Source organism: Vibrio sp. 10N.261.55.F4, from assembly GCF_041470465.1.
In the GTDB taxonomy this organism is placed as follows: domain Bacteria; phylum Pseudomonadota; class Gammaproteobacteria; order Enterobacterales; family Vibrionaceae; genus Vibrio; species Vibrio crassostreae_C.
Map to the genome: position 1 here is coordinate 115,344 of NZ_JBFRMM010000004.1, position 115,343 is coordinate 230,686.

The 115,343-nt window shown below is 45.4% G+C and carries 95 protein-coding genes, 1 tRNA gene and 1 other RNA gene (2 of these 97 cut by a window edge); 36 read left to right on the forward strand and 61 right to left on the reverse strand.

Going from position 1 to position 115,343, the window contains the following annotated elements:
- The 8 genes from gltB to AB4249_RS04165 form a co-directional block, all read left to right on the forward strand.
- A protein-coding gene (gene gltB / locus AB4249_RS04130) for a glutamate synthase large subunit (RefSeq protein ID WP_372102355.1) crosses the window boundary here: on the forward strand, positions 1-1,447 show its 3' end. Its footprint begins 3,017 nt before the window's first position; 1,447 of the gene's 4,464 nt are visible here — the last part of the coding sequence; the start codon falls outside the window, past its left edge; its stop codon occupies positions 1,445-1,447.
- Between the two features lie 16 nt (positions 1,448-1,463).
- The gene (locus tag AB4249_RS04135) at positions 1,464-2,876 is read left to right on the forward strand and encodes an FAD-dependent oxidoreductase (protein ID WP_017059302.1); all 1,413 of its coding nucleotides are present in this window, start codon (positions 1,464-1,466) and stop codon (positions 2,874-2,876) included.
- Between the two features lie 178 nt (positions 2,877-3,054).
- Positions 3,055-3,483, forward strand: a complete 429-nt coding sequence (locus tag AB4249_RS04140; RefSeq protein WP_017059301.1) for a DUF1499 domain-containing protein — start codon at positions 3,055-3,057, stop codon at positions 3,481-3,483.
- 127 nt (positions 3,484-3,610) lie between these two features.
- The gene (mtnN, locus tag AB4249_RS04145; protein ID WP_012603226.1) at positions 3,611-4,306 is read left to right on the forward strand and encodes a 5'-methylthioadenosine/S-adenosylhomocysteine nucleosidase; all 696 of its coding nucleotides are present in this window, start codon (positions 3,611-3,613) and stop codon (positions 4,304-4,306) included.
- 10 nt (positions 4,307-4,316) lie between these two features.
- Positions 4,317-5,270, forward strand: coding sequence for a cobalamin biosynthesis family protein (locus AB4249_RS04150; protein WP_229647462.1), 954 nt, complete (start codon positions 4,317-4,319; stop codon positions 5,268-5,270).
- A 1-nt stretch (position 5,271) separates the two neighbouring features.
- Positions 5,272-6,141, forward strand: a complete 870-nt coding sequence (btuF, locus tag AB4249_RS04155) for a vitamin B12 ABC transporter substrate-binding protein BtuF (protein WP_372102357.1) — start codon at positions 5,272-5,274, stop codon at positions 6,139-6,141.
- A 74-nt stretch (positions 6,142-6,215) separates the two neighbouring features.
- The gene (locus AB4249_RS04160; protein ID WP_017062893.1) at positions 6,216-6,833 is read left to right on the forward strand and encodes a TRIC cation channel family protein; all 618 of its coding nucleotides are present in this window, start codon (positions 6,216-6,218) and stop codon (positions 6,831-6,833) included.
- Positions 6,834-7,037: 204 nt separating this feature from the next.
- A complete protein-coding gene (locus AB4249_RS04165) occupies positions 7,038-7,883 on the forward strand; it encodes a LysR family transcriptional regulator (RefSeq protein ID WP_372057792.1) in 846 nt (281 codons plus the stop codon).
- On the opposite strand, the gene AB4249_RS04170 is transcribed toward AB4249_RS04165, so the two are convergent.
- From AB4249_RS04170 to rsmI, 22 genes are all read right to left on the reverse strand, one after another.
- Positions 7,834-8,613, reverse strand: coding sequence for a TSUP family transporter (locus tag AB4249_RS04170; protein WP_372102359.1), 780 nt, complete (start codon positions 8,611-8,613; stop codon positions 7,834-7,836). The two genes, AB4249_RS04165 and AB4249_RS04170, sit on opposite strands and share 50 nt — an antisense overlap.
- Before the next feature lie 195 nt (positions 8,614-8,808).
- A complete protein-coding gene (gene carB / locus AB4249_RS04175; protein WP_017059294.1) occupies positions 8,809-12,039 on the reverse strand; it encodes a carbamoyl-phosphate synthase large subunit in 3,231 nt (1,076 codons plus the stop codon).
- 16 nt (positions 12,040-12,055) lie between these two features.
- Positions 12,056-13,210, reverse strand: coding sequence for a glutamine-hydrolyzing carbamoyl-phosphate synthase small subunit (carA, locus tag AB4249_RS04180; protein WP_010434758.1), 1,155 nt, complete (start codon positions 13,208-13,210; stop codon positions 12,056-12,058).
- Between the two features lie 503 nt (positions 13,211-13,713).
- Complete coding sequence (dapB, locus tag AB4249_RS04185) at positions 13,714-14,538, reverse strand: 4-hydroxy-tetrahydrodipicolinate reductase (protein ID WP_020628676.1); 825 nt, start codon at positions 14,536-14,538, stop codon at positions 13,714-13,716.
- Positions 14,539-14,630: 92 nt separating this feature from the next.
- Positions 14,631-15,029, reverse strand: coding sequence for an 8-oxo-dGTP diphosphatase MutT (gene mutT, locus AB4249_RS04190; RefSeq protein ID WP_017062897.1), 399 nt, complete (start codon positions 15,027-15,029; stop codon positions 14,631-14,633).
- 348 nt (positions 15,030-15,377) lie between these two features.
- Positions 15,378-18,104: a preprotein translocase subunit SecA gene (gene secA / locus AB4249_RS04195; RefSeq protein ID WP_017066234.1), complete on the reverse strand. Its 2,727-nt coding sequence runs from the start codon at positions 18,102-18,104 to the stop codon at positions 15,378-15,380.
- Between the two features lie 390 nt (positions 18,105-18,494).
- On the reverse strand, positions 18,495-19,412 hold the full coding sequence (lpxC, locus tag AB4249_RS04200; RefSeq protein WP_010434751.1) for a UDP-3-O-acyl-N-acetylglucosamine deacetylase: 918 nt from the start codon (positions 19,410-19,412) through the stop codon (positions 18,495-18,497).
- Positions 19,413-19,508: 96 nt separating this feature from the next.
- Positions 19,509-20,738: a cell division protein FtsZ gene (ftsZ, locus tag AB4249_RS04205; RefSeq protein ID WP_372102361.1), complete on the reverse strand. Its 1,230-nt coding sequence runs from the start codon at positions 20,736-20,738 to the stop codon at positions 19,509-19,511.
- Between the two features lie 31 nt (positions 20,739-20,769).
- The gene (ftsA, locus tag AB4249_RS04210; RefSeq protein WP_010434747.1) at positions 20,770-22,038 is read right to left on the reverse strand and encodes a cell division protein FtsA; all 1,269 of its coding nucleotides are present in this window, start codon (positions 22,036-22,038) and stop codon (positions 20,770-20,772) included.
- The gene (locus AB4249_RS04215; RefSeq protein ID WP_004729846.1) at positions 22,031-22,723 is read right to left on the reverse strand and encodes a cell division protein FtsQ/DivIB; all 693 of its coding nucleotides are present in this window, start codon (positions 22,721-22,723) and stop codon (positions 22,031-22,033) included. The genes ftsA and AB4249_RS04215 overlap by 8 nt, the downstream gene beginning before the upstream one ends.
- A 278-nt stretch (positions 22,724-23,001) precedes the next feature.
- Positions 23,002-24,462, reverse strand: a complete 1,461-nt coding sequence (gene murC, locus AB4249_RS04220; RefSeq protein WP_102428620.1) for a UDP-N-acetylmuramate--L-alanine ligase — start codon at positions 24,460-24,462, stop codon at positions 23,002-23,004.
- A gap of 13 nt (positions 24,463-24,475) precedes the next feature.
- Positions 24,476-25,537 carry an undecaprenyldiphospho-muramoylpentapeptide beta-N-acetylglucosaminyltransferase gene (gene murG, locus AB4249_RS04225; RefSeq protein WP_102428619.1) on the reverse strand — a complete coding sequence of 354 codons (1,062 nt, stop codon included), beginning with the start codon at positions 25,535-25,537 and terminating at the stop codon, positions 24,476-24,478.
- Positions 25,538-25,549: 12 nt separating this feature from the next.
- A complete protein-coding gene (gene ftsW / locus AB4249_RS04230) occupies positions 25,550-26,746 on the reverse strand; it encodes a cell division protein FtsW (RefSeq protein WP_065584711.1) in 1,197 nt (398 codons plus the stop codon).
- A 22-nt stretch (positions 26,747-26,768) separates the two neighbouring features.
- Positions 26,769-28,085 carry a UDP-N-acetylmuramoyl-L-alanine--D-glutamate ligase gene (murD, locus tag AB4249_RS04235; RefSeq protein ID WP_372102363.1) on the reverse strand — a complete coding sequence of 439 codons (1,317 nt, stop codon included), beginning with the start codon at positions 28,083-28,085 and terminating at the stop codon, positions 26,769-26,771.
- A 57-nt stretch (positions 28,086-28,142) separates the two neighbouring features.
- On the reverse strand, positions 28,143-29,225 hold the full coding sequence (gene mraY / locus AB4249_RS04240) for a phospho-N-acetylmuramoyl-pentapeptide-transferase (protein WP_136973928.1): 1,083 nt from the start codon (positions 29,223-29,225) through the stop codon (positions 28,143-28,145).
- Positions 29,222-30,595 (reverse strand): UDP-N-acetylmuramoyl-tripeptide--D-alanyl-D-alanine ligase, encoded by a 1,374-nt coding sequence (gene murF / locus AB4249_RS04245; protein ID WP_372102365.1) that lies wholly within the window; start codon positions 30,593-30,595, stop codon positions 29,222-29,224. Before murF ends, mraY begins: the two co-directional genes overlap by 4 nt.
- On the reverse strand, positions 30,595-32,079 hold the full coding sequence (gene murE, locus AB4249_RS04250; protein WP_372102367.1) for a UDP-N-acetylmuramoyl-L-alanyl-D-glutamate--2,6-diaminopimelate ligase: 1,485 nt from the start codon (positions 32,077-32,079) through the stop codon (positions 30,595-30,597). The genes murF and murE overlap by 1 nt, the downstream gene beginning before the upstream one ends.
- A gap of 18 nt (positions 32,080-32,097) precedes the next feature.
- On the reverse strand, positions 32,098-33,855 hold the full coding sequence (locus AB4249_RS04255) for a penicillin-binding transpeptidase domain-containing protein (RefSeq protein ID WP_372102369.1): 1,758 nt from the start codon (positions 33,853-33,855) through the stop codon (positions 32,098-32,100).
- Entirely contained in the window at positions 33,852-34,169 is a 318-nt protein-coding gene (ftsL, locus tag AB4249_RS04260; RefSeq protein ID WP_010434716.1) for a cell division protein FtsL, read from the reverse strand. The genes AB4249_RS04255 and ftsL overlap by 4 nt, the downstream gene beginning before the upstream one ends.
- 3 nt (positions 34,170-34,172) lie before the next feature.
- Complete coding sequence (gene rsmH / locus AB4249_RS04265; protein ID WP_102421340.1) at positions 34,173-35,123, reverse strand: 16S rRNA (cytosine(1402)-N(4))-methyltransferase RsmH; 951 nt, start codon at positions 35,121-35,123, stop codon at positions 34,173-34,175.
- A gap of 228 nt (positions 35,124-35,351) precedes the next feature.
- An RNA gene (gene rnpB, locus AB4249_RS04270) (RNase P RNA component class A) lies at positions 35,352-35,791 on the reverse strand.
- A 195-nt stretch (positions 35,792-35,986) separates the two neighbouring features.
- On the reverse strand, positions 35,987-36,853 hold the full coding sequence (gene rsmI / locus AB4249_RS04275; protein ID WP_017062903.1) for a 16S rRNA (cytidine(1402)-2'-O)-methyltransferase: 867 nt from the start codon (positions 36,851-36,853) through the stop codon (positions 35,987-35,989).
- Between the two features lie 61 nt (positions 36,854-36,914).
- On the opposite strand from rsmI, the gene AB4249_RS04280 reads away from it, so the two are divergent.
- The 4 genes from AB4249_RS04280 to AB4249_RS04295 are packed head-to-tail and all read left to right on the forward strand — an operon-like array spanning position 36,915 to position 40,332.
- Positions 36,915-38,732, forward strand: a complete 1,818-nt coding sequence (locus AB4249_RS04280; RefSeq protein WP_372102372.1) for a penicillin-binding protein activator — start codon at positions 36,915-36,917, stop codon at positions 38,730-38,732.
- Entirely contained in the window at positions 38,719-39,117 is a 399-nt protein-coding gene (locus tag AB4249_RS04285) for a YraN family protein (RefSeq protein WP_017059277.1), read from the forward strand. Before AB4249_RS04280 ends, AB4249_RS04285 begins: the two co-directional genes overlap by 14 nt.
- A gap of 2 nt (positions 39,118-39,119) precedes the next feature.
- The gene (locus tag AB4249_RS04290) at positions 39,120-39,710 is read left to right on the forward strand and encodes a phosphoheptose isomerase (RefSeq protein WP_004729817.1); all 591 of its coding nucleotides are present in this window, start codon (positions 39,120-39,122) and stop codon (positions 39,708-39,710) included.
- Positions 39,711-39,726: 16 nt separating this feature from the next.
- Positions 39,727-40,332 carry a BON domain-containing protein gene (locus AB4249_RS04295; RefSeq protein ID WP_017059276.1) on the forward strand — a complete coding sequence of 202 codons (606 nt, stop codon included), beginning with the start codon at positions 39,727-39,729 and terminating at the stop codon, positions 40,330-40,332.
- Positions 40,333-40,586: 254 nt separating this feature from the next.
- Here the strand turns inward: AB4249_RS04295 and sspB are convergent, their stop codons facing one another.
- From sspB to zapE, 8 genes are all read right to left on the reverse strand, one after another.
- On the reverse strand, positions 40,587-41,081 hold the full coding sequence (sspB, locus tag AB4249_RS04300; RefSeq protein WP_017072808.1) for a ClpXP protease specificity-enhancing factor: 495 nt from the start codon (positions 41,079-41,081) through the stop codon (positions 40,587-40,589).
- A gap of 6 nt (positions 41,082-41,087) precedes the next feature.
- Positions 41,088-41,723 carry a stringent starvation protein SspA gene (sspA, locus tag AB4249_RS04305; protein ID WP_009848943.1) on the reverse strand — a complete coding sequence of 212 codons (636 nt, stop codon included), beginning with the start codon at positions 41,721-41,723 and terminating at the stop codon, positions 41,088-41,090.
- Between the two features lie 97 nt (positions 41,724-41,820).
- Positions 41,821-42,558 (reverse strand): cytochrome c1, encoded by a 738-nt coding sequence (locus tag AB4249_RS04310; RefSeq protein WP_017061436.1) that lies wholly within the window; start codon positions 42,556-42,558, stop codon positions 41,821-41,823.
- The gene (locus tag AB4249_RS04315) at positions 42,555-43,820 is read right to left on the reverse strand and encodes a cytochrome bc complex cytochrome b subunit (RefSeq protein WP_017061435.1); all 1,266 of its coding nucleotides are present in this window, start codon (positions 43,818-43,820) and stop codon (positions 42,555-42,557) included. The genes AB4249_RS04310 and AB4249_RS04315 overlap by 4 nt, the downstream gene beginning before the upstream one ends.
- The gene (gene petA / locus AB4249_RS04320; protein WP_017061434.1) at positions 43,820-44,410 is read right to left on the reverse strand and encodes a ubiquinol-cytochrome c reductase iron-sulfur subunit; all 591 of its coding nucleotides are present in this window, start codon (positions 44,408-44,410) and stop codon (positions 43,820-43,822) included. The genes AB4249_RS04315 and petA overlap by 1 nt, the downstream gene beginning before the upstream one ends.
- A gap of 330 nt (positions 44,411-44,740) precedes the next feature.
- The gene (gene rpsI / locus AB4249_RS04325; RefSeq protein ID WP_004740758.1) at positions 44,741-45,133 is read right to left on the reverse strand and encodes a 30S ribosomal protein S9; all 393 of its coding nucleotides are present in this window, start codon (positions 45,131-45,133) and stop codon (positions 44,741-44,743) included.
- Positions 45,134-45,146: 13 nt separating this feature from the next.
- Positions 45,147-45,575 carry a 50S ribosomal protein L13 gene (rplM, locus tag AB4249_RS04330; protein ID WP_010434689.1) on the reverse strand — a complete coding sequence of 143 codons (429 nt, stop codon included), beginning with the start codon at positions 45,573-45,575 and terminating at the stop codon, positions 45,147-45,149.
- 247 nt (positions 45,576-45,822) lie between these two features.
- Complete coding sequence (gene zapE, locus AB4249_RS04335; protein WP_017061433.1) at positions 45,823-46,926, reverse strand: cell division protein ZapE; 1,104 nt, start codon at positions 46,924-46,926, stop codon at positions 45,823-45,825.
- Between the two features lie 219 nt (positions 46,927-47,145).
- Here zapE and zapG point away from each other — a divergent pair, with 219 nt between their 5' ends.
- The 3 genes from zapG to degS all read left to right on the forward strand — a co-directional run bounded on the left by zapG (position 47,146) and on the right by degS (position 50,306).
- The gene (zapG, locus tag AB4249_RS04340) at positions 47,146-47,601 is read left to right on the forward strand and encodes a Z-ring associated protein ZapG (RefSeq protein ID WP_017061432.1); all 456 of its coding nucleotides are present in this window, start codon (positions 47,146-47,148) and stop codon (positions 47,599-47,601) included.
- A gap of 126 nt (positions 47,602-47,727) precedes the next feature.
- The gene (locus tag AB4249_RS04345; RefSeq protein WP_017061431.1) at positions 47,728-49,083 is read left to right on the forward strand and encodes a Do family serine endopeptidase; all 1,356 of its coding nucleotides are present in this window, start codon (positions 47,728-47,730) and stop codon (positions 49,081-49,083) included.
- 158 nt (positions 49,084-49,241) lie between these two features.
- Positions 49,242-50,306, forward strand: coding sequence for an outer membrane-stress sensor serine endopeptidase DegS (gene degS, locus AB4249_RS04350; RefSeq protein ID WP_017061430.1), 1,065 nt, complete (start codon positions 49,242-49,244; stop codon positions 50,304-50,306).
- Positions 50,307-50,408: 102 nt separating this feature from the next.
- Here degS and parC read toward each other — a convergent pair whose 3' ends face one another.
- The 6 genes from parC to nudF form a co-directional block, all read right to left on the reverse strand.
- On the reverse strand, positions 50,409-52,667 hold the full coding sequence (parC, locus tag AB4249_RS04355) for a DNA topoisomerase IV subunit A (RefSeq protein ID WP_372102374.1): 2,259 nt from the start codon (positions 52,665-52,667) through the stop codon (positions 50,409-50,411).
- Between the two features lie 3 nt (positions 52,668-52,670).
- Positions 52,671-54,551 carry a DNA topoisomerase IV subunit B gene (gene parE, locus AB4249_RS04360; RefSeq protein ID WP_017061428.1) on the reverse strand — a complete coding sequence of 627 codons (1,881 nt, stop codon included), beginning with the start codon at positions 54,549-54,551 and terminating at the stop codon, positions 52,671-52,673.
- Positions 54,552-54,790: 239 nt separating this feature from the next.
- The gene (gene yqiA / locus AB4249_RS04365; protein WP_017061427.1) at positions 54,791-55,396 is read right to left on the reverse strand and encodes an esterase YqiA; all 606 of its coding nucleotides are present in this window, start codon (positions 55,394-55,396) and stop codon (positions 54,791-54,793) included.
- 15 nt (positions 55,397-55,411) lie between these two features.
- Complete coding sequence (gene cpdA, locus AB4249_RS04370) at positions 55,412-56,236, reverse strand: 3',5'-cyclic-AMP phosphodiesterase (RefSeq protein WP_102428611.1); 825 nt, start codon at positions 56,234-56,236, stop codon at positions 55,412-55,414.
- A 59-nt stretch (positions 56,237-56,295) separates the two neighbouring features.
- Positions 56,296-56,736 carry a DUF1249 family protein gene (locus tag AB4249_RS04375; RefSeq protein ID WP_008222561.1) on the reverse strand — a complete coding sequence of 147 codons (441 nt, stop codon included), beginning with the start codon at positions 56,734-56,736 and terminating at the stop codon, positions 56,296-56,298.
- Between the two features lie 4 nt (positions 56,737-56,740).
- Positions 56,741-57,370, reverse strand: coding sequence for an ADP-ribose diphosphatase (gene nudF / locus AB4249_RS04380; protein WP_017061425.1), 630 nt, complete (start codon positions 57,368-57,370; stop codon positions 56,741-56,743).
- Between the two features lie 227 nt (positions 57,371-57,597).
- Here nudF and tolC point away from each other — a divergent pair, with 227 nt between their 5' ends.
- Positions 57,598-58,926, forward strand: a complete 1,329-nt coding sequence (gene tolC, locus AB4249_RS04385; RefSeq protein WP_372100410.1) for an outer membrane channel protein TolC — start codon at positions 57,598-57,600, stop codon at positions 58,924-58,926.
- A gap of 167 nt (positions 58,927-59,093) precedes the next feature.
- On the opposite strand, the gene hldE is transcribed toward tolC, so the two are convergent.
- The 3 genes from hldE to AB4249_RS04400 form a co-directional block, all read right to left on the reverse strand.
- Positions 59,094-60,524 (reverse strand): bifunctional D-glycero-beta-D-manno-heptose-7-phosphate kinase/D-glycero-beta-D-manno-heptose 1-phosphate adenylyltransferase HldE, encoded by a 1,431-nt coding sequence (hldE, locus tag AB4249_RS04390; RefSeq protein ID WP_372102376.1) that lies wholly within the window; start codon positions 60,522-60,524, stop codon positions 59,094-59,096.
- A gap of 121 nt (positions 60,525-60,645) precedes the next feature.
- Positions 60,646-63,495: a bifunctional [glutamate--ammonia ligase]-adenylyl-L-tyrosine phosphorylase/[glutamate--ammonia-ligase] adenylyltransferase gene (glnE, locus tag AB4249_RS04395; protein WP_372102378.1), complete on the reverse strand. Its 2,850-nt coding sequence runs from the start codon at positions 63,493-63,495 to the stop codon at positions 60,646-60,648.
- A gap of 225 nt (positions 63,496-63,720) precedes the next feature.
- Positions 63,721-64,977: a methyl-accepting chemotaxis protein gene (locus tag AB4249_RS04400; protein WP_048658011.1), complete on the reverse strand. Its 1,257-nt coding sequence runs from the start codon at positions 64,975-64,977 to the stop codon at positions 63,721-63,723.
- Between the two features lie 97 nt (positions 64,978-65,074).
- On the opposite strand from AB4249_RS04400, the gene AB4249_RS04405 reads away from it, so the two are divergent.
- Positions 65,075-65,824, forward strand: coding sequence for a potassium channel family protein (locus AB4249_RS04405; RefSeq protein WP_048658010.1), 750 nt, complete (start codon positions 65,075-65,077; stop codon positions 65,822-65,824).
- A 51-nt stretch (positions 65,825-65,875) separates the two neighbouring features.
- On the opposite strand, the gene AB4249_RS04410 is transcribed toward AB4249_RS04405, so the two are convergent.
- Positions 65,876-67,393, reverse strand: coding sequence for an inorganic triphosphatase (locus AB4249_RS04410; protein ID WP_055319017.1), 1,518 nt, complete (start codon positions 67,391-67,393; stop codon positions 65,876-65,878).
- A gap of 207 nt (positions 67,394-67,600) precedes the next feature.
- On the opposite strand from AB4249_RS04410, the gene AB4249_RS04415 reads away from it, so the two are divergent.
- From AB4249_RS04415 to AB4249_RS04425, 3 genes are all read left to right on the forward strand, one after another.
- The gene (locus AB4249_RS04415) at positions 67,601-68,281 is read left to right on the forward strand and encodes a TIGR00153 family protein (RefSeq protein ID WP_010434644.1); all 681 of its coding nucleotides are present in this window, start codon (positions 67,601-67,603) and stop codon (positions 68,279-68,281) included.
- Between the two features lie 128 nt (positions 68,282-68,409).
- Positions 68,410-69,672 (forward strand): inorganic phosphate transporter, encoded by a 1,263-nt coding sequence (locus tag AB4249_RS04420; RefSeq protein ID WP_017062916.1) that lies wholly within the window; start codon positions 68,410-68,412, stop codon positions 69,670-69,672.
- 205 nt (positions 69,673-69,877) lie between these two features.
- Positions 69,878-70,489 carry a TIGR04211 family SH3 domain-containing protein gene (locus AB4249_RS04425; protein WP_017062917.1) on the forward strand — a complete coding sequence of 204 codons (612 nt, stop codon included), beginning with the start codon at positions 69,878-69,880 and terminating at the stop codon, positions 70,487-70,489.
- Between the two features lie 105 nt (positions 70,490-70,594).
- Here AB4249_RS04425 and AB4249_RS04430 read toward each other — a convergent pair whose 3' ends face one another.
- Both AB4249_RS04430 and AB4249_RS04435 read right to left on the reverse strand, forming a co-directional pair.
- Positions 70,595-71,587, reverse strand: a complete 993-nt coding sequence (locus AB4249_RS04430; protein WP_017061416.1) for a general secretion pathway protein GspB — start codon at positions 71,585-71,587, stop codon at positions 70,595-70,597.
- On the reverse strand, positions 71,587-73,257 hold the full coding sequence (locus tag AB4249_RS04435) for an AAA family ATPase (RefSeq protein ID WP_372102380.1): 1,671 nt from the start codon (positions 73,255-73,257) through the stop codon (positions 71,587-71,589). The genes AB4249_RS04430 and AB4249_RS04435 overlap by 1 nt, the downstream gene beginning before the upstream one ends.
- Before the next feature lie 36 nt (positions 73,258-73,293).
- Between AB4249_RS04435 and AB4249_RS04440 the strand changes: the two genes are divergently transcribed.
- The gene (locus tag AB4249_RS04440) at positions 73,294-74,610 is read left to right on the forward strand and encodes a multifunctional CCA addition/repair protein (protein ID WP_372102382.1); all 1,317 of its coding nucleotides are present in this window, start codon (positions 73,294-73,296) and stop codon (positions 74,608-74,610) included.
- Between the two features lie 91 nt (positions 74,611-74,701).
- On the opposite strand, the gene AB4249_RS04445 is transcribed toward AB4249_RS04440, so the two are convergent.
- Genes AB4249_RS04445 through folB form a run of 3 tightly spaced genes read right to left on the reverse strand, consistent with a single transcriptional unit; the run spans position 74,702 to position 76,359 of the window.
- Positions 74,702-75,505: an undecaprenyl-diphosphate phosphatase gene (locus tag AB4249_RS04445; protein ID WP_010434624.1), complete on the reverse strand. Its 804-nt coding sequence runs from the start codon at positions 75,503-75,505 to the stop codon at positions 74,702-74,704.
- 15 nt (positions 75,506-75,520) lie between these two features.
- Positions 75,521-76,003, reverse strand: a complete 483-nt coding sequence (gene folK, locus AB4249_RS04450) for a 2-amino-4-hydroxy-6-hydroxymethyldihydropteridine diphosphokinase (protein WP_017062921.1) — start codon at positions 76,001-76,003, stop codon at positions 75,521-75,523.
- Positions 76,000-76,359, reverse strand: a complete 360-nt coding sequence (folB, locus tag AB4249_RS04455; protein ID WP_017061412.1) for a dihydroneopterin aldolase — start codon at positions 76,357-76,359, stop codon at positions 76,000-76,002. The genes folK and folB overlap by 4 nt, the downstream gene beginning before the upstream one ends.
- A 138-nt stretch (positions 76,360-76,497) precedes the next feature.
- Here folB and plsY point away from each other — a divergent pair, with 138 nt between their 5' ends.
- Complete coding sequence (plsY, locus tag AB4249_RS04460) at positions 76,498-77,094, forward strand: glycerol-3-phosphate 1-O-acyltransferase PlsY (RefSeq protein ID WP_009847793.1); 597 nt, start codon at positions 76,498-76,500, stop codon at positions 77,092-77,094.
- Between the two features lie 43 nt (positions 77,095-77,137).
- Here plsY and AB4249_RS04465 read toward each other — a convergent pair whose 3' ends face one another.
- A complete protein-coding gene (locus AB4249_RS04465) occupies positions 77,138-77,953 on the reverse strand; it encodes an alpha/beta fold hydrolase (RefSeq protein ID WP_372102384.1) in 816 nt (271 codons plus the stop codon).
- Positions 77,954-78,059: 106 nt separating this feature from the next.
- Positions 78,060-79,076 carry a tRNA (adenosine(37)-N6)-threonylcarbamoyltransferase complex transferase subunit TsaD gene (gene tsaD, locus AB4249_RS04470; protein ID WP_017061410.1) on the reverse strand — a complete coding sequence of 339 codons (1,017 nt, stop codon included), beginning with the start codon at positions 79,074-79,076 and terminating at the stop codon, positions 78,060-78,062.
- Positions 79,077-79,334: 258 nt separating this feature from the next.
- On the opposite strand from tsaD, the gene rpsU reads away from it, so the two are divergent.
- The 6 genes from rpsU (at position 79,335) to AB4249_RS04500 (ending at position 85,545) form a co-directional block, all read left to right on the forward strand.
- The gene (rpsU, locus tag AB4249_RS04475) at positions 79,335-79,550 is read left to right on the forward strand and encodes a 30S ribosomal protein S21 (RefSeq protein ID WP_004396009.1); all 216 of its coding nucleotides are present in this window, start codon (positions 79,335-79,337) and stop codon (positions 79,548-79,550) included.
- Between the two features lie 25 nt (positions 79,551-79,575).
- Positions 79,576-80,019 (forward strand): GatB/YqeY domain-containing protein, encoded by a 444-nt coding sequence (locus AB4249_RS04480; protein ID WP_017069475.1) that lies wholly within the window; start codon positions 79,576-79,578, stop codon positions 80,017-80,019.
- Positions 80,020-80,138: 119 nt separating this feature from the next.
- On the forward strand, positions 80,139-81,890 hold the full coding sequence (gene dnaG, locus AB4249_RS04485) for a DNA primase (protein WP_017069474.1): 1,752 nt from the start codon (positions 80,139-80,141) through the stop codon (positions 81,888-81,890).
- Between the two features lie 99 nt (positions 81,891-81,989).
- Positions 81,990-83,834: an RNA polymerase sigma factor RpoD gene (gene rpoD, locus AB4249_RS04490; protein ID WP_010434608.1), complete on the forward strand. Its 1,845-nt coding sequence runs from the start codon at positions 81,990-81,992 to the stop codon at positions 83,832-83,834.
- Positions 83,835-83,997: 163 nt separating this feature from the next.
- A tRNA-Ile gene (locus AB4249_RS04495) sits at positions 83,998-84,073 on the forward strand.
- Positions 84,074-84,276: 203 nt separating this feature from the next.
- Complete coding sequence (locus tag AB4249_RS04500) at positions 84,277-85,545, forward strand: O-acetylhomoserine aminocarboxypropyltransferase/cysteine synthase family protein (RefSeq protein ID WP_372102387.1); 1,269 nt, start codon at positions 84,277-84,279, stop codon at positions 85,543-85,545.
- A 105-nt stretch (positions 85,546-85,650) separates the two neighbouring features.
- Here AB4249_RS04500 and glmS read toward each other — a convergent pair whose 3' ends face one another.
- Together glmS and AB4249_RS04510 are read right to left on the reverse strand one after the other, a co-directional pair.
- Complete coding sequence (gene glmS, locus AB4249_RS04505) at positions 85,651-87,483, reverse strand: glutamine--fructose-6-phosphate transaminase (isomerizing) (protein ID WP_017061405.1); 1,833 nt, start codon at positions 87,481-87,483, stop codon at positions 85,651-85,653.
- A 107-nt stretch (positions 87,484-87,590) separates the two neighbouring features.
- Complete coding sequence (locus tag AB4249_RS04510; RefSeq protein ID WP_017061404.1) at positions 87,591-88,361, reverse strand: DeoR/GlpR family DNA-binding transcription regulator; 771 nt, start codon at positions 88,359-88,361, stop codon at positions 87,591-87,593.
- A 429-nt stretch (positions 88,362-88,790) separates the two neighbouring features.
- Between AB4249_RS04510 and pykF the strand changes: the two genes are divergently transcribed.
- Together pykF and AB4249_RS04520 are read left to right on the forward strand one after the other, a co-directional pair.
- On the forward strand, positions 88,791-90,203 hold the full coding sequence (gene pykF / locus AB4249_RS04515; protein ID WP_017061403.1) for a pyruvate kinase PykF: 1,413 nt from the start codon (positions 88,791-88,793) through the stop codon (positions 90,201-90,203).
- A gap of 176 nt (positions 90,204-90,379) precedes the next feature.
- Positions 90,380-91,051 carry a GntR family transcriptional regulator gene (locus AB4249_RS04520; RefSeq protein WP_080582236.1) on the forward strand — a complete coding sequence of 224 codons (672 nt, stop codon included), beginning with the start codon at positions 90,380-90,382 and terminating at the stop codon, positions 91,049-91,051.
- A 581-nt stretch (positions 91,052-91,632) separates the two neighbouring features.
- On the opposite strand, the gene AB4249_RS04525 is transcribed toward AB4249_RS04520, so the two are convergent.
- The 10 genes from AB4249_RS04525 to AB4249_RS04570 all read right to left on the reverse strand — a co-directional run bounded on the left by AB4249_RS04525 (position 91,633) and on the right by AB4249_RS04570 (position 106,689).
- Positions 91,633-93,516, reverse strand: a complete 1,884-nt coding sequence (locus AB4249_RS04525) for a diguanylate cyclase (protein ID WP_102332760.1) — start codon at positions 93,514-93,516, stop codon at positions 91,633-91,635.
- A gap of 113 nt (positions 93,517-93,629) precedes the next feature.
- Positions 93,630-94,124 (reverse strand): acetolactate synthase small subunit, encoded by a 495-nt coding sequence (ilvN, locus tag AB4249_RS04530; RefSeq protein ID WP_008219984.1) that lies wholly within the window; start codon positions 94,122-94,124, stop codon positions 93,630-93,632.
- A 1-nt stretch (position 94,125) separates the two neighbouring features.
- Positions 94,126-95,883, reverse strand: a complete 1,758-nt coding sequence (locus AB4249_RS04535; RefSeq protein WP_017062926.1) for an acetolactate synthase 3 large subunit — start codon at positions 95,881-95,883, stop codon at positions 94,126-94,128.
- A 460-nt stretch (positions 95,884-96,343) separates the two neighbouring features.
- Positions 96,344-98,152 carry a long-chain fatty acid--CoA ligase gene (locus AB4249_RS04540; RefSeq protein WP_017066937.1) on the reverse strand — a complete coding sequence of 603 codons (1,809 nt, stop codon included), beginning with the start codon at positions 98,150-98,152 and terminating at the stop codon, positions 96,344-96,346.
- A 201-nt stretch (positions 98,153-98,353) separates the two neighbouring features.
- Positions 98,354-99,313 (reverse strand): transcriptional regulator LeuO, encoded by a 960-nt coding sequence (gene leuO / locus AB4249_RS04545; RefSeq protein WP_372058127.1) that lies wholly within the window; start codon positions 99,311-99,313, stop codon positions 98,354-98,356.
- Between the two features lie 346 nt (positions 99,314-99,659).
- Positions 99,660-100,715 (reverse strand): MJ1255/VC2487 family glycosyltransferase, encoded by a 1,056-nt coding sequence (locus AB4249_RS04550; protein ID WP_017068817.1) that lies wholly within the window; start codon positions 100,713-100,715, stop codon positions 99,660-99,662.
- Positions 100,716-100,769: 54 nt separating this feature from the next.
- Positions 100,770-101,294: a phosphatase PAP2 family protein gene (locus AB4249_RS04555; RefSeq protein WP_136982218.1), complete on the reverse strand. Its 525-nt coding sequence runs from the start codon at positions 101,292-101,294 to the stop codon at positions 100,770-100,772.
- Positions 101,295-101,588: 294 nt separating this feature from the next.
- Positions 101,589-104,696 (reverse strand): efflux RND transporter permease subunit, encoded by a 3,108-nt coding sequence (locus tag AB4249_RS04560; protein WP_372102389.1) that lies wholly within the window; start codon positions 104,694-104,696, stop codon positions 101,589-101,591.
- Positions 104,693-106,030 carry an efflux RND transporter periplasmic adaptor subunit gene (locus AB4249_RS04565; RefSeq protein ID WP_050053092.1) on the reverse strand — a complete coding sequence of 446 codons (1,338 nt, stop codon included), beginning with the start codon at positions 106,028-106,030 and terminating at the stop codon, positions 104,693-104,695. The genes AB4249_RS04560 and AB4249_RS04565 overlap by 4 nt, the downstream gene beginning before the upstream one ends.
- Positions 106,030-106,689 (reverse strand): TetR/AcrR family transcriptional regulator, encoded by a 660-nt coding sequence (locus tag AB4249_RS04570; protein WP_102332757.1) that lies wholly within the window; start codon positions 106,687-106,689, stop codon positions 106,030-106,032. Before AB4249_RS04570 ends, AB4249_RS04565 begins: the two co-directional genes overlap by 1 nt.
- 568 nt (positions 106,690-107,257) lie before the next feature.
- Here AB4249_RS04570 and leuA point away from each other — a divergent pair.
- The 5 genes from leuA to AB4249_RS04595 all read left to right on the forward strand — a co-directional run bounded on the left by leuA (position 107,258) and on the right by AB4249_RS04595 (position 113,080).
- On the forward strand, positions 107,258-108,805 hold the full coding sequence (leuA, locus tag AB4249_RS04575) for a 2-isopropylmalate synthase (protein WP_017066940.1): 1,548 nt from the start codon (positions 107,258-107,260) through the stop codon (positions 108,803-108,805).
- A 97-nt stretch (positions 108,806-108,902) separates the two neighbouring features.
- Positions 108,903-109,994 carry a 3-isopropylmalate dehydrogenase gene (leuB, locus tag AB4249_RS04580; protein WP_017061390.1) on the forward strand — a complete coding sequence of 364 codons (1,092 nt, stop codon included), beginning with the start codon at positions 108,903-108,905 and terminating at the stop codon, positions 109,992-109,994.
- Between the two features lie 117 nt (positions 109,995-110,111).
- Positions 110,112-111,524, forward strand: coding sequence for a 3-isopropylmalate dehydratase large subunit (leuC, locus tag AB4249_RS04585; protein WP_017062936.1), 1,413 nt, complete (start codon positions 110,112-110,114; stop codon positions 111,522-111,524).
- Positions 111,525-111,538: 14 nt separating this feature from the next.
- The gene (leuD, locus tag AB4249_RS04590; protein ID WP_017062937.1) at positions 111,539-112,141 is read left to right on the forward strand and encodes a 3-isopropylmalate dehydratase small subunit; all 603 of its coding nucleotides are present in this window, start codon (positions 111,539-111,541) and stop codon (positions 112,139-112,141) included.
- Positions 112,142-112,297: 156 nt separating this feature from the next.
- Positions 112,298-113,080 (forward strand): DUF547 domain-containing protein, encoded by a 783-nt coding sequence (locus AB4249_RS04595; protein ID WP_017061387.1) that lies wholly within the window; start codon positions 112,298-112,300, stop codon positions 113,078-113,080.
- 95 nt (positions 113,081-113,175) lie between these two features.
- Here the strand turns inward: AB4249_RS04595 and AB4249_RS04600 are convergent, their stop codons facing one another.
- Positions 113,176-113,721 carry a DUF924 family protein gene (locus AB4249_RS04600; protein WP_017066942.1) on the reverse strand — a complete coding sequence of 182 codons (546 nt, stop codon included), beginning with the start codon at positions 113,719-113,721 and terminating at the stop codon, positions 113,176-113,178.
- Positions 113,722-113,778: 57 nt separating this feature from the next.
- Entirely contained in the window at positions 113,779-114,633 is an 855-nt protein-coding gene (djlA, locus tag AB4249_RS04605) for a co-chaperone DjlA (protein ID WP_017061385.1), read from the reverse strand.
- 149 nt (positions 114,634-114,782) lie between these two features.
- On the opposite strand from djlA, the gene lptD reads away from it, so the two are divergent.
- Positions 114,783-115,343, forward strand: the start of a protein-coding gene (lptD, locus tag AB4249_RS04610) for an LPS assembly protein LptD (RefSeq protein WP_372102391.1). Its footprint extends 1,773 nt past the window's final position; the window shows 561 of its 2,334 coding nt (coding positions 1-561); its start codon is at positions 114,783-114,785; the stop codon falls past the right edge of the window.

Genomic DNA, 115,343 nt, shown 5'->3' on the forward strand with positions numbered 1-115,343 from the left:
TGTAGGCACGATTGCAACTGGTGTAGCGAAAGCCTATGCCGATCTGATCACCATTTCTGGCTACGATGGCGGTACCGCGGCAAGCCCTCTAACCTCGGTAAAATACGCAGGTTGCCCTTGGGAGCTTGGCTTAGCAGAAACTCAACAAGCACTGGTTGCTAACGGGCTTCGTCATAAGATCCGCCTGCAAGTCGATGGTGGTTTAAAAACTGGCCTTGATGTGATTAAAGGTGCGATTCTCGGTGCAGAAAGCTTTGGTTTTGGTACCGCGCCAATGGTCGCAATGGGTTGTAAGTTCTTACGAATTTGTCACCTAAACAACTGTGCGACGGGTGTTGCGACTCAAGATGAAACACTACGCCGCGAATACTTCAAAGGCCTGCCAGACATGGTGGTGAACTACTTTACAGGCCTAGCCGATGAAGTTCGCCAATACCTTGCAGAACTCGGCGTAGAAAAACTCACGGACCTGATTGGTCGTACTGACTTACTTGAAGCCGTTCAAGGCCTCACCGCGAAACAGAACAAGCTCGATCTCTCTTCAATACTCGAAGCTCCGGTATCTCCAGAAGGTCACCCACTGTTTTGGACCGAGCCAAACGCACCATTTGATAAAGCTCAGCTCAACCAGCAGATTCTGGATGATGCACTCGATGCAATTGAGAAACGTCAATCCACCAGCCTTTACTACAACGTGATCAACACAGACCGCTCGATTGGTGCTCGTATCTCTGGTGAAATTGCTAAGCGATACGGCAACCAAGGGATGGCAGGTTCACCAATCAAGTTATATCTCGACGGTACAGCAGGCCAATCTTTTGCGGTTTGGAACGCAGGCGGCGTTGAGCTTTACCTAACAGGCGATGCCAATGACTATGTTGGCAAAGGCATGGCTGGCGGCAAAGTGGTTATCAAGCCTCACCAAGGCACCGCATTTACTTGTAACGAAGCGACCATCATAGGCAACACCTGTCTGTATGGCGCAACTGGAGGCAAGCTGTTTGCAGCTGGTACGGCTGGCGAACGATTTGGCGTACGTAACTCAGGTACGGTTGCTGTGATTGAAGGCGCTGGTGACAACGCTTGTGAATACATGACAGGCGGTATTGTTGCCATTCTTGGCGCAACTGGCGTCAACTTCGGTGCGGGTATGACAGGTGGCTTCGCTTATGTCATGGATAAGAACGAAGACTTCCAAGGTCGAGTAAATAACGAGTCGGTCGAGGCACTTTCTCTGTCTGACTTATTTATCCACCAAGAACATCTGCGTGGCTTAATTGCAGAGCACTTAGAAGAGACTGGCTCAGTACACGCTGAAGCTATTCTGGCGAACTTTGATGAATGGATTCCAAAGTTCTACCTAGTGAAGCCAAAGACGGCGGATCTGAACACCTTGCTCGGCCACCAAAGCCGCAGCTCAGCTGAACTTCGTGTTCAAGCGCAATAATTGGAAGGAGCCAATAATGAGCCAGAATGTATACCAATTTATTGATGTGAATCGCGTAGACCCAGCGAAGAAACCAATCAAGATACGTAAGATTGAGTTTGTAGAGATCTACGAACCTTTCACTAAACAGCAAGCGAAAGCGCAAGCAGACCGTTGTTTAGACTGTGGTAACCCATACTGTGAATGGAAATGTCCTGTTCACAACTACATCCCTCAGTGGCTTAAGCTTGCCAATGAAGGGCGTATTATCGAAGCCGCTGAACTGTCTCACCAAACCAACAGCTTGCCTGAGGTTTGCGGACGAGTTTGTCCTCAAGACCGTTTGTGTGAGGGCTCTTGTACCCTCAATGACGATTTCGGTGCCGTAACCATTGGCAATATTGAAAAGTACATTACCGACAAAGCCTTTGAGATGGGTTGGAAGCCTGACATGTCTCACGTTGAGTGGACTGATAAAAAGGTCGCGATCATCGGTGCGGGGCCAGCAGGTCTAGCGGCGGCTGACATCCTAGTTCGTAATGGCGTAAAAGCCGTTGTGTTTGACCGCTATCCGGAGATCGGTGGCCTACTGACGTTTGGTATTCCATCGTTCAAGCTTGAGAAAGGCATCATGGAAAATCGTCGCCGTATCTTTAGCGAGATGGGCGTCGAGTTCCAAATGAATACCGAAGTCGGCAAAGATGTACAACTTCAGCAACTCGTCGATGACTACGACGCTGTTTTCCTTGGTGTCGGCACCTATAAAAACATGCGTGCGGGTTTAGACAACGAAGATGCACCGGGCGTTTATGATGCTCTGCCATTCTTGATTTCTAATACCTACAAGGTCATGGAACTGGAAAACCCAACCCCATTTATCGATATGCAAGGTAAGAAAGTCGTCGTGCTTGGTGGTGGTGATACGGCGATGGACTGCGTTCGAACCTCTATTCGTCAGAATGCGGCAGATGTGGTGTGTGCTTACCGCCGAGATGAAGCCAACATGCCAGGTTCTCGCCGTGAGGTAAAAAATGCACGTGAAGAGGGGGTGAAGTTCAAGTTCAACCTACAACCTATCGGCTTAGAGCTTAACAGCGCTGGTCATGTGGTTGGTGTGAAATTCGTGAAAACCGCTTTGGGTGAGCCTGATGAAGCAGGCCGTCGTCGTCCAGAACCTGTCGAAGGCAGTGAGCATGTTCTTGAGGCTGATGCCGTAATTATGGCATTTGGTTTCCAACCTCATACGATGGAATGGCTAGAACCTTTCGGTGTGGAGCTCGATCAGTGGGGTCGCATCAAGGCTCCTAACAAACAAGAGTTTCAATACCAAACCACCAACAGCAAGATATTTGCAGGTGGCGATGCGGTTCGAGGATCTGACTTAGTGGTGACCGCTATCGATGAAGGCCGTAAAGCCGCAGAAGGGATCTTGGACTACCTAGAAGTGTGACTAATCTAAGGTTTCCTTTATTACTCAGGCCGTTACTATAAAAAAGGGATCCAATGATGGATCCTTTTTTGAATTAGATACGTTTATCACAAGCATATCGAAAAATACGTAAAACAATCGCAAACAAACCAATGCCGATAACTACAATTAGAATTAAAACAACGCCATAGGAAACATTATGAAAAAAGCAGCTCTCCTCTCGCTATCACTTTTAACGTTAACCGCTTGCAGCCAAGGAATCACGGACATGAAAGACAGAACTTCATCACCTTGTGGAGACAAACCAAACTGCGTATCAACTCAAGATGATCGTGAGCAACATGCATTGGCCGCGTTTGAGTTGTCAGATTCAGCGAGCTTAGATGCGATTGAGCAGGTTGCGCTAACCTTACCGGGATCAAAAACCGCGAGTAAAACAGAAGATTATCTGCGTGTTGAATGTACTTCGCGCATCATGCGTTTTGTCGATGACTTAGAACTTAAAATCACGGATGGCAAACTGATCGTGCGTTCAGAGTCTCGTACTGGCCATTCTGATTTTGGCGTAAACCGAAAACGAGCTGAACAACTTCGTGCTAGCTTGAAAAGCGAAGGCCTAATCAAATAGATAAAAGAATACGCAGATAAATCACTACTATTCGGATGAGAAGTGCCTCTGGGCAGTCGCTCGACACTTCTTATCCATGCTACAATTTCGCTCTACTGTTTAAATATTATTTATTAAGAGACTACACATGAAAATCGGCATCATTGGCGCAATGGAGCAAGAAGTTGCGATCCTAAAAGCAGCAATTTCAGACATTACTGAAGTTAATAAAGGCGGTTGTACCTTTTTCTCTGGTCAGCTAAATGGTGTTGACGTTGTTTTGCTTCAATCTGGCATTGGTAAAGTAGCAGCGGCTGTTGGTACTTCAATCCTACTAAGCGAATACCAACCAGATGTCGTTCTTAACACGGGCTCTGCTGGCGGTTTTGATTCAACACTGAACCTTGGCGATGTGGTTATCTCTACTGAAGTTCGTCACCACGATGCAGACGTTACGGCTTTCGGTTACGAAATCGGCCAAATGGCAGGTCAACCTGCAGCGTTCAAAGCTGACGACAAGCTGATGGCTGTTGCAGAACAAGCACTAGCACAAATGGAAGATAAGCACGCCGTTCGTGGCCTTATCTGTACTGGCGACGCATTTGTTTGTACAGCAGAACGCCAAGAGTTCATCCGTAAGCACTTCCCATCAGTGGTAGCTGTAGAGATGGAAGCATCGGCTATCGCTCAAGCTTGTCACCAATTCCAAGTACCATTCGTGGTTGTTCGTGCAATCTCTGATGTTGCAGACAAAGAATCACCAATGAGCTTCGAAGAGTTCCTGCCACTAGCAGCGCAAAGCTCTTCTGAAATGGTTATCAAGATGGTTGCCCTACTAAAGTAAGCGACTAGACATGCAAACACTGTTTGATCAGGTATTTGCAAATGGCGTGCTCCTTGTGATGTGGGGAGCACTGCTTTTTCATTTAATTTTACCTATCCCCCATGCCGCACACCCCACGACCTTATGGCATAAGTTTGCTGAGCTTTTAGCAAGCAAGGTTAATAACAACCACAACTATTCCCAAAGCTTAATCTCAGGTACATTAGCTTGGGGGTTAATGGTACTGCCAACTCTGGTTATTCTCTTGGCACTGCAATCGTTGGTTTGGCAATCTCAACTGTTTGAATTGGCACTGTTATTACTCGCGATTGATTGGCGCAATAATGAAAAGCTGGCTAACCAACTGATCAAAGCACTTGGCCGAGAAGATAAAGCGGCCGCTCGTCAGTTACTGGCTCCGATTGTCAATCGTCAAACCGAATCACTTTCGTCACTTGGCCTCGGCAAAGCCGCCACAGAAACCATCATCATGGGTTACGCTCGTAACGTAGTTTGTGTGTTTTTCTGGTACGCCATTGGTGGTGGAATCGCTGCGTTAATGTATCGCCTTGTGGTCGAGTTAGCTCGAGCTTGGTCGCCAAGTCGCAAGCAATTTTCTCCGTTCGGCTCAACGGCGATCAAGATAGTCGCGATTCTCGAATTTATACCGATGCGTTTGTTTGCTTTGATGATCGTATGTGGTGATAAAGCAACGCACACATTTAAGATGATGTTAGTCCAAAGTCGCTCTTGGCCACTACCCGGCCCAGCCTGGTTGATCACGGCTGTTGGCAACAAGCTTGAACTATCATTGGGTGGCCCTGCGATTTACGACAACACTAAAGCCATTCGCGCAAAATTAGGCGGAAGAATCGCACCGTCAGCTCTGCATCTATCTCAGGTTCAGAAACTACTCTTTGGTCGCATCGCTATCTGGATCTTTTTACAAAGCCTAGCCTTACTATTTATTCACCAAGGGATTTAAAGTGGAATCTTCAGCACTTGTTACAAGCCTTACTATTTTGTCTTCCAGCTTATGGCTGCCTTTATCATTTGCAGAAGAAGTACCACTGACTCAAGAACAAGTACAGCCGGCTCAACGCGTGGTCAGCCTTGCTCCTCATGCCACTGAACTCGCGTACAGCGCAGGTTTAGGTAACAACCTTGTCGCCGTAAGTGAACGAAGTGATTACCCACCACAAGCCGATAAGCTTGAAAAAGTGGCAAACTATCAAGGCATCAAGGTTGAGAAGATCATCGCACTTCAGCCTGATTTGATTCTTGCGTGGCCAGCGGGAAACCCGCCCAGAGAGCTCGCGAAACTAGAGCAATTTGGTTTTAATATTTACTACTCCAAGACCAAAAGCCTAGACAGTATCGCAACCAATATTGAACAACTGAGCGAATACGCTAGCGATCCAAGCATTGGCGAAAATAACGCTCAGCAATACAGAGAGCAGCTCAACGCGTTGAGACTAGAATACAAAGATGCCGAGCCAGTAAACTACTTCTACCAGCTCAGTGAAAAGCCGATCATCACTGTTGCTCAAGGACACTGGCCAAGTGAGGTGTTTGAGTTTTGTGGTGGCCGCAATATTTTTGAAGACAGCGCCTCGCCATATCCGCAAGTTGGTATTGAACAAGTTGTATTAAGAAAACCGCAAGTGATTTTCACTTCTCAGCACGCGATTGAGAATGGAACCATGTGGCAAACATGGGAAGATGAAGTCCCAGCAGTCGCTCAAAATCAGATTTGGTCCCTCAATTCAGACTGGATTAATCGCCCGACAACGAGAACTTTGAAAGCGATCCAACAAGTGTGCGATTTCTTCGATAGAGCTAGGCAAAATCACTAACTATTTGCTGCGTTTTTTCGTACAATTCGCCACCGACCTGTCCCTACAATTTTAACTATAAGAGCACCAGTATCATGGACTCCATGCTGCTTTATATTATCGATTTATTTGGCACTGCCATCTTTGCCGTCTCAGGCGTATTTGTCGCTGGCCGTCTTAAGATGGATCCCTTTGGCGTCGCCGTTCTAGGCAGTGTAACCGCGATTGGCGGCGGCACAATTCGTGACATGGCATTGGGTGCAACTCCCGTGTTTTGGATCACCGATACCACCTACCTTTGGGTCATCATCATCACCTGTTTGCTGACCATGATTATTGTAAGACGCCCGAAACGTCTGGCTTGGTGGATATTGCCGGTATGTGATGCGATTGGCCTAGCGGTGTTTGTTGGCATTGGTGTAGAAAAAGCACTTATCTATCAAGATTCAGCACTAGTGGCGATCATCATGGGTGTCATCACCGGCTGCGGTGGCGGTATTATCCGCGACGTACTTGCCCGTGAAGTGCCTATGATTCTAAGAAGTGAAGTCTACGCGACCGCTTGTATCATTGGTGGTACTTTCCATACCATGGCGATCAGCATGGGGCACGATTCAGAAACTGCATTTCTGGCCGGCGTGTTCTCAACACTATTGATAAGGCTTGGCGCTATTCGTTGGCATTTATCATTGCCGACCTTCGCCATCAAATAAGCTAACGTTACAAAGTGAAAGGCTCCGTAAAGGAGCCTTTCTTAATTTGAGCTCCCCAACACAATTATTATGCTCTCGCGCTACACGTGCGAGCATAGCTAAAAATACCTAACTTGGTTCAAAGCTTTAGTTTCAAGACTAGAGAATGAATGTTGTTTGAGGTAAGTTGAAAAAATCATTCCCAAATTTCATGAATATAACCCAATGCTACTCGAAGGAATCGAAACTCTACTGGTATTGAGTAAAGCAAAGACCATGAGCCGCACAGGCAGTTTGCTTTATATCAGCCAATCAGCGGTCAGCAAACGGATTGCGAATTTAGAAAAGAAGCTAGGTAAAAAGATCATTGAACCGAGTGGCCGACAGATAAAACTCACGCCAGATGCGATAGCATTAATAGAGAGTATTGGCCCGACATTCAATGAACTTCGCGGGCTTATTTATGAACAGCAAGAGTTGGAAGATACTACTCTCATCACCCTAGACAGCTCTAAGTCTCTGATAGCCGGTTATTTAGGTGAGATGATGGGCCAGTTCATCCAGCAAGATAAGTACATCACCATTACCACCAACCACACGCCGAGAATCATAGAGCGAGTGCAATCTGGTAAGGCGACCTTGGGGTTGTGTGCTGGCTTACTGCCACCGCATCATGGGTTGATGACCTTCCATCTATTTGATGAGCCGTTTTACATAGTGAGTAAGTCACCGCTAACGGAGCTTCCTCCAATGGTCATCACTAACGACATGACCAACCCTGCCAATTCTTATCAACTTTCTGTATTAGAGAAGTTTGGTATCAAACCCTTGATGGAGATGGATGCCTACACCGCAGCGGCTCAACTTGCATTGGGCGGGACTGGGCCAGCGTTAATACCGCTCTCTATCGTAAAAACACTCAATATTGAGCCTCAATATCTGTATAGCTTCACCGAATTAGCAGGCTTGATTCGGCCGATTCATATCTGTGTCAGACCAAATAGTTACCAGTCTCCACGAGTTAAAACACTGATAGAATCCATTGTTGATGCTGTTCCCAAAGCAGTTTAGACGCCATTAGCATCGACATCACGATCACAAAGGGGCGAATCCATTTCTGCCCTTTTGTCACCACCACTTTAGCGCCAAGCTGAGCGCCCATAAATCCACCGACCGCCATCACTAATCCCAACTCCCAAATAGGCAAACCAGCCAAAATAAAGAAAATTAAGGCAGCGATATTCGAGGTAAAGTTAAGTACTTTAGTACGCGCCGTAGCATCGACTAACGAGAAGTGACCAATAGCAACAAAGCAGACGGTGAAGATAGAACCTGTTCCTGGGCCAAAAAAGCCATCATAGAAACCCACGCCGCCACCAATACACAGAGCAAACATGGCCTCAGAGATCTTCTGTTTTCCTTCAGACGCTCTAGTTTGGGGTGCCAACAGGAAATAGAGAGAGATAGCGATAAGCAGCAGTGGGATAACACTGGTCAGTAGGCTCGCATCAATGTGCTGGACTAACTCAGCGCCAATTGCAGAGCCAATAAAGGTACAAAAGATAGCAAGGCGCATCTCTTTGATGCTGACGATACCGTTGCGCACGAAATACCAACTCGCAGAGAAGCTGCCAAATGAGCTTTGGAGTTTGTTAGTTGCCAATGCCTGCGTCGGTGGAACTCCAGCCGCTAGCAATGCAGGTAGAGTCAGTAACCCACCGCCGCCAGCCATTGCATCAATAAAGCCTGCTGCCGTTGCAACAACAAACAAGATAGCCAATATTTCTAGAGTGATTTCCATATACCCAACGCCTTAAAGTCCTGTGTAGCGACAAGTTACCACTCACGGCAGGAGAGCAATAACGAAACACAAGATTCTAACCTATTCCAAATATTCATCATTAAGTTACTGCGGAATAACAGACATAAAAAAGCCCACTCCGAAGAGTGGGCTTTGAGCATTTATATCCGCATATCAGCGATACACTTTAGGCGATTAAGCTTGAGAAGCTTTAACCTGAGCGTGTAGCTCTTGAACTGAAGTTACTGACGTTTTCGCGTCTGCAGTGTGCGCCATACAAGTCGCGAATGCAGCATTTAGCGTAGTCGTGTAGTTAACTTTCTCAGCAAGTGCACCACGACGAAGAACTTTAGAATCTTCAATCGCTTGACGGCCAGCTGCAGTGTTCACGATGTACGTATACTCGTTGTTCTTGATACGGTCAAGAATGTGAGGACGACCTTCGTGTACCTTGTTTACTAGACGTGGGTTGATGCCCGCTTCGCCAAGGATAACCGCAGTACCGTGAGTTGCGTCTAGCTGGTAACCAAGCTTAGATAGTTTAGATGCTAGGTCAACAACACGCTCTTTGTCGCCTTCGCGAACAGAAAGAAGTGCACGACCGCCTTCTGGGTAGATGTTACCACAACCCAATTCAGCTTTAGAGTATGCTTCTGCGAACGTCGCACCAACACCCATAACTTCACCAGTAGAGCGCATTTCTGGGCCTAACAGTGGGTCAACACCAGGGAACTTGTTGAATGGAAGTACAACTTCTTTCACTGAGTAGTAAGGTGGGATGATTTCTTTCGTAAAGCCTTGAGACTCTAGAGATTGACCCGCCATTACACGAGCGGCAATCTTAGCGATTGGCGCACCAGTTGCTTTAGATACGAATGGAACCGTACGTGCTGCACGAGGGTTAACCTCGATTAGGTACACTTCATTGTTCTTAACAGCAAACTGCGTGTTCATCAGACCACGAACACCCAACTCGAACGCTAGCTTTTCAACTTGCTCGCGCATTACGTCTTGGATTTCTTGGCTTAGCGTGTATGCAGGAAGAGAACATGCTGAGTCACCAGAGTGAACACCCGCTTGCTCGATGTGCTCCATAATACCGCCGATTACAACGCGCTCACCGTCACAAATCGCATCTACGTCTACTTCAACAGCGTCATCTAGGAAGCTATCAAGTAGTACTGGAGATTCGTTTGATACGCTAACTGCTTCGTTGAAGTAGCGACGTAGGTCTTGCTCGTCGTATACGATTTCCATCGCACGACCACCAAGTACGTAAGAAGGACGTACAACAAGTGGGAAGCCGATTTCACGAGATTTCTCTACCGCTTGCTCCATTGTTGTTACTGTCGCGTTTTCTGGTTGAAGTAGGCCTAGACGGTCTACAGCAACTTGGAAACGCTCACGGTCTTCTGCACGGTCGATTGCGTCTGGGCTAGTACCGATGATTGGTACGCCAGCAGCTTCAAGAGCACGTGCCAGTTTAAGTGGCGTTTGACCACCGTACTGAACGATAACGCCTTTTGGCTTCTCAACACGAGCGATTGCTAGTACGTCTTCCAGAGTTACTGGTTCGAAGTACAGACGGTCAGACGTATCGTAGTCTGTAGAAACTGTCTCAGGGTTACAGTTAACCATGATAGTTTCGTAGCCATCTTCACGTAGCGCTAGTGATGCGTGTACACAACAGTAGTCAAATTCAATGCCTTGGCCGATACGGTTTGGACCGCCGCCTAGAATCATGATTTTTTCTTTGTCTGTTGGGTTTGCTTCACACTCGTCATCGTAAGATGAGTACATGTAAGCCGTATCTGAAGAGAACTCAGCTGCACACGTATCTACACGCTTGTATACCGGGTGGATATCGTATTGGTCACGTAGACGACGGATTTCGCTTTCCGCTACACCTAGAATCTTAGATAGGCGCGCATCAGCAAAACCTTTACGCTTAAGCTTGTTTAGCTCGTCTTTATTTAGACCAGCAAAGCCTTTCGCTTTAAGTTCTTGCTCTAGCTTAACGATGTCTTCGATTTGAACTAGGAACCAACGGTCGATTTGCGTTAGGTTGAATACACCATCTACCGACATACCAGCACGGAATGCGTCAGCGATGTACCAAATACGCTCTGCGCCAGCTTCTTTAAGTTCGTGACGGATAGTCGTTAGAGCATCTGGTGCGTCTAGGTCTACCATTTCGTCAAAACCAGTCGCGCCAACTTCTAGGCCGCGAAGTGCTTTTTGTAGAGATTCTTGTTGGTTACGGCCGATAGCCATAACTTCACCAACCGACTTCATTTGCGTCGTTAGGCGGTCGTTAGCACCTGCAAACTTCTCGAAGTTAAAACGAGGAATCTTAGTTACTACGTAGTCGATTGTTGGTTCGAATGATGCTGGAGTTGCGCCGCCAGTGATGTCATTCATTAGCTCGTCTAGCGTGAAACCAACAGCCAGTTTCGCTGCAATCTTAGCGATTGGGAAACCTGTTGCTTTAGATGCTAGTGCAGAAGAGCGAGATACACGTGGGTTCATTTCGATGATAACCATACGGCCATCTTTCGGGTTGATACCAAACTGTACGTTTGAACCACCTGTTTCAACACCAATCTCACGCAGTACTGCTAGAGATGCGTTACGCATTAGTTGGTATTCTTTATCTGTCAGCGTTTGAGCTGGAGCCACAGTGATTGAGTCACCTGTGTGAATACCCATTGGGTCGAAGTTTTCAATCGCACATACGATGATGCAGTTGTCGTTTTTGTCACGAACCACTTCCATCTCGTACTCTTTCCAACCGATAAGTGATTCATCGATAAGAAGTTCATTAGTTGGAGATAGATCCAAACCACGACGACAGATTTCTTCAAATTCTTCTTTGTTGTAAGCGATACCGCCACCAGTACCACCCATCGTGAACGATGGACGAATGATACAAGGGAAGCCAACCATGTCTAAAACTTTGTAAGCTTCTTCCATCGTTTTCGCTGTATCAGCAGTTGGACACTCAAGGCCAATTGCTTTCATTGCTTTATCGAAGCGTGAACGGTCTTCTGCTTTATCGATAGCGTCAGCCGTTGCACCAATCATTTCAACACCGAACTCTTCAAGAACGCCGTGCTTTTCTAGGTCTAGAGCACAGTTCAATGCAGTTTGGCCACCCATAGTAGGTAGAACTGCATCAGGCTTCTCTTTAGCGATGATGTTACGCACAACTTCCCATTGGATAGGCTCGATGTAAGTTGCATCTGCCATATCTGGGTCAGTCATGATTGTCGCTGGGTTCGAGTTCACAAGAATAACTCGGTAACCTTCTTCGCGAAGCGCTTTACAAGCTTGAGCACCAGAGTAATCGAACTCACATGCTTGGCCGATAACGATCGGGCCAGCACCTAGAATAAGAATACTTTTAATGTCAGTACGTTTTGGCATTGTCTACTACTCCGAATTACGCTGTGTGCTGTTTGATTAGTTCAATAAAGTGGTCGAATAACGGCGCTGCGTCTTCTGGACCTGGGCTCGCTTCAGGGTGACCTTGGAAGCTGAATGCTGGTTTGTCTGTACGGTGAATACCTTGTAGAGAACCATCAAATAGTGATTTGTGCGTTGCACGTAGTGTCTCTGGAAGGGTTTCTTCGTCAGCAGCAAAGCCGTGGTTTTGCGAAGTAATCATCACAACATCACGATCTAAATCTTTAACCGGGTGGTTTGCACCGTGGTGACCAAACTTCATCTTCACTGTCTTAGCGCCTGACGCAAGAGCAAGAATCTGGTGACCTAGACAGATACCGAAGATTGGTAAGCCTTTTTCTAGGAACACTTTTGTCGCTTCAATTGCGTAAGTACATGGTTCTGGGTCACCAGGGCCGTTTGAAAGGAAAACACCGTCTGGGTTCAGAGCAAGTACTTCTTCAGCTGAAGTCTCAGCAGGAACAACCGTTAGGCGGCAGCCGCGGTCAACAAGCATTCGTAGGATGTTTCGTTTTGCACCGAAGTCATAAGCAACAACGTGGTATGGCAATTCTGAGTCTGCTTTCGCTTCAGGAAGTCCACCCGTAAGCGTCCACGAACCTTGTTTCCATTGATACGCTTCTTTTGTTGTAACTTCTTTCGCAAGGTCCATACCTTTCAGGCCAGGGAATTCTTTTGCTTTAGCAAGAGCTAGAGCTTCGTCTAGGTTTCCATCGTTTACTGAAGAGCCAGCTACGATACAACCGTTCTGTGCGCCTTTTTCACGAAGAATACGCGTCAGCTTACGAGTATCGATATCAGCGATACCAACAACGTTTTGCGACTTAAGGTAATCAGAAAGGGATTGTTCATTACGGAAGTTAGAAGCGATTAGAGGGAGATCGCGAATCACAAGGCCTTGAGCGTGGATTGAAGAAGATTCTTCGTCTTCGGAATTGGTTCCGGTATTGCCAATGTGAGGGTAAGTAAGGGTAACGATTTGTTGAGAATAGGAAGGATCAGTGAGGATTTCTTGGTACCCCGTCATCGAGGTATTAAAAACGACTTCACCAACTGCAGAACCTACAGCGCCAATGGCTTCACCGTGAAATACTGTCCCATCTTCTAGGACGAGTAGTGCTGACTTCTTCAAGACAACCTCCAGAAATAAAAATGCATTAAAATTGATTTAATTTGCAAATCTACCTTCCTGCAACACCAAAAACTGCGTGTTTATGGAAATTAGACAAATTGGCGGTATTTTAGTGATCTGCGTGATACGTGTCAACATTTAACTCAAAAGAAATTAAACATTTGTAAGGACTAATTCAATTTACCCCCTCAAAGCTCCAAAAGTTCAACTTTCATACGCATTTAGCTCGAATATTACGATTTTCTAATTTTCACCCCTCATTTTAGCCAACCATAGAGTGATAAAAATATCAGCAACAAAACGCAATCGATAAATACCAAGAGAAAACATGACAATTTAAAGATCTAAAACAAAAAACATACTAAAGACCACATAAACAGCATAGAAATGGAGTCAAAAAGGCGATAAGAAGAAAGTAGAAGGAAGATCGGAGAAGTGAGATTACTAAGGAAAAGGCACCAAATAAAGAAAGCGCCGGCAATTGCCAGCGCATAAATATCTATTTATAGGTCATTCAAACCAAGCACATCCGTCATGGTATAAAAGCCTGCTGGTTTATCATTTAACCAAACCGCGGCCTTGATTGCGCCATTAGCAAAGGTCATTCGATCAGTGGCTTTATGGGTAATTTCCACTCGTTCACCGATATCAGCAAACATAGCGGTGTGTTCACCAATAATGTCACCGGCACGAATCGTCGCGAAACCAATCTCATCTTTAGTGCGCTCGCCAGTAATACCCTCGCGTGACCATACAGCTACATCGTTCAGCTCGTTGCCCATAGCACCCGCAATAGCTTCGCCCATACCAATCGCAGTACCTGACGGTGCATCGACTTTATGACGGTGATGAGCCTCAACGATCTCGACATCACAGTAATCGCCCATCACTTTAGCGGCCTTCTCTAGCAGCTTAAAGACCAGGTTCACACCAACGCTGTAGTTAGGTGCCATTACGATAGCCATCTCTTTTGAAGCAGCATCAATCACCTGCTTCTCTTCTTCAGAGAAGCCCGTTGTACCGATGATCAGTTTTTTACCGTGACGTTTACAAAGTTCAATATTCGCTAATGTGCTAACAGGGGCAGTAAAATCGACAATCACATCAAACTCTTCGATGGCTTTAGACAAATCATCGACTAAAGCAACATCAAAACGACCTTCACCGCATAACTCGCCGACATCTACGCCGACCAAAGATGACTCTGGACGCTCTGAACCAGCTCCAACACTTGCTTCTGAATTATGATGAGCGGCTTTCACCAAGTTGCGGCCCATGCGGCCCGCTGCTCCTGCAATTGCAATTCTTACCACTGCGAATATCTCCATTGTTTTGGTTACCGTTGCCACTTATCTCTTGCAGCAACGTTCAATCGATTAATCTCTTTAAACTAACAACAATCTCAAACTCAGGCTAGCAATTACGAAAACTCTTTTATTACTCGCTCTAAAATTGGCACATTTGCCTCTGGGAAGGCGTATTGATTCAATGATTCTAGGCTTACCCATTCACCTTGCTGACCTTCTTTACCATAAGGCTGCTCTTCAAAATCAGTCACGAGAATGAAATCGAACTTAAGTGACTTATCCGTGTAATCAAATTCAAGATGCTCAAACAGAGACTGCTCGGTCACCTTGATACCGACCTCTTCATCAAGCTCGCGAGTCATCGCTTGCTCAATAGTTTCGCCCTCTTCAACCTTGCCACCTGGAAATTCCCAGAAGCCACCTTTGTGCTTGTCATCTGGACGCTTAGTGATAAAGACCTGTGACTTATCTTGATTGAAGATAATACCCGCTACGATATGGATTCTTTTCATTGATGGTGTTCCTTAATAAAACGCTGAACTCACATAGTCCCTAAATACGTCATCCTCAAGAAAGAGGAACGACTGAGTTGGGGATCTAAAACTACGCGAGCCTAACTAAACAAGATTCCCTACTACGCTCGCTCCTCGCTATAGGGAATGACAACTTCCTTGCGTAACAAAGTAAGCCATGAAATTTACATACAAAAAGAGCCGCCTAAGCGACTCTTTATATTCTATTTGTTAGTTTTATGAAGCTAAGTTGTAGTGTATGAGAGCAAGGCGGTGGCACGGAGCTTACGACTGTAAGTGAGTACCACCAACGCAGCTATCATGCGCTACAGCAACGATTCATTAAACTTACGCGATTTTACCGTGACACTGCTTGTACTTCTTACCGCTACCACATGGGCATGGCTCGTTACGGCCAACTTTACGCTCGTCACGCACTACCGTTTGTGGAGATGCCGCTTCAGCTTCATCGTCAGCTAGCTGGTTTTCAGCTGTTGCATGTTGCGCTTGTGCACGACGCGCCGCTTCTTCAGCTTGAGCTTGACGTTGAGCTTCCATCTTTTCAACTTCTTCTTGTTGCTGAACGCGCACTTTAGAAAGGATGGTAACAACGTCTGTTTTCAGTACATCTAGTAGGCCTTCAAACAGTTCAAACGACTCGCGCTTGTACTCTTGTTTCGGGTTCTTCTGAGCATAACCACGTAAGTGGATACCTTGACGAAGGTGATCCATCGCAGCCAAGTGCTCTTTCCAAAGGCCGTCTAGCGTTTGTAGCATCACAGATTTCTCGAAGTTACGCAGTACTTGAGCACCAACCACTTCTTCTTTCTGTTTGTACGAATCAACCGCCATAGCAAGAATACGCTCACGCAATGCTTCTTCATAAAGCTTGTCGTCTTCGTCTAACCAACCTTGAATATCAAAGTCTAGATCGAAGTCATTCTTCAGACGATCTTGCAGACCCGCGATATCCCACATATCTTCAAGAGACTGAGGTGCGATGTATTCATCAATCACTGATGCCAATACATCTTCACGGTTGTGTTCGATCATCTCGCTGATATCGTCAGAGCTCATCAGTTCATCACGAAGCTCATAAACCACTTTACGTTGGTCATTGGCTACATCATCGTACTCAAGAAGCTGCTTACGAATATCGAAGTTACGACCTTCAACTTTACGTTGTGCTTTTTCAATTGAGCGAGAAAGCATCTTAGATTCGATCGCTTCGCCTTCGTCCATACCACTTTGGATAAGACCAGCCATACGATCCGATGTGAAGATACGTAGCAGAGAATCTTCCATTGATAGGTAGAAACGAGAAGAACCCGCATCACCTTGACGACCAGAACGACCACGTAGCTGGTTGTCGATACGGCGAGATTCATGACGCTCAGTACCAATGATGTGCAGACCACCTGACTCAAGCACTTTATCGTGGATTACTCTCCAGTCAGCTTTGATCTTCTCGATCTGCTCTTTGGTTGGATTCTCTAGCTTCTCAACTTGTGCCTGCCAGCTACCACCTAATACGATATCGGTACCACGACCAGCCATGTTAGTTGCGATAGTTACCGCACTCGGCATACCAGCTTGTGCAACGATCTCTGCTTCCATTTCGTGGAATTTAGCATTTAGAACGCTGTGCTTAATTTTTGCTTTTTTCAGTGCGTTAGACAGTAGTTCAGACTTCTCGATAGAAACCGTACCAACCAATGATGGCTGACCAGCAGCTACACGGTCTTTGATGTCTTCAATGATCGCATTGAATTTGTCTTCTTCGGTACGATAAACCACATCTGGCATATCGTTACGAACCATAGGCTTGTTGGTTGGGATAACCACTGTTTCTAGGCCGTAGATAGACTGAAATTCGAAAGCTTCTGTATCGGCTGTACCTGTCATACCTGACAGTTTTTCGTATAGACGGAAGAAGTTCTGGAATGTAATCGATGCTAGCGTCTGGTTTTCATTCTGAATCTTCACACCTTCTTTAGCTTCAACAGCTTGGTGTAAACCTTCAGACCAACGACGACCTGGCATAGTACGACCAGTATGTTCATCAACGATAACCACTTCGCCTTCTTCAGTAACGATGTAGTCGACGTCTTTCTCAAACAGTACGTGTGCACGCAGCGCTGCATTAACATGGTGCAATAGGCTGATATTAGTTGGAGAGTAAAGCGTGTCACCCTCTTCCATCAGGCCGTTTTTGACCATTAGCTCTTCTACAAATTCTTGACCGTTTTCAGTCAGGTGAACCTGTTTCGATTTCTCGTCCATGGTGTAGTGACCTTCACCACGGTACTCTTCAGAATCTTCTTTATCTTGGCGCTCAAGGTTAGGGATCAACGTGTTAATACGCGTGTAAAGATCTGAACTATCTTCAGCTGGGCCAGAGATAATAAGTGGAGTACGAGCTTCATCGATTAAGATTGAGTCAACCTCATCGACAACAGCAAAGAAGCGCTCACGTTGAACACGATCTTCAGCACGGAAAGCCATGTTGTCACGTAGGTAATCGAAGCCAAACTCGTTGTTTGTTCCGTATAGGATATCCGCTTGGTACGCTTCTTTCTTCTCTGGTGGAGCCATGTTTGGCACGTTTACGCCAACAGTCATACCAAGGAATTCAAATAATGGGCGGTTTGTTTCCGCATCACGCTTCGCTAGGTAGTCGTTCACCGTTACTACGTGAACACCTTTGCTAGGTAGGGCGTTAAGATAAGCTGGTAGGGTTGCTGTAAGAGTCTTACCTTCACCAGTACGCATTTCTGCAATTTGGCCAGCATTTAGAACCATGCCACCAATCATTTGCACGTCAAAGTGACGCATGCCGTAAACACGCTTAGACGCTTCACGTACCGTAGCAAATGCTTCAGGTAGAAGTTGGTCTAGCGATTCACCTTTATCTAAGCGCTCACGAAACTCAACCGTTTTTGCTTTTAGCTCTTCGTCTGAAAGAGCTTCAAACGTTGGTTCGTAGTTATTAATTTCTTTTACAATTTTTCTAAGGCGGCGCAGTGTTCTGTCATTGCGACTGCCAATTACCTTTGTCAGCAGCTTAGTAATCATGTGCTTGGAATCTCTTCGTTCTCAGATCGTCCGCGATCTATTTTAAATGCCGTCAGTGTCTCTACTAGCTATGAACTAGTCTTCAGTTACTAACCAAGGATACTGAGATAAATCTAGTATCTTTGATATTGTACTTGAGAGTAGAGTTTTCAAGGCTTGAGTTAAAATTAATGCCCTTTAGTGTAAGTAATTTTCACACCAACAACCATTTATAACCCCATTTGTTTGATGTGCTTGGAACTTTTCTTTCTAATTGCTGATGGATTAGCCAGACTGCAGCTCATTGGGAGACAACTTTCGGATGTTGACGACACTGTATCTGGAAAATAGATACAAAAAAACCAGGTCAATGACCTGGTTTTCGAAATCTTATATTGCTGTAAACAACAATTACGCTAGAACCATTCCTGGCTCAGCAAATGCAACAGGAGAGCCTACTTCTTCTTCGAATGTTGCCCATTCCCAAGCTTCTGCGTCAGCAAGTACTGCACGTAGTAGTTGGTTGTTTAGGCCGTGACCTGATTTGTATGCACGGAACTCACCAATAATAGCGTGTCCACACATGTACAAGTCACCAATCGCGTCTAGTACTTTATGAGTTACGAACTCATTGTCAAAACGTAGACCTTCTTCATTAAGAATTCGGTATTCGTCCAGTACGATAGCATTATCAAAGCTACCGCCAAGTACTAGGTTTTGAGATTGTAGATACTCAATGTCGCGCATGAAGCCGAAAGTACGAGCGCGAGAAATTTCTTTCACAAAACCTTGTGAAGAGAAATCAAACAACAAACGTTGCTCATCAGATTCAATAGCTGGGTGGTTAAAGTCGATCTCAAAGTCCATACGGAAGCCGTTAAATGGAACAAATTCTGCCCACTTATCGCCATCTTCAAAACGGATAGGCTTTTTGATACGAATAAAACGCTTCGCTGCATTCAGTGTTTCTACACCCGCTTGCTGTAGCAAGTATACGAATGGGCTTGCGCTACCATCCATAATTGGGATCTCAGGTGCATCTACTTCAACAATAATGTTGTCGATGCCCATACCCGCTAAAGCTGCGTTAAGGTGTTCCACTGTAGAGATACGTACGCCTTCGTCATTAACAAGAGCTGTACATAGCATAGTGTCACGAACTGACGCTGGATCAGCTGGGAAATCTACAGGTGGATTTACATCTGTACGACGATAAACAATACCTGTATTTGCAGCTGCCGGGCGAAGAGTAAGTGTGACTTTACGACCAGAGTGGAGACCCACACCAGTTGTTTTCACAATTTCTTTCAGAGTACGTTGTCTGATCATCTGCTTGCCTCGTTATCAGTGCTACAAATCACGGTCAGTATTTACCGACCGCGAATTTTACCATTAATTCGACGATAGTCAAATTTTGGGTATTTGTTAATCAGCCTGACGTCGTAAGAATGCTGGAATATCTAAGTATCCACTCTCTTTCTCAGCCTTAGGTGCTGCACTTTGGCTAGCGCCTGTACCTGAAGAAACAGGTGACGTTGTTGGCTGCGGCTTAACTTGAGGTTTAACCTCAGCTTTTTCTTGCAATGGTTGTGCCACTTTCTCTTCCACTTTTGGTGCAGTTTGAGCCGCTACCTGTGGTTGAGGAGTTGGTGCAACCTTAGCTTTACCACCAGCAACTAATGTAATGTCTGGTTTTTTCTCTGTGCCGATACCTGTTGCTACAACAGTTACACGGATTTCATCCGTCATATCAGGGTCTAGAGAAGTACCAATCACAACTGTTGCGTTATCAGATGCGAATGCCTTAACTGTATTACCTACTGTTTCGAATTCATCTAGACGCATATCTAGGCCTGCTGTGATGTTCACAAGAACGCCACGTGCGCCAGCTAGGTCGATGTCTTCTAGTAGTGGGCTAGAAATTGCCGTTTCAGCAGCTTCTTCAGCACGGTCTTCACCTTTTGCGATACCGCTACCCATCATTGCATGACCCATCTCAGACATTACGGTGCGAACATCCGCGAAATCGACGTTAATCATACCAGGGCGAGTAATTAGCTCAGCGATACCTTGTACAGCGTTTTTAAGTACATCATTGGCACTTGCGAAAGCTTCTAGCAGAGTTACGCCGCGGCCAAGTACTTTAAGTAGCTTCTCATTTGGAATCGTAATTAAAGAATCCACATGTTTAGAAAGCTCTTCAATACCTTGCTCAGCAAACGCTAAACGTTTTTTGCCTTCAAAGCTAAATGGCTTAGTTACAACAGCAACCGTTAGCACACCCAACTCTTTCGCAACTTCAGCAATAACTGGAGCAGCACCTGTACCAGTACCACCGCCCATACCAGCTGCGATAAATACCATATCGGCGCCAGTTAGAACTTCTTTAATTCTTTCTCGATCTTCGAGAGCTGCATCACGGCCTACTTGTGGGTTTGCACCAGCGCCCAAACCTTTAGTGATATCACCACCAATTTGGATCACGCTGCTCACGCTTGTTTTACGAAGTGCTTGTGCATCAGTGTTAACACTGATGAATTCTACGCCTTCGATTGATTCACGTACCATGTGCTCAACAGCGTTACCGCCACCGCCACCAACTCCAACGACTTTAATTACTGCATCGTCAGACATTTCCATCATCGGTTCAAACATGTGTTATCTCCGTTTTTTCCTGCAACTCAGGTTAAAACTCTTTTTGTATCCAATTACGCAATTTGCCAAATAAACCAGACATAGAAGGTGCTGAACGCTTAGGTTCGCTGTAATCACCTTCATCACTGATCTGACAATCTCTTGCGTAATGAAGTAAACCAACCGCCGTAGAATGATACGGCTCTTTAACATAGTCAGTTAAGCCACTAACTTCTAACGGCTTACCAACTCGAACTTGATTGCGGAAAACACGTTCCGCACACTCTACCAATCCGTCAATTTGTGCCGCTCCACCAGTGAGAACGACGCCAGCTGCAAGGTGGTGTTTAATACCTTCATCTCGTAGCTGTAATTGAACCGTATCAATAGTTTGGTTAACGAGACCCATAAGTTCAGTGTAACGTGGTTCAATCACTTCCGACAAAGTTTGTCGTTGCAAACTTCTCGATGGGCGACCACCAACACTTGGGACGTTAACAGAATCATCCTTGCTTACGAGTTCACTCAGAGCGCAACCATGGTTTACTTTTATCTCTTCAGCATCGCTCACTGGCGTGCCGAAAGCGAAGGCAATATCACTGGTTACTGCATTTCCTGCGTAGGAAAAGACTTCTGTGTGTCGAAGTGCGCCGCCAGTCCAAATGGAAATATCCATTGTACCCGCACCGATATCGACAACACATACTCCAAGCTCTCTCTCGTCTTCAGTAATTACCGCATTGCTTGAGGCAAGTCCTGAAAACACGATTTGTTCTACTGTGAGACCACATCGTTCAACAGCTTTAATAATGTTTCTCGCCATGTCGCTATGGCAAGAAATTAGGTGAACACTGACTTCCATTCGAACACCAGATAAGCCAAGTGGGTTCTTAATCCCTTCTTGATAATCAATGGTAAATTCTTGTGGGATCACGTGCAGAATTCTCTGCTCATCACCTATTTTAATTGATTTCGCGGTATGGATCGCTCGATCCATATCGTCTTGAGACACCTCTTCATCAGAGATAGTGCCCATGCCTTTTTCAATTCGGCTTGCGATATGTTTACCCGATAGCGAGATAAATACATTGCTGATTTGGCATTCCGCCATCAACTCTGCTTGATCAATAGCTCGCTGAACCGACTTAACTACCGACTCTAGGTCGTTTACACCACCTTTATCCATACCTCTGGATGGGCTTTGCCCAGAACCAATGATATTGATTTGACCATCAGGCAATATTTCACCAACCAGAGCTGATATGGTCGCAGTGCCTATATCAAGACCAACGATTATGTTGTCATCTGCGGTCTTAGTCATCTGTGCTCTCTTCTAACTCTTGCTCTGGAAACCAGCCTACAGCGGCTCCCGTATCATACCTGAGGTCGATGTAGCTCACTTGATTCGCTTTACTACCAAGTTCGTTGTAAAGCGAAATGAAGCGTTCAACACGCTCATCTAAAGAATCTTTACCTAGTTCTAAACGGATACCGTTATCTAGGATTATTTGCCAAGCGCGACGCTCATTGAGAACGAGCGAGGTAACGGTTAACCCTAGATTGTTAATCAAAGGAGTTATTTGTCGCCACTTTTCTATCACTTTTTGGCTGGTGCCGTCTGGGCCGTAAAGCTTGACTCTATCGCCCTTCAAAAGACCGATATCACCATTAAACACCTGACCATTATCATTTAACAGCATGTTACCGTTCCAGATTGCTGCTGCATGATACTCAGTCAAAAATACTTTTATTGTGTCTGGCCACTGCTTACGAATGGACACCACTGAAACCCAAGGTAACGCTTCTAAACTGTCTTGCAACACACCGATGTCTTGCGACATGAACGTTCCAATATGCTCTAGCTCGCCAAAGGCATGTTGAACATCACCAGCAGTTACGTAAGTTAAGTCGCCTTGAAGTACTATTTTGGAGAGAGGCAATCGCTGATCGTCCCACATCCAAGTCAGTGTGGTATAGAAAAGAAATCCAATGAATAGCAGTACCATGACAAAAAAAGACCCGCCTACAGCGTGTTTCTTTAGCGATGGTAAACTGAATAGGTGGCGGTTTTCGCTAAAAGTACTTTCTACCAAAGCCCGCATTCCCTGTCGTTGGTTCGCAATTCTATTCCCTATCTTCGTAATAGAGGTAAAAGCACTTACTTTAACCTATGAATTATACTGAGCAAAATCAAACTATCAAACGTTGATAATAAGATTTTTGGTCAATTTTAGGTCAATCGCAAGAAGTGAGCGATCAACCACAGTCTGTATACAGTATTCTGCTACGCGTTTTGCATCTTATTAATGTCTAATTGTAGCGATTCAAGTTGCTTCGCTACACGACCAACATCACCAGCACCCTGTGTTAAAACAAGGTCTCCGCCTTGAATAACGTTGGCTAAAACCGACGGCAGCGTGTTGATATCAGCAACAAAGATGGGATCAATCTTACCACGCCCACGAATAGTTCGACTTAACGAGCGTCCGTCAGCCCCTGCAATAGGTTTCTCACCTGCAGAATAAACATCTAACAGAATAAGCACATCAACCTGCTCAAGAACGTTCGCGAAGTCATCATACAGATCGCGAGTGCGGCTATAACGGTGCGGTTGGAAGATCATCACAAGACGTTTATCAGTCCAACCACTTCGTGCAGCTTGAATGGTGACATCAACTTCGGTTGGGTGATGGCCGTAATCATCGACCAGCATTGCAACACCCTTACCCGTTTCATATTCACCAAGGTGATCGAAACGACGGCCAGTGCCTTCCGTTCCAGCCATCGCTTTTAGAATCGCTTCATCGCTGATGTCATCTTCTGTTGCAACCGCAATCGCCGCTGATGCGTTCAGTGCGTTATGGCGACCGGGAATGTTCAACGTAATATCGAGATTGGCTTTACCTTTACGAACAACCGTAAACTTGCCTTGCTGACCTTGTTGTACATAGTTTTCAATGCGGATATCAGCGTCTTCAGAGAAGCCGTAAGTAATCACTTGGCGGCTCACCTGAGGGATAAGTTCACGTACAACAGGATCATCTACACACATCACAGCCTGGCCGTAGAACGGCAGGTTGTGTAGGAAATCGATAAATGTCTGCTTTAGCGTTTCGAAATCGCCGCCGTAGGTATCCATATGATCCGCTTCAATGTTAGTTACGATACTAACCATAGGTTGCAGATGTAAAAATGAAGCATCACTCTCATCGGCTTCAGCGATAAGAATACGGCTTGAACCTAAACGTGCGTTAGTGCCAGCACTTTTAACCAAACCACCGTTTACGAAGGTTGGATCTAGGCCGGCTTCCGAGTAAATCTGTGTCACTAGCGCAGTCGTGGTTGTTTTACCGTGCGTACCTGCCACAGCAATACCGTGACGAAAACGCATCAGCTCAGCCAGCATTTCTGCACGACGAACGATCGGTGTGCGCGCTTCACGAGCTGCAATAATTTCTGGGTTTTCTTCGTTGATAGCGGTTGAAACAACCACCACACTTGCGTCGGCAACGTTACTCGCTTGGTGACCGATATAAACGGTCGCACCCTTGCTAACTAAACGATCAGTCACTGGGTTTTGAGCAATATCAGAACCCGTGATCTGGTAGCCTTCATTTAGCAAGACTTCAGCAATCCCGCTCATTCCGGCACCACCAATACCAATGAAGTGGATAGATTTAACACGGCGCATCTCTGGCACCATTGCACGGATTTGCGCTAAGTCTTGGGTATGTTCAATCGTCATCAATTCAATCTCATTATTTTGCTAAAGCTTTAATCGCTTCAGCGACGGTCACATCAGCATCAAGCTTGGCGGCTTGACGAGCTTTTGTTGCCATCATTTTTAATTCATTTCTATCAAGCTGCGCGATAGTGTTCGCTAGCTTATCAGCCGTTAGTTGAGGCTGTTCAATCATTAACGCTGCGCCACATTCAACTAAATGGTCGGCATTCAACGCTTGTTGTCTGTCTTTGTGCATAAACGGAACGAAGATAGAACCGACACCTGCCGCAGACACTTCTGATACGGTTAATGCACCTGAGCGACACACTAATAGATCTGCCCACTCATAAGCTTGCGCCACATCATCAATAAATTCAGTCACTTGAACATTACCAACAGAATGTGATTTGTATTGCTCAATAACTTGTTGTTGATTGTTCTTACCCGCTTGGTGCATCACAGTGAAGCCTTCACCAAGCTGCGCCATCGTTACTGGCAAGGTATCGTTTAGGATTTTTGCGCCCTGACTGCCGCCCATAACCAAGATGCGGATGTCACCATCACGCTCAGCCATGCGTTGCTCGGGTTCAGCTAAGGCAACCACATCTTCGCGTACTGGGTTACCCACCACTTCTGCAGTAGGAAACGCACCAGGGAAAGCTTGGAAAACCTTTTTAGCAATCTTAGACAGCCATTGGTTGGTTAAACCTGCCACTGCATTTTGTTCATGGAGAACCACTGGAATGCCAGACAACCATGCCGCGATACCACCCGGGCCACTCACGTAGCCACCCATACCAAGTACCACATCAGGCTGCCATGCTTTGATGTGTTGTCTTGCTTGAAGTATGGCATTAATAATCTGGAACGGCGCTTTAATTAACTTGCTAATGCCTTGACCACGCAGGCCTTTCACTTTGATGAAGTCGATTTCAATGCCATGCTTTGGCACTAAATCCGCTTCCATTCTGTCTGCTGTGCCTAACCAGCGAATTTCCCAACCTTGTTGCTGAAGCTTTTTCGCTACTGCTAACCCTGGGAAAACGTGACCGCCAGTACCACCAGCCATCACTATAAGTTTTTTGTTTTGTTTCATCACGTTAGATTCTTATTCTACTAATTCGTTTTGACTATCAGCTTGTTCTTTTTGTTGCATTCGGCATTCGTGGTCAATGCGCAGCAGCATTGATACCGCCACAGACATAACAATTAAACTCGAACCACCATAACTGATTAGCGGTAGGGTTAGACCTTTGGTCGGAACGATGCCAGATGCAGCACCTACGTTAACAAGCGTCTGAAACGCAAACCAAATACCAATACCAAAAGCCAGATAGCCGCTGAACACTTGATCGTGTTCAAAGGCTTTTTTACCTATCAGAATGGCTTTTAACACCAAGCTGAAGATCAACATTAATACTAAGGTAACACCGACAAAGCCAAGCTCTTCAGCCAACACAGCAAATACAAAATCGGTATGCGCTTCTGGTAAGTATTCGAGTTTTTGAATCGAGTTACCAAGCCCTTGCCCCATCCAATCACCACGGCCAAACGCCATCAATGACTGAGTTAACTGGTAACCACTGCCGAACGGGTCGTTCCAAGGTTCCCAGAATGAGGTAACACGTCGAACACGATAAGGTTCTATAACAATCAAACCGACGACCGCGGCAATACCTGCCACCATCAAGGCGATAAACTGTGAAAGCTTGGCACCAGCAATGAATAGCATGCCGAACAGGGTCACTAGCATTACGACCACAGTACCTAAATCGGGCTGGCCTAGCAGCAGCACGGCAAAAGCGCCGAATACCATGATCGGTTTACCAAAACCACCGAAGAAGGTTTTTCTCACTTCATCTTGCTTCCGAACCAAGTAGCCCGCCATAAAGATAAACAGCGATAACTTGGCGACTTCAGCGGGTTGTAAGTTAAATAGCCCTAATGGGATCCAACGCGATGCGCCGTTAACCGACTTACCGACGGCTAATACCACAATCAGCAAGAAGAAGGACAAGCCCAGTAGATACATACTGTATTGAAACCAGCGTTGCATCGGGATTTGCAATATGACGCTAGAGACACCTAACGCCAATACAAGGAAGATGGCATGACGGAACATAAAGTGAAACGGCTGATCGGTTAAACGAGCACTGATGGGGAACGAAGCAGACGTCACCATCACCAAACCTGTCAGCATTAGCCCAAGAGCAATCCACACCAATTGACGATCGTAAAGCGCCTCGGGAGTAGCACGGTTTAGCCACTGCCAGATGGATTGATTAATCTCTTTGACTCTTTGCACTGAATGTTAGTCCTTCAACACGTTAAGCATACTCATGAGCAAGCTCAGTGAACGCATCACCTCTTGCCATGAAATTATTAAATTGATCGAAGCTTGCGCACGCCGGAGACAGCATCACCATATCTCCAGCCACCAGCTGTGGCGAGATAGATTCGATTATCTGCTGCATGGTATCGAACTTTTGTGCCGATGGGTGCAGAGGCATGAATTGATCTGCATCTTCACCGAAACAACACAGCTGAACACGCTCAAGTTGCGCCAATACTGGTTCAAGCTCACTAAAGTCAGCACCTTTACCAACGCCGCCAACCAAAAGATATAACGTACCTTGATACTCCAACCCAGACAGGGCTGCCAATGTGCTGGCTACATTCGTTGCTTTGGAGTCATTAACCCATTTGATTTCGCGCTTGTCAGCCACGACTTGGCAACGATGCGTCAAACCGTTATAGGCCTTCAAAGCATCAAGACTTTTGCTGTAGTCGATACCAACTTGCTTCAATAGTGCAAGTGAGACTAACGCATTCGCCACATTGTGACGTCCAACCAATGTTAAATCTTGGGTAGCAAGGACAGGTTTACCGTGATCGACCAACCACTCAGTACTATCAATCGTTGATACACCAAACTCTTGGTTATCTAGGCCAAAAGTCAACAATGGCATTGTCTGGTCAGGGTAAGTCTCTTTGTCTTCACGATTAACAGTCGCACACTGCGCGTTATTAAAGATTCTTAACTTGGCCTCACGGTAATCAGCCATGCCTTGATAGCGATCCATATGATCTTCAGACAGATTTAAGAATGCCGCAGCGGCAAGTTTTAAATTCGATGTAGTTTCTAACTGAAAACTTGAAAGCTCAAGAACATATAAATCAGCGTTGAGCTCTAGAAGATCTAAGGCAGGGATACCAATGTTGCCACCCACACCGACATTCAAACCTGCCGCCTTTGCAAGTACGCCAGTAAGATCGGTCACGGTGCTCTTGCCGTTAGAACCCGTGATAGCCACAACGGGTTTGTCTACCGCCCAGCCAAACAGTTCAATATCGCCAACAACCGGAGTTCCCGCTTGAATAACATCTTGTATTTCAGGGGTCGCGAGTGCGATACCTGGGTTAGCTACCACCAAATCAGCTTCCGCTAACCATTGGCTATTCCAACTTCCAGAATGTAGCTCTACCGACTCAGGTAAAGATTCTTTTCCTGGTGGTAGCTCTCGCGTATCAATGACCTTCACATGCGTATGAGGTTGATATTTTACGAGATGTTTAACGACAGAGAGCCCGGTAATACCGAGCCCCACAACCACTACATTTTGAATATTTTGCCAACGTTCCATTTAAACAAGATGCTCTTAATAGTTTTAAAGAGCCCCTACTCAGAGGCTCACACAGGATTAACGAACTTTCAGTGTCGCTAGGCCAACCAGTACTAATACCATTGAGATGATCCAAAAACGCACGATAACACGCGGCTCTGGCCAACCTTTCAGTTCATAGTGGTGGTGAATCGGTGCCATGCGGAAAATACGCTGACCACGCAATTTGTAAGAGCCCACCTGCAGAATCACTGACAGAGTCTCCATTACAAATACACCGCCCATGATAACCAGTACCAATTCTTGGCGAACTAACACAGCAATCACACCCAATGCACCGCCCAGTGCTAGCGAACCAACATCGCCCATGAATACTTGAGCTGGGTAGGTGTTGAACCATAGGAAACCTAGGCCTGCACCGACGATAGCAGTACATACAACCACAAGCTCAGAAGTGTATGGGATGTATGGAATGTGTAGATATGCTGCGAAGTTAACGTTACCTGTCGCCCAAGCAATCACAGCAAAACCAGCAGCAACCATCACCGTTGGCATGATCGCCAAACCATCTAGGCCGTCTGTTAGGTTCACCGCGTTACTGGTACCCACAATAACAAAGTAAGTTAGAACAATGTACAGTAAACCAAGTTGTGGCATCACATCTTTAAAGAAAGGCACCACTAATTGTGTCGCAGCAGTGTCTTGCCCATGAGCATACAGAGCAAACGCCACAACCAATGCAATAGCCGATTGCCAGAAGTACTTCCAACGCGCAATCAAGCCATCAGTGTTCTTACGAACGACTTTACGATAATCATCAACAAAACCAACTGCACCGTAACCGCCTAGCACGACAAGTACGGCCCAAACGTAAGGGTTTGATAAGTCAGCCCAAAGTAAGACCGTAATGATGATCGCAGCAAGGATCATCACACCACCCATGGTTGGTGTACCACGCTTACTGAAGTGAGATTCTGGGCCGTCATTACGAACAACTTGGCCAATTTGCAGCATTTGCAGACGCTCAATTAAACGAGGTCCCATCCACAGCGACAGACATAAAGCCGTCAAAATACTCGCGATTGCACGAAACGATAGGTATTCGAACAAACGGAAAAAAGAAAGGTGTGGCTGTAGTAGCTCTGCAAGCCAAATTATCATGAAAAGTTCTCCTTTAAAGCAGCGGCTATTTTACTCATTCCTGCACTATTGGCGCCTTTTACCAACAAGGTATGTGACGCGTTTTCTGGCAAGCATAAGTGCTGCTCTATGTGCGCGATCATCGCTTGATGCGTTGCAAAGTGGGTACCATTACAGACCTCACTAATCACCTTGGTATCATCACCGTAAGTGAGTACATGCTCAAAAGCGAATGGGGCAGCATATTCACCGACTTGACGGTGAAGTGCAAGGCTTTCGTCGCCTAATTCAGCCATATTGCCTAAAATCAACCAACGCTGACCTTTGAAGCTCGACAGCAGTTTGGCTGCCGCCTTCATCGCAGGTACGCTAGCGTTATAACTGTCATCTATCAGCTTGATATTCTGACTTAATTGTTGAACCTCAACTCGTCCTTTGACAGAGATAAGATTCGCTAAACCATTTTTTACTTCTTCAAGCGTGGCACCAAACTGGATACTCAACGCTGCTGCAGCCAACGCATTCGCTACGTTATGCTGACCAATAATGCCAAGCTCAACCGGTATAGCGCCTTGCGGCGTTTGCATCTCAAAGCAAGCTTCGCCCTGCTCATTAATGCGAATATTCTTAGCAAAGTAATCTGCCGTACTGTCGCTTTCTGAAAATGTCAGTACCGTTTTATCTGCGAGTACTTCATTCCAAAAGTCGCCACCGTTGCTTTCTAGATTAACAATAGCAGTATCACCGGCAGCAAGCCCCTGAAAGATTTCACCTTTCGCTTGTTTAACACCATCAATTGAGCCAAAGCCTTCTAGATGCGCGGCAGCTACGTTATTCACCAACGCCACCTGCGGTTTCACAAGTTGCGTGGTATAGGCGATTTCACCAATATGGTTCGCGCCCAGTTCTATCACGGCATAGTCGTCATTGGGCTCACTGCGCAGTAAGGTTAGTGGTACACCAATATCATTATTGAAGTTACCCGCAGTAAACAACACCTTGCCACGTTGTTGCAGAATGCTCGCCACCATCTCTTTGACGGTTGTTTTGCCACAGCTTCCTGTTATCGCCATGGTTGGCACATCACATTGTTTGTGGATCCAAGCACTTAGCTGACCTAAAGCAAGTTTAGTGTCTTCAACAACAACTTGAGTAATATTTAGGTCAAGTTTTCGTTCGACTAACAACGCACTCGCATTTGCCTCAACCGCTTGATGACAAAAGTCATGCGCATCGAAACGTTCTCCGACGATAGCAACAAACAATGCACCTTCTTCAACGGTGCGAGTGTCGGTAGAAACGGCATTAATTACGGCATTGTTTGAGTTACCAGCCTCAATCAACTCACCGCTGACCGCTGAACAAATCTGTTCGAGTGATACATCAATCATTATGAAATACCTAAAAGTTGAAGCGCAGATTCTCGATCTGAGTAATGGATCGTTTCGTCTTTTAATACTTGGTAATCCTCATGGCCTTTACCAGCCAAAAGAATAATGTCATTGCTGCCTGCCTGCTCAAGCGCGAACTTAACCGCTTGGTAGCGATCGTGTTCAACAAAGGCGACTTCAGGCTCACTTAAACCTGCCAGCATGTCTTTAACAATCAATGCCGGGTCTTCACTGCGAGGGTTGTCATCTGAAATAATAATGTTATCGGCGAACTGCTCTGCGGTAACCGCCATCATTGGGCGCTTGCCTGTATCTCGATCACCACCGCAGCCAAAGATTGCCCATAGCTTTCCAGAGCAATGTACACGTAGTGCTGCCAATGCTTTCTCTAATGCGTCAGGTGTATGCGCGTAGTCGACAACCACTTTCGCTTTGTTTGGTACTTGGAACAATTCCATGCGACCAATAACAGGTTGCAATTGAGGTGCTGTGTCGATCAAGGTTTGCTTGTCGATGCCTAGTACAAGTAGGGTCGCGAAAGCAACCAATACATTTGATGCGTTGAACTGGCCAATTAAAGGAACAGACAGTTGTCCCTGCCCCCAGCTACCATCAAAAGCGAGTTTGATACCCGTCTCTGCATAAGCAACATTCGATGCCCATACTGACTGCTGGTAGCCCGATAACGGAAGCAATGACACAGCTACTGCATTGGACAGATCAGCCATCCAAGCTTTACCGACTTCATCATCAACATTAATCACAGCGTGCTTACACTTATGCTGAGTAAACAAGCTCTTCTTAGCCAGAGCGTACTCTTGCATCGTGCCGTGGTAATCCAAGTGGTCACGGCTCAAGTTAGTAAATACACCAGCCTCAAAATCCAATGCCTTAACTCGGCCTTGAACCAAACCATGAGACGAGATTTCCATCGCGGTATAAACAGCGTTTTCTTCAGCCAACTCACTCAGCGTACGTTGTATTTCAATCGCACTACCGGTCGTATTCGCCGCCGTTTTAAGGTTGTCTAGAAAACCGTTACCCGTGGTGCCCATTACCGCAGAGCGTTGGCCGACTAAATCTAGCCACTGAGCAATCAATTGGGTGATAGTGGTTTTGCCATTGGTGCCGGTAACACCAATCAGCTTAGTCGCCTGAGACGAGTAAACACGACCGGCCAACTCAGATAACACCAAGTTAAGGTCTTTAATGTAAACAACCGGAACAGCATCCAACCACTCAATCAGACCATGGGCCTTTTCAGCATCAGCTTGTGCGATAACGGCATTGGCTCCCTGTGAGACCGCTTTGTCAATGAAACGACGGCCATCAACAGCATGCCCAACTACAGCAACAAAAATATCGCCGTCTTTGATGGCACGACTATCCAACTCCAACTGTTCAACGGCAATCGCATCCAGCTCAGGTGAACTAAAGTCACTCCAAGGAGAAAGTAAAGATGACAGCGTGAGGCTATTACTCATATTGAATCCTGATTGGCTCTATTCTTGAAACTTGTTTTCATCAGCAGGGACATTCAGTATTTGCAATGCACCCTTCATGATTTCAGAAAAAACGGGGGCAGCAACTGAACCGCCATAGTAAAGGTCACCTTGAGGCTCATTGACCACAACAACCAGCGCGACTCTTGGGTCACTAACCGGGGCAAAACCTGCAGTAATCGCAATGTATTCGTCGCTGTATCCGCCAGCTTCAGCCTTACGAGAAGTACCCGTTTTTGCTGCAACTCGGTAACCAGGAACGGCCGCTCTTGTTGCTGTGCCGCCTTTTTGAGTCACCCCTTCGAGCATATTCAAAACCAGTTCAGCGTTCTCGCGCTTGATGATCTGCTTAGAAAAGTCTTGGTCGTTACTCTTAATAATATGAATCGGTTCATACATGCCTTTGTTGGCTAGCGTCGCATACGCATGGGCCAACTGCATCGGTGTAACAGACAAACCATAACCAAACGCTAAGGTCGCAATCTCAAACTTTGACCAGCGACGGCGATTCGGGAAAATACCGCTCGTTTCACCAACCAAATTCAGCCCAGACATCTCACCTAGACCAACCGAGCTGTACATACCAAGCAAGGCTTCGAGTGGCATATTAAGCGCTAATTTCGCAACACCTATGTTACTCGACTTTTTGAGGATCAACGCTAAGTCAGCCTTACCCACTTTAGACGAATCTCGCACACGACTACCACCGATCTGCATAATACCGTTGCCAGTATCAATAACGACATCTGGGTCTGCGGTGCCGTTCTCTAGCGCCGCTAAAACCACAAAAGGTTTCACGGTAGAGCCAGGTTCCATGGCGTCGGTTAATACGCGGTTTCGCATCTTAAAGCTTTGTAGGTCAGCACGGTTATTCGGGTTGTAAGATGGCGCATTGACCATGGCTAACACGGCACCTGTTTTTACATCGAGCAGTACCGCAGAGCCTGAAGTCGCCTTATGATCGGCCACCGCTTGCTTGATCGCTCGATAAGCAATGGCCTGTAATCGTTGGTCGATGGTTAATTCTAATGGCTTGCCTTCTTCACGCTCTTCTAAGGCAATATTTTCGACAACGCGTCCATAGCGATCTTTACGAATGGTACGTTTACCCGCTTCACCAGTGAGCCACTGATCATAACTGCGCTCTACACCTTCAAGACCATGACCATCGATACCGGTTACACCAATAAGATGAGCACTGATTTCACCTGCAGGGTAGTAACGACGAGATTCAGCTTTAAGCCCCACACCCACGAGTTTAAGATCGCGGATATATTTAGCCATCGCAGGGCTAACTTGTCTCTGAAGATAAATAAATCGGCGGGATTTGTTACTAGAGATCTTATCGATCATCGGTTGTCGTTCTAGGCCAAGTACATCAGCTAACGCATACCAACGATCAATTTGAGCCATACCATTTTTATCGAAAATGGTTTTCGGGTCAGCCCATACCGCTTCAACAGGAACACTGACAGCAAGTGGCTCACCATTGCGATCAGAAATAATGCCACGAGCAGAAGGAATAGCCTTAACACGCACCGAACGAAGGTCGCCCTGACGAATTAAGTTATCTGGTTCAATGATTTGTATATAAGCCACACGACCAACAAGTGCAGCAAAGGCAAGAAACACGAAAGCAATAACGACGTTAAAACGCCATTTTATCAGAACTGGATCCGAATCCTTTTCGCTCTTCACACGCTTTTTCGTTGATTTATTAACGGTTTTCGCGGGTGATTTTTCCTTTTTACCGGTCATTTCAGTGTGATCACAACTTCTTTATCAGAGTCTGGACGTTTCATGTCTAACTCTCGTTTTGCCGATGCTTGAACGCGACTGTGTTCAGCCAAAGCTGTCTCTTCAAGCATTAAATTTCGCCACTCATCATCTAGCTGCTCTCGTTCGACTAATGCCATGTCTTTTTGCGTAATCGCCTGACGTGACATATGTGTCGTAAGAACGACCCCCATCGCACTCGCAAAGATACAGATAAGAATCACCAATGGGACCTTACCCACGGAGATCAAATCAAAAAATATTATCTTGGCTAAGTTAGGCTTGGAGGTCTTCATTGACTACAGCTTTTCTGCGATTCGTAGTACTGAGCTGCGTGAACGAGTATTTTCATCCACTTCACCTTTAGAAGGCTTGATCGCTTTACCAATTGGTTTTAGATCGGCACTGCCTAAAGCTTTAATTTGATCTTCTGTTAATGGTAAACCATGAGGTACCTGAGGGCCTTGACTCTCTTTACGGATGAAGCGCTTCACCATACGGTCTTCAAGAGAGTGAAAACTGATAACAGAGATACGACCTTGGGGAGCAAGAATACTTGCAGCGCCTTTCAGTGCGGTATCGATCTCTTCAAGTTCACTATTAATGTAGATACGAAATGCTTGGAAAGCACGTGTCGCTGGGTGCTTTTTCTCTTTAAAGTTCTTTGGAGCGACATCAGAGATAAGCTTAGCCAATTGGCCAGTACGTGTTAACGGTTCGTTCTCTTCGTTCTCTTGATAAGCAATGATGCCCTTCGCGATACGACGAGCGTGTTTATCTTCACCGAACTCACGGATAACCCATGTGATGTCATCAAGATCCGCATCAACTAGCCACTGAGAAACCGGAATACCCGTCGTTGGATCCATACGCATGTCTAGCGGACCGTCTTTCATGAAGCTAAAGCCACGCTCAGCGTCATCTAGCTGTGGTGAAGAAACACCTAGATCCAGTAACACACCATCCACTTGACCGACTAAGTCATAACGCTCCGCATATTCAGCCATACCTGAGAACGGGCCGTGAATAATCGTAAAACGAGGGTCATCAATCTTTTGCGCTTCTGCAATCGCTTGTGGATCGCGGTCAATACTAAAGAGTCGTCCATTCTCGCCCAGTTTAGACAGGATTGTACGGCTGTGCCCACCACGGCCAAAAGTACCATCGATGTAGGTACCGTCAGGTTTGATCGCAAGTCCGTCAATAGATTCGTTAAGCAATACTGAAATATGTTTGAATGCTTCTGTCATAGTCTTCTCAGTGAGTGGATTGAGCCATTAGTTCGGCAATAATTTGTTCTATTAACGTTTTAGTGTACTGATTTCACGCTGTATCTCCACCATATTGTGTATAGGCATTTGGAATTTTTGACCCAAGCTTATATCAGGGTGAAAGATTTTAAGGAAATCTAAATAATTTACGTCAATATAAAGCAAAAAACCCATCACTACCGTTAAGTAATGATGGGTTCTTTATATAGGTGGAGTTGACACATACGCCGGGTTCTGTTCCGCTTGCGCGGTGGTAACCATTCGTCTAGGCCTGCAATCGCTCACAGGCTCAAGCAATCTACCCGCCCCCATACGCGAGCAGCGCAATGCGAGGGCCTATTTGATCTTGCTCCGGGTGGAGTTTACCTTGCTACGAACTGTTGCCAGTCGCACGGTGCGCTCTTACCGCACCCTTTCAGCCTTACCTGTGCCTCTTCCGAAGAAATGAGGCCATCGGCGGTCTTCTCTCTGCTGCACTTGTCGTGGGCTCGCGCCCCCCAGACGTTATCTGGCACCCTGCTCTATGGAGCCCGGACGTTCCTCCCCTCTGCCAGTCTCCCGAAGGACTTCAACGTCAGTTTCCCGAAGGACCTCAACGTCAGTCTCCCGAAGGACATCAGCAAAGCAGCGATTACCCGTTCAACTCCGAGGGCGGATTGTATAGAGATTAGAGTGCAGTGTCTAGCGAGATCACAAATATGCTGCAAACCGCTAAGTAAACGCATGAATTTCACACAATCCAGACAAAAAAAGAGGAATGAAGGGACGACCTTCATTCCTCACAAGCTTTAAAATAGCACTCTAGCGACTTATACACTGAGCAGCTATTTATCTATTCAGCGTTAACCATCTAGGTGCTCAAGGCCCCACTTGTACAGCGCGTTCTTTTTCAGGTTGTAGATTTCAGCTGTCATTGCCGCCGCTTTTTTAAGAGGTAACTCTTTAGTTAGGATACCCAGAGTACGAGTCGCTTCGTCTGGCAGTTCTGTGCTCGCTTCTTCACGATGACCATGAATCAGTAACACCATCTCACCGCGCTTACGGTTCGAATCTTCTTCAATCCACTCAATCAACTCACCCAGTGGCAATCCTTGAATTGTTTCGAATGTCTTAGTCAGCTCACGTGCCAAGACAACTTCACGGTCTGGGCCTAAGATCTCAAGCATATCTTGTAGAGAATCTGAGATTCGATGTGGTGATTCGTAGAAGATACACGTGCGCTCTGCTTTCGCGATCTCTAGGAACTTATCTTTACGACCTTTGCTCTTTGGCGGCAAAAAGCCTTCAAAGCTGAAACGATCAGACGGTAAACCAGACGCACTCAATGCCGTAATCACTGCACAAGCACCAGGAAGTGGCACAACTCTCACACCCGCTTGACGACATTGTGAGACAAGATGGTAACCTGGGTCACTGATTAAAGGTGTACCCGCATCAGAGACTAATGCGATAGACTGACCTTCTAATAACCTTTCGACTAGAACTTGCGCTTTAGTTTGTTCATTATGATCATGTAAAGCGAACGTTCTGGTTGATATATTGAAGTGAGCAAGCAGCTTACCCGTGTGGCGTGTGTCTTCGGCTGCAATAACATCGACACTTGATAAAATTTCAATTGCTCTTTGAGTGATATCTCCCAAATTTCCGATTGGGGTTGGCACAATGTAGAGAGTTGGGCTCTCTGTGAGCAAGGTTTTGTTATCTGTCATTTGTTTACCATCACTTCAACGATTAATATAGATACAAATTTATACGGAATTTAAAGAACTCATGGCAACGATGAACCATAAGAGACTCAGTGTACCACGCTTACTAACTCCAATTGCATTAGCAATTACATTGGCGGCTTGTTCTTCAGGTCCTCAAGCACCAACGAGCGTTGATATTACACTAGATCCAGCGCAATCAACTGAAAGTTACATGATGCAGGCGGATAGTAGCAAAGGAAGTCTACAAAACGACTGGTTAATCATGGCGCTTAAGGCTTCTGTGCAAGTTGGAAAAACCGATCAAGCAACTCTGCTGATTAAACGCTTAGCAAAACAAGAGCTGAGCGAAACGCAACAAGCGGAATGGCAATTAGCGCGCGCTCAGCTGCTGGTGAATAACTCACAGCCAGATCAAGCTTATAGCCAACTAAACTTCCAGCCTTGGTGGAAGCTTCCGAACGAGCAGTGGAAAGATTATCACGAGCTACGCGCGAACATCTCAGAGATGAAGAGTGAGTATTTCGAGGCAAGCCGTGAGTTAGTGCTCTATTCAGAGTACCTAGAGGCTGACGACGAGCTTCAACAGCAAACTGCCGACCGTATTTGGCAAAACCTAAATAGCTATTCTCAATATGAGATTCTAGAGCTTAAGACGTCGCCTACAGAAGACGTTCTTGCAGGTTGGTTACAACTGGCAATCTACATGAAGACGCTGAACTCAAATCTTCCAAACCTGCAGGAAACCTTATCGGATTGGTTAGCCGAGAATCCTCAGCACCCAGCTGCTACTTACACACCTCAGGCGATCACCGACATCTTGGCACTAGAGATCAGCAAGCCAACCAGCACTGCACTATTACTGCCTCTAACCGGTAAGTACGGCAAGCAAGCACAACTTGTGCGTGACGGTTTCATCTTTGCGATGATGAATGACAAAGAGCGCGAAGAAGATGCAACGCTGACGGTAATGGATACCAACGTGCAAAGTGCCGCTGAGATTAAAGCGACACTGGAAGAGAACAACGTTGATTTCATCGTTGGCCCGCTGATTAAGAGCAACATAACTAAACTTCAGCAAGCGCAGAAAAACCACGAGAACTCGATTCCAGCTTTAGCTCTGAACATTCCAACGCAACTAGAACCAGATACTAACATTTGTTATCTCGCTCTATCGCCAGAGCAAGAAGTCGCTCAGGCAGCGAAGCACCTATTTGCTCAAGGCTACAAGTACCCGCTTATCCTTGCGCCAAGAGGACGTTTAGGTGAGCGAGTTGAGCAAGCGTTTAAAGAAGAGTGGAAAAAATACAGCAGCAACGATGTTGCTATCAGCTTGTTCTCTGACAAACGCCAACTGCAACGTAATGTGAATCAGGTATTCGGCTTGCAAGAGAGCCAACAGCGTATCGCTCAAATGGACGGATTACTGAACCTAGACCTAGAAACCGAGCCACGCAGCCGTCGTGATATCGATTCTGTCTACATTGTGGCTAAGAACTCAGAGCTAACACTAATCAAACCCTTCATTGAAGTTGCAATTAACCCAGATGCGAGCCAACCCGCTCTGTTCTCAAACTCACGCAGCAACAGCGGTGATAAGCAGTATGAAGACCTAACCGGTGTGTTCTACAGCGATATCCCACTATTAGTTGAGAATAAAAACGAGCTTAATAAAGAGCTCAACGACCTATGGCCTGCGCACTCAAACGGCCAAAAGCGTCTGCAAGCACTAGGAATGGATGCATACTATCTAATGGATGCACTGCCACAGATGAAAGCCGTGCAAGGTTACAGCATTCCAGGTGAAACGGGTGTGCTAACCATCGATAACAACTGTGTGGTTCAACGTGAAATCAGCTGGGCAGAGCATGGGGCTTTTTAGCCGAAAGTTCCTATCCAAACCAACCATCACCCACAAACAAGTGGGTGATAAATACGAGGCCGTGGCAAAATCTTATCTGATTAACCACGGTTTATCGTTAATAGAAGAAAACTTCATAGCAAAATGTGGCGAGATTGATCTTATAATGCGCCATAACAATACGGTTGTGTTTGCTGAGGTAAAATACCGCAAGCAAACCCGCTACGGACATGCCGCTGAAATGGTGACTGCCAAGAAGTCACAGAAACTGCTCAAAACAGCCAATGTTTGGCTTATGCAGCAAGGCTTGTCGGTGCACTCTACAGATTTCAGGTTTGATATTGTTGCCATTGAAGGGCCGAATGACACTATCGACTGGATTCAAAACGCGATTACCCAAGGATAAACATGCTAGACAGCATTAAAGAAAGTTTCACAGAAAGTATTCAAATCCAAATTGCGGCTGCAGAAGCTCTGCCTGACGCAATCACGCATGCCGCTCAAGCAATGGTTGCGACCTTGCTTAACGGAAACAAAATTCTTTGTTGTGGTAATGGTGGTTCGGCGTCGAATGCTCAGCAATTTGTATCGTGCCTACTCAACCGATTTGAAACAGAGCGCCCTAGCCTTCCAGCGATGGCACTCACAGCAGATAACACCACGCTAACGGCTGTGGCTAACGACTACCACTATGAAGAGATCTTCTCTAAGCAGGTACGTGCGTTTGGTCAAACTGGCGATATCCTGTTGGCTATCTCGACTAGTGGTAACAGCAAGAACATCATCAAGGCAATGGAAGCGGCGGTAACTCGCGACATGACAATTATCGCCTTTACCGGTAAAGATGGTGGTGAGATGGCAGGTTTGCTTGGTGAACACGATGTAGAGATTCGTATCCCTTCACACCGTACAGCGCGCATTCATGAAGTACACATGGTGACACTACACTGCCTATGTGACCTAATCGATCAAGTACTCTTCCCTGCTCACGAAGAGTGATATACGGAGCATCACAATGAAATCATTAACCTCTATGAGGCTGTTTAAGCTGATTAGTGTTTCGCTACTTACACTGTCTCTGTCTGGTTGTGCTGGCATTTTCATTGCTGGTGCTGCAACTACTGCAAACCTAGTCACAGATACGCGAACAACCAAAGAGATTTGGAACGACAACAACATCGAATTTGAAGTTGCAGCGATTACCAATAAACAACCATTCCGTGGCAATGTACGTGTCACCGCAAGCTCATACCGAGGTTCAGTGGTGTTGATGGGGCAAGCAACCACAGATTCAGAACGTCGCGCTTTTGAAAACCAAGCCAAAGAAGTGGCTGGCGTTGAGAGCATCCACAATCAAGTTCGAGTGAAAGAACCTTTGTCTGTAAGTGCTATCAGTAAAGACAGCTGGATTACCACTAAGGTGAAATCAGCTCTGCTTGCGAATGCTGAGCTTAACGGCATCAAAGTAAAAGTGATTACTGAGGATTCAGAAGTATTCCTACTTGGACTCGTGACTAGAGAGCATGCCGATATCGCGACAGAAGTTGCGCGTAACATATCTGGCGTAAAACAGGTTATTCGAGCGTTTGAATACGGTGAAGAAGAGACGGCTGTTAACTAGCCGTAAGCCAGTCAACTAAATGCGATATAGCAGAAAAGAAAAAGCAGCGACGAGTCGCTGCTTTTTTATTTGGTTCGTTATCTAATACCAATCGTAGTAAATAATCTATCATTCTAGCTTGTTAAAAATTTCGATAACTGTGTTAGAATTTTTGATTGTAGAATAACTACTTATCAAAAAATTCCGCCTTGCTCTCAAGCTTTTTTCCTGCGCTATTTCTGATCACTTACTTACTGTGATTGGTATAACTAACGTTATTTGATAACACGAAGGCTTGGGCGACCTTTCGCTGGACGAGGTGGCTCAGGATCTGAGTCTGGCTCTTCAGCATCTACGTCTGCCGTTGCTACGCTCAAAGATGGGCCTTTTTCTGGTTCTTCAAAAGGACTTTCTTCAATCCCTTCTTCAAACGCTTCCATGTAAGCCTCTTCAGGTTCAAACATGGTACCAGCACCATTTTCACGAGCATAAATCGCTTGTACTGCGTAAAGCGGAACGATCACAGAGTGTGGACGACCACTAAAGCGAGCACTAAACGTCACAGCTTCGTTACCCAGTTCAAGTTGTCCAACCGCACGAGGCGCGATGTTCAGAATGATCTGACCATCTTGAACAAACTCTTCTGGAACTCGCACACCCGGTAATGTTGCTTCAACAACAAGGTGTGGAGTTAGTTCGTTATCAACCAGCCACTCATAAAATGCACGAAGCATGTATGGTCGGCGTGGAGTCATATTAGAAATATCCATAAACGCTTAGCGAACGAGTCGCATCTCACGCTCAGCTTCAGTTAGAGAAGCTAGGAATGAATCACGTTCGAATACGCGGTTCATGTAAATCTTAAGCTCTTTAGAACCAGGACCAATTAGTTCGATACCAAGCTCAGGTAAACGCCATAATAGCGGAGCTAGGTAACAATCAATTAGGCTAAACTCTTCGCTCATGAAGTATTCATACTCAGCGAAGATAGGAGCAAGAGTCAGTAGGTCGTTGCGCAGTTTAACGCGAGCTGCTTCAGATTCTTCAGCGTTGCCTTTAACGATCTTCTCTGCAACTGAATACCAGTTACGCTCAATGCGGTACATCATTAGACGGCTGTTACCACGAGCAACCGGGTATACAGGCATCAACGGTGGGTGAGGGAAACGCTCATCTAGGTATTCCATGATGATCTTCGAGTCATATAGAGCAAGCTCACGATCAACAAGAGTAGGTACTGATTTGTACGGGTTCAGTTCAACAAGCTCTGCTGGTAGATTTTTTTCATCAACCAACTCAACTTCAACACTTACGCCTTTTTCAGCAAGAACGATGCGCACCTGATGGCTATACATATCAGAAGCACTTGAGAAAAGAGTCATTACAGAACGTTTATTGGCAGCTACAGCCATGGAGCCCTCCAGTACACTTTAAATAAAAACAATGGAGGCCTAAAGCCTCCATTGAACATTAACATAATTTGGGAATTAGCACGGTATTATAGCACAATTAGTGCACATCACGCCAATACTCTTTCTTCAGCAAAATCACGATGATAGTGAAGATTACTAAGAAGGCCATTACCCACCAACCCATCGCGTGACGCTCAAGTTGAACTGGGTCGCCCGAGTAAACCAAAAAGTTAACAAGGTCACGAACTGCTTCGTCGTATTCACCAGCACTTAATTCGCCAGAGCCATCAGTCTCAGTGCCAACAACAACCGTCACTTCCTCGCCATCTACCATATGAGTATCGTAGATTGGTGTTGGGATACCTTGCAGTTCTTCAAGAACGTGCGGCATACCAACGCTTGGGAAAACAATGTTGTTCACGCCAAATGGACGAGACGGATCTTCATAGAAAGTACGAAGGTAAGTGTACAGCCAGTCTGCGCCACGAACACGAGCAACCAATGTTAGGTCTGGTGGCGGAGCACCAAACCAACTTGCCGCTTGATCAGAAGGCATAGCATTAACCATCAAGTCACCGATTTTCGCTTCAGGGTCGAAAATCAGGTTTTCCTTCATAAGATCAACAGGGATCTCTAAATCATTCGCAACACGTTCATAGCGCTGGTACTGCGTTGAGTGACAAGCAAAACAGTAGTTCATGAACATTTTAGCGCCATTTTGCAATGAAGCTTTGTCTGTTAAATCATTGTTCGCTTTGTCTAATGGTACGTTTGCACCCGCTGCCATCACCAGTGACGGCAACATAGCAAATAAAATTACAATCCACTTTTTCATTTGAATGTCACCCTTTCTGGTAATGGTTTCGTCGCTTCATTTTTACTGTAGAACCACAGTAGAACGAAGAACATGAAGTAACCTAAGCTAAAGATTTGAGCCAGTAGCGTGTATGTTGGCGTTGCTGGAAGCGCACCAAGTACACCAAGCGCAATAAAGCTTATTGTGAATTGGATGATGTTAATCAAATGCAGTTTGCTACGGTAACGGTAAGAACGCACTTTACAACGGTCGAACCATGGTAGTAGGAATAGCACAACAATAGATGCGCCCATTGCTACAACACCTAGCAACTTATCAGGAACAGCACGCAGAATTGCGTAAAACGGCGTGAAGTACCATACCGGAGCGATGTGCTCTGGTGTTTTCAGTGGGTTAGCAGCTTCAAAGTTTGGCGGCTCAAGGAAGAATCCACCCATCTCTGGGTTAAAGAACAGCACATAACAGAAGAAGAATAGGAAACCGGCCACACCAACCATATCTTTCACGGTCCCGTATGGGTGGAAAGGAATAGAGTCAATGATGTCGTATTTCTTAGTGTAATCCTTGTGGAATGGGAACTGCGTTTTGTAGTCGTCGCCCATTGTGCCTTTAGGAAGTTTCGTCTCAATACCGTCTGGGTTGTTCGAACCCACTTCGTGCAGTGCTAGTACGTGAAGTACGATAAGCAGCAGAAGTACAATTGGTAGAGCGATAACGTGCAGTGCGAAGAAACGGTTCAGCGTTGCACCAGAGATGATGTAGTCACCACGGATCCAAAGCGTTAGGTCATCACCGATAACAGGGATCGCACCAAACAGAGAAATGATTACCTGAGCACCCCAGTAAGACATTTGACCCCATGGTAGTAGGTAACCCATGAAAGCCTCAGCCATAAGCACTAAGAAGATCAACATACCGAAGATCCAAAGTAGCTCACGAGGCTTTTGGTAAGAACCATAGATTAGGCCACGGAACATGTGCAGGTAGATAACAACGAAGAATGCCGAAGCACCTGTTGAGTGCATGTAACGTAGTAGCCAACCGTATTCCACATCACGCATGATGTATTCAACAGAAGCAAATGCACCCTCACCTGACGGTACGTAGTTCATTGTTAGCCAAATACCCGTAAGGATTTGGTTAACCAATACCAACATTGCCAAAGAACCGAAAAGGTACCAAAAGTTAAAGTTCTTAGGCATTGGGTATTCAGATAAATGCTTTTTATACGCATTCATCGCGGGTAGACGTTTCTCTACCCAATCAAGCAATCCTTGCATTACGCGTCTCCCTCGTCCACACCGATCATGATCTTAGTGTCACTCAAATACATATGCTTTGGTACAACAAGATTCAATGGAGCTGGTACGCCTTGGAATACTCGACCTGCCATATCAAACTTTGAACCATGACAAGGACAGAAGAAACCAGACTTAACACCCTGAACTTGTTCTGCAAAAGAATCCGGCAGGTAAGTTGGAGAACAACCTAAGTGCGTACAGAAACCAACAGCAACGAAGAATTCCGGCTTAATTGAACGGAACTCGTTCTGTGCGTATTCTGGTTGTTGTTCAGCTTCAGATTGAGGGTCACGAAGTTGACCACCGATCGATTTTAGGTTTTCTAGTACCGACTCAGCACGGCGTACAACCCATACAGGTTTACCTTGCCACTCGACACGAACCATTTGTCCCGGTTCTAACTTACTGACTTCCACTTCCACCGGCGCGCCCGCAGCTTTCGCCTTGGCACTCGGATTCCATGATTTAATAAAAGGCACGGCTACAGCAGCTGCTCCTAAACCACCAACAACGGCTGTTGTTGCGGTTAAGAAACGCCTGCGACCGTTATTTAAAGGCGCGTTGCTCATCCAAACATTCTCCCATTTGCTCCTTGTGGATTGAAATAATTCCGATTAAAGAGCATGGCTAACAAAATATGTATTTAGTTCTATTTATTGACGGCAAATGATAAATAAAACCCTACTTTTTGACAAGATAAAGCTACCTTTTTGTAACAATCATGAGGCAAAGCGCACATTGGGTTACAAAAGCTTTCAAAATATAAGAATTTGGAAATAAAACGAGGAAGGGAAAGCGTTTAGAGGGGGTATAAAAACAAAAAGCCCGGCATATAGCCGAGCTTTGAACCACAATTCCAGTCGTAAAACTGGGGGCGTGTACTTTTTCGTAAAGAAAAATTAACGCTTAGAGAATTGAGGTTTACGACGTGCTTTACGTAGACCAACTTTCTTACGTTCAACGCAACGAGCGTCACGAGTAACGTAGCCAGCTGCACGTAGAGCAGGACGTAGAGTTTCATCGTACTCCATAAGAGCGCGAGTGATACCGTGGCGGATTGCGCCAGCTTGACCAGAAATACCACCACCAGAAACAGTGATGTAAAGGTCAAGTTTCTCAGTTAGTTCAACTAGCTCAAGAGGTTGCTTAACAACCATACGAGAAGTTGGACGACCGAAGTAAACATCAAGGCTACGCTTGTTGATTACGATCTCACCAGAGCCTGGTTTGATGAAAACACGAGCTGCTGAGCTTTTGCGACGACCAGTGCCGTAGTATTGATTCTCTGCCATTTTCATAATCCCCTTAGATGTCTAGTACTTGTGGCTGTTGAGCAACATGGTTGTGCTCAGTACCAGCGTACACTTTAAGCTTACGGTACATCGCGCGGCCTAGAGGACCACGTGGAAGCATACCTTTAACTGCTAGTTCTAGAACCATTTCTGGTTTCTTAGCAATTAGCTTTTCAAAAGTGATAGTTTTAAGACCACCTGGGAACTCTGAGTGACGGTAGTAAACCTTACCCTTAGCTTTGTTACCAGTTACAGCAACTTTCTCAGCGTTAACAACGATGATGTAATCACCAGTGTCTACGTGAGGAGTGTATTCTGCTTTGTGCTTGCCGCGTAGGCGAGAAGCGATTTCACTTGCTAGACGGCCAAGAGTTTTGCCTTCAGCGTCTACAACATACCAGTCGCGTTTTACAGTTTCTGGTTTAGCAACGAAAGTTTTCATGCTAATAATTACCTATTTAAAAAATTTACACTTAAGGAATACTCGCGTATTCCCACTGTCTAAGAGTTACCATTCATCACCCCTTCGAGTGTTGGAAAACTCTTGGCATAACGTGATTTTACTCATCGCTAGAGGCCCGCAGTAACGGTAGGTCGCAGGATTATAGAGAAGAGCGAAGAAAAAATCACCTCTTTTTGAACAAAATCACGATTTTTTTAATTCTATTTCTTATTCGAGATAATCAAAGCTAACTTAAGTGTTCTTTTGCCAAATATTCATGGCTCTGCATTTCAATTAAACGCGACTGACAACGTTTAAATTCAAACTCTAGCTGACCATGGGTGTATAGCTTTTCTAGCTCCACTTCCGCTGAAATAATCAGCTTCACATTGCGCTCGTAGAACTCATCAACTAATGCAATGAAGCGCCTCGCAGCGTCATCTGAAGTCGCGCCCATTTGCAATACATCCGCCAATAGAACTGTGTGATAAACCCGAGACAACTCAATATAGTCGTTCTGGCTACGAGCCGACTGACAAAGCTGAGCAAAGGTACCATGCAGTACGCCATCACTCGCTTCGACTACATCTAATTGACGGTGGTTAACCTCTATCTGCTTAAGCTTCTCTTTATCTTCACCAACGAGCTGAGCGTAATACTTTTCGAGATTAATATTCGCTTGGCTATCTAGCGGGTAATGGTAAATCTCAGCCTGTTCTAAGGTACGTAGACGATAGTCAATACCACTATCGACATTAAGGATATGACAGTTGTCTTGAATGAGCTTGATGGCAGGTAAGAAACGCGCTCGCTGTAACCCGTTGCGATACAGATCCGCAGGTGGAATATTAGAGGTCGCAACCAAGATAGCGTTTCGAGCGAATAACTCTTGGAACAAGGTTCCTAGGATCATCGCATCGGTGATGTCTGAAACAAAGAATTCGTCGAAACAGATAATGTCCGCTTCTTCCTTCAACTTGTCTGCGACTAAAGGCAATGGATCACTCACATTACCTAGCGCCTTTAGCTCATCATGAACTCGATACATAAAGCGGTGAAAGTGAACACGCATTTTTTTAGTGGTCGGTAAGGCATCATAGAACGTATCCATTAGGTACGTTTTTCCTCGCCCTACGCCACCCCAAAAATAGAGACCTTTCGGTGGTTGTGGCAGTTCTGGCTTTTTGCCTAGTAATTTCTGGAAGCGAGTCAGTTGAGGAATGGGCGTATTCATGTAATCTTGAAATTGATGAAAGAGTTCATCTAAAGATTTTACGGCTTGCTCTTGTGCTGGATCTCTTTGAAATCCATGTTCTTTTATATCTTGTTCGTATTTTTTAATGGGATTCATGACGACATTTCCACAATGAAAGCAATATCAGACAACAACTAAAAATGAGCCCAAACAGTACGAGGAATAACGTGATGTGGTGAATAATGCAGCATCAAACTGCTAACTAGCGCACACGCATTTCTCTTTATACTGCGGCTTTCTCATAGTACCATGGAGCCGTATCACGTGTAACTAAGCAGTAACAAACATGTTAAAAAACAATAATAAGGAGCTGTTATGCCTTGGATGTATGCCGTTGCCGGTTTACTAGTCGGAGTTATTTTAGGGGTCGCTATTTCTCGTCTCATGACACCTGAATACAAAAAACAAAAGAACGTACAGAAAGAATTGGATAGCGCAAAGTTTGCCCTTGAGCAGCAGCGACAAGAGCTGGCTGATCACTTTGCGAAATCAGCAGAAATGTTGGACACATTAGGTAAAGACTACACAAAACTGTACCAACACATGGAAAAAACAAGCTCAGAGCTGATTCCTAACCTGCCAGAGCAAGATAACCCGTTTGTGAAAACAGCCGCTGCCCATTCGGACAAGCCACAAGAGAAGCCTTCAGTAAAAGAGGCGACACTTGAGGAACAACCGAAAGATTACGCTAATGGCGCAACCGGTTTATTTACAGAGCAGAAGAAAGAAATCATGAATGCTCCCGATGTTGTTACAGCAAAAGCATCGTAAACATTTAACACTTCTGTGAACTTTACAAAGGTTTTTGAGTCATAACTTTCACTCAGGTCATTTGAAACTTATCATACTTATTAAACGTATAAGAGGGTTAAGACCTTAACTAGAGAGGAGTTTATGATGAAAAAACCTTTGCTTGCTTTATCAGTGCTAACTTTAAGCTTAAGTTCAATCATCACCCCCATTAAAGCAACAGCCGCACTGCCATTAAGTGTGGGTAATGAACAATTACCGAGCCTTGCTCCTATGCTTGAACAAGTGACCCCCGCTGTGGTTAGTATTGCCGTAGAAGGCAAACAGGTACAACGTCAGCAAATCCCTGAACAATTTCAATTCTTTTTTGGTCCAGAACAAACACGAGAGCGTCCCTTCCGCGGATTAGGCTCTGGTGTCATCATTGACGCCGAGAAAGGTCATATCGTGACCAATTACCATGTCATTAATGGTGCGGACGATATCAAAGTAAAACTGCATGATGGTCGAGAGTACGATGCTGAGCTAATCGGCGGCGACCAGATGTCTGATATCGCACTGCTAAAATTAGAAGAAGCCAAAAACCTGACCCAGATAAAAGTCGCAGACTCAGACAAACTAAGAGTTGGTGATTTTAGTGTCGCGATCGGTAACCCATTCGGACTTGGGCAAACCGTGACATCCGGTATTGTTTCTGCACTCGGCCGTAGCGGCCTGAATCTAGAAAACTTTGAAAACTTCATTCAAACCGATGCAGCAATCAACAGCGGCAACTCTGGTGGTGCGCTAGTGAACCTTAACGGTGAGCTAATTGGTATCAACACCGCCATTCTTGGCCCTAACGGAGGTAATGTCGGTATCGGCTTTGCAATCCCTTCTAATATGATGACAAACCTGACAGAACAAATTCTCGACTTCGGTGAAGTAAAACGCGGCATGCTTGGCGTTCAAGGCGGAGAAGTGACCTCTGAATTGGCAGAAGCACTCGGTTATGAATCAAGCAAGGGCGCCTTTGTTAGCCAAATCGTCCCTGACAGCGCAGCCGATAAAGCAGGACTGAAAGCGGGCGATATTATTGTCTCTATTAATGGCAAACGCATTGATACCTTCAGCGAGTTAAGAGCTAAGGTCGCAACACTCGGCGCTGGTAAGCAGATTGAACTGGGTGTGGTTCGTGACGGTAAGAGCAAAACCTTTGATGTGACGCTTGGTGAATCCACCAATAATAAAACACAAGCTGAGAAGCTCCATGAAGGACTAGCTGGTGCTGAGTTAACCAACACAACAGAGAGTGACTCTGCAACGGGCGTCAAGGTATCGAATGTTGCTCAAGGTTCACCAGCCGAAGCCTATCAACTCCTGAAAGATGACATCATCATCGGAGTAAACCGCCAGCCCGTTAAGAACCTTGCTGAGTTTAGAGAGATTCTTGAAAAACAACCTGGTGTACTGGCGCTTAATATCCAGCGAGGCGACCGAACTATCTATCTTGTGATTCGATAGTCTTACGTCAGCGCAATTACAGGGAGGCTCAGTAAGTTTGCTTTAAACTTACTCAGTCTCCCTTTTCTTTAGATCAATCAAAATGCTATGCTTCACTTGTAATCAAATCAGTCATCCATTGATGGAGGCTTCACACCTTACTTGTTGAAGAGGGAAACATGCTGTCCTTTCTATTTCGTTCTATTTCCCTTGGACTCGTTTCAGCGGCGCTTATTCTTCTCGCCTTCCCGAGCTTAAGACCAGCGATTGTCGCTGACGTTACTAGCCCTAAAGTCGATAATATTGGCTCTCTTCAGATTTCATTTAACCAAGCAGTTCGCCGCGCGGCGCCTGCAGTGGTTAACATTTATAGCCGTAAATACGCTGAAAGCGATCGAAACAAACTGCTCACACAAGGTTTGGGCTCTGGGGTGATTGTTAGCGAGAAAGGCTACATCATTACCAACTTCCATGTGGTGGCTCAAGCAGACCAAATAGTTGTGGCACTTCAAGATGGCCGAGTAGCAGCTGCGCAACTTGTCGGTTCAGACAAACGCACCGATATCGCGATACTTAGAGTCAGCGGTGATAATCTACCGGTGATCCCACTCAATCCTAATTACAAAGCCAATGTCGGTGATGTTGTACTGGCTATCGGTAACCCATACAACCTAGGTCAAACAACAACCTTTGGTATCATCTCTGCAACCGGCCGTTCTTCGATCAGTGCCGATGGCCATCAAGCCTTTATCCAGACCGATGCGGCAATCAATGAAGGTAACTCAGGTGGCGCACTGGTGAACTCACAAGGTGAGCTAGTCGGTATCAATACCGCCTCTTTCCAGCAAGCTACCGACATGGAAACCTATGGGATCTCATTCGCTATCCCCTATCCGCTTGCTAATAAAATCATGGAAAAGATCATCGCCGATGGTCGTGTGATTCGTGGCTATATTGGTATCGATGGACAAGACATCAACTCAGTCACCTCACGCATGTTGGGTACTAAGAATATCGGCGGGATCGTTGTGTTGGGGATAGACCCTAATGGTCCGGCTGCCGATGCGGGTTTTGAAGCTCAAGACATTATTGTCAGTATCAACGATAACCAAGTAAATGGTCGCCAGAGTGTAATGGACATCGTTACCGACCTGCGACCTGGTACAGTTATCGATGTGGGTATATTGCGCCAAGGTGAAAGCAAAACCTTAAAGGTGACCATCGCCGAAGATACTCGCCTGTAGAGCAAACTCTGTAAGCAATGATTCAAGCTGCTAATACACAAGTACAAAAAACCCAGCTCATAGGCTGGGTTTTCTTTTATCTAAAGATTGTTTCAAGTATCTCTACGATTCACTTTGCTCTTCGATATCGATGCGAGTCACTCGCTGTAGTCCTCTAGGCAGTAGACCACCACGACGACCACGTTCACCACGGAAGTTTTCAAGATCCGCAGGTTTCAAACCAAGCTTACGTTTACCGGCGTAGATAGTCAGCGTCGCATTCTCTGGGATAGCCATAAGATGTGAGACAAACTCTTCACGCTCTTTTGCTTTCGCAGAAGGGATGTTGATGATCTTGTTGCCTTTACCTTTGCTCAGCTGAGGGAGATCTTTAATCGGGAACAACAACATACGACCTTGGTTAGTAATCGCCAGAATCTGATTACTGTCCAAGTCAGCAATAGGGCTTGGCATCATCACTTCAGAAGCTTGTGGCAAGTTAACCAAGGCTTTACCGCTCTTGTTCTTGGACAGCAGATCGCTACCCTTACAAACAAAACCATAACCTGCATCAGAACCGACTAACCATAATTGTTCATTCTCTCCCATCACCACTTGGCGAATAGAGGTACCTGGGCTGACGTTCAAGCGGCCTGTAATTGGCTCACCTTGGCTTCGCGCCGACGGTAATGAATGTGACTCAAGGGAGTAGCTTCGACCATCACTGCCGAGGAACACCGCTTGTTGGTTACTCTTACCCTTAGCACTCGCTAAGAATTTATCACCCGATTTGTAGTTCAAACTTTCAGCGTCAACTTCATGCCCCTTGGCATGACGAATCCAACCTTTCTCAGACAACACAACCGTGATTGGTTCGCTTGGTACTAAGTCGCGCTCTGTTAGCGCTTTCGCTTCAGCGCGCTCAATCAGAGGTGAACGACGATCATCGCCGTATTTATCCGCATCTGCTTGGATTTCTTTCTTGATCAGCGTATTCAAGCGACGCTCTGAACCGAGTAGCTTTTCAAGCTTCTCACGTTCAGCTTCAAGCTCTTCTTGTTCCGCTCGGATTTTAAACTCTTCTAACTTAGCTAAGTTACGAAGTTTAATATCAAGAATCGCATTGGCTTGAATTTCAGAAATGTTGAAACGGCTCATTAGGACAGGACATGGTTCGTCTTCTGTACGAATGATCTCAATCACTTCATCGATATTAAGATAAGCAGCAAGCAAACCTTCTAAGATGTGCAAGCGTGCCAGTACTTTATCTAAACGGTACTGCAAACGACGGCGAACCGTTGTGCGACGGAACTCGATCCACTCTTTCAGGATTTGAACTAAGCCTTTAACTTGAGGACGATTATCTAAACCAATCATGTTCAAGTTAACGCGGAAGTTTTTCTCTAGATCCGTCGACGCGAACAGGTGACTCATCAATTGGTCACAGTCGATACGATTCGAACGAGGAACGACAACGATACGCGTTGGGTTCTCGTGATCCGATTCATCTCGCAAGTCGTCAACCATTGGCAGCTTCTTAGCGCGCATCTGGTTAGCGATTTGCTCAAGTAACTTCGCACCTGACACTTGATGAGGTAAAGCCGTGATAACAATATCAGAGCCTTCCTTGTGCCAAACCGCGCGCATCTTGATGCTGCCACGTCCAGTACGGTAGATCTTTTCGATGTCCGATTTCGGGGAGATAATCTCAGCTTCAGTCGGGTAATCTGGACCTTGAATGAAACCCATCACGTCTGAAAGCTCAGACTTAGGCGTATCAATTAGGTGAATGGCTGCATTAGCGACTTCACGCACGTTGTGTGGTGGAATATCGGTCGCCATACCTACCGCGATACCTGTAATACCGTTAAGTAGGATGTGAGGTAGGCGAGCAGGCAACATTTGAGGCTCTTTCATCGTGCCATCAAAGTTTGGTTGCCAGTCAACAGTGCCTTGACCTAGTTCACCTAGAAGAACCTCAGCAAACTTAGATAATTTGGCTTCGGTATAACGCATCGCAGCGAACGATTTCGGATCATCAGGAGCACCCCAGTTACCTTGACCATCTACCAATGGGTAGCGGTAAGAGAAAGGCTGCGCCATCAATACCATCGCTTCGTAACAAGCAGAGTCACCATGTGGGTGATACTTACCTAATACGTCACCAACGGTACGTGCTGATTTTTTGTATTTCGATGCAGCCGATAAGCCTAGCTCAGACATCGCGTAGATAATACGACGCTGTACTGGCTTCAAGCCATCACCGATATACGGCAATGCACGATCCATGATCACGTACATTGAGTAATTTAAGTAGGCATCTTCGGTGAACTTGCGCATTGGCAGCTGTTCAACGCCATCATATGTAATTTCGTTAGACATCCATTATACCTCGGCCATATCACCGTTAGTCTGTAGCCATGTACGGCGATCATCTGCACGTTTCTTACCAAGCAGCATGTCCATCATCTCGTTGGTTGCTTCGCTGTCATCAATCGTTAACTGCACAAGGCGACGAGTGTTTGGATCCATGGTGGTTTCACGCAACTGAAGTGGGTTCATTTCACCCAGACCTTTGAATCGTTGCACGTTGATCTTGGCTTTCTTCTGCGATAGTCGCTCAAGCACACCGTCTTTCTCTGCGTCATCAAGTGCGTAGAACACTTCTTTACCGCAATCGATACGATACAGAGGAGGCATTGCCACATAGATATGACCCGCTTCAACTAATGCATGGAAATGGCGAGTAAACAAAGCACACAGCAGTGTCGCGATATGAAGACCATCCGAGTCCGCATCGGCAAGGATACAGATCTTACCGTAACGCAGGCCGGATAAATCATCGTTGTCCGGGTCGATGCCTAGAGCCACCGAGATGTCGTGCACTTCTTGCGAAGCCAATACTTGGTCTGCTGACACTTCCCATGTATTTAGGATCTTACCGCGAAGTGGCATAACTGCTTGGAACTCACGATCACGTGCTTGTTTAGCAGAACCACCCGCCGAGTCCCCTTCCACGAAGAAGATTTCGGTACGGCTTAAGTCTTGAACTGAACAGTCAGTTAGCTTACCCGGCAGTGCTGGGCCTGAAGCGATTTTCTTACGCACAACCTTTTTGCTTGCGCGCATACGGCGGTGGGCATTCGCAATACAAGCTTCTGCTAGCTGTTCTGCCAGTTGTGGCTTTTCGTTCAACCACAGGCTAAACGCATCTTTTACCACACCAGACACAAACGCAGCAGTTTGACGTGAAGACAAGCGCTCTTTTGTTTGACCAGCAAACTGCGGATCTTGCATCTTCACCGACAGTACGTACGAACAGCGATCGAAGATATCGTCGCCCGTTAGCTTAACGCCACGCGGCAGCAAATTACGGAATTCACAGAACTCACGCATTGCATCAAGAAGACCTTGGCGAAGACCGTTTACGTGTGTACCACCTTGTTTAGTCGGTACTAAGTTCACGTAACTTTCGGTGATCATGTCGCCGCCTTCTGGCTGCCAGATGATCGCCCAGTTTGCCATTTCTGTTTCAGCAACGAATTCGCCAACATACGGTTCTTCAGGCAGCAAGGTGTAACCTTTCACGCCTTCGGCAAGGTAGTCTTTTAGACCATCTTCATAGAACCATTTATGCTCTTCACCACCGACTTTGTCGATAAAGGTAATTTCTAAACCTGGGCAAAGCACTGCTTTTGCACGTAGGTTGTTAATCAGACGAAGTGTCGAGAATTTAGGGCTATCGAAGTACTTAGGATCAGGCCAGAAATGTACTGATGTACCACTGTTACGATGACCACAAGTGCCCGTCACAGTAAGCTCTGTTACTGCATGACCGCCTTCAAGTGCGATCTCGTGAACCTGACCTTCTCGGCGTACGGTCACTTCAACACGTTTTGACAGCGCGTTTACAACCGAGATACCTACACCGTGCAGACCACCAGAGAACTTATAGTTGTTATTCGAGAATTTACCGCCAGAGTGGAGCTTAGTTAAAATCAGCTCAACACCTGAGATCCCTTTTTCAGGGTGGATATCGACAGGCATACCACGGCCGTCATCGGTAACTTCTAACGATTGGTCTGCATGAAGTACCACTTTGATCTTCTTAGCGTGTCCCGCTAGTGCTTCATCGACCGAGTTATCAATGACTTCTTGGGCAAGGTGGTTAGGTCTTTCTGTCTCGGTATACATTCCCGGGCGGTGTCGCACAGGGTCGAGACCTTCAAGTACCTCGAGGTCTTTTGCATTATATTGTTCAGTCATAATACGGAGTTTACTCAAAAAGTTTGCGTCAGTTCGCTGGCTCCAGTTTCACTAAAGCAGAATCATTACTATGAACCGTCATAGTAGAGCGAACGAGCGAAGTATTGGGGAATATAGTCTGGAAGCTGAGTAATGATGTCAAGCTAGTTCAAAAACTAAGACATCAAACTATGATATTTCACCATTGATAGATGAAATAACAGGCAAACAAGAGAAAATCACTTGGTTGGTGGAACAGATTAAAGATTTAGAAAGGTGATGATTTGTTGTGGGTAGCGTTCAAAATCAACAAAGCTATGATCCCCGCCCTCTTCTACTGTCTGTGTTGCACCTTGGTACTTCTCTACCGCTTGTCGGTAATCCAGAACTTCGTCTTCCGTTTGCTGAAGTAACCAGAAGTCGCTCGGCTTAGCGATAGCCGAAACCTCTAACGCCTTCAGTTCATCAATATGTTTTGTTTCCAGTACATATCGTTCATCTGTGTATGGGTTTACTTGTTCACCTAAATAGTCAGCAAGAAGCTCATACGGCTTCACTGCTGGGTTTACAACCACCGCTTTAAAACCATAGTGGCTATTCAGCCATGTTGAAAGATAGCCACCCAGCGAGCTACCGACCAACGCTATTTGATATTGCTCTTTGTATTGCTCCACCAGCTGCTGTAAATGAAGTGCCGCTTGTTGAGGGAAACTCGGCAGTTGAGGGGTTACGACTTTAATATCAGCGCGATGCTCCGCACAGTAATCTGCCATCACATTCGCTTTATGAGAACGTGATGAGCTGTTAAATCCGTGAATATAGAGAAGCAGCGATGGCTTATTAGCTTGTTGATTAGAGCCTGGCATCAATAACCGCCTTCATTAGTAACCAGCAGCCTTAAAATCAGGCAAGAACTGCCCATGAGGCAGACGACGAACTTGCGTGCTAACGGTACCGTCTTGATGTAATTCAATCTCTCTCCAGCCCGGAGACAAAGTATCAACCGCGAAGTCATCTGAGTTAGGTTTGAATTGCACACAAGTCGACGGTGTTGCCATGACTTGTACACCATGATGATCTCGGTTCATGTCTTGATGAACGTGACCACACAGTACGGCTTTAACATTGGTGTGCTGTTGAACCACATCCCAAAATTGATCGGCGTCTTTTAGGTTATGTTGATCTAACCATGCGCTGCCAACCAACAATGGATGGTGGTGCAATAGAACCAAGGTATTACGTTCAGGGAACTCCGTCAGCTTCTGTTCTAATAGGTCAAGCTGTTGATCGCTGAGGCGACCATGAGGCACACCAACCACCTGCGAGTCTAGCATCACCATCTGCCAGTTATGGCCTAGCAAGACATGCTCAACACACTGTATTTGTGGTGATGGTAAAACACTGCCCATATTAGGCTTAAAGTCATGGTTCCCTGGCAGCCAATAGCATGGCTTTTCCAAAGGCTGAATCCCTGACTCAAATTTCTGGTACGACTCAGCACTGTGATCTTGAGATATATCACCGGTTGCTAAAATCGCTTGATAGTCAAAGCCCTGACTAACAATGCCATCGACTACAGCACGAAAGCTATCTTGAGTGTTGATGCTTAATAAGCTGCCATTGCTCGGCGCAAATAAATGCGTGTCCGTTAGCTGCACAAGCTTAATAGTGCTCTCATCAAATTTTGAAGTGTGTGATAATTCCAAAATAACAAATCCAGATACGTTACTGTTTAGACTTTAAAAGTGTTGATAAATAGGCTCAATTAAAAGGCAATTGGGGTTCGGCTGATACCCGTTTTTAAACAAAACGTTAACCATTCCCCAAGAAATTTATTCAATTGAAATTTCTCGTCCTTTTGCAGAAGCTTAGTGTTGGGGTAGTCATATTTCGCTTTGACTCGCGAAAAATCCCCGCTAGCGCACACTTCTGCAACTCGAGCGTCGTGATATAGCCTGACAGACATTTTTGGCAAAGGAAACACTGGCATCGCATCACTCTGACATATATCTATTAATGTGGTGTATTTTGTGACCTCATTCACTGTCAATTGATACACCATATTAACGGCTTGGTAACAGCGAACGTCACCAACCTCATGCCCAACCGGTAACAAAGCGTTCAGTTTGGCATAGTTAGTCTCGTAAACTCGCATCAATTCAGCAAGATCAACATGATACGGTTTTTTGACCGCGATATTTGGCATGACGTTAATCTATCCACTCTGACTGTAATTCTTGGTAGTTCAATTGTAGCCACTGTAGCGCAATGATCGTGGCTCCATTTTCAAATACACCATCTTTTACCAACTGATAAGCAGCTTCGCGACTCATCACTTGTACACGAATGTCTTCACCTTCGTAGTCCAATCCGTGTACCCCTTTGGCTGTCGTTGCATCAACACAGCCAACAAAGACGTCGAGCTTTTCAGAGCAACCACCAGATGAAGGATAATACGAAGTAATAGGCAATACAGATCCGACTTCGACTCCGGCTTCTTCCATTGCTTCACGACGAGCGACGTCTTGTGGCGATTCGTCCGTATCAATGATCCCAGCAACAATTTCGTATTGCCATGGGTTCTCATGCTCTAGGGCTCCGACACGGATCTGTTCGACGATCACCACTTCATCACGCACAGGATCATAAGGTAGCAAAGCGGCAGCATGTCCACGCTCAAACATCTCACGCTCTATTGGTTGGCTCCAGCCTCCCTCAAATAGTCTATGTTTAAATGTGTACTTGACCATTTTGAAAAAACCACGAAACAGCGTCTCTTTTGAGACTATTTCCACATCTTGAGGAGTAAACTCGTGTCGTTGATTATCATACTGTTGCATTTGGTACCTCACTAAGTGATCTTTATAGTTTACTCATTGTCCGAGTTAACTACCAAGGATAAGGTTCAACTTTTTGTATAAATTTTATAATTAAAGTTAAGTTTTAAAAAATAAATATTGCACAAGTGGACAGTTAAATGTAAAAAAGTGCAAAGTTTCGAGTAAATTACCATCAAACTGGGTTAAACTCTTTCAGAGAAAATTCTATTAAAGGCAGGAATAGGAAAATGAAAAAACTGCTTCCACTATTTATCAGTGCAGCAATTGGCAGCCTGAGTTCGTCAGCTTTCGCTGATACGCTAGCTGAAGTTTACGACCAAGCAAAACAGAACGATCCACAACTTCTTCGTTCAGCAGCGCAGCGCGATGCCGCTTTTGAAGCAGTAACGTCAAGCCGTAGCTCTTTATTACCGCAAATCAATTTGACAGCTGGGTACAACCTTACTCGTGGTGATACAGATTTCGATTCAGCATCGACTCGCGATAATGACCAGAATGCTCTAACAGCTGGTATTAGCTTTTCTCAAGAACTATACCAACGTTCTTCTTGGATCACGCTAGATACAGCAGAAAAAACAGCTCGTCAATCTGATTCAGCGTATGCAGCAGAGCAACAAGCTTTGATCCTGCGTGTAGCAACAGCATACTTCGAAGTACTGCGTGCTCAAGATAACCTAGAGTTCGTTCGTGCAGAAAAAGCAGCGGTTGCGCGCCAACTAGAACAAACAAAACAGCGCTTTGAAGTAGGTCTTTCAGCAATCACCGATGTACATGATGCGCAAGCTCAATACGATGCCGTTTTAGCTGATGAAGTTTTAGCAGAGAACACTCTGATTAATAACTACGAAGGTCTACGTGAGATTACAGGTCAAGAACACTCTAACCTAAGCATCCTAGACACTGACCGTTTCTCAGCAAGCAAATCTTCTGAGTCTGCGATTGCACTGGTTGAACAAGCTGAGCAAAAAAACCTTAGTCTACTTGCTGCGCGAATCTCGCAAGACATAGCTAAAGACAACATTTCACTACAGAGCTCAGGTCATCTACCATCTCTAACTCTTGATGGTGGATACGACTATACTGATATTGGTTCAAGTGCTACTTCTGACGGTACCACAAACAACTTCAATGTTGGCGTTAACTTAAATGTACCTCTATACACGGGTGGTAACACAACTTCATTGACTAAACAGGCTGAATACAACTACGTTGCAGCAAGTGAAGATCTAGAAGCAACTTACCGTAGCGTTGTAAAAGACGTACGTGCATTCAACAACAACATCAGCGCTTCGATCGGTGCTCTACGCGCTTACGAACAGTCTGTAGTTTCTGCTCAGTCTGCTCTAGAAGCAACAGAAGCTGGTTTTGATGTAGGTACTCGTACTATCGTTGACGTACTAGATTCGACTCGTCGTCTATATGATGCGAACAAAAACCTTTCAGATGCTCGTTACAACTACATCCTAAGTGTTCTTCAGCTTCGTCAAGCGGTTGGTACACTAAGCGAACAAGACATCGTTGATGTAAACGCAGGTCTAAAAGTAGCAAGCAAGTAATTCTTAAATCCTAGTTAAAGGCTCTAATCAAAGTCTTTAATAAAGCGACTAGATTACCGTTACAAAAATGCCGCTCATTGAGCGGCATTTTTATTATCTATCAAAAGTTAGATTTACAATCTGACTATGAGCTTGAGGCTAAAGGTTTTATACTCGAAGGCGAAGGGTTAACCTCGACCACCTTTAATCGCTTTGATAATTTCAGTTGTAGAGCAACCATCTTCAAAGTTAAGTACTTTAACTTCGCCACCAGCCGCAATCACTTCCGCACCGCCAGCGATATCTTCAGGTTTATAATCCCCGCCTTTCACCAAAATGCTTGGCAATACTTCAGAGATCAAACGTTGAGGCGTATCTTCAGAAAACGGCACAACCCAATCAACTGCACCTAAGCCAGCCAATACCGCCATACGACGATCAGTTGGGTTCACAGGGCGACCAGGGCCTTTCAAGCGTTTCACTGATTCATCGGTATTTACCGCAACGATCAAACGATCGCCCAGCTCAGCCGCGTGATTCATGTAAGAAACATGACCAGCATGTAGAATATCAAAGCAGCCATTGGTCATAACTACCTTCTCGCCTTTCGCACGAGCACGCTTCACCGCTTCAACCAGTGCCGCTTCTGAGATCACACCGTAGTCTGTGTCTTGACTGCCGTGAATCGCTTCAGCTAGCTCTATCGTGGATAACGTTGACGTACCTAGCTTACCAACAACGACACCAGCTGCAGCGTTCGCTAATGCACACGCCTCATCCAATGGCTTACCAGCTGCAACAGACGCAGCCAGTACTGAGATAACCGTATCGCCAGCACCAGTTACGTCGTACACTTCTTTCGCTTGGGTTGGCAAGTGGAATGGTGCCTGACCTTTACGTAATAAAGTCATACCATTTTCACTGCGAGTCACCAATAGAGCTTCAAAGTCATACTTCTCGATCAAGGCAATACCTTTCTCGATAAGATCTTCTTCTGATTTCACTTTACCTGCAACCAGCTCAAACTCTGCCATGTTTGGTGTAAGTAATGTCGCACCACGGTAGCGCTCTAAATCCGCGCCTTTGGGATCGATGAATACAGGAACATTGGCTGCGCGTGCTTTTTGAATGAAGCTCTGTACATGCTCTAATGCACCTTTCGCGTAATCTGACAAGATAACCGAACGTACATTTGGTAGGGCTTGCTCCATGCGAGACAGAATAAGCTCTGGGTTGGTGTTTTCGAATTTGTCTTCAAAATCCAAGCGAATCAACTGCTGACCACGGCTCATCACTCGTAGTTTGGTGATGGTTGGATAGTCTTCTAACTCAACGAAATCACACTTAACCTTCAGAGCACCTAAAGTGCTTTTCAACACCTCAGCAGGCTCATCTTTACCAGTCAAACCAACAACATGAGCATGCCCACCAAGAGAGGCAATGTTCATTGCTACGTTGGCAGCACCACCAGGACGCTCTTCGTTATTTTCTACTTTCACAACGGGGACTGGTGCTTCTGGTGAAATACGGCCAGTTGGGCCATACCAGTAACGGTCAAGCATTACGTCACCGACAATAAGAACACCTGATTGGCTGTAGTCAGGTAGAATTGGTTTCATTGTTGAGCTCCAAAAATCGAATCTGGCTAGAGTCTAGCACACTGATTACAGTGGCTAAACTACAGATAAATGAGTAAAAGCCTATCAAGATAAACATAGCACTCGCTACGCTATGACTGAATTATGCTTCCATCCACTGCTTCCATGCCTGAACAACATGTTCTCTTTCCATTTCGAACTTTTCAATCGCCACATCCGCATCAAGGTTAAGTAGATTACGGTGGTGGATTTCATCCCTTAATGTGGTGTACGCATTGGTCAATGCCATACCTTGTTGCTCGTCCATTATCCCTTGCGACAACAAGCTTTCAAAGATTCTCACATTGTCACACCAACGAGTAAGCTTAGGTTTCTCGTTGCTGTATCTCAGCACTAAGTATTGCGCCAAGAACTCAATATCAGTAATACCGCCCGCATCTTGTTTAAGCATGAATCGATCGGCTTTTTTACCGCCTAAATGGCCACGCATTTTTTCACGCATATCCACAACTGACTTTTTGAGTGTTGCCTCATCTCGTGGCAAGCACAAAACCTCATGCCTAGTTTTGTTAAACGCAGATACCAATAAGTCATCACCGTAAATCATACGAGCACGAGTGAGGGCCTGGTGCTCCCATGTCCACGCGTCATTGTGCTGATACTCGTCAAAGGCATCGGTTGGACTCACCAATAGACCAGATGCACCAGAAGGGCGTAGGCGAGTATCGACTTCGTACAAAATGCCAGAAGCAGTTCTGGTCGAGAAAATATGAATAATACGCTGCGCTAATCTTAAGTAGAATTGGCGTCCATCGATCTCTTTCTTTCCATCAGTATAGATGTGTACCGGGCAGTCGTGCATGAACACGATATCAAGATCGGAGTTATAACCAAGCTCCCAACCACCGACTTTGCCATAACCAACGACAGCAAAACCGCGACCTTCGCGATCTTTAACATGGGTCGGTTCACCAAACTTGGCGGATACTTGTAACCAAGCTTGATTGACCCCCGCCTCCACAATGGCTTCTGCTAAGTAGGTCAGGTGATCACTGACCTTCATGACAGGTAGAGCACCCGCAATATCCGCGGCTGCAATTCTCAATATACAGGTCTGCTTAAACTGACGCAGACCTTCCATCTGTTGCTCCATATCATCTTCAGGGATACGGGCTAGATAATCACGCAACTCGGTCTTGTAAGACTCTAAAGGCACGGGATTGTAGAGTTGCTGAGGGTCGATAAGTTCATCTAACAGAATTGGATAACGACCCAACTGCTCCGAAATCATCGGGCTTGCCGTACACAGGCGAACTAGCTGAGTCAACGCGGCAGGGTGTTCATCTAGTAGTTCAAGGTAAGTGGTACGCGTAACGATTTTATGCAGCAGATGCAGTACTCGCGACAAACCAAACTCGGCATCCTTAGCGGTGTACAGCGCTTGAAACACTTTCGGCATCAGTCGATTGAGGACTTCCCGCCCACGAGGGCCAAGAGTCTTTTTAGCCAAATCGGCTTTAAACTGAATGATCGTTTTCGCCGCATCAGGCGGGCTCGCGACCGCAATGTCGTGTTCCAACACGTGCTCAATTACATCGGGTTTATGGGCCATATCCCACAACTCGCTAAAGTGGCTCGCGATCGGATTAGCGTCATCTTCATCAACGCCAATTAGGTCTTCGAACACGGTATGTACATTCGCCATATGGGCGCGAGTTGCCACAATCAAGCTATCCCAATCGGAAAATTGCATGGCAACCGCAAGCTGCAGTTGTTCGAATTCACAGTCAGGTAAGGTTTGAGTTTGCTTATCAGCCATGGCTTGTAACAGGTTCTCAAGGCGACGCAAAAACAGATAAGCTTCACGTAGGTGCCCCACCTCTTCAGACTCTAGCAGATGAAGGGATTCAATCGCACTTAAGGTTTCGAGTAACCCTCGACCGCGTAAGCTAGGCTCGCGTCCACCACGAATCAATTGGAAGACTTGTGCGATAAACTCAACTTCACGAATACCACCAGAGCCAAGCTTGATGTTGTTCGAGAGACCACGACGACGCACTTCGCTGCTGATCATAGACTTCATTCGGCGCAGAGATTGAATCGCACTAAAATCAATATAACGGCGGAACACAAACGGGCGTAGCATTTGGCGAAGCTCTTGATACTCAGGGTACATCTCACTGCCCATCACACGCGCTTTGACCATAGCGTAGCGTTCCCAATCGCGACCTTGTTCTTGATAGTAATCTTCTAGCGCAGCGTAACTCATGACCAGTGGACCACTCTCACCGAATGGACGCAGGCGCATGTCTACTCGATAACAGAATCCATCGAAGGTTTGCTGATCAAGCGCCTTAATAATACGTTGCCCGAGACGTGTAAAGAACTGCGCATTGGCAATGCTGCGTCTTGCACCTTGGGTTTCACCATTCTCTGGGTAGGTGAAGATCAGATCGATATCGGAAGAGAAGTTAAGCTCACCGCCCCCTAGCTTGCCCATACCAATGATCAACATCGGCTGTGCTTCGCCTTGTTCATTACAAGGTGTGCCCCACTCTTTACAACAAATATCGTACTGCCATTGGTAGGTTTCGAAGATCATCGCCTCAGCCAACATCGATAGATGATTTAGGCTCTGCTCTAGCTCCCACGAACCCATAAAATCACGCCAAGCAATGTAGGTCATTTCTCGATTTCGGAATTGACGCAGCACGCGCTGACCGCTCATTTCATCGGTGCAACTAGAAAGTAATTCAGCCAAGCGTTCTCGGTATCCTTCAGCGCGTTCTTCGCATGCCAACATATTAGGTAAGTCACCACATAAAACCGTATCACGCTGCAGGCAATCACCAATAAAACAGCTTAAACCGAGTACACGTTTAAGATCTTCAGTCAGTGGCTCAGACCAAGTATTGATGGCTTCACTTTGATGCTCTAATAATTGCTCAAAAGCAGACTGGGAGTGAGTGATGAGTTGAGAAGGCAATGGCATGTTTCTTCCTTGTATAAGCTGCGCGCCGAACAATCGGTTTATCGATTCAGTTCTTCAATAACGAGTTTTCATAACTAAAGATAAGTTATACCAAAGTTACGCCAATAAAAAACGCCCACATTAGCAATGTGGGCGTTTTATCGATTAACTTATCTGGTTGAGCTTACAACCGAGAAACAGTCTCTGGGAATTAGCCTTTGACGGATGAAGATTGGGTGCTGAGGACTAAACCTTAAATTGCTTAATCTTACCGTCGAGTTCTTGCGCGTTACTTTCCATAAGCTGAGAGGTCTCGAGCAGTTCACCAACCACCACAACTGAAGCTTCAACAAGCTCGCGTACATTGGTCAGGTTGACGCTCATCTCTTCAGCAACACTGCTCTGTTGGCCTGCAGCGGTCGCGATCTGGAAGTTCATATCATTGATTTGATTGACTTGGCTTACAATGCCGTCAAGCTCACTTCCCGCGTTAGTCACCAGATCAACACCTTCAGCCGCTTCAACAACACTCTTCTCCATCAGTTCTACCGCAGAGTTAGCGCTGCTTTGTAGATGACTGATCATGTCTTGAATCTCTACCGTCGCTTGCTGAGTGCGCTGTGCAAGGTTACGAACCTCATCAGCAACAACCGCAAAACCACGACCTGCTTCACCTGCACGCGCCGCTTCAATCGCAGCGTTCAATGCTAATAGGTTTGTTTGTTCTGAAATGCCTTGGATAGTACCAACCACACTGCCAATTGAGTCAACGCGCTCTTCTACTTGGTTTACCGCTGCTGCAGATGCTGCGATATCTGAAGATAGCTCACTCATCTTAGAAACAGACCCTTGAACGAACTTCTGTCCCGTCAATGCTTGGCCAGATGCCTGTTCCGTCAATGAAGAAGCGCTTTGCGCATGTTCGGCTACAGTTTGCACTGTAGAGGTCATCTCACTCATTGCTGTTGCCAGCTGATCGATCTCATTGAACTCTTCTTGAGCTGATTCTTTGGTTTCAGACATGCTGATGGTCATCACTTCCGTCAGAGCAAACAGTTCATCAGAAGAGGCCACCTGAGTTTTGATCATGTCGTTCAGTTGAACGCGAGTTTTTTCGAGTTCACGTGCCACATCGCCGTATTCATCTTTACAGTCCATTTGAATCGGCACTGATAAGTTCTTGTCGGCCATGGTTTTAATGGCGTCATTAAGGTATTGAGTCTGACGCAGCATAACGCGCGCCGCTGCTAATAGAAGAACCACAAACACAATGATCATTAAGGCTGTTTGCCAAGCCACTTGAACTAGGTAAGTCTCGTAATGCTGTTGTGCGACTTGCGCGTTATTGGTTACAGCAAGCAGTGAATCGTAAAACGTACTTGCGTCCCAAAGCTGCTTTGAAATGATCAAGATCGTACTGAATATCATCAGCATGACCATTTTTGGAACGAGACGAACGTCAGAGATTATCCTTTCCCACGGCTTGAATGACAGTTTAGTCATTGTCAGTTCTCCATTAATTCTTATATATTGATGGCTTCTATATCCGCGAGGTGGCTATGTCAGTCAAAGTTCGCGATTTATTTTGAGCCTCGTATGAATGTTGAATAATACCAAAGACGCCACCAAGCCGATGAGCTTATTGTCACTGATTCTCTCTTTCTTAGCGTTATTTGTGATCTCAGGCTTATTGTTCGTACCGATCGACAAAGAATCGAAACAAGTCCTTATCGGCCTCGATTTTATAATCTGTAGTGTTTTTCTTTTTCAGCTCACAATTGATCTATTCAGATCACAAAACAAAAAAGAATATCTAAAAGTACACTGGATCGATTTCTTAGCAAGCATCCCAATGATCGAACCACTTCGTTTCGCTCGCATTTTTCAGATCTTACGTGTAATTCTTGTTCTTCGTTCGGGTAAACGAGTGTTAAGAGAGCTATTTCGCAATCGTAAAGAGACCACCCTCGCCTCGATTATATTGCTGCTGATCATTCTCCTGACCATAGGAGCTGGGACAATACTGCTGTTAGAGCACAAAGATCCCAACGCCAACATCACCACTGGACAAGATGCGTTATGGTGGGCTTTCGTGACCATCAGTACCGTGGGATATGGCGATCATTATCCCGTCACGAGCTCAGGAAAATTAGTTGCCTCTCTGGTGATCATTTGCGGTGTGGGTGTGTTTGGTATGATTTCAGGCTTGATTACTTCTTTGATCACCTCTCCAACTCATCATGAGAATCAACGCGCGGAAAACAAAGAGAAGCACCTTGAGAAGATCATTGAGCAACAACAGAAAATCCTCGAACGACTAGAAAAGCTCGAGCAACAAGCAAAAAAATAGGGCCGAAGCCCTATTTTCAAATTCATACTTATATTGATACAGGTGTTGAGTTTAGTCTTGCCAGTATGGCTCAACCTCAACACTGATTTGGCGTGTTTGTTCCATCGCATGCAGAATAGACACTTCTTGACGAGCTAACCAACGCTCTAGCTGAACCTTCTCGTCGCCTTCCAACTTCTCAGTCAAAGGCTCTAATGTTTTAAGTGCCAGTAGGTCATCAATGCCTTGCACCATATCAGCCCATGGCAAGCGGAAGCTGTTTCGCTCAGCGTCATCATATAAACTCGCGAAACCAACACCAGAATACAGATTACGCATCAAACGGTATTGCTGTTCAATATACGCTTGGCTGGTCATCACTCGCTCTGGCGGGAAAGCTTCCATCAAGTCTGCCCATGTGCGATCGAGTTGCTGCACGGAAAACCATTCGATACCACGACCCATTTGTTCACGCGCTTTCTCATCTAAGAAAGGTTGCCAGCCACGAGACAAGATCCAGCGGCTCAGATCTAACAATAAACCAGTGTAACGAGCAGAGCTCAACAAGGTAAGCAGCTCTTCACGATCTGGCAGTTGCTCTTGCATCTCTTTAAGCTCAGCCACTAAAAACTTACGCGCATCGAGTTTACGTAGTACGTGTCCTTTATCTTCCAGCAAGTCTTCGAAATGGTCATAGCTTTTCAGCCAGTCGAGCTCTTGCTCAAGCCACTTCAACTCTTGACGTAAAATAGCACTCGCACGTCTTGGGACAATACCACCGTAGATAGTGAAGGTTTGACGAATAAAACTGAGCGAGTGGCTGATCTCATGTAACGCTTCAATAGATTGGCGCTCGGTGAAGATCTGCTCATGATAGTGCCAATGAGCGAGAGCGTGCTCTAAAGATTGAATGAAACACGATTCAACGGTATCACTTTTATCAGTATCAACTAAAGTCAAAGGAGTAACTTCATCTCCTTGATAACCTTGAGCAAGGCGGTAACCCTTAGCAGCTTTGCTTAGATTGCCCAAACGCATGCCACCTTGTTCGCAGAATTGGCGAGACAATGTAAATAGCGCATCCGTTTGACCGGATTTAAGTTCTAATTCGACTTCGCAAATCGGTTCTTGCAGGTCGCCTGATTCAACGAAGCCTTGGTCGAATGCGACCTCGACTTGACTGCCATCAGGCATGCCAATCAGCCACTGCTCACGCGTGAAGTTGGTAGAGAACAGAGGAGTCAGCTCAGCTTGCAACGTTTCGATGTCTTTACCTGCTGGCCAGATATCCTCTGGGTGCAGGGCTAGCTTGGGTTCGTTACTGTCGTGTTCTGCATTGTATTCAGGCCTTTGATGCAGGCCAGCAACCACACGACCCGCTGTCTTTACGGTTTGTACAAATACGTCATCAAAGCGTCGAATGCGTAAGCCGATATCGTGCTTACGTAGCCAGTTGTCAGCGGTGTCAAAGTAGATGTTACCTAGCTCACGACAACTGTGCTGAAGTACTTTAGTTTCAGCAATTTTATTGCGTAAAGTCTCTGAAAATTCAGGAGAAACAAAAAACTTCAGTTCTATCTCGGTTTCCATAGTTATACCTTTCTGTGAAGATAGGGACAGGATATTGCCAATTTGAAAAGTCGGCAAGTCAGAAATATCGCCCTTATGATGATCTAAAACAGTTTTAATGAGAGATTGATTAGGTTAACATGCGCGACTTTGTAGCCATCGCTTAACATTTCACCATGAATATGGTGTATGTTGTTTTAAGGTTATTATTTATTAGGTTGGATGACCATGCCAGTAAATACAATTATGGGGTTATTTGCAAAGTCCCCAATTAAACCTTTGCAGCGTCACGTAGTATGCGTGAACGAATGTTGTTCTCACCTAGTTAATTTCTTTGAAGTTTCTTCAAAAGGTGACTGGGAAAAAGCATCAGAAATTCGAGCTCAAATTTCTCACCTTGAGAAAGAAGCTGACGTACTAAAACGTGAAATTCGCCTTAAACTTCCTCGTGGTTTGTTTATGCCAGTTGATCGCACCGATATGTTGGAGCTATTAACGCAACAAGACAAACTCGCAAACCTAGCGAAAGACATTGCTGGCCGTGTATATGGTCGTCAACTTGTCATTCCTGCTCCTATGCAAGAAAACTTCATCGCTTACGTTAAACGTTGTCTAGATGCAGCGAACCAAGCACAAAACGTAATCAATGAATTAGACGAATTACTTGAGACTGGCTTTAAAGGCCGTGAAGTAACACTCGTTGCCGAAATGATTCATCAATTAGATGTAATTGAAGATGACACGGATGCGATGCAGATCGAACTACGCCAACAACTAATGGCAATTGAAGGCGATCTGAATCCAGTTGATATCATGTTCTTATACAAAATTCTTGAATGGGTTGGTGGTATTGCAGATCAAGCACAGCGTGTAGGCGCTCGTCTTGAAGTAATGCTTTCTCGATCTTAAATCATACGTTAACCATATAACGAAGAGCATTTTTTGAACAAACCACTTATGCGCTGAGTATTCCTCTCGCTGAGCGGTTTTTTGCGTCTAAATTTGTTCCGCTTGTTATCAAACAACTAGGTATTACGATGGATATCCTTGCTAACTACGGCACTGTCCTGATTATTGTTGCAGCAGCTTTCGGTTTCTTGATGGCTATTGGTATTGGTGCAAATGACGTTGCGAACGCAATGGGCACCTCAGTAGGCTCTAAAGCTTTAACCGTTAAACAAGCGATCATTATCGCAATGATCTTTGAATTCGCAGGTGCTTACCTTGCGGGCGGCGAAGTAACAGACACGATCCGTAAAGGTGTTATCGAAACGTCTCTATTCGCTCATCAACCAGATGTACTTGTGTACGGCATGATGTCAGCACTTCTTGCTGCGGGTACATGGCTACTTCTCGCTTCTTACATGGGCTGGCCGGTTTCTACGACTCACTCAATCATCGGTGCAATCATCGGCTTCGCTTGTGTGTCTGTAGGTACTGAAGCGGTAGACTGGAACAGCGTTCAAGGCATTGTGGGCAGTTGGATTATCACACCGGTTATTTCCGGTTTCTTCGCTTACGTCATATTTGTAAGTGCTCAACGACTGATTTTTGATACAGAGAACCCGCTATTTAACGCGAAACGCTTTGTACCGGTATACATGTTCATTACAACAATGGTAATTGCACTTGTAACCATCAAGAAAGGCCTTAAGCACGTTGGTCTTCACCTAAGCAACACTGAAGCATGGGTTTGGGCTGCTGGCGTTTCTGCGCTTGTAATGATCGGCGGTTACCTATACATCCAGAAGAAATTCGCTAACCGCGAAGAAGACCACGGCTTTGCAGGTGTTGAAGGCATCTTCTCTGTACTCATGGTTATCACAGCTTGTGCGATGGCATTTGCACACGGTTCAAACGACGTTGCGAACGCGATTGGTCCACTGTCTGCTGTTGTATCAACCGTTGAGCACATGGGTGAAATCACAGGTAAGAGTACTATCGCATGGTGGATTCTTCCTCTAGGTGGATTCGGTATCGTTGTTGGTCTTGCAACAATGGGTCATAAAGTAATGGCAACCGTTGGTACTGGTATTACAGAACTAACACCAAGCCGTGGCTTTGCTGCACAACTTGCAACTGCATGTACGGTTGTACTAGCTTCAGGTACTGGCCTTCCAATCTCTACTACACAAACACTCGTTGGTGCTGTTTTAGGTGTTGGTTTTGCTCGTGGTATCGCAGCACTAAACTTAGGCGTTGTACGTAATATCGTGGCTTCTTGGATTGTGACACTACCTGCAGGTGCTCTACTTGCTGTTGTGTTCTTCTACGGAATTCAAGCTGCGTTTACTATGTAATCGCGACTGCGTTAGTGAATACTAGCGTCAGAACAGTGTGAGCTTCAGTAACGATATGTAAATGCCATGTCATTATTGACTCAAACGCACAGAAAGGGAGGCTTTGCCTCCCTTCTTTGTTGCACCGCATAAAGAAACTAAATATTATTTGCTGATTGAGGCTGACTCATACGCCTACCCAATTTGAATCGTTAAGGGATTTACTGTGAAAAAACTGATTAGCTTAGTTTTGTTCGCAATGCTTGCGGCTCCAGCTGCCTTTGCACAAGACCGTTATATTGCTGACAAACTATTTACTTATATGCATTCTGGCCCAAACAACACATTCCGTATCATCGGTAGTGTTGATGCTGGTGAAAAGATTACATTCCTACAAACTAACAAGAGTACGGGTTACACCCAAATTCAAGACAACCGTGGCCGTAAAGGTTGGGTTGAAAGCAAGTTTGTAAGCACTCAAGAAAGCATGGCACTGCGTATGCCTAAGCTAGAGAAAGAGCTGACGGAAGTTAAAGGCAAGCTAGCGAATGCTCGTCAGAGTGCTGACAGCGAAAAAGCTGGCCTAGCAAGCTCTCTAGATTCTCGTAACAAGCAGATTGCTGAACTAGAACAGAACTACAGTGAAATTAGCCAACAGCTAACGAGTTCTCAAACAGAGAACCGTGAACTGCGCGCTAAGCTAGACACTCAAAAAGACGACCTACTATTGAAGTACTTCATGTACGGTGGTGGTGTTGCGGGTATTGGTCTACTTCTAGGCCTTGTTCTGCCACACATCATGCCTCGTCGCAGAAAATCACCAAACGGTTGGGCGTAGACGTAACGCTTGTATTAGGTACAGTAAATTCAGTATCGAAGATCAAAAAGGAGCACCTCGGTGCTCCTTTTTATTTGTCTGTTATCTAGATACCTTTAGAGCTCGCTAGCCTTTCCACTCGTACAGAGCTGGGATTTCTATCTTCTGCTGATTGAACTCTATGATCACCGATTGTGGCTTAATCTCTAGTAATTGAATGTCTTGTCCAATCCAATCTCCTTGCGCCACTTCTTGACCGTTCACTTTTACCCAACGCTTGGTTTCGCTGCTCGAGTACATATGGGTTTGTAGGTCTAACTTAGGAAGGACGCCTGATAAGCTATTGGTGTGCGTTTCCAACTCAATGACCTGAGAACCCCTTTGCCCTGAGGGTCTAGAATCCATCGGCTCAGGAGCGCTTTGTTGCTCCCCCATAATGGATTCAAGCTTCAATGCCAAATCAGGTGGCAACTCACTGAGGTCTAGCCCTTGCAGCAGATCACTGTCCGATTGTAAGTCACTATTTGATTGCTGATCAGTGCTTGATTGCAGAGCAGTCGTTTCATCACTCGCGCCTGGCTGAACGGATGACGATTCAGAACTGGCTGTCATTTGAGTGTTGTTATCAGCATTAGCGAAGATCACTGCTGAGCCACCAGCGGTGTTTGCACGATTAGCGCCAGAATCAATCTGTGCATACATCTCTTGGCGTGGCAATGCTTTCAACGGTTGGCTCGCCGGTGCAGGGCGAACGGTGAACAAGGCATCTTCTTCCTCAGACACGGCATCCATGCTTGCTATATCAGCATCCGCAATTTCAGGCTCAATGTCTGATTCAGTTTTAAATTCTGGCAGAGCGACATTGGCAGCTTGGTTCACGGCTTCTTGTTGTTGGATATACGATTGATAAGCCAAGACGCCACCCACCAACAAAGAAGGAACCAAGATTAAGAGTAGCCCCATCGCTAACGATGAACCTCGCTTGTTGCTCATCCCTTTTGCAGAATTAGGAACATGATGATTCTGGTAGCCTTTGAAGCTTGGTTTGCTAAGAGAGTGCTGATTAATAGAAGATGGCTTGTGAGACGGCTGTTTAAGTTCGTGCATAATACGTGACATTAGCTTTCGCCCCCTTCTAGTGACATCAGCTTAGGCGAATCGAGTTGAGCTAATCTCTGCAATCTTGCTAAGGTGCGCTTACCTGCAATGCCATCAACAGACATACCTTGCCACGTTTGAAATGCTTCGATTTTCATTTTTAACTCATAATCAAATACATCACTACCGGAAACAACCTCTCCTAATACTTCAGAAAGCAGTAGATCAAGCAAAGCAACCGCTTCACCTTGATAGCCCTCTTTAAGGGTCTCTCGCAGCGGCTGCTTCCAAATAGCGACGTAATCGCCTTGCCAGATTTGCTCTAAGGATTGCTTCGGCATCACCAACAGCTTTTCATTAACCAGCAACTCGACAGAATCCTTAGACACGCCATACAGCACAGCAAACACTGGCTTTTGGTCTATGTCGAGATTAAGTACCACAGGCACACCTAGTTCTAACAATGTATCCAAATTGGCCTGCTGCTGCTCACACACAAAAACACTTTGTGGCTCACTTAAGCACAATCCATCACGCAGTGAAGATTGATATCCCCACAGCGTATACAAGTCTTTGATAGCGAGAGAACGATTGGTCCCCTGCATCAAATGTTGTTGAATGTGTTGTGGCAATTCAAACTTGGCAGGTTTTGGCTCAGCAACCAACTTAGGAACATCTGATACCAAAGAACGCTGAGTACGTGCTAACACTTCCGTCTTTGCTTCATTTGATGCATCCGTAGGCAACCAAGCATTGATATAGCTTGGAGCGAAGTTAAAGGTCGCTATTGCAAGACCAACGCTTAACGTCGCAATCCCTGCGTATTGGAATAACTTAGGCGCGACACGAGAAGTTAGAGCTTTCTCGACGTGATACACATCGGCCTGAAAGGACATAACCTGCTGACACGCTCGGTTAACCGTTTCATTGCTCGGTAGCTGCTCACCGTCATGAAAAGCCAACTGCAGTGCTTTATCACACACCAAGTTAATGAGCCTTGGAATACCATGCGTATATTGAGCAATCAGCTTGATAGAACGGTTCGAAAACAACATCTGCTCGCCACCCGCCGTCTCCAAACGAAACGCGATGTACTTGCCCGTTTCTTCGGTATTAAGAGGCAGTAAGTGATAACGACCAGTAATGCGCTGTGCTAGCTGACGTAGCTGCGTGGTTTGTAAGTGCTGTTGTAATTCCGGCTGGCCGACCAACAGTACTTTTAACAGCTTACGATTGTCGGTTTCCAAGTTTGTTAGAAGGCGTAACTGCTCCAACACATCGGCAGCGAGGTGTTGGGCTTCATCGATCACCAATAGGGTTTGAATGCCTTCGGCATGGCTATCAAGTAGAAAATAATGAATAGCCTGACTGAGCTGTTTCAACGATGCTTGTTCTGGGTACTCGACCTCAAACTCATCGCAGATAGCTTCTAGTAAATCCGTATTTGAAAACGTAGGGTTAAGTATAAGGCCAGCCTGAGTATGACTATCCAATGAAGACAACATCGCCTTAGCGACCGTTGTTTTCCCTGTACCAACCTCACCAGTAAGCATCGCAAAGCCCCCACCCTCGCCTAAACCGGCTTGTAGGTTCTGCATCGCTTCTTGATGGCGCTGACTCAAAAACAAGTAGCGAGAATTTGGTACAATCGAAAATGGCATCTCAACGAAGCCAAAATATTCCTTATACATGTGCTGCCCTATAATTACGATTAATGGAAAGTACCATTGCTTGCAGTAAAGTCCAGCAGTGATAAAACATTTCGAGGTGATAAGTTGCAAATTTACGATAGCCTACCAAAAGACAACGGGCTACAACGCTATCTAGTCGGTGGAGCAGTGCGCGATAAGCTGCTCAATATTGATAGTTATGATAGAGATTGGGTCGTGGTAGGGAGTACCCCTCAAGAGATGGAAAACCTTGGCTTTACTGCTGTGGGAAAAGATTTCCCGGTATTCTTGCACCCAAAAACCAAAGAAGAGCACGCACTGGCTCGCACTGAGAGAAAATCAGGCTCTGGTTACACAGGCTTCGAATGTTACTTCGCGCCAGACGTGAGTTTGGAAGAAGACCTGATGCGTCGAGATCTGACCATCAACGCTATAGCTCAAGATGATAAAGGCCAACTTCACGATCCTTATCATGGCCAGAAAGATCTCTCGGATCGTATCTTAAGACACGTTTCAGACGCTTTTGTTGAAGATCCTCTTCGTGTGCTGCGTGTGGCTCGCTTCGCCGCCAAACTCCATCACCTCAACTTTACGGTTGCACCAGAAACCATGGTGATGATGAGCGAGATAGTTCAATCCGGTGAACTGGCACATCTCACTGCCGAACGAGTTTGGCAAGAGTGGCATAAATCCCTTAGTACTCCGCACCCTGAAGTATTCCTTTCGATACTTAAAGAGTGTGGTGCATTGGCTGTTGTGTTGCCTGAAATTGACGCGCTGTTTGGTGTACCTCAACCGGAAAAGTGGCACCCTGAGATCGACACGGGCATTCACACTCTGATGGTTGCTCAGCAAGCTGCGCGATTAAGCTCATCGTTACCCGTGCGTTTTGCCGCTCAAGTACATGATTTAGGTAAAGGCGTCACGCCAGAAAGCGAGTGGCCAAGCCACAAAATGCATTGCCATACAGGCTTAAAAATCATTAAGAAGCTGTGTGAAAGAGTCAGAGTGCCCAATGAATTCAGAGACCTTGCGTTGTTAGTGTGCGAGCAACATTCTAATATCCACCGCGCAGGCGAGCTCAAACCAACCACCTTTCTCAAGGTTCTCAACAAGTTCGATGTTTGGCGTAAGCCAGATAGGCTCGACGATATACTACTTTGCTGCCAGGCCGACCACGCAGGCCGAAAAGGATTAGAAGATCAGCCTTATCCTCAAAAAGCGCGCTTTGAAGTCGCCTACCAAGCGGCGCTTCAAGTCGAAGTAAAAGCGATCATTACCGATGGTTTTAAAGGCAAAGATATTCGAGAAGAACAAGAGAAACGCAGAGCCATCGCAATTGAAAACGCCCTATCAGAACTCGCTAGCAGTTAATCGTCGCCGCTCTACCTAAAACGTATAAAAAGCCCGCAGTTAAGCGGGCCTTTTGTTTCAATTCTTACAGCGAGACCGTTGCCTGTGTCTGTTACTGCATCATTAAGAAAGCAAACAGACCACAACCTAGAATCAGGCGGTAGATAACGAACGGTGTCATGCCCATACGAGAGATAAGCTTCAAGAAAAAGTGGATACAGATGTAAGCACTGATGAAAGACACCGCAACGCCCGTTAGCAAAGTGCCAACATGGATTGGATCACCGCTTGTCACCAACTTAAGACCTAAATAACCACCAGCCAGAGTGATGATTGGGATAGACATCAAGAAAGAGAATCGAGCCGCCGCTTCACGTGTGAAACCAAGGTAAAGCGCCGCGGTAATGGTTGCGCCAGAACGAGACGTGCCCGGAATGATCGCCATTGCTTGAGCAAGACCAATAAACAGCGCCTTTTTCCAACCCGCTTGGTATTCGTCATCGCGCAGGCTTGAGTTCTTGTCCACCCACCATAGCAATAGACCAAAGATAATCGTTGTCGTCGCGATCACCCACGCACTGCGTAAGTAAAGCTCAACAATATCTTTCATCAACAAGCCAAAGATACACGCAGGAATCGTCGCGAGAATGATCATCCACGCTAACTTCGCTTCTTTACTACGATCACCTTTAAACACTGAACCAAAGAATGCGCTCAACAGAGAGACCACTTCTTTACGGAAATAGATAACAACAGCTGCCAAAGTACCAACGTGGACAGCGACATCAAAAGCCAAACCTTGATCTTCCCAGCCTAAAACAGCTGAAGGAAGGATTAGGTGTGCAGAACTGGAAATAGGTAAAAACTCTGTAAAGCCTTGCACCAACGCCAATATAAACGCTTCAAAATAACTCATTACTTACCTTAAAAATTATAGTTTTATATCTACGACAGAGAGCGAGTCTAATTGCTGCATCTTCTGCCATATTTCACTGACGGTTCTTCCGTCTTGCGGGATCACTCGCGCAGGACAAAGATCATAAAGCGGCTGTGTTACAAAAGGATATTTGTAGATATCACTGCGTGGTAATTCTGGTTCACACTCAGAAACCTCCTCTCCAAACAGCACAATATCAAGATCGAGTTTTCGATCTTGTAGTTTGTGCGCATCTTGAGAGCGACCCCATTTAAACTCAATTTTACGCAGCTGCTGTGAAAATTCAGTCAATGAGAGTGACGTGTCGAGCTCTATCACAAAGTTATAAAACGGATGGCTATTAAAACCGACGGGCTCACAGTGATAGATTTTAGAGCATTTAAGGTTAGTCCCTAACGATTGAAGCTCTGTCCATGCCACCCTTGCATGCTTGTCGCGGTCTATGTTCGTGCCAACACCAACATAGGCTACTGTCATGCTTGACCTCGTTCGATGATCACACCAACGGCTTTTGCTTGTGGCACTGCGCCAGGTTTAGCCAATCGGATTTTAATCCACGGCACAGAGAACTGAGTCATAATAAGCTCTGCGACTTCTTCAGCAACACGTTCTACGAGTAGAAAACGGCCATTTGCAATGTGCTCAAGTACTGCAGTGCTCACTTTCGAATAATCCAAAGCATCAACCACATCATCACTCTTGCCTGCTGGGCGGTTGTCATGAGCCATTTCAATATCAAGCACCAGTTTCTGTTTGATCTCTTGCTCCCAATCGTAAACACCGATCGTTGTAATTACTTCTAGCTGCTCAATGAAAACTTTATCCAGTGCCATGACTTGTCCTTTTAGAGGTCGGATACCCAAATTGGGGAAAAAAACGTATTATTTGCGTAATTCGAGATATGATATCAATTACTCTTGGATTGAGCATTATTTTCCCATCGTTAGGCGTATAACCGTTAAAGGACAGACATGACCCCATTGGCACTTATCATGATCATTGCTGCCTACTTACTAGGTTCAATCTCTAGTGCGGTCTTGATATGCCGAGTTTTGAGGCTCCCAGATCCTCGAACAGTAGGTTCTAACAACCCAGGAGCAACCAATGTCCTGCGTGTTGGCGGTAAAGGCGCAGCAGCTGCCGTCCTTTTGTGTGACATGCTGAAAGGCACTATCCCTGTCTGGCTTGGCTACTACCTCAAGATCGACCCAATCATTCTTGGGGTTGTGGCAATTGCGGCGTGTCTTGGCCATATGTATCCGATCTTCTTCCACTTCAAAGGTGGTAAAGGCGTGGCAACCGCACTCGGCGCTATCGCCCCAATAGGGTTCGATCTAACCGGAATGATCATGGCGACTTGGTTAGTGGTCGCGTTTTTGTTTCGTTACTCTTCTTTAGCTGCACTGGTTACTGTGCTACTTGCCCCTTTCTACGCTTGGTTAGTCAAACCTCAATACACACTGCCTGTAGCCATGTTGTGTTGTTTGATCGTGTTGCGTCACCATCAGAATATCCGCCGCCTACTCGATGGCAGCGAACCAAAACTCGGACAAAAAAAATCGGCTTAAACTGTCACGTCTAAGCCGAACCATAATATTCAGTATTTAAAGCTTACAGCAGATGTTTATCTAAAAACGTCTTCAGCATTGTGTTCACAAACTCTGGTTGCTCTAACGAGCTAATATGACCAGCGCCAGGAATCACCACTAATTCACTGCCCGTAATGCAATCGTGCATTAAGTACGACTCAAGTACCGGACGTGGTTTATCTTCTTGTCCTACAGCAATCAAAACAGGCAGAGCAAAGTTCTCTACCGATTCAATCATGTCACGACGTCCAAACACCATTCGACCAATTCGTGCCACTTCTTCAGCGTTGTCACCCTCAAGAGCTGATAACTGCTGAGTAAACCCTTCCACTAAAGTTGGCGTGTTGGTTTGAGCATCATTAGCGAAGAACAGTGGAACAACCGCTTCAACAATTGGCTGAGGAACCGTCTTGGTTTGAGTGATGGTATCTAACATGCTGAAGTACTTAGCGTGAGCAACCTCTGGTTCTAAACCCACAAAAGTATCCATTAGAACCAAAGACTTAATACGTGCAGGTGCAAGTTCCGCTAACTCAGTCCCCCACATACCGCCAACCGATAAGCCAACCACTGAGAATTCTTCGATCTCTAAATGATCAAGCAGAGCCAAAACGTGCTGAGCGTAATCTTTCAAGTTACGCATCGAAGTGGGTGCTGCTTGAGATTCACCATGAGACCAAAGCTCTGGAACAATACAGCGATACTGAGTTTTTAACGCTTCGATCTGCGGCTTCCACATTGCACTATCCCAAAGGTAGCTGTGGCCGAGTACAACAACAGGGCCTTGACCTTCATCTAGGTACGCCATCGATTGATTGTCTACTGTGAACTTGTTCATTTTCTTCCCTAATCTCTATCAGCAATTATTTATCGACATACAGTCGGTAAGCTAGGATATAAAAACGGCCGCACAAGGCGACCGTTTATCGAAACACTATAGTCAATTACGCAATTGGCTCTAGCTGGTCAATAGGCCAACGCGGTGTGGCATGAACAGACAAATCAGCCGTTTCGCCATTCTTTAGGCGCTGCATACCCGCATAAGCGATCATCGCACCATTATCTGTACAGAATTCTGTGCGTGGGTAGTACACCTCACCACCGACTTTCTTAGCAAGAGCTTCAAGCTCAACACGCAGTTGTTTGTTGGCACTTACACCGCCAGCAATCACTATACGTTTCATGCCCGTTTCAACCAAGGCTCGCTTACACTTGATTACTAAGGTTGCACAAACAGCTTCTTGGAATGCATAAGCGATATCAGCGCGAGTTTGGTCATCATTATCGTTATCGCGAATGGTATTCGCTGCGAACGTCTTCAAACCAGAAAAGCTCATATCTAGACCCGGACGATCGGTCATTGGACGCGGGAACTTAAAACGACCCGGAGTGCCTTTTTCCGCCAAACGAGATAACAGTGGACCACCAGGGTAATCTAAGCCCATCAGTTTCGCGGTTTTATCAAACGCTTCACCCGCTGCATCATCAATCGATTCACCAAGGATTCGGTATTCACCAATACCTTTCACTTCTACCATCATGGTATGGCCGCCAGAAACCAGCAGAGCCACAAATGGGAATGGTGGTGGGTTATCTTCTAGCATTGGCGCAAGAAGGTGACCTTCCATATGGTGAACAGGCACTGCAGGCACTCCCCACGCATAAGCAATACTGCGACCAATCGTTGCACCAACCAGCAGTGCACCCACTAAACCAGGGCCAGCCGTGTAAGCCACACCATCAATGTCTTTCGACGTTAGGTTCGCTTCAGCTAATGCCGCTTTAATAAGAGGAATTGTTTTTTTCACGTGGTCACGTGAAGCTAGCTCAGGTACCACACCACCGTAATCGGCGTGCAGCTTTACTTGGCTATATAATTGATGAGAAAGCAGCCCTTGCTCATCATCATAAATCGCGATTCCTGTTTCATCACAAGAGGTTTCAATACCAATAATGCGCATAATTTTCTCGGCACGCTTTCGTCTAAAATGGGAAATTAGCGCAATATTACCCTGCCTAAGCTCTTCAAACAAATATTGTACAGACTATAATCGACAAAGTGCTTTACAAAGCCACTGTGATCGGATTAAAATTCCGCACCATTTTTGATCAAGCTGGTTAATGGCCAAACGCGAATAGAGAGTTAGCTCGATGGGTAACTTCTCTGATTTGGTACTGAGTAGCCAGCGATAATGAATAACCCCTGAGGTGAAAGGCATATGCCAATAGTTAAAGTACGTGAAAACGAACCGTTCGACGTTGCACTACGTCGTTTCAAGCGCTCTTGTGAAAAAGCAGGTATCCTTTCTGAAGTTCGCCGTCGCGAGCACTACGAAAAGCCAACTACAGTTCGCAAACGCGCTAAAGCAGCAGCTCAAAAGCGTCACGCTAAGAAGCTAGCTCGCGAAAACGCACGTCGCGTTCGCCTGTACTAATAACTTAATCCATAAGGACTGAGTTATGGCTCTTATTGAACAACTCAAAGAAGAGCAAAAATTAGCGATGAAAGCCAAGGACAAACCGCGCCTTGGCACTATCCGCTTAGCTCTTTCAGCAATTAAGCAACGTGAAGTTGACGAACGGATCACTCTGAACGACGACGACATTCTTGCTGTATTAGTTAAAATGGTTAAGCAACGTCGCGATTCTGTTGCTCAATATGAATCAGCAAATCGTCAAGATCTTGCTGACGTGGAAAAAGCAGAAATTACGGTACTTGAAGGCTTTATGCCTCAACCGCTAACTGATGAAGAAGTTATTGCACTACTTGATAGCGCAATCGCCGAAGCTCAACCAGCGGGCATGCAAGACATGGGTAAAGTAATGGCTATCTTGAAACCACAAATTCAAGGGCGTGCAGATATGGGGAAAGTTAGTGGTTTAGTTCGTTCTAAACTCGCTTAATCCCAAATCAAATTGCAACAAGCCGTGCAATCCTTCGGAACGCACGGCTTGTTTGTATCTGTAACCTATTCAAACTATTATTATCCACACTCTCAGTTAGTGCATTTTTCTAAGGTTTTATGGCAGGACACATCCCGCGTAGTTTCATCGATGATCTCCTAGCGCGTCTCGACATTGTCGACATTGTGGACGCACGCGTGAAACTTAAGAAAAAAGGCAAAAACTATGGTGCTTGTTGCCCATTCCACAACGAAAAGACCCCTTCTTTTAGCGTAAGCCAAGAAAAACAGTTTTATCACTGCTTTGGTTGTGGCGTACACGGTAATGCTATCGACTTCATTATGGAGTTCGAACGCCTCGATTTTGTTGAAGCTATTGAAGAGCTAGCCTCTTTCTTAGGCCTCGACGTTCCTAGAGAACAGCGCAGCGGCGAGATATCAACAGCACCAAGAGCCAACAGCGAACAAAAACGTAACCTCTACGATTTGATGGGCGGCATCAGTAATTTTTACCGCTCTCAACTGAAAATATCAGCCAACAAACCTGCGATTGATTACCTAAAGAATCGTGGCCTTTCGGGCGAGATCGTCCAGAAGTTTGGTATTGGTTATGTGGCCGATGAGTGGGACTTAGTTCGTAAGAACTTTGGCCAACAGAAAGAAGCCCAAGACATGCTCGTGACTGGCGGCATGCTAATTGAGAACGATAAAGGTAACCGATACGACCGATTCCGTGGACGCGTAATGTTCCCAATTCGTGATCGTCGTGGCCGTGTGATTGGTTTTGGTGGTCGTGTATTAGAAGACGGCACACCAAAATACCTCAACTCACCAGAAACGCCTATCTTCCATAAAGGTAAAGAGCTTTACGGCCTTTATGAAGTGCTGCAAGCCTACCGTGAACCGCCGCAAATACTTGTGGTTGAAGGTTACATGGATGTCGTGGCACTCGCGCAATATGGTGTCGATTACTCAGTAGCATCACTGGGCACCTCGACAACCGGCGACCATGTTCAAATGTTGTTCCGTCAAACCAGCACTGTGGTTTGTTGTTACGATGGTGACCGAGCAGGTAAAGAGGCCGCATGGCGCGCACTAGAAAACGCACTTGAGTATCTCAAAACCGGTAACACGCTTAAGTTTCTGTTCTTGCCCGACGGTGAAGACCCAGACAGCTATATTAGAGAGCATGGCAAAGCCGCTTTTGAACAACTGGTCCACAATGCGACGCCGCTTTCGACCTATTTGTTCGATAACCTGATTGAAATACACAAGTTAAACTTGGGAACAACCGAAGGGAAATCAGCACTGCGTGCACACGCCAGCGCCTTGATTAACAAAATTCCAGACAGTTACTTCCAAGAATTACTCGAAAAACTGCTCGATGAGCGAACTGGATTTGATAATCAATTGCGACGTGCGCGTGTTCATACACAGAACCCGACACCTCAACCGCATAAAGAGCTCAAGCGCACTCCAATGCGTGAAGTTATCGCTTTGCTTATCCAAAATCCGAGCTATGCTGATATGGTACCGGACTTATCAAGCGTCAAAGGCTTACAGTTGCCTGGACTAAGTTTATTCGTTGAAGTACTTGATAAATGCCACGCGCATCCCCATATCAACACAGGCCAATTATTAGAGCATTGGCGACATAATAAACATGAGGCACTTCTGTCTCGTCTCGCGAGCTGGGAAATCCCCCTCGACGAAGACAATCAAGAAGACATATTTTTAGATTCATTGGACAATATCCTTGCCCAGTGCGTTGAAAAACAAATTGAAAACCTGCAGGCCAAAGCAAGAAGTGTCGGTTTATCAGCCGAAGAAAAAAGGGAGCTACTAGCTTTAATGCTAGATCTAAAAGCGTAACCCTGTTTGATTAGTCAGCATTTAATAAATTTGTTAACATAATTGGTTTGCATTTGAGAATGCAACGTCCTTCACCAGACCTGAAGTTGGATATCATCTATGGATCAAAATCCGCAGTCACAGCTAAAATTACTTGTTATTAAAGGCAAGGAACAAGGCTATCTGACCTACGCCGAAGTAAACGACCACCTACCTGCAGAAATCGTGGATTCTGAACAGGTAGAAGACATCATTCAAATGATTAACGACATGGGTATCAAGGTAGTAGAAACTGCACCTGATGCTGATGATCTAGCTCTTAATGATGACGATGCCAATATAGATGAAGATGCAGCTGAAGCTGCTGCTGCTGCGCTTTCAAGCGTAGAGAGCGAGATTGGCCGTACTACTGACCCTGTTCGTATGTACATGCGTGAAATGGGTACAGTTGAGCTACTGACTCGTGAAGGCGAGATCGACATTGCTAAGCGTATTGAAGACGGTATTAATACCGTTCAACTATCCGTTGCTGAGTACCCAGGCACCATTCCATATATCTTGGAACAGTTTGACCGCGTACAAGCAGAAGAGATTCGCTTAACAGACCTAATCAATGGCTTTGTTGACCCAGACGACGATGGCACAGCTGCGCCAACGGCAACACACATCGGTTCAGAACTTGCTGAAACTGATCTGGAAGACGAAGACAAAGAAGAAGCTGAAGACGACGAGGAAGAGGAAGAAGAAGATACAGGTATTGATCCTGAGCTTGCTCTTGAGAAGTTTACAGCGCTTCGTACTAGCTACCAAAACCGTCAGCTAGCAATCAATGAATACGGCCACGAAAGCCCGAAAGCAACGATTGCAACAACAATGATGCAAGACGTATTCAAAGAATTCCGTCTGACACCAAAACAGTTTGACTACCTAGTAAATGAACTTCGCACTTCAATGGATCGTGTACGTACTCAAGAACGCCTAATCATGCGTCAAACGGTTGAGTACGGCAAAATGCCGAAGAAATCATTCATTGCCTTATTTACTGGCAACGAATCTAGCGAAGCATGGTTGGATGAAGTTCTTGCTTCAGATAAGCCATACGCAGAAAAAATTAAACGTAACGAGCACGACATTCGTCGTTCTATCCAAAAACTGGATATGATCGAACGCGAAACCTCTCTTACTGTTCAAAGCATTAAAGACATCAGCCGTCGTATGTCTATCGGTGAAGCGAAAGCTCGTCGTGCGAAGAAAGAGATGGTTGAGGCGAACTTACGTCTAGTAATCTCGATTGCTAAGAAGTACACAAACCGTGGTCTACAATTCCTGGATCTAATCCAAGAAGGTAACATCGGTCTGATGAAAGCCGTAGATAAGTTTGAATACCGTCGTGGTTACAAGTTCTCTACTTACGCTACGTGGTGGATCCGTCAAGCAATCACTCGTTCGATTGCCGACCAAGCTCGTACTATCCGTATTCCGGTTCACATGATCGAAACGATCAACAAACTAAACCGTATCTCTCGTCAAATGCTACAAGAGATGGGTCGTGAACCACTTCCGGAAGAATTGGCTGAACGCATGCAAATGCCTGAAGACAAGATCCGCAAAGTACTGAAAATCGCTAAAGAGCCTATCTCAATGGAGACACCAATCGGTGACGACGAAGATTCGCACCTAGGTGATTTCATCGAGGATACAACTCTTGAGCTTCCTTTAGACTCAGCAACGGCAACCAGCCTACGCGGTGCAACTAAAGACGTTCTTGCGGGCCTAACTCCTCGTGAAGCTAAAGTACTACGTATGCGTTTCGGTATCGACATGAACACAGACCACACTCTTGAAGAAGTGGGTAAGCAGTTCGACGTAACTCGTGAGCGTATCCGTCAAATCGAAGCAAAAGCACTACGTAAACTTCGTCACCCAAGCCGTTCAGAAACTCTGCGCAGCTTCCTAGACGAGTAATCACACGCTTTAATGTGATTAGCTTTTAAGCTTAAAATAGAAAAGGTGAGCGTTGGCTCACCTTTTTTGTGCCTACATGATTTAAGTGGCTAAGATGTAAGCGGAATTGGCCCCTATAGTGTCTAGACACCATTGAGCGCTTCCCCTATAATCTATGCCCTACGGCCCCTTAGCTCAGTGGTTAGAGCGCACGACTCATAATCGTTCGGTCCCCAGTTCAAATCTGGGAGGGGCCACCAAATTAGAAAAGCCAGAACAGTTTATACTGCTCTGGCTTTTTGCTTTTCTGAAGCAGTACAACTCAATAGCTATATTTCCTACAAATAGCGAATCGTCCCGAACACAATTCCAATTGCCTCTCTGTGACTGAGCTTACTTTTCTTTTATAAAAAAATCGGCAATATGAGAGTACACAAATCATTCAATAGTTCAGGGAAGACTCATGAAAGACGAAACGCTCTCGATTCACTTCGGCTACGAAACCGATCCAACAACCAAATCGGTTGCTACTCCTATTTACCAAACCGTTGCTTATGAATTCGATGATGCACAACATGGTGCCGACCTGTTTAACCTTGCAGTACCAGGTAATATCTACACTCGTATTATGAACCCAACCAATGATGTGTTGGAAAAGCGCATGGCAGCCTTAGAAGGTGGTATTGCCGGATTAGTGGTGAGTGCTGGCAGCGCTGCGATCAACTACGCGATTCAAACGTTGGCCCAAATCGGCGACAACATCGTTTCAACTCCTCAGCTTTACGGCGGTACTTACACCCTATTTGCTCATATGTTACCAAACCAAGGGATTGAAGTTCGCTTTGCAAAAGACGACAAGCCTGAGAGCTTAGCCGCGCTGATCGATGAAAAAACCAAAGCGGTTTACTGTGAGAGTATCGGTAACCCAGCAGGCAATATCATCGACTTAGAACGTGTGGCAGAGCTTGCTCACGCACAAGGTGTACCTGTGATTGTTGATAATACGGTGGCGACACCAGTGCTATGCAAACCTATCGACTTTGGTGCCGATATCGTGGTTCACTCACTCACCAAATACGTTGGTGGTCACGGAACAACGTTGGGTGGTGTTATTGTCGATTCAGGTAAATTCCCATGGGCAGAACACAAAGATCGCTTCCCCGTGTTTAATCAGCCAGAACCTTCTTACCACAGTGTGGTTTATACCGAGGCTTTTGGCGAAGCCGCGTTTATTGGTCGTGCTCGAACGGTTCCACTGCGTAATACGGGTGCTGCGCTGTCGCCAATGAATGCCTTCATGCTAATGCAAGGTCTAGAAACTTTATCGCTACGCATGGAGCGACACACAGAGAATGCACTGAAAGTAGCTGAGTACCTTCAGCAACATGAGAAAGTGAGTTGGGTGAGCTACGCGGGTTTACCAACGTCTGAGTTCTATCCGCTGGCTGAGAAATACATGCAAGGTAAGCCGTCTGCCATTTTATCTTTTGGCTTGAAAGATGGTTATGAAGCAGGTGTTCGTTTCTATGATGCTCTACAAATCTTCAAGCGCTTGGTGAACATCGGCGATGCAAAATCTCTCGCTTGTCACCCTGCCTCTACAACACACCGTCAATTAAGCGAAGCGGAACAAAAGCAAGCTGGTGTATCACCAGAGATGATTCGCCTCTCAGTAGGCATTGAGCATATTGACGATATCTTGGCTGACCTAGAGCAAGCACTTAGCGCTTAATGACGCTACCGTTAGCTCTAACACTGATCGTTAATTAACAGACACAAAAAAAGCCCATCACAGGATGGGCTTCTTATTATCTAATTTTCTTAGATGGGCTAACGATTACTCAACCGTTACTGCTTTCGCAAGGTTACGAGGTTGGTCAACATCGGTACCCTTGATTAGCGCTACGTGGTAAGACAACAGCTGCATTGGTACAGTGTAGTAGATAGGTGCTGTTACTTCACTTACGTGAGGCATCTTGATGATCTTCATGTTCTCATCGCTTTCAAAGCCTGCATCTTCATCTGCGAATACGTAAAGTAGACCGCCACGAGCACGTACTTCTTCAACGTTTGATTTCAGCTTCTCTAGCAAGTCGTTGCTTGGTGCAATAACCACAACAGGCATATCTGCATCGATAAGAGCCAAAGGACCGTGCTTAAGCTCACCAGCCGCGTAGGCTTCTGCGTGAATGTAAGAGATCTCTTTCAGCTTAAGAGACGCTTCCATCGCGATTGGGTAGAACTCACCACGACCCAAGAACAGTGTGTGGTGCTTATCTGCAAAATCAGGTGCTAGCGCTTCGATCTCTTTATCAAACGCTAATGCTTTCTCGATATCAGCAGGCAGTTGATGCAGTGCTTGAACGATCTCTGCTTCTTTCTCTTCATTGATGCGACCTTGCAGGCGACCAATTGAAGTTACCATCATCAGCATTGCAGCTAGTTGAGTTGTGAAAGCTTTAGTAGAAGCAACACCGATCTCTGTTCCTGCGCGAGTCATGAAGGCAAAATCAGATTCACGAACTAACGAAGAACCTGCAACGTTACAGATAGTCATTGCAGACATATAACCCTTCTCTTTTGCAAGACGAAGTGCAGCAAGCGTATCCGCCGTTTCACCAGATTGAGACAGAGTCACCAATAGGCTGTTCGGACGAACAACGAAATCACGGTAACGGAATTCAGAAGCAATCTCTACGTCACAGCTTACGCCAGCTAGAGATTCAAACCAGTAACGCGCTGCCATGCCTGAGTTGTAAGACGTACCACATGCGATGATCTGCACGTGTTCAACCTTGCTTAGGATCTCTTCAGCTTTAACGCCGATCGCGTTAGTGATAACCGAAGTGTCAGAGATACGGCCTTCCATTGTATTGATCAGCGCTGTTGGCTGTTCAAAGATCTCTTTCTGCATGAAGTGGCGGTATTGACCTTTGTCACCTGCGTCGTGTTCAGCGTTTGACTCAACGATTTCACGCTCAACACGCTCACCCGCTACATCAAATACCGTAACATCACGACGAGTTACCTCAGCAACATCACCTTCTTCTAGGTACATGAAGCGACGAGTTACGCTCAGTAGCGCCAGTTGATCAGAAGCAAGGAAGTTCTCGCCGACACCAAAACCGATAACGATCGGGCTACCAGAACGAGCTACAACGATACGGCTAGGATCTTTACGATCAACCGCAACCGTGCCGTACGCACCGTCTAATTGTTTTGCTGTTTTCTGTAGCGCTTCAACCAAAGAAGCTGAAGTGCGAAGTTCCCACTCAACTAAGTGAGCAATAACTTCTGTATCCGTTTGTGAAGTAAATACGTAACCACGCTCTTGCAGCATAGCGCGCAGTGCTTCGTGGTTTTCGATAATGCCATTGTGTACAACGGCAATATCACCAGACATGTGTGGGTGTGCGTTCGCTTCAGACGGCTCACCGTGTGTCGCCCAACGTGTATGAGCGATACCTGTACCACCAATCACTTGTTGCTCTTCTACTGCGTCAGCTAGCTCTTGTACTTTACCTAGGCGGCGTACACGAGTTAGGTTAGATTCAGTATCGACGACAGCGACACCAGCTGAATCGTAGCCACGGTATTCTAGACGACGAAGGCCTTCTACTAAAATTTCAGCTACATCACGCTGTGCTACTGCACCAACAATTCCACACATAGTTTCACTCCATCAATTTTGTTTTATTCCTATTGGCAGCAAGCAAAGGCCAAATCTTCATTAAGATCAATTATAGGAAGGTAAATGCATAATACTTAAATTTGTTTTTACGCTGGATCGGTCAGGATCACTCGAACATCATGTGATTCGATACTTGCTTTGGATTCTTCGCCTAAGTCTGTATCGGTAATTAAGATGTCAATGTGTTCCCATGCCAGCTCTAAGTTCGGGATCTTTCGTCCCACCTTTTCCGACTCAACCATCACGATCACTTCTCGTGACACTTCAGCCATTACTTTGCTCAGGCCAACCAGTTCGTTAAACGTGGTTGTGCCTCTATCGAGGTCGATACCATCAGCCCCAATAAATAGTTGGTCAAAATCGTAAGCACGAAGTACCGACTCTGCAACTTTGCCTTGGAAAGAGTCCGAATGGGTATCCCAAGTGCCGCCAGTCATTAATAACGTCGGCTCGCTTTCAAGCTCATTAAGCGCATTAGCAACGTGCAATGAGTTGGTCATAACAACCAAGCCACGCTTAGCATTAAGCTGCTGAATTAGAGCACCGGTCGTACTGCCACTATCGATCACGATGCGGTTATGGTCGCGAATTAAATCTGCAGCGGCTTTTGCCAATGAAATCTTTCGAGTCGAAACTTGTTGACCCAGTTCTTCGTTCACAACCTCTTTCGGTAATGAAATCGCACCACCATAACGGCGTAAAAGCTGACCGTTTTTCTCTAAAGACGCTAAGTCCTTTCTAATAGTGACTTCTGAGGTTTCAAACTTAGCGGATAATTCATCAACACTAACCTCCCCCTTTTCATTCACTAGGTTAGAAATTGCATGTCTTCTAAGCTGAGTATTTCGTTTCGACATTTAAAAAAGGCCATTAAGTTTCGATATGAAACATATTATAGTTACAACGAAACTATTTAGTCCATTTATTTTGATCCAAAAAATTAATAAATAGCGATAAAACCTTGTCCTAAGACAATTGTTAAGCAGTGATATTGAACTCATTAGGTGGTAGAATCCGCACCCGAAAAGAAAAAAAATTACAAAACTGACTGTTATTTTTTTGCAACCTACCCCCTATATAGTGGGGTAAGTCACAGAAAACCGATATTGAATCAAAATCTTTTAGTCATAAAATGACTAAAATTGATGAAAGACTTACAACTCTGAAGGACATATTGGAAGTCCCGCGCTTTTACACAACAGGCACAAAATGTTGATGTAGCGGACCAATCTTCAGAACTTAAATAAATTTCAAATTGTAACAATACTTACCGGAGAGTACCTTCCATGAAAAAGACCAAAATCGTATGTACGATTGGCCCTAAAACTGAATCTGTAGAGAAGCTAACTGAACTAGTAGATGCTGGCATGAACGTTATGCGTCTTAACTTCTCTCACGGTGATTTCGCAGAGCACGGCACTCGTATCGCGAACTTCCGTAAAGTAATGGAAAACAAAGGTGAGCAACTTGCTATCCTTCTAGATACTAAAGGTCCAGAAATCCGTACTATCAAACTTGAAGATGGTAACGACGTAGATCTAGTAGCTGGTCAAGAGTTCACTTTCACAACTGACGCAACAGTTGTTGGTAACAAAGACGTAGTAGCAGTAACTTACCTAGGTTTCGCTAAAGACCTAACAGCAGGTAACACTATCCTTGTTGATGACGGCCTAATCGAAATGGAAGTTATCGCAACAACAGAAACTGAAGTTAAGTGTAAAGTTCTTAACAACGGTGCTCTAGGCGAAAACAAAGGTGTTAACCTTCCTGGCGTTTCTGTTCAACTTCCTGCTCTTTCTGAGAAAGACAAAGCTGACCTTAAGTTTGGTTGTGAGCAAGGCGTAGATTTCGTTGCTGCTTCTTTCATCCGTAAAGAAGAAGACGTTAAAGAAATCCGTGAGCTTCTAAACGCTAACGGCGGCGAGAACATCCACATCATTTCTAAGATTGAAAACCAAGAAGGTGTAGATAACTTCGATTCAATCCTTGAAGCTTCTGACGGCATCATGGTTGCTCGTGGTGACCTAGGTGTTGAAATCCCAGCTGAAGAAGTAATCTTCGCTCAGAAGATGATGATCGAGAAGTGTAACCGTGCACGTAAGATGGTTATCACTGCAACTCAAATGCTTGACTCTATGATCAGCAACCCACGTCCAACTCGTGCTGAAGCGGGTGACGTTGCGAACGCAATCATGGATGGTACTGATGCAGTAATGCTTTCTGGTGAAACTGCTAAAGGTAAGTACCCAGTTGAAGCTGTTACTATCATGGCTCAAATCGCGAACCGTACTGATTCAGCTCTTAAAGCTGAGCTAGGTTCTCGTCTAGACAGCCCACGTCTACGCATCACTGAAGCAGTATGTAAAGGCGCCGTAGACACAGCAGAGAAGCTAGCTGCTCCTCTAATCGTTGTTGCAACTGAAGGCGGTAAATCTGCACGTTCAGTACGTAAGTACTTCCCAACTGCAAACATCCTAGCTCTAACAACTAACGAAAAGACAGCTGCACAGCTAGTTCTTACTAAAGGTGTTAAGCCAGTTCTTGTTGACTCTATCGAGAACACAGACGCGTTCTACATCAACGGTAAAGAAATCGCTCTACAATCTGGCCTAGGTAACAAAGGCGACATCGTAGTTATGGTTTCTGGTGCTCTAGTAGCTTCTGGTACTACAAACACGGCATCTGTTCACGTTCTATAAAAATGAACCGATTCGCATAAAATATAAAAGAGGGCTTCGGCCCTCTTTTTTTATGAAACAAAATCTTGCCTAACTTTTCAGTACGCTGTATTATCAATCACAATAGAACTACGTACTGTTAACCTCCAACTGACTCTTTCTAAGAGACGGATTAGCAGACTAGAAATCATATATAGATGAGGTTTGTAATGTCTAGTCCTACGCTCACTGACAAAGTATCAAAGATGATTCGCCAAGATATTCTTAATGGTGAGTTAACCCCAGGCCAAAAGCTTGTTGTTGCTGATCTAAAAGCACGCTACAACGTTGGCGCATCCCCTATTCGCGAAGCCTTGGTACAGTTATCTTGGAGCAAATACGTAAAGCTAGAGCCACAAAAAGGCTGCTGGGTATCTCCTGTATCAAAGAAAGAACTGAATGACCTATACGAAAGCCTTCGTGTTGTATCATCGGTTCTGCTTAAAAAAGCGATTGCAGCAGGTGATGAGAGCTGGGAACTGGATGTACTAACGTCTTACCATAAACTATCGCGAGTACAGTACGTATCTGAAGAGTTTGACTGTGTAGAATGGGAAGAGCGCCACCAGCAATTCCATGTCGCACTGCTTGAAGGTGCAGATTCAGAGAACATGTTTAAGTTCTTTGATGACCTAATTAACCAAGTGAAACGTTACCGCTTCCTCGCTATGTCTGCAGAAAGCGCATCAGATGATCTGTTCAATATTGATGAACACGAAATGATCATGAAACTAGTACTCTCTAAGAATGTAGAACAAGCGACTGAACTGCTTGATCAACACCTGCTAGGTTCAATGAAACGAATTGAAGAAGTTATCGAAGCGGCATAACGCTAAAGTAGCTTCTAACCAAATAAAAACGGAGCCCAATGGCTCCGTTTTTTGTTTCCAGTATTACGACTGAACTACCACCCAAAAAACTCTTTGTGATGAGTATTGAGCAGCACAACCATAGGTAAAAAATACAATGCACTAAGTTGAAAGCCAAGAATGGCTAATGTGCCTATGGTTAACCTAACTAAAAAATCGACAAACATACCACGCCTCTTTTAACCAGACTGTATGATCCCCAAACTCTTGCTCCAGCTAACCTAATTCTACTGCTGCCTTTCAAACCATTGAAAAGGCTAGCTAATCAGTTGAATTAAGTTAACGGTGTCATCCTTTTACATCTGGTAAACACTCTATTTATTACACCGTTAAGCACGATGTAATCTGAAGCAAGGTAGTTTACTTATTGTTCATTTTAGCTCAAATTTCCACCAGCATTAGACTTTAGTCTAACTGTATAGATTTTGTGACATAGGTCGCTCAAAAGTGAGATTCCTATAAAAAGGGGGAGAGATAAAGTGAGTCGGGCCGCGACTTGAAGAGGTGAAGGAAATAGAAGACAGGACTAGATAGAAGCGACCCTAAGCGACATCATCATAGCTAGGACACATAGAGACCGTATTACGGCCAGACGATTTAGATTCGTAAAGCGCAACATCCGCACACTTGTATGAGCGAGTGCTGTTACTGGTTAAATCCGTAAAGCCAACACTCACTGTTACCTTAGTTCCGGCCGCTAGCTCAATCTCGATTCGTAAGCGATCCAATACGCGCTTTGCTTCTGGCAGTGAAGTGTGTGGCATCAAGAGTGCAAACTCTTCCCCTCCGACACGTGCAACAAAATCCGTCCCACGAAGACTGTCTTGCAGAAGCTTAGCAACACCAGCAATCACACGGTCACCTTCGTCGTGGCCAAGTTCATCATTGATTCGCTTGAAGTTATCGATGTCGACTAAGGCTAAGCAAGTGGTCGTTTCGTTCGGGTAACGCTCAACCAAGCGAGAATAGTAGGCCAACTGCTCTTCGAACTTTCGTCTGTTCCAGAGGTTACTCAAAGAGTCACGTTCACTTAAGATCCTCAAACGCACCTCAAGCTCCTTCCTTACGGAAATATCAACCAACGAGGTGATGTAGTAACTGACTTTGCCTGAATTGTTTTTGACCGCATGCACTCGCATGATCGCAGTAAAAGGAATACGCAGCTTGTTCTTACACTGAACCTCCCCTTCCCATACTTCTTCTTGCTCTAAATGACTCCAAATAGCCGAGCTTGAGAGCACTTGGTCGGTATTCTCAAGCAGCAACTGCAATGCATTTTGACCGATCACCTGTTTTTTGCAGTACCCAGTCATGTTCTCAAATTCGTTGTTGATCATCATTGTGCGGTGCTGCTTGTCAGAGATCATCACTGCCGACATACCATTCAATGCGGCGCGTGCCAATTTACTCTCTAGGCTTCGGCGTCGGCAGTGCGTCACCAGGTAAGCAAACGGGAAAGCGAATATCAGCACCGTAATCAGAACAATGATCTCTTCATGGGCCAAATCATCTAGATCACGCTCAGCCCGATCCATCAGTTGCTTTTGATTAAGTTGAATCAGTAAATGGACCTTTTGACTGTTCGCGAGCATAACCGTGTTAAAGGCAAACAAATTACCATCTTCAAAAACGTATCCCACCTGATCATTGGAGATCGCATCCCACGTCTTCGGCGCGATATTTTTCAGGTTATAGCCTTTTCTTTCAGGAATAGAGTCTCCGAACAACTTACCGCTGTTGTTACTCGCGATGAAGTAACCCGCGTCATTGAGAACTTCTGCTCTAAGATCGTTATCTGGTGAAAAGCTCAGACGCGACGATAAGCCCCATACATCAAGATTGATGACGAGGTAGCCTACTCTTTCGTCAGGGGTTTCTACTGGGGTAAAGACACGGATTACCGGCGAATAAGGGAAGGTGACTTCACCATGCTCAGTTTCAAGCTCAATACCCCAACCGCCAATCTGTTCGGCTTCTAGTTTTTGAGCGTATTGGAAGTAGTTAGAATCCGACCTATCTTGCAGCTGTTGAGGAAACGTCACTCTACCGGTATCAGAGGAGTAGTTAACACGCACCAATTCTTTGCCAGTGACATCTAACAGATGGATTTGTGTATACCACTTCTGGTTCACGAGAACAGATTGCCAGACCTCTTCAAGTAGATGTTTGGTTTGGTCTGAGGGAGAGGAAGCAAAGTTAACCAAGCTCTGGCTATGACTGAGTAGCTCCATGACCGAGACTAACTGAGTCTTGAGAAGATCATAATCTCGCTTGGCATACACTAACTGATGAACGGCTTGCTTAGCTGAGTAGTCAAAGCTCTGCTGTTTTACTTCTTTGTAGCGCTGCAAATAATACAGACATACTGCAGAAGACAATATGATAGAGATAATCAGCAATGTAATTATTGATTTTTTATTTCGCATTGCTAACTCAGATGAATGGAAGTGCAGCGCGGGATTATAGCACTCTAAAAAATTAACAAAATAAAAGCCGCTTAAAAAAGCGGCTTTAAAGTTATTTTTTAAAGACTTATCGTCTAGGCTTTCAACGCACGTTCGCCTCGTGCGATGCCAACAACACCACTTCGAGCTACTTCAAGCACTTCCGTCACTTCAGACAGCGCCTGAATGAAGGCATCCAGTTTCTCGCTAGTACCCGCCATTTGAACCGTATATTGAGAAGCCGTAACATCAACGATCTGACCACGGAAGATATCCGCTGTGCGCTTCACTTCCGCACGAGCAAAGCCGCTCGCACGTACTTTTACCATCAACAGCTCACGTTCAATGTGTTCAAGTTCAGACACTTCTTGTACTTTAAGTACGTCGATTAGCTTATGCAGTTGTTTCTGAATCTGCTCAAGCTGCATTTCGCTCGAGTTAGTAGTGACGTTCAAACGAGACAGCGTCGGATCATCGGTTGGAGATACGTTCAAAGACTCGATGTTGTAGCCACGCTGAGAAAACAAGCCAACCACACGAGAAAGCGCACCAGGTTGGTTTTCCATTAGTAGTGAAATAATGTGTCTCATATTATGTTCTCTCCGTTTTGCTTAGCCACATGTTATCCATACCCTCGCCTTTGATCTGCATTGGGTATACGTGCTCGGTGTCATCCACACTAATATCGACAAATACCAAACGGTCTTTCATCGCCAGTGCTTTTTCCAAACCTGATTCCAATTCATCCGGAGATGAAATGCGCATACCAACGTGACCATAAGCCTCAGCGATAGCAGCAAAATCAGGAACAGAGTCCATATATGAGTTAGAGTAACGGCCTTGATAAACAATGTCTTGCCACTGTTTTACCATGCCTAGGAAACGGTTGTTAAGGTTAATAATCTTAACCGGGATATTGTATTGCAGCGCAGTCGACAGCTCTTGGATATTCATTTGAATGCTGCCGTCACCGGTTACCACAACCACCTCTTCATCTGGCTTAGCAAACTTAACGCCCATACCAGCAGGCAGGCCAAAGCCCATCGTGCCTAGACCACCAGAGTTAATCCAACGACGTGGCTTGTTAAACGGGTAGTATAAAGCAGCAAACATTTGGTGTTGACCTACGTCAGAAGCAACATAGGCATCGCCATTGGTTACTTTATGCAGTGTTTCAATTACTTGCTGTGGTTTGATGCGCTCAGACGATTTCTCGTAAGCTAGGCAGTCACGCTCTTGCCACTGCTTGATTTCACTCCACCAGCTTTCAATCGCTTCTGCATCGTTAGTGCCGCCTTGCTCAACGAGCAAGTTCACCATGCTCTCTAGAACCTTTTCAGCAGAACCTACAATCGGTAGATCCACTTTTACGTTCTTAGAGATCGAAGATGGGTCGATATCAATGTGCATGATCTTCGCATCAGGGCAGTACTTATCTAGGTTATTAGTCGTTCGATCATCGAAACGTACGCCAATACCAAAGATCAAATCCGCATTGTGCATCGCCATATTGGCTTCATATAAACCATGCATGCCTAACATACCCAAAGAGTTCTTATGGGTGCCAGGGAAAGCGCCAAGCCCCATTAGGGTGCTTACCACAGGTAAATTCAGTGCCTCTGCTAATTTTAACAGCGGCTTATCTGCCTCAGAAATAACCGCACCACCACCGACATAAAGTACCGGCTTCTTCGCTTCAAGAAGGGCTTTTAGCGCCTTTTTGATCTGACCTTTATGACCCGTAACCGTTGGGTTATACGAACGCATTTTGAGCGTTTCTGGGTATTCATAAGGAAGCTTGATTTGTGGGTTTAAGATGTCTTTCGGCAGATCAATAACCACAGGACCGGGACGCCCTGTCGTTGAAATATAGAATGCTTTTTTAACGACTTCAGGGATATCTTCCGCTTTCTTAACTAAGAAGCTGTGTTTAACGATCGGGCGTGATACACCCACGATGTCACACTCTTGGAAGGCGTCGTTACCAATAAGGTTATTTGGTACGTTACCAGAAATAACAATCATTGGGATTGAGTCCATGTAGGCTGTTGCAATACCAGTAACGGTATTGGTCGCACCTGGACCAGAACACACAAGTACTACACCCGGTTTACCAGTAGAACGAGTATAGCCATCTGCCATGTGGGTAGCGGCTTGTTCGTGTCGTACTAATACGTGTTTAATTTCAGCAGTTTTAGCATGCAGCGCATCGTAGATATCAAGTACAGAACCACCTGGATAACCAAAGATTTGTTCTACACCCTCTTCAATTAGAGACTGCACCACCATCTCAGCGCCGGATAACATTTCAGCGCCGGATGACATGGCTGTTTCAGGTTTTGTTGTCATATTGCTCTCCTCACCAGTTTCCAATCATATTTGGTGAACATGTTGGGCTGGTTTTTCATAGTCTAGGGCTTATTCGTAGCCTAATTCGAAATACTTCCACTTTTTCGGCTATGGCTGTCTGTCGTGATAACAACAAACAGTAATACGAAACAACTTTAACGCTTTATTATCATCTGGTCTAACACCTGTTATTCGGCAACTGTGCCAAAAAACCAACTATTAGCTCAAAGCATTAAATAAAACCCAACCCAGCCCCCCACGCTAGGTTTAAACACTAGTTATCGAACAAAAAAAAGCACTTAATATTTTAATAGATCGCTATTTATCGATAAACCACGAGCTTGCTGGTGTGCGCTTTCGCACATTGTGCTGTGTCATTAGATACAAAAAATCCCCCTAAAAATGCAATCACATTCGTAGGGGGATTTTTAAACAACTGAAAATTTATCTAAGCAGAAAACTACTTATCTTTAGGCTTTTCGTTGTACATTTCTTCGATTTCGTCTTGATACTTATCGTTGATAACTTTACGACGCAATTTTTGAGTTGGTGTCAGTTCACCATCATCCATAGAAAATGCTTTTGGTAGCAGTTTGAATTTCTTCACTTGCTCAAACTTAGCCAGTTCTTGCTGTAGGTCATTCACACGCTTTTCTAGCATCTCGACGATTTGGTGATGCTTAACCAGCTCAACGCGATCGTGATACTTGATATTAAGCTCTTTGGCGTACTCTTCTAGCGAGTCATAACAAGGAACAATCAGCGCAGAAACGAATTTGCGTGTATCAGCGATAACCGCAATCTGTTCGATAAAGTGATCTTTACCAATCGCACCTTCAACCACTTGCGGGGCAATATACTTACCACCAGAAGTTTTCATCAGCTCTTTGATACGATCAGTAATGAACAGGTTACCATTTTCATCAAAATGACCCGCATCACCGGTTTTCAAGAAACCGTGCTCATCGAATGTCTTAGCTGTCTCTTCTGGCATCTTGTAGTAGCCACGCATCACCATTGGACCGCGAACAAGAATCTCGTCCTTAGCACCAATTTTTACTTCTGCGCCCGGCATCGACATACCAATCGAATCAGGGTTAAAACAGCGATCATCCCAACAAGATACTGTTGCCGTGGTTTCTGTCATGCCGTAGCCAAGTTTTACGTTGATGCCGATAGCATGGAAGAAACGACCAATCGTCTCATCAAGCTTCGCGCCACCACATGGCATGAAGTTGATGTTACCGCCGAGTAGAGCGCGCAGTTTAGATAGCACAAGCTTATCAGCTAGCGCATGGCTCTTCTTCAGCATCAACGATGGAGTACGACCTTCTTGGTGACAAACTGAAAGCTTTGCTCCCATGTTCACCGCCCAAGTAAATAGCACTTTACGAATAAATGGTGCTTTAGATACCTTCTCGTGAATCGCAGAGAAGATCTTCTCGTAGAAGCGTGGAACCGCACACATTACAGTAGGTTTCACGTCGCTCAGCGCGTCACGCACCTGCATGGTATCTTGCAAGTAACAGTTGGTTGCGCCTTTATAGAGAACGTAGAAAGTCCAAGCACGCTCAAATACGTGTGATAACGGTAGGAAACACAATGAGACATCGTCTTTGCTCAGGCTAAGGCGCTCATCGTGGCCTTCTAACTGGTAGCCAATGTTGGTGTAATCAAGCATTACGCCTTTTGGCTGACCTGTGGTACCAGAGGTATAGATAAGAGTCAGCAGGTCGTCCATGCTTGCATCAGCAAGACGCACGTCAAGTTCAGCTTGTTGTGCTTCAACGCCACGCGCCATGAAGTCATTCCAAGATACGGCAAAGCTGTGTCCTTGCAGGTCGATGTCATCAGACATAGCCACAACAACTTCTAGCTGCTCGCACTCTTCAAACAGGCTAACCGCCGCATCGAATTGAACTTGCTCACCAACGAATAAGATCTTCACATCTGCATTTTGGATGATGTAAGAAGACTGTGCTGCTGTGTTCGTTGGATAAATCGGCACAGTCACAAGACGTGCTTGTAACGATGCAAAATCTGCCACGGTCCATTGAGGCATATTGTTCGAATAGATACCGATCTTATCCTGAACTCTCAGTCCTTGAGCCAACAGTGCTAATGAAAGCGTATCGATTTGTTGTCCAAACTGCTGCCAGCTAATACCTTGCCATACATTATCTACTTTGTGCTTCAAAGCTGTACGGTTGCCGCCTTGGGCAATTTGGTCACGAAGTCTTTTTACGATATGAAAATCTAAATTGGCCATCTCTTTACCTTTGGCTTACACCTGTAAGCTTTTTTGAGCGCACAAGTGTACCTCTGATCATGGAAAAGGCAACTGATGAAGCTCAAAGTTATAAGTAATAGTACGTATCACGCTAAGTTTTCTATCAACAAAAATAGCAGGTACAAAAAAGCCCCAAGCCAGACTCCCAGCTTAGGGCTTATAAATCATAGAGTTTAGTGCTTAGTTAAGCGCCACTACTTCGCCACAGATCATCATTAACTGATCTCGTAACCAAATGTGTCCTTTATCCTTTTCACTTGATTCGTGCCAGCTTAGGAAGCCAGAAATCGCCGAATTATCGAATGGGAAATCTAGAATCTGAAGCTGCTCTTTGTTTGCTGCATGTTCTACCATCCAACGAGGAGCAATTGTTACTAGTTCAGACTGGCCTACAACGTAAAGAACGTTGCTCAAGCTCGTACCTTCGTAGAAAGGCGTGCAATCTAGGTCACGGTAAGCTTGCTCAGAGAAGCTACGTTGACCGTGGATACGAGACAATTTCGCGTGCTTTTCGTTAAGCAGCTCTGCCGCTGTTACTTCACCGTTAATGCGTGGGTGAGAAGCAGAAGCGACAACAACCAACTCATCTTGGAAGATTTCAGTGCTTGAGAAACCTTGCTCATCAAAGCGAGCGTAATCGATCACGAAGTCGATTTCTTGGTAGCGCATACGCTCAGAAAGCTGACGATCGAACTCAGCGTCCATGTGCAGTTTAACGCTTGGTGCTTGCTCGTTAATTGTCGACATAATCTTAGGTGCAAAACGCATGTCACAAGGGCTGCAAATCGCAAGTTTGAACAGGCGAGAAGACGACTCTGGAGAGAACACAGAACTTGGTAGTTCGTTGCGTACTAACTGTAGCGCTTGGCGGATAGGACCAAACAACTGACGAGCACGTTGAGTCGGTTGAATACCACGACCTTGGCGCATGAATAGTTCGTCGTTAAACATCACTTTTAGACGAGCAACAGCGTTACTTACAGCAGGCTGAGACATACCCAGATTGTGAGCTGCACGTGTAATGTTTTGCTCTTGCATAACTGCATCAAATACAGTCAAAAGATTTAAGTCGACTCCACGAAGTGTGCTTTCCATTCTGTAGCTTGCAATAGCACTCATTGCGTCTTTCTTATCTAACATTCAAGTTGCCTCTTGTCGGTTCGACAGCGTTAAATTGGTAATGGTATGAGAATAGATAACCACTAATTCTTATATTTATCAGACCGATGTTTTTCGGATTGACATTACTATTAACCAATGCATCTCGAGCTACCAACAAGATTGATAAAGAATAATTTTATTTTACCTTAATGATTAAACAACATCTAAAAATCAATTGTTTATAGAGTTATAAAAAAACATAAAATGCGTCACTTATGAGTTTAATTTCGACTTATTTAGCTGTTCTATCGTTTGGTTACATTTGTTACAATTTATTGAACTTGTGAATTGTTCAACCGGTCAATTCAGAAATAGCACTTATGAGTTAGGTGAGCGATGCATAACTTGGAAAGTCGACCTTGTCCCAAAGTTGCTTTCTTAAATCATCTTGATTAGACCAATTCCCTGCTAATACCCACTCAACGAGTGCACTTGCCACGTCTGGATAGGTGACCACTTCGGCCTGTTTTTCACTGAGCCAAGCGCGCAAGATAGCCGCATCTAAAAACGTCATGGTTTGAGCTAACCCAAGGGCCTCTAGCGTCGCCACATTGCTCTGTTGTTCGAACTGTCCTTCGAGTGGTTTGAGAAGCAATTTCTTCCCCAAAGTTAGGGCTTCAGATGGCAATTCAAAGCCGCCATTTGCGACCACACCAGAGCACTGATTGAGGTCGAATTGAAAGCCCGCATGACTCAGTGGTTTGAACTCAATATTTTCAACTCGGCTATGCTCAATCACATCCGGGTGGTAACAGACAAAGTTTTGCGAAATGAACTTCATCAGCAGCTCTGAGATCGACTCAAGATCCTCAAATGGCAAATAGACCAACGTAAAGTCTTGTGCTGTTTTGGTTTGTTGCTCACCAACCAGCGTGTGAACGATAGGCGGCAAAATCGGCTGTTCAAAGTGATACCAGTGCAAGCCAATAGAGTGCTCGGTTGGGGCGAAATGTTGAATCACTGAATGTTCAATCCAGTTGCCTCCTTCTTTGGGTACATCATAACGAAACGCATTCTGGTGGCTTATCCCAATGCATGGCACACCTTGTCTCTTAGCCGCCCATGCAGTGACAGGCTCAAAATCATTAATCACTAAGTCATAAGGCGTAAGATCGATCTGGTTAATCTCACGGAGAAATCGCCAGATGTTGTTCTTCATGAATGTTTTGCCGTATTTAACCTGCCCCTGCTCGCTGTAAAAAGTTAAGCCGCTGCGGGTCTGATAGTTGCCAAACGCTTCCATCGAAAAGTATTTGCTCTCATCTCGCCCAGAGAACAGAAAATCGACATCAATATTTTGCTGACGAAAAGCGACGGCCATTGCTCTCGCTCGAGCGATGTGCCCATTTCCTGTGCCTTGTACGCCATATAAAATTTTCATGCATGTTCCTTTAAATTTACCACTTAAGCTCGGCAGTGGTTGCCAACAAAATAATTACAGGATGAAGCTGATAGCTAGGCTGGTACAAGCGATGCCCAAGGCTGCGCCAATCAGTACGTCCGTTAAAAAGTGCACACCGAGCAGGATTCGAGAGCCTGCAATCGCAGTTGCCCACACCAAGCTAAAGAGGTACAAGCTCGGATAGAAATGCCCGATTAGGGTCGCCATAACAAAAGCAGCAGCGGAATGCCCTGAAGGCAGACTGTATTTATCGGATGGCACAATATGAGAGTGAAGTAGTGAAGAGAATTCAGCTGGTCGACGGCGCTTGAGGGTATTTTTAGCAAACCAGTAAATAGGCAGTTCGATTGCGAAGGCGGTTAAGCCCACCAAAAGAAAGTCTCGACCGGTGTTGCTATCGACCAGCAGTGCAATCAAGGCAATCAAAACATAAAGGTGTCCATCTCCAGTATGAGACACCGCCTTACTGAGTGTCGCCTGTTGTCCGCTATAACGGCTCTTTAAACAGAAAACAGAAAATGCCACATCCCAGCGGACAATAGGTTCGATAGTACGCATACAATCTCCTTAACAATCCTTATTCAGTTAAGGCTCAAGTTATGCCCAACAAATGACAGTTAAGTGACGTTTTGAATGAACTAAAATGAAATTTCCCATGCTTGATAGACAGGTCAATGGATCAAGTCAGGATGGCGATAGATGCAACCGATAAAAATAAAGCGACCCAAGGCCGCTTTATTCTTCTATGTTTTTACTTCTTAGTATAAGTAAGCAAACGCTACTTCTATCGTGTTAATGGTTATAGCGTTCGCTAATAATAGTAGTACTCGCAAATGATAATAGCGCTAAAGGCTATAGGGCTAATGGCTCGTGCTTTTTCACCAAACCGAAATCCGCCAATATCGCGTAGGCCGCTGGGATCATAAACAATACTAATAAGGTCGAGGCAAATATGCCGAATACGATCGAAATAACCAGTGGCTGGATAACCTGAGCCTGTAAGCTGGTTTCCGTCAACAGCGGTAGCAAACCTGCCGCAGTCGTCATTGAGGTCAAGAATACCGCTCGGAAACGCTCGCGACTGGCTTTCACCACCGAGTCATGCACGCTATCTCCCTCATCGACATGGTGACGAATGTACTGCACCAACAAGATGGAATCATTAACCACAATTCCGGCAAGCGACACAAAGCCCATCATGCTTGGCATACTCAAAGAATGGCCAAGTATCCAGTGACCAACGACCACCCCAATAAAAGCGAGTGGAATCGCTAACATCACGACCACAGGCTCTAAATAGCTTCTGAACTGATAGCTAAGAATCGCAAACACGCCGAATAAGCCGAGCAAGAATCCTTTGCCCATCGAAGCGCCAGTCTTGGCTGCATCCTTGGCCTCCCCTTCGAAATCAAAGCGTAAACCCGGGTACTTCTGAATAAGTTTGGCGGCTTCATCTTTTTGGAACTGAGCCAAAATCGCGGATGAACTCGCTTTCTTATTATCAATATCACCAAAGATACTGATGGTTCTCAGCCCATCAATACGCTGAATTCGCACGTAGTTACGCTGGAAATCTAATGTCGCCAACGTTGCTAGCGGGATCTGACTGCCATCTGCGGTAATGATTGGGAAGTTAGCTAGTTGCTGTATGTCGCCCGCTTGTTCCTTATCAAGACGAACTTCAATCGAGATATTCTCAACACCGATTTGAATCTCATCCGCTGTCTGACCAAAGAAAGCCGCACGTAATTGGGAAGCGATCATCTGCCCATTCACATTGTAGGTTTCGGCTCCAGGGCGCAGCTTCACCAAGATCTCTTCTTTACCCATGCGCATGTCATCAAGCACGCCATGCACCCCATCAAACTGATTAAGGTACTCCTGAATATCCAAAGAAGCGGATTTCAATGCGCTCAGGTCATCGTGTTTGGCGCGGATTTCAATAGCACGACCGCCCGGCCCCATAGTCGGTTGCTTGAACACCAATGAAATAGGATCCGCTAAATCGCCAATATCCTCTCGCCACGCATCAATGAAATCATCGATAACCGTATTACGACTCTCTGCTCCGCGTAAATCTAAGCGCACTGTGGCTAAGTGCGGGCCGGATTCATTGGCATCGGCGTTAGCATTGAATTGGCTAGTTATGTGCTCGACCAGTGTATTGCCTTCTTCAACCTCTTCGCTCCATTGCTTGTTCAAACGCTCAGCAGACGCGACAATTTTGTCGACCACTTTCTCGGTTTGAGACAATGATGCGCCCGGCGGAAGAATGATACGCGCCTCGGCAATATCACCATCAAGCTCAGGGAAAGGTTGGAACTTAACAACGCCACCAGCAATCAAGGCTACCGAAAGCAACAACAGGGTCAGCACTCCGCCCATAAAGGCGTAGCGGAATGTCACCACTTTCTCAACCATGTTCATCAAGGTGGTATTACGAAAGTTCTCAAACTTCTCAAGCAGCACCACTTTAAAGCGCAGCGCTGGCTTGTCATTCTTTTCTTTGTGTAATGAATGAGACAAGTGATTAGGCAGAATCAGGAAGGCTTCAATCAAGCTCAACGAGAGCACTAATATCAATACTTGAGGAACAGCCTTAAGCACCGCGCCCATTTCCCCATCGAGAAACAGCAAGCTACCGAAAATACACACCGTAGTTAAGAAAGAAGATAAGACTCCGGGAAGCACTTTCTTAACGCCGTTGTACACCGCATCATCAACGTTTTGCCCCCGATCTAAATGGGATGCTATCGATTCGGCTATCACGATGGCGTCATCCATCATGATACCAATCGCCATCAACAGTCCGACCAGCGACATAATGTTAATCGACAAACCTAAGTTCGCCATTAAGAACAAGCCACCAAGGAAGGCAACAGGTAAGCCAGCTGCAACCCAGAATGAATAGCGTAAGCTGAAGAACAGCCACATGGTGGCAAATACCAGCACAATACCTTGCCAGCCATTGCGAACCATCATGGTAAGGCGATCCCACAGCACAGAGGAGAGATCGTTGGTCATTTGTAGCGTCACGCCATCAGGGGCAATCGCGCTCTGATCTTCAACGAAACGCGTCACGTTCTCTTTGATTCGTAGCGCATCATCTTCTTTGTTTTTACTGATTTTCAACAGAGCCGATGGCTTGCCATCAAACAACACCTTCTGTTCATCAAGCTCAAAGCGGTCGGTTATTTTTGCAATGTCCCTCAGACGGATCACTGATCCATTAGGCGCAGAGCCAACCACGATGCTTTCCAGCTCAACCGGTGTAATTCGTCTTTCATCAAAACGAATCAAAAAATTCTTGTCTGGTGTTTCAACGTTACCGCTTGGCAGTTTTACATTCTGACGGCCAATCTGGTCTGCGATATCACCGACACTCAAACCCAGCTGGCGAATCGCTTGGGTATCCAGTTCGACACGATATTGGTGATCCGAGAATCCACTGACTTCGACCAAAGAGACATCATAATCGAGCTTCATGATACGTTTGAGGTCTTCAGCGTAGGCCTTAAGCTCCGGCCACGACGTTTCTGCTGTGATGGCGATATCAACAACCGGTTCATTCCAATCCAGTTCTTGAACAACAGGCGATTCAATCTCAGTTGGGAAATCATTGATCGAGTTGATTTGAGTTTGCACATCCACCAGCATTCGACCGATATCCGCTTTCTCATTCAACTTCAGGATTAGACGTGCGCTACCTTCGATGGCTTCACACTGAGTCTCTTCAATGTTAGCTAGGCCATCGACGGCATCTTCCATTCGTACACACAAGCTTTCTTCCACTTCTTGTGGTGATGCACCGGGATAAACGATGGCAGCCATAATATAAGGCGGATCATAAGCGGGGAAGGTTTCACGCTTGATGGTTGATAGTGAGCTTATACCCAAGATCAACAACCCAAGCATCAACAAGTTTGCTGCTGTTGGGTGCCGAGAGAAAAACTTGATCATGACGCACTCTCCTGAGTATCTGATTCAAGCTCAGCCTCTTCAGAGTTGGACTCTCTCAGTAACATGCCTTCTATTGCTGGCAGGACATCATTGAGAACCAGTTTATCTCCAGTTTGTAGCTCTCCACTCACAACCACTTGATTGTCTCTGCGATAAAGCACTTCAACATTGACCACTTGCAAACGCTGGTTGTCATCCATCAGGTAAACCTTATCACCATGCAGTGCTCGCTCTGGAACCACCCAACTTAGATTGGCGACACCCTCAATCTCAGCTTTGACAAACATACCGTTAACCAAAGGCGTCGCGCTGTCTGGTTGCAATTGTGAGTAATCTTGAGCGATCTCGAGAATAATCCCCGCCGTCGCTTGGTTTTCATCAACTGTTTCGCTGATTCTTGCCACCTTCGCTGGCCAACTGAGGTTCAGGTTGCCGCTGTTAAGTTGAATGCTTGCTTTGATTGGCGCTTCATAAGGATTAGGGATTCCTGCAGCATCGCGAGGAAATTGGTTAAAGCTGGAGGCTAAAGTTTGCATATCGTGAATAGAAAGTTGCGCCTCTACTTCCATGACATTAATCCCGTGAGCAATAAACATCTCCTGCTGAAGGTTTACTACTTGATTTTGTTCGATATCAACCTGAGCAATTCGCATCGCTCTTGGCAAAGTGATCGTGGTCTTATCGAGAGAGCGCTGCGCCTCTTTTACCTTAGACACGTTGACCTTAATCACCGCTTCCGCAACACGCTTTTCATCTGGCATCAACGCGATTTGGTTCGCGATATCTAATACCAACTTCTGCTGAGACAATGCGCTTTGTTGTTGCAGGTCGACATCCGATTGAGAGGTGAGCCCTTTCTTACGCAGATCCTGTTTACGTTGTAGCTCTTTATTGCTGATCACCAAACGATTCTTTTCGATCTTAAGAGTCTGATTAAGGTTGTCTTCTTCTTGATTCAATTTCGCTAATGAGGTTTGGCTTGATTTTAGATCCGCCTCTGCTTGTATCAGTTTCAATTCGTAATCCAATGGATCAACCTTGAGCACGACCGTTCCTGCAGGGATCACCTGGCCTTTTTCAAGATCTGGATGTCGATACACGATCTGTCCTGTCACCTCAGCGATCGCTTTCCATTCAACTTTAGGCACCACTTTGCCAAAGCCGACCGCTAACGGCGCTATCAGTTGTTGTTCTAGGCTCACAGTATCAACTAAGCGAGCCCTATCACCCGCAGGTTTGGTTGGAAGATCCGGCTTCAAGTTAATCGCGGCGACAAGGCCAATCACACCAACCGCAAGTGCTGGAAAGAAGAGTAGTTTTTTATTTATTTTCATTATCTTTGGTCCTGCACGGAAGAAGGGCTCGGTGCGTTAATAAAGCCTTCAGTCATCAATTGAATGTTGTGTTCGATTAAACGATTAAGAAATTCTTCATTAATCTCAATCCCATGAATTGCCAATAAAGGCGGCGGAGCGATGAAAGGAAACACCATCAAGCTTACATACGAAATACGGCACAATTTTGGATCCATGTTCTGTTTTAAGATGCCTTGTTCAACCAACTTTTCAAAAATGACATCTTGGGCTGGCTTTGCAACATCGAGGAAAACCTTTTCGAGCAACTCTCTTTGCACTTCAGAGGGAGGCATATTCATCACTTGGGCTATCAAGCGAGGAAACTTCGGCACTTTGACCATCTCTTTGTAGTAAGTCCGCATTAAATCAAGAAAGTTCTCATGACTGCTTTCATCAACGAGTCTCTGCATCTGCAATTGCATCGGTCGTAGCGTTTCACGCAGCATCGCCTCAAACAATCCGGCTTTACTGCCAAAGTAATAGCGGATCATCGCAATATTCACACCCGCACGCTCAGCAATCAGGCGCGTCGAGACCTTGTCGTACGGTTGAACCACGAACAGATCTCGAGCGTGCTCAATGAGTAACTGCCGTACATCTAGATTCTGTTGAGGTCGCCCTGCTTTACGCGCTGCCATCACTGAGACCTATCCCTATAATTAATCACACGATTAATTATAGGGATAAATCGACATGGTTGTAGAAGATTAATTACTCACTATTTAATCAAATGATTAATTAATTTAGCCACCCTTTTAATTTTATTGGTGAATCGTTCCATCAAAAAGATTTACTACAAAGTTTTAACCTACACATCAGCCAAACGATAAACTAACCGCCCAGTACAAAACACTCAATCAGCTGATAACACCAGCAAACAACACGCAAGCAGCACAAACCAAAAAAAAACACCGCCAAAGCACGCTGATATTGGATTTTCTTGTTTGACGCTCAGAATAAATTGCGGTAAATATGGTGTTAACAGTTTATTTACGGATATTTGTGTAATGATTTTTTCTTCTTCTCGACTGCTGAAACTTCTCCTTATCGTGAACCAATCGCGCGGGTAAGTTGTGGGTCAAGAACTACACAAATATTAAAACCCGCGCTGAGCGGGTTTTTTTGTAACTGGCACTTTTAAAAGAACATCATTCTTAATAATAATTTGGATAGCAATCGATTCATTATCGATATAAGGAAGCACCCATGAACGATCAAGTGATAATTTTTGACACGACCTTACGTGATGGCGAGCAAGCGTTGGCTGCAAGCTTAACGGTAAAAGAGAAATTACAGATCGCTTATGCACTTGAACGACTGGGTGTAGATGTTATTGAAGCGGGCTTTCCGGTGTCATCACCAGGCGACTTTGAGTCAGTACAAACCATCGCAAAAAATATTAAAGACAGCCGAATCTGTGCACTTTCTCGTGCTGTAGCGAAGGATATCGATGCCGCTGCAGAAGCGTTAAAAGTCGCTGAGCAGTTCCGTATTCACACCTTCATATCTACATCAACGGTTCACGTGCAAGATAAATTACGCCGTAGCTACGACGATGTTGTCGATATGGCAGTAAAAGCGGTAAAGCATGCGCGCAACTACACAGACGATGTTGAGTTCTCTTGTGAAGATGCCGGTCGTACACCTATCGACAACCTATGTCGTATGGTTGAAGCGGCAATCAACGCGGGCGCGAAAACCATCAACATTCCAGACACAGTGGGCTACACAGTACCTAACGAGTTTGGTGGCATTATCAAAACGCTATTTGATCGCGTTCCAAACATCGACCAAGCAATCATCTCTGTTCACTGTCACGATGACTTGGGCATGTCGGTTGCTAACTCAATCGCAGCGGTACAAGCAGGTGCTCGCCAAGTTGAAGGTACCATTAACGGCATTGGTGAACGCGCGGGTAACTGTTCTTTAGAAGAGATCGCAATGATCATCAAGACTCGTCAAGAGTTATTAGGTGTTCATACCGGCCTAGATCACCAAGAGATCCACCGTACCAGTAAATTGGTGAGCCAGCTTTGCCACATGCCGATTCAAGACAACAAAGCAATAGTTGGTGCTAACGCATTCAGTCACTCTTCAGGTATCCACCAAGATGGCATGCTAAAGAACAAGAACACTTACGAGATCATGACACCTGAGTCTATTGGCTTGAAAAACAAAGCATTGAACCTAACAAGCCGCAGTGGTCGTGCAGCCGTTAAGAGCCACATGGACGCAATGGGCTACAAAGACAATGAGTACAACCTAGATTCATTGTACGAAGACTTTTTGAAACTGGCTGACCGTAAAGGCCAAGTATTCGATTACGACCTAGAAGCACTAATGCACTTCGCAAATCTACGTGACGAAGATGACTTCTATAAACTTAACTACCTAAGCGTACAATCTGGTAGTGTTATGTCTACCACTAGCATCAAGCTGCAATGTGGTGATGAAGAGAAATGCGAAGCGGCTGTCGGTAACGGACCTGTTGATGCTTTATACCAATGTATCTACCGCTTAACGGGTTACGAAATTGCATTGGATAAATTCGACCTTACCGCGAAAGGTGAAGGCGAAGATGGCTTAGGCCAAGCTGATATTATTGCTAACTATAAAGGCCGTAAGTACCACGGTACGGGCGTTTCAACGGATATCGTTGAGGCCTCTGGTCAGGCGCTACTGCACGTTATTAATAGCATTCAACGCGCAGACACCATTGCTGAAATGAAACAGCAAAGAATCGCAACAGTTTAAACACCCAATAACAGAGCCCTAGAGCCGATGTTATTGGCTTTAGGGACAAAATTTAAAACGAGCGAAAGAGCTCAGTAACAAGAATTAAAGGATTAACATGACTGATAAATCATACAAGATTGCCGTACTACCTGGTGATGGCATTGGCCCAGAAGTAATGCAACAAGCGCATAAAGTGCTAGACGCGATCGAAAAGAAGCACGCGATTAGCTTTTCTCGCGAAGAGTATGATGTTGGTGGTATTGCAATTGATAACCACGGCTGTCCACTTCCAGAAGCAACAGTCACTGGCTGTGAAGAATCTGACGCAGTACTTTTTGGTTCTGTTGGCGGTCCTAAATGGGAACACCTTCCACCGAACGACCAACCAGAGCGTGGTGCCCTACTTCCTCTACGTAAACACTTCCAACTGTTCTGTAACCTACGTCCAGCTCAAATCCATAAAGGTCTAGAGTCTTTCTCGCCTTTGCGTGCTGACATCTCAGGTAACGGTTTCGACATCGTGGTAGTTCGTGAGCTAACAGGCGGCATCTACTTCGGCCAACCTAAAGGTCGTGAAGGCGAAGGCGCAACTGAGAAAGCTTTTGATACCGAGGTTTACCACCGTTACGAGATCGAACGTATTGCCAAGATTGCGTTTGAATCTGCACGTCTACGTAACAAAAACGTTTACTCAATCGATAAAGCAAACGTTCTGCAGAGCTCTATCTTATGGCGTGAAGTGGTTGAAGAAATCGCAAAAGATTACCCAGATGTCACGCTAAACCACATGTACATCGACAACGCGACCATGCAGCTAATCAAAGACCCATCTCAGTTTGACGTAATGCTATGTTCAAACATCTTTGGTGACATCATCTCTGATGAGTGCGCAATGATCACTGGCTCTATGGGTATGCTTCCTTCTGCAAGTTTAAATGAAAGCAACTTCGGTCTATATGAACCAGCAGGAGGCAGTGCACCAGACATCGCAGGTAAGAACATTGCAAACCCAGTCGCGCAAATCCTTTCTGCAGCCCTAATGCTTCGTTACAGCCTAGGCGAAGAAGCGGCAGCACAAGACATCGAAGCAGCGGTTTCTAAAGCACTTTCTGCAGGCGAGCTAACGGCAGACCTTGCTGGCAAAAACCAAGCGCTGACTACCTCTGAAATGGGTGACAAGATCGCTGAGTACATCTTAGCTTCATAAGCTAAAGGCTCCGATTAGAAGCAAGTACATAAGAATAATATCAAGCCAAGTCAGCGTAAACCGCATGACTTGGCTCGAAACAAACACTGGGACTGATGCTCCCAAGGAAGAAAAGCTATGTCGACAAACCAGCACGCAAAAACCTTATACGAAAAAGTTTATGACGCTCACGTTGCGGTTGCAGCGAAGGGCGAAACACCAATTCTTTATATCGATCGTCACTTAGTTCACGAAGTAACGTCACCTCAAGCATTTGATGGCTTGCGTGAGAAAGGCCGCAAAGTTCGCCAAGTTGGCAAGACTTTCGCGACCATGGATCACAACGTATCGACACAAACTAAAGACATCAACGCTTCTGGTGAGATGGCTCGTATCCAAATGGAAACGCTATCGAAGAACTGTGAAGAGTTTGGTGTCACGCTTTACGATCTAAACCACAAATACCAAGGTATTGTGCACGTAATGGGTCCTGAGCTAGGTATTACGCTACCGGGCATGACCATCGTATGTGGTGACTCGCACACGGCTACACACGGTGCATTTGGTTCACTAGCATTTGGTATCGGTACTTCAGAAGTGGAACACGTTCTAGCTACGCAAACGCTAAAACAAGCTCGCGCTAAAACCATGAAGATCGAAGTAAAAGGCAAGGTTACTCCTGGCATCACTGCAAAAGACATCGTGCTAGCGATCATCGGTAAAACAACGGCTGCTGGCGGTACTGGCTACGTAGTTGAATTCTGTGGTGAGGCAATTACCGACCTTACGATGGAAGGTCGTATGACAGTATGTAACATGGCAATCGAGCTTGGCGCTAAAGCAGGCTTAATCGCTCCAGATGCAACGACATACGAGTACATCAAAGGTCGCAAGTTCTCTCCAGAAGGCGAAGACCTAGAAGCAGCAATCGAATACTGGGATACGTTAAAAACCGATGCTGATGCAGAATTCGATGCAGTTGTTACATTAGAAGCGGCAGACATCAAACCACAAGTCACTTGGGGTACCAACCCAGGTCAGGTTATCTCAGTAGACACACCAATCCCTGCACCAGAAAGCTTCGCAGACCCTGTAGAAAAAGCATCAGCTGAAAAAGCGCTGGCTTACATGGGTCTTGAAGCCGGTAAATCTCTATCTGATTACAACGTAGATAAAGTGTTCGTGGGTTCTTGTACTAACTCTCGTATCGAAGACATGCGTGCAGCAGCAGCGGTAGCGAAAGGCCGTCAAGTAGCGAAACATGTTCAAGCGCTTATCGTTCCGGGTTCAGAGCAAGTTAAAGCACAAGCTGAGGCTGAAGGCCTAGATAAGATCTTCATCGAAGCAGGCTTTGAATGGCGTTTACCGGGTTGCTCTATGTGTCTTGCGATGAACAACGACCGTCTAGGTCCACAAGAGCGCTGTGCTTCTACATCAAACCGTAACTTTGAAGGTCGCCAAGGCCGTGATGGTCGTACGCACCTAGTTAGCCCAGCAATGGCAGCCGCAGCGGCTATCGCTGGTCACTTTGTCGATATTCGTGAACTTTAATTAGAGGATTTAACATGTCAGGTTTTCAACAACACACCGGATTAGTCGTTCCTCTAGATACGGCCAACATCGATACTGATGCGATCATTCCAAAGCAGTTTCTACAGAAAGTAAACCGCATCGGTTTTGGTAAGCACTTGTTCCACGATTGGCGCTTCCTAGACGATGCAGGCCAACAGCCAAACCCTGATTTTGTAATGAACGAAGCTCGCTACCAAGGCGCTTCAATTCTTTTAGCTCGTGAAAACTTCGGTTGTGGTTCATCTCGTGAACACGCACCGTGGGCGCTTGCCGATTACGGTATCCAAGTAATGATCGCACCAAGCTTTGCCGACATTTTCTACGGTAACTCGATCAACAACCAAATGGTGCCAGTTCGATTGACTGAGCAAGAAGTGGATGAGCTATTCCAATTCGTTGAAGCGAATGAAGGTGCAGAAATTACGGTTGATCTAGAAGCAATGAAAGTCAGCGCGAACGGCAAAGAGTACTCGTTTGAAATTGATGAGTTCCGTCGTCACTGCTTACTGAATGGTTTAGATAATATCGGCCTTACACTTCAACATGCCGATAAGATCTCAGAGTTTGAAGCTAAGATTCCTAGCTTCCTAAAATAATGAGACGTTTCTGAATAAATCTAAAGGTTGGCCAAGTGCCAACCTTTTTTATTTGGCTAAGCTTTTAACTTAACTTCATATGTTTATTTAAATGAAGAGCAATGAAAGAAAATGGTAAGCCTTAAGGTCTTAGTAGTCAGTCATCAGGAGAATGCCATGAAACAACTACTTTTTATTGTCAGCCTACTTTTCTCAACCTTAGCTTGGTCTGCGCCTAAATCCGATCTTTGGCCATACTGGAAGCAAAGCGACGAAACCAACCTAGAACAGGTATCTCATCAAGATTGGCAGCAATTCCTCGATAGCTACTTGGTTAAACAGGGGCAAAATACGTTAGTTAGCTATAAAGCGGTGAACACTGCCGATAAGACCAAACTTAAGCAATACATCAAGCAACTCGAACAGGTGAATCCGCTCAACTATTCAAAAGCGGAGCAGTATGCCTACTGGGTTAATCTATATAACGCCGTGACTGTCGATTTGATTCTTGATGCCTACCCGATCAAATCCATAACTAAACTTGGCGGACTATTTAGTTTCGGTCCGTGGGGAGATGATGTGGTAGTCGTTAATGGGAAATCACTGACACTCAATGACATTGAACACCGAATCCTAAGACCAATTTGGCAAGATCCTCGCACGCATTATGCAGTGAACTGTGCCAGCCTAGGTTGCCCTAACTTACAACCTGACGCTTTTACCTCTAAAAATACTGAAGCCTTGCTAGAGCAAGCTGCAACTGAGTTTGTAAGCAGTGACAAAGGCGTGATGGTTACAAACAATAAGCTTCAACTATCATCGATTTACGAATGGTTTGCTGTGGATTTTGGTACGAAGAAACAGCTTATTCAGCACTTAGAACAATATCGAATTGAAGCAGTAACCAATACTCAAAACATCAGTTATGAATACGATTGGTCGCTCAACCAAGCAAACTAGCTCTAAGGCTAAAGTTGATCACTAAAGTAAAAAAGAGGCTAGAGGTTTTTATTAACCTCTAGCCTCTTCTCAATTCTTTGACCGTATTTCTACAATTAAAAGCTTGAGCTCGGTTGCTGCAAGAACTCAATCTCTTCGGGAGTCGAAGCTCGCCCTAACACCTCATTACGGTGCGGATAGCGACCAAATCGCTCAATGATAACCTTGTGCTTAAACTCAAAGTCCAGATTATGCTCTAATCCCGTTTGAGAAAAGAGTTCCACGGCTTGTTCATGGACTAACAAAGATTCACTGTGCATATAAGGCATATACAGGAAGCTTTTCTGTTGCTCGTTAAGCTGGTGATCAAAACCACCCGCTACCGCCTCTTGGGCTAGAGCCAACGCCATCGGATCAGCAGAAAATGCTGTCGGACTTTTTCTACCAATATTTCGAGAAAACTGATCAAGTACGATAATCTCAGCCAATCGTCCTTGCGCAGTTTGGCGCCACTCAAATAGCTCGCCTTGAATGGCTGCTTTATGCAATTCAGAAAATCGAGACTCTATCAAAGTGTCAATCTCGGCGCCGCCAGTAAACCAATCTTTAGGCGTCAACTCATCGAACCAAAACTCTAGAACATCCTGATACGTTACCGTCATATAATTCCCTTTAATAAAAAACCGAGTAACTTTGTTATTACTCGGTTTAGTGTTCAATTACTTAAAACCTTTTACTTTCTTTATCAGGTCATAAGCATTCTGAATTTCTTGCGATTTCTCTTTCGCAACATTCATCATCTCAGGCGGTAAGCCCTTCGCCATCAGTTTATCTGGGTGATGTTCATTCATCAGCTTGCGGTAGGCTTTCTTCACCTCTTTACCGTCAGCACTTTCACTCACACCAAGAACCTTATATGCGTCGCCAAGTTGGTTCTGTTGCGAAGCCTGTTGCCAACCTGATGATTGCCCATGACCCTGATGGCCACCAAAGCTTCCACCTTGCTGTTGGAAACGGAACGCAGCTTCTTGCATCTGCAAGCGGCGTTCTAGTTGTGCTGCCGAAAACCCAAGCCCTTGCGCTATTTTATGCAGAACTTGACGTTCACTCGGGTGCAAACTTCCATCCGCAAATGCGGCAGATACCTGAAGCTCTAGAAAGAACTGCAGAAGATCAAAACGACCACCCGATGAGATTTTAACTCGCTCAAGTACGTCGTTCAGAGGGAAGTCGCTCTCTTTGCCGTCACGGAATGCATCTTGCGCTGCTTTACGCTGTTCGCCATGCAGGTTCATACGCTCCATCATGGTAGAAGCGAGTTGAATCTCTTCTGGCGTTACCTGCCCTTTCGCTTTAGCAACGTGCCCCATAACCGCAAAAGCGGATTTAAAAAACTCGTTCTGTCTTTCTGCTTGGCTTGGACCTCGACCAAAACCAGAGCTATTGAAGCCTGATTGGTTCAATCCGCGAGCTTTATCGAATTGGTGTCCTAAAAACAGACCAAAAACTAAACCGAGTGGCCCTCCAAATAAAAAGCCAAAAAACGCGCCCAAAATTTTGCCAAATATTTGCATTATGTGTTCTCTATCTATGAATTTTATCTGAGTAATGCTGTCTGATGATGCTGAATGCTATTATTTCCTTTATCATAAGGAAAATGCTTTATTAATTGGATTGATACTAGATCAACCCTTCATCTAGTGACACAGGATAGTTCAACTTCATGCAATCTTTTTCCCGCTCCTTGTTAGCCGCGTCTATAAGTACGGCGTTATACGTGTCGACAACTCAAGCTGAAACAATCACCGATAGTAGTGTGCAGGAAATGCCCTCTATAGATCAATGCTTGATCGAGCCCGCTGCAGAAAACGAGACACAGCTACCCGCTCACGTTGAGTCAGATCGCCTAGAAGCTATCAATGGTGACAAAGCAATATATTCAGGTGACGTAGTCGTTACGCAAGGGAACAAGACCATCCTTGCCGATAACGTAACCCTGCACCAACAAGAAAATATCGTTGTAGCTGAAGGCAACGTAAACTTTAGTGATGGTCAAATCAAATCTATCTCAGACAGAGCGACCAATAATCTGACTACAGATGAAATGACGCTTGAGAACACCGATTACGAATTCCTTTGCGAGCCCGGTCGCGGAGATGCTGTTTATATAGCAAAAACAGGTAAAGCGGTTTATGAGATTGAAGATGGCTCCATTACCTCTTGCCCTATCGGCGATAATGCTTGGCGCCTAAGAGCATCGAGCATCAGTGTCGACCAAGACGAA

Bases quoted from the DNA above. Each gene is read 5' to 3' on its own strand.
- rpsI (WP_004740758.1), bottom strand. From the start codon at position 45,133: ATGGCAGAGAATCAATACTACGGCACTGGTCGTCGCAAAAGCTCAGCA.
- AB4249_RS04435 (WP_372102380.1), bottom strand. From the start codon at position 73,257: ATGTATAAGGAATATTTTGGCTTCGTTGAGATGCCATTTTCGATTGTA.
- parE (WP_017061428.1), bottom strand. From the start codon at position 54,551: ATGACTGAACAATATAATGCAAAAGACCTCGAGGTACTTGAAGGTCTC.
- AB4249_RS04480 (WP_017069475.1), top strand. From the start codon at position 79,576: ATGGCTCTTATTGAACAACTCAAAGAAGAGCAAAAATTAGCGATGAAA.
- AB4249_RS04165 (WP_372057792.1), top strand. From the start codon at position 7,038: ATGCTACTCGAAGGAATCGAAACTCTACTGGTATTGAGTAAAGCAAAG.
- rsmI (WP_017062903.1), bottom strand. From the start codon at position 36,853: ATGACAGATAACAAAACCTTGCTCACAGAGAGCCCAACTCTCTACATT.
- murG (WP_102428619.1), bottom strand. From the start codon at position 25,537: ATGAAACAAAACAAAAAACTTATAGTGATGGCTGGTGGTACTGGCGGT.
- murC (WP_102428620.1), bottom strand. From the start codon at position 24,462: ATGACGATTGAACATACCCAAGACTTAGCGCAAATCCGTGCAATGGTG.
- leuD (WP_017062937.1), top strand. From the start codon at position 111,539: ATGTCAGGTTTTCAACAACACACCGGATTAGTCGTTCCTCTAGATACG.
- AB4249_RS04150 (WP_229647462.1), top strand. From the start codon at position 4,317: ATGCAAACACTGTTTGATCAGGTATTTGCAAATGGCGTGCTCCTTGTG.
- sspB (WP_017072808.1), bottom strand. From the start codon at position 41,081: ATGGATATTTCTAATATGACTCCACGCCGACCATACATGCTTCGTGCA.
- ilvN (WP_008219984.1), bottom strand. From the start codon at position 94,124: ATGAGACACATTATTTCACTACTAATGGAAAACCAACCTGGTGCGCTT.
- AB4249_RS04285 (WP_017059277.1), top strand. From the start codon at position 38,719: ATGGGGCTTTTTAGCCGAAAGTTCCTATCCAAACCAACCATCACCCAC.
- AB4249_RS04345 (WP_017061431.1), top strand. From the start codon at position 47,728: ATGAAAAAACCTTTGCTTGCTTTATCAGTGCTAACTTTAAGCTTAAGT.
- mutT (WP_017062897.1), bottom strand. From the start codon at position 15,029: ATGAAAAGAATCCATATCGTAGCGGGTATTATCTTCAATCAAGATAAG.
- rpsU (WP_004396009.1), top strand. From the start codon at position 79,335: ATGCCAATAGTTAAAGTACGTGAAAACGAACCGTTCGACGTTGCACTA.
- glmS (WP_017061405.1), bottom strand. From the start codon at position 87,483: ATGTGTGGAATTGTTGGTGCAGTAGCACAGCGTGATGTAGCTGAAATT.
- AB4249_RS04135 (WP_017059302.1), top strand. From the start codon at position 1,464: ATGAGCCAGAATGTATACCAATTTATTGATGTGAATCGCGTAGACCCA.
- AB4249_RS04570 (WP_102332757.1), bottom strand. From the start codon at position 106,689: ATGGCAGCGCGTAAAGCAGGGCGACCTCAACAGAATCTAGATGTACGG.
- AB4249_RS04555 (WP_136982218.1), bottom strand. From the start codon at position 101,294: ATGCGTACTATCGAACCTATTGTCCGCTGGGATGTGGCATTTTCTGTT.
- lpxC (WP_010434751.1), bottom strand. From the start codon at position 19,412: ATGATCAGACAACGTACTCTGAAAGAAATTGTGAAAACAACTGGTGTG.
- AB4249_RS04500 (WP_372102387.1), top strand. From the start codon at position 84,277: ATGAAAGACGAAACGCTCTCGATTCACTTCGGCTACGAAACCGATCCA.
- folK (WP_017062921.1), bottom strand. From the start codon at position 76,003: ATGACAGTAGCCTATGTTGGTGTTGGCACGAACATAGACCGCGACAAG.
- petA (WP_017061434.1), bottom strand. From the start codon at position 44,410: ATGAGCAACGCGCCTTTAAATAACGGTCGCAGGCGTTTCTTAACCGCA.
- AB4249_RS04550 (WP_017068817.1), bottom strand. From the start codon at position 100,715: ATGAAAATTTTATATGGCGTACAAGGCACAGGAAATGGGCACATCGCT.
- leuB (WP_017061390.1), top strand. From the start codon at position 108,903: ATGACTGATAAATCATACAAGATTGCCGTACTACCTGGTGATGGCATT.
- tsaD (WP_017061410.1), bottom strand. From the start codon at position 79,076: ATGCGCATTATTGGTATTGAAACCTCTTGTGATGAAACAGGAATCGCG.
- AB4249_RS04310 (WP_017061436.1), bottom strand. From the start codon at position 42,558: ATGAAAAAGTGGATTGTAATTTTATTTGCTATGTTGCCGTCACTGGTG.
- AB4249_RS04600 (WP_017066942.1), bottom strand. From the start codon at position 113,721: ATGACGGTAACGTATCAGGATGTTCTAGAGTTTTGGTTCGATGAGTTG.
- sspA (WP_009848943.1), bottom strand. From the start codon at position 41,723: ATGGCTGTAGCTGCCAATAAACGTTCTGTAATGACTCTTTTCTCAAGT.
- ftsZ (WP_372102361.1), bottom strand. From the start codon at position 20,738: ATGTTTGAACCGATGATGGAAATGTCTGACGATGCAGTAATTAAAGTC.
- murF (WP_372102365.1), bottom strand. From the start codon at position 30,595: ATGATTGATGTATCACTCGAACAGATTTGTTCAGCGGTCAGCGGTGAG.
- AB4249_RS04465 (WP_372102384.1), bottom strand. From the start codon at position 77,953: ATGAACAAGTTCACAGTAGACAATCAATCGATGGCGTACCTAGATGAA.
- AB4249_RS04400 (WP_048658011.1), bottom strand. From the start codon at position 64,977: ATGACTAAACTGTCATTCAAGCCGTGGGAAAGGATAATCTCTGACGTT.
- tolC (WP_372100410.1), top strand. From the start codon at position 57,598: ATGAAAAAACTGCTTCCACTATTTATCAGTGCAGCAATTGGCAGCCTG.
- AB4249_RS04560 (WP_372102389.1), bottom strand. From the start codon at position 104,696: ATGATCAAGTTTTTCTCTCGGCACCCAACAGCAGCAAACTTGTTGATG.
- AB4249_RS04170 (WP_372102359.1), bottom strand. From the start codon at position 8,613: ATGGAAATCACTCTAGAAATATTGGCTATCTTGTTTGTTGTTGCAACG.
- AB4249_RS04280 (WP_372102372.1), top strand. From the start codon at position 36,915: ATGGCAACGATGAACCATAAGAGACTCAGTGTACCACGCTTACTAACT.
- AB4249_RS04535 (WP_017062926.1), bottom strand. From the start codon at position 95,883: ATGACAACAAAACCTGAAACAGCCATGTCATCCGGCGCTGAAATGTTA.
- AB4249_RS04405 (WP_048658010.1), top strand. From the start codon at position 65,075: ATGTTGAATAATACCAAAGACGCCACCAAGCCGATGAGCTTATTGTCA.
- AB4249_RS04315 (WP_017061435.1), bottom strand. From the start codon at position 43,820: ATGCAAGGATTGCTTGATTGGGTAGAGAAACGTCTACCCGCGATGAAT.
- AB4249_RS04525 (WP_102332760.1), bottom strand. From the start codon at position 93,516: ATGCGAAATAAAAAATCAATAATTACATTGCTGATTATCTCTATCATA.
- AB4249_RS04255 (WP_372102369.1), bottom strand. From the start codon at position 33,855: ATGACCGGTAAAAAGGAAAAATCACCCGCGAAAACCGTTAATAAATCA.
- pykF (WP_017061403.1), top strand. From the start codon at position 88,791: ATGAAAAAGACCAAAATCGTATGTACGATTGGCCCTAAAACTGAATCT.
- AB4249_RS04140 (WP_017059301.1), top strand. From the start codon at position 3,055: ATGAAAAAAGCAGCTCTCCTCTCGCTATCACTTTTAACGTTAACCGCT.
- plsY (WP_009847793.1), top strand. From the start codon at position 76,498: ATGACCCCATTGGCACTTATCATGATCATTGCTGCCTACTTACTAGGT.
- AB4249_RS04420 (WP_017062916.1), top strand. From the start codon at position 68,410: ATGGATATCCTTGCTAACTACGGCACTGTCCTGATTATTGTTGCAGCA.
- leuC (WP_017062936.1), top strand. From the start codon at position 110,112: ATGTCGACAAACCAGCACGCAAAAACCTTATACGAAAAAGTTTATGAC.
- mraY (WP_136973928.1), bottom strand. From the start codon at position 29,225: ATGATAATTTGGCTTGCAGAGCTACTACAGCCACACCTTTCTTTTTTC.
- degS (WP_017061430.1), top strand. From the start codon at position 49,242: ATGCTGTCCTTTCTATTTCGTTCTATTTCCCTTGGACTCGTTTCAGCG.
- djlA (WP_017061385.1), bottom strand. From the start codon at position 114,633: ATGCAAATATTTGGCAAAATTTTGGGCGCGTTTTTTGGCTTTTTATTT.
- carB (WP_017059294.1), bottom strand. From the start codon at position 12,039: ATGCCAAAACGTACTGACATTAAAAGTATTCTTATTCTAGGTGCTGGC.
- leuO (WP_372058127.1), bottom strand. From the start codon at position 99,313: ATGTTAGATAAGAAAGACGCAATGAGTGCTATTGCAAGCTACAGAATG.
- leuA (WP_017066940.1), top strand. From the start codon at position 107,258: ATGAACGATCAAGTGATAATTTTTGACACGACCTTACGTGATGGCGAG.
- AB4249_RS04375 (WP_008222561.1), bottom strand. From the start codon at position 56,736: ATGCCAAATATCGCGGTCAAAAAACCGTATCATGTTGATCTTGCTGAA.
- murE (WP_372102367.1), bottom strand. From the start codon at position 32,079: ATGAGTAATAGCCTCACGCTGTCATCTTTACTTTCTCCTTGGAGTGAC.
- AB4249_RS04595 (WP_017061387.1), top strand. From the start codon at position 112,298: ATGAAACAACTACTTTTTATTGTCAGCCTACTTTTCTCAACCTTAGCT.
- ftsL (WP_010434716.1), bottom strand. From the start codon at position 34,169: ATGAAGACCTCCAAGCCTAACTTAGCCAAGATAATATTTTTTGATTTG.
- AB4249_RS04410 (WP_055319017.1), bottom strand. From the start codon at position 67,393: ATGGAAACCGAGATAGAACTGAAGTTTTTTGTTTCTCCTGAATTTTCA.
- murD (WP_372102363.1), bottom strand. From the start codon at position 28,085: ATGGAACGTTGGCAAAATATTCAAAATGTAGTGGTTGTGGGGCTCGGT.
- dapB (WP_020628676.1), bottom strand. From the start codon at position 14,538: ATGGAGATATTCGCAGTGGTAAGAATTGCAATTGCAGGAGCAGCGGGC.
- yqiA (WP_017061427.1), bottom strand. From the start codon at position 55,396: ATGCCAGGCTCTAATCAACAAGCTAATAAGCCATCGCTGCTTCTCTAT.
- rpoD (WP_010434608.1), top strand. From the start codon at position 81,990: ATGGATCAAAATCCGCAGTCACAGCTAAAATTACTTGTTATTAAAGGC.
- glnE (WP_372102378.1), bottom strand. From the start codon at position 63,495: ATGCCATTGCCTTCTCAACTCATCACTCACTCCCAGTCTGCTTTTGAG.
- AB4249_RS04415 (WP_010434644.1), top strand. From the start codon at position 67,601: ATGCCAGTAAATACAATTATGGGGTTATTTGCAAAGTCCCCAATTAAA.
- AB4249_RS04215 (WP_004729846.1), bottom strand. From the start codon at position 22,723: ATGGTACTGCTATTCATTGGATTTCTTTTCTATACCACACTGACTTGG.
- AB4249_RS04295 (WP_017059276.1), top strand. From the start codon at position 39,727: ATGAAATCATTAACCTCTATGAGGCTGTTTAAGCTGATTAGTGTTTCG.
- AB4249_RS04520 (WP_080582236.1), top strand. From the start codon at position 90,380: ATGAGGTTTGTAATGTCTAGTCCTACGCTCACTGACAAAGTATCAAAG.
- AB4249_RS04430 (WP_017061416.1), bottom strand. From the start codon at position 71,587: ATGTCACGTATTATGCACGAACTTAAACAGCCGTCTCACAAGCCATCT.
- zapE (WP_017061433.1), bottom strand. From the start codon at position 46,926: ATGAATCCCATTAAAAAATACGAACAAGATATAAAAGAACATGGATTT.
- dnaG (WP_017069474.1), top strand. From the start codon at position 80,139: ATGGCAGGACACATCCCGCGTAGTTTCATCGATGATCTCCTAGCGCGT.
- folB (WP_017061412.1), bottom strand. From the start codon at position 76,359: ATGGCACTGGATAAAGTTTTCATTGAGCAGCTAGAAGTAATTACAACG.
- mtnN (WP_012603226.1), top strand. From the start codon at position 3,611: ATGAAAATCGGCATCATTGGCGCAATGGAGCAAGAAGTTGCGATCCTA.
- rsmH (WP_102421340.1), bottom strand. From the start codon at position 35,123: ATGACAGAAGCATTCAAACATATTTCAGTATTGCTTAACGAATCTATT.
- nudF (WP_017061425.1), bottom strand. From the start codon at position 57,370: ATGCAACAGTATGATAATCAACGACACGAGTTTACTCCTCAAGATGTG.
- hldE (WP_372102376.1), bottom strand. From the start codon at position 60,524: ATGAAACCAATTCTACCTGACTACAGCCAATCAGGTGTTCTTATTGTC.
- secA (WP_017066234.1), bottom strand. From the start codon at position 18,104: ATGATTACTAAGCTGCTGACAAAGGTAATTGGCAGTCGCAATGACAGA.
- AB4249_RS04290 (WP_004729817.1), top strand. From the start codon at position 39,120: ATGCTAGACAGCATTAAAGAAAGTTTCACAGAAAGTATTCAAATCCAA.
- parC (WP_372102374.1), bottom strand. From the start codon at position 52,667: ATGTCTAACGAAATTACATATGATGGCGTTGAACAGCTGCCAATGCGC.
- AB4249_RS04510 (WP_017061404.1), bottom strand. From the start codon at position 88,361: ATGTCGAAACGAAATACTCAGCTTAGAAGACATGCAATTTCTAACCTA.
- ftsA (WP_010434747.1), bottom strand. From the start codon at position 22,038: ATGACTAAGACCGCAGATGACAACATAATCGTTGGTCTTGATATAGGC.
- zapG (WP_017061432.1), top strand. From the start codon at position 47,146: ATGCCTTGGATGTATGCCGTTGCCGGTTTACTAGTCGGAGTTATTTTA.
- AB4249_RS04565 (WP_050053092.1), bottom strand. From the start codon at position 106,030: ATGAAAATAAATAAAAAACTACTCTTCTTTCCAGCACTTGCGGTTGGT.
- AB4249_RS04160 (WP_017062893.1), top strand. From the start codon at position 6,216: ATGGACTCCATGCTGCTTTATATTATCGATTTATTTGGCACTGCCATC.
- AB4249_RS04540 (WP_017066937.1), bottom strand. From the start codon at position 98,152: ATGGCCAATTTAGATTTTCATATCGTAAAAAGACTTCGTGACCAAATT.
- AB4249_RS04445 (WP_010434624.1), bottom strand. From the start codon at position 75,505: ATGAGTTATTTTGAAGCGTTTATATTGGCGTTGGTGCAAGGCTTTACA.
- rplM (WP_010434689.1), bottom strand. From the start codon at position 45,575: ATGAAAACTTTCGTTGCTAAACCAGAAACTGTAAAACGCGACTGGTAT.